This is a genomic window from Mammaliicoccus sciuri, from assembly GCF_002901825.1.
GTDB lineage: Bacteria > Bacillota > Bacilli > Staphylococcales > Staphylococcaceae > Mammaliicoccus > Mammaliicoccus sciuri.
Genome location: NZ_PPQD01000028.1, coordinates 114,378 through 224,418, shown reverse-complemented (window position 1 = coordinate 224,418; position 110,041 = coordinate 114,378). Strand labels below are relative to the sequence as shown.

Annotated in this window: 90 protein-coding genes, 3 pseudogenes and 1 riboswitch (1 of these 94 running past the window's edge); of the genes and pseudogenes, 47 read left to right on the top strand and 46 right to left on the bottom strand. The window is 33.3% G+C overall.

Annotated elements, in window-relative coordinates; all coding sequences use genetic code 11:
• The 5 genes from CD035_RS09755 to CD035_RS09735 all read left to right on the top strand — a co-directional run.
• Positions 1-1,339: LPXTG cell wall anchor domain-containing protein (locus CD035_RS09755; protein WP_219728647.1), on the top strand; the 1,339-nt coding region annotated here is incomplete at its 5' end.
• Between the two features lie 144 nt (positions 1,340-1,483).
• Positions 1,484-2,989, top strand: coding sequence for an accessory Sec system glycosyltransferase GtfA (gene gtfA / locus CD035_RS09750; RefSeq protein ID WP_048540419.1), 1,506 nt, complete (start codon positions 1,484-1,486; stop codon positions 2,987-2,989).
• Positions 2,982-4,301 (top strand): accessory Sec system glycosylation chaperone GtfB, encoded by a 1,320-nt coding sequence (gtfB, locus tag CD035_RS09745; protein ID WP_048540420.1) that lies wholly within the window; start codon positions 2,982-2,984, stop codon positions 4,299-4,301. The genes gtfA and gtfB overlap by 8 nt, the downstream gene beginning before the upstream one ends.
• A gap of 362 nt (positions 4,302-4,663) precedes the next feature.
• Positions 4,664-5,971, top strand: coding sequence for an LLM class flavin-dependent oxidoreductase (locus tag CD035_RS09740; protein ID WP_048540421.1), 1,308 nt, complete (start codon positions 4,664-4,666; stop codon positions 5,969-5,971).
• Between the two features lie 52 nt (positions 5,972-6,023).
• On the top strand, positions 6,024-7,841 hold the full coding sequence (locus CD035_RS09735; protein ID WP_048540422.1) for a solute:sodium symporter family transporter: 1,818 nt from the start codon (positions 6,024-6,026) through the stop codon (positions 7,839-7,841).
• 202 nt (positions 7,842-8,043) lie between these two features.
• Here the strand turns inward: CD035_RS09735 and CD035_RS09730 are convergent, their stop codons facing one another.
• Positions 8,044-8,445: a DUF7679 family protein gene (locus CD035_RS09730; RefSeq protein WP_075578433.1), complete on the bottom strand. Its 402-nt coding sequence runs from the start codon at positions 8,443-8,445 to the stop codon at positions 8,044-8,046.
• Between the two features lie 410 nt (positions 8,446-8,855).
• On the opposite strand from CD035_RS09730, the gene CD035_RS09725 reads away from it, so the two are divergent.
• The 4 genes from CD035_RS09725 to CD035_RS09710 all read left to right on the top strand — a co-directional run bounded on the left by CD035_RS09725 (position 8,856) and on the right by CD035_RS09710 (position 13,553).
• A complete protein-coding gene (locus CD035_RS09725; protein WP_048540424.1) occupies positions 8,856-9,845 on the top strand; it encodes a LacI family DNA-binding transcriptional regulator in 990 nt (329 codons plus the stop codon).
• 131 nt (positions 9,846-9,976) lie between these two features.
• The gene (hisD, locus tag CD035_RS09720; RefSeq protein ID WP_048540425.1) at positions 9,977-11,254 is read left to right on the top strand and encodes a histidinol dehydrogenase; all 1,278 of its coding nucleotides are present in this window, start codon (positions 9,977-9,979) and stop codon (positions 11,252-11,254) included.
• A 34-nt stretch (positions 11,255-11,288) separates the two neighbouring features.
• On the top strand, positions 11,289-12,602 hold the full coding sequence (locus CD035_RS09715; RefSeq protein WP_048540426.1) for a GntP family permease: 1,314 nt from the start codon (positions 11,289-11,291) through the stop codon (positions 12,600-12,602).
• A 477-nt stretch (positions 12,603-13,079) separates the two neighbouring features.
• Positions 13,080-13,553, top strand: coding sequence for a GNAT family N-acetyltransferase (locus tag CD035_RS09710; RefSeq protein ID WP_048540427.1), 474 nt, complete (start codon positions 13,080-13,082; stop codon positions 13,551-13,553).
• 41 nt (positions 13,554-13,594) lie between these two features.
• On the opposite strand, the gene CD035_RS09705 is transcribed toward CD035_RS09710, so the two are convergent.
• A complete protein-coding gene (locus tag CD035_RS09705) occupies positions 13,595-13,858 on the bottom strand; it encodes a DUF3427 domain-containing protein (RefSeq protein ID WP_255209535.1) in 264 nt (87 codons plus the stop codon).
• 75 nt (positions 13,859-13,933) lie between these two features.
• On the opposite strand from CD035_RS09705, the gene dcuS reads away from it, so the two are divergent.
• The 6 genes from dcuS to CD035_RS09675 all read left to right on the top strand — a co-directional run bounded on the left by dcuS (position 13,934) and on the right by CD035_RS09675 (position 21,211).
• Complete coding sequence (dcuS, locus tag CD035_RS09700) at positions 13,934-15,541, top strand: DcuS/MalK family sensor histidine kinase (protein WP_048540429.1); 1,608 nt, start codon at positions 13,934-13,936, stop codon at positions 15,539-15,541.
• On the top strand, positions 15,535-16,248 hold the full coding sequence (locus CD035_RS09695) for a response regulator (RefSeq protein WP_048540430.1): 714 nt from the start codon (positions 15,535-15,537) through the stop codon (positions 16,246-16,248). The genes dcuS and CD035_RS09695 overlap by 7 nt, the downstream gene beginning before the upstream one ends.
• 135 nt (positions 16,249-16,383) lie before the next feature.
• The gene (locus CD035_RS09690; RefSeq protein WP_048540431.1) at positions 16,384-17,727 is read left to right on the top strand and encodes a 2-hydroxycarboxylate transporter family protein; all 1,344 of its coding nucleotides are present in this window, start codon (positions 16,384-16,386) and stop codon (positions 17,725-17,727) included.
• A 27-nt stretch (positions 17,728-17,754) separates the two neighbouring features.
• A complete protein-coding gene (locus CD035_RS09685) occupies positions 17,755-18,936 on the top strand; it encodes an NAD(P)-dependent malic enzyme (protein ID WP_048540432.1) in 1,182 nt (393 codons plus the stop codon).
• Positions 18,937-19,075: 139 nt separating this feature from the next.
• Complete coding sequence (locus tag CD035_RS09680) at positions 19,076-19,675, top strand: hypothetical protein (RefSeq protein ID WP_048540433.1); 600 nt, start codon at positions 19,076-19,078, stop codon at positions 19,673-19,675.
• A 114-nt stretch (positions 19,676-19,789) separates the two neighbouring features.
• Positions 19,790-21,211 (top strand): amidohydrolase, encoded by a 1,422-nt coding sequence (locus tag CD035_RS09675; RefSeq protein WP_048540434.1) that lies wholly within the window; start codon positions 19,790-19,792, stop codon positions 21,209-21,211.
• 209 nt (positions 21,212-21,420) lie between these two features.
• Here CD035_RS09675 and CD035_RS09670 read toward each other — a convergent pair whose 3' ends face one another.
• The gene (locus CD035_RS09670; protein ID WP_048540435.1) at positions 21,421-22,701 is read right to left on the bottom strand and encodes an amidohydrolase; all 1,281 of its coding nucleotides are present in this window, start codon (positions 22,699-22,701) and stop codon (positions 21,421-21,423) included.
• A 12-nt stretch (positions 22,702-22,713) separates the two neighbouring features.
• Entirely contained in the window at positions 22,714-24,225 is a 1,512-nt protein-coding gene (locus tag CD035_RS09665) for an AbgT family transporter (protein WP_048540436.1), read from the bottom strand.
• A 120-nt stretch (positions 24,226-24,345) separates the two neighbouring features.
• Between CD035_RS09665 and CD035_RS09660 the strand changes: the two genes are divergently transcribed.
• Complete coding sequence (locus CD035_RS09660; protein ID WP_048540437.1) at positions 24,346-24,882, top strand: putative immunity protein; 537 nt, start codon at positions 24,346-24,348, stop codon at positions 24,880-24,882.
• A gap of 417 nt (positions 24,883-25,299) precedes the next feature.
• On the opposite strand, the gene CD035_RS09655 is transcribed toward CD035_RS09660, so the two are convergent.
• The 7 genes from CD035_RS09655 to CD035_RS09625 form a co-directional block, all read right to left on the bottom strand.
• Positions 25,300-26,283 carry a FecCD family ABC transporter permease gene (locus tag CD035_RS09655; RefSeq protein ID WP_048540438.1) on the bottom strand — a complete coding sequence of 328 codons (984 nt, stop codon included), beginning with the start codon at positions 26,281-26,283 and terminating at the stop codon, positions 25,300-25,302.
• Positions 26,280-27,278 (bottom strand): FecCD family ABC transporter permease, encoded by a 999-nt coding sequence (locus CD035_RS09650; protein ID WP_075578286.1) that lies wholly within the window; start codon positions 27,276-27,278, stop codon positions 26,280-26,282. The genes CD035_RS09655 and CD035_RS09650 overlap by 4 nt, the downstream gene beginning before the upstream one ends.
• Entirely contained in the window at positions 27,268-28,197 is a 930-nt protein-coding gene (locus tag CD035_RS09645; RefSeq protein ID WP_048540439.1) for an ABC transporter substrate-binding protein, read from the bottom strand. The genes CD035_RS09650 and CD035_RS09645 overlap by 11 nt, the downstream gene beginning before the upstream one ends.
• A gap of 118 nt (positions 28,198-28,315) precedes the next feature.
• The gene (locus CD035_RS09640) at positions 28,316-29,440 is read right to left on the bottom strand and encodes an alanine racemase (RefSeq protein WP_048540440.1); all 1,125 of its coding nucleotides are present in this window, start codon (positions 29,438-29,440) and stop codon (positions 28,316-28,318) included.
• Positions 29,427-30,593: an MFS transporter gene (locus CD035_RS09635; RefSeq protein ID WP_229412540.1), complete on the bottom strand. Its 1,167-nt coding sequence runs from the start codon at positions 30,591-30,593 to the stop codon at positions 29,427-29,429. The genes CD035_RS09640 and CD035_RS09635 overlap by 14 nt, the downstream gene beginning before the upstream one ends.
• Entirely contained in the window at positions 30,577-32,262 is a 1,686-nt protein-coding gene (locus tag CD035_RS09630) for an IucA/IucC family protein (RefSeq protein ID WP_048540442.1), read from the bottom strand. The genes CD035_RS09635 and CD035_RS09630 overlap by 17 nt, the downstream gene beginning before the upstream one ends.
• Before the next feature lies 1 nt (position 32,263).
• Entirely contained in the window at positions 32,264-33,826 is a 1,563-nt protein-coding gene (locus tag CD035_RS09625; RefSeq protein WP_048540443.1) for an IucA/IucC family protein, read from the bottom strand.
• 274 nt (positions 33,827-34,100) lie between these two features.
• Here CD035_RS09625 and CD035_RS09620 point away from each other — a divergent pair, with 274 nt between their 5' ends.
• Positions 34,101-34,559, top strand: a complete 459-nt coding sequence (locus CD035_RS09620) for a MarR family transcriptional regulator (protein WP_048540444.1) — start codon at positions 34,101-34,103, stop codon at positions 34,557-34,559.
• A gap of 267 nt (positions 34,560-34,826) precedes the next feature.
• A complete protein-coding gene (locus CD035_RS09615) occupies positions 34,827-36,215 on the top strand; it encodes a DHA2 family efflux MFS transporter permease subunit (RefSeq protein ID WP_048540445.1) in 1,389 nt (462 codons plus the stop codon).
• 51 nt (positions 36,216-36,266) lie between these two features.
• On the opposite strand, the gene CD035_RS09610 is transcribed toward CD035_RS09615, so the two are convergent.
• From CD035_RS09610 to CD035_RS09600, 4 genes are all read right to left on the bottom strand, one after another.
• Positions 36,267-38,045 carry a trypsin-like serine protease gene (locus tag CD035_RS09610; protein ID WP_048540446.1) on the bottom strand — a complete coding sequence of 593 codons (1,779 nt, stop codon included), beginning with the start codon at positions 38,043-38,045 and terminating at the stop codon, positions 36,267-36,269.
• 282 nt (positions 38,046-38,327) lie between these two features.
• On the bottom strand, positions 38,328-38,948 hold the full coding sequence (locus CD035_RS09605; protein WP_048540447.1) for an NAD(P)-dependent oxidoreductase: 621 nt from the start codon (positions 38,946-38,948) through the stop codon (positions 38,328-38,330).
• A 200-nt stretch (positions 38,949-39,148) separates the two neighbouring features.
• Entirely contained in the window at positions 39,149-39,316 is a 168-nt protein-coding gene (locus CD035_RS13955; RefSeq protein ID WP_155403650.1) for a hypothetical protein, read from the bottom strand.
• A gap of 265 nt (positions 39,317-39,581) precedes the next feature.
• Positions 39,582-40,142: a TetR/AcrR family transcriptional regulator gene (locus CD035_RS09600; RefSeq protein ID WP_048540448.1), complete on the bottom strand. Its 561-nt coding sequence runs from the start codon at positions 40,140-40,142 to the stop codon at positions 39,582-39,584.
• Between the two features lie 103 nt (positions 40,143-40,245).
• Between CD035_RS09600 and CD035_RS14165 the strand changes: the two are divergent.
• Positions 40,246-40,368: pseudogene (locus CD035_RS14165) on the top strand (intercellular adhesin biosynthesis polysaccharide N-deacetylase); the annotation flags it as partial.
• A complete protein-coding gene (locus tag CD035_RS09595; protein ID WP_048540449.1) occupies positions 40,361-41,401 on the top strand; it encodes an acyltransferase family protein in 1,041 nt (346 codons plus the stop codon). The pseudogene CD035_RS14165 and the gene CD035_RS09595, both read left to right, overlap by 8 nt.
• A gap of 58 nt (positions 41,402-41,459) precedes the next feature.
• On the opposite strand, the gene brnQ is transcribed toward CD035_RS09595, so the two are convergent.
• From brnQ to CD035_RS09580, 3 genes are all read right to left on the bottom strand, one after another.
• Complete coding sequence (gene brnQ / locus CD035_RS09590) at positions 41,460-42,818, bottom strand: branched-chain amino acid transport system II carrier protein (RefSeq protein WP_048540450.1); 1,359 nt, start codon at positions 42,816-42,818, stop codon at positions 41,460-41,462.
• A gap of 233 nt (positions 42,819-43,051) precedes the next feature.
• Positions 43,052-44,329 carry a hydroxymethylglutaryl-CoA reductase, degradative gene (locus tag CD035_RS09585; protein WP_048540451.1) on the bottom strand — a complete coding sequence of 426 codons (1,278 nt, stop codon included), beginning with the start codon at positions 44,327-44,329 and terminating at the stop codon, positions 43,052-43,054.
• Positions 44,329-45,486, bottom strand: coding sequence for a thiolase family protein (locus CD035_RS09580; protein ID WP_048540452.1), 1,158 nt, complete (start codon positions 45,484-45,486; stop codon positions 44,329-44,331). The genes CD035_RS09585 and CD035_RS09580 overlap by 1 nt, the downstream gene beginning before the upstream one ends.
• A 102-nt stretch (positions 45,487-45,588) precedes the next feature.
• Here CD035_RS09580 and CD035_RS09575 point away from each other — a divergent pair, with 102 nt between their 5' ends.
• Entirely contained in the window at positions 45,589-46,758 is a 1,170-nt protein-coding gene (locus tag CD035_RS09575) for a hydroxymethylglutaryl-CoA synthase (protein WP_048540453.1), read from the top strand.
• Between the two features lie 52 nt (positions 46,759-46,810).
• Here the strand turns inward: CD035_RS09575 and CD035_RS09570 are convergent, their stop codons facing one another.
• Entirely contained in the window at positions 46,811-48,208 is a 1,398-nt protein-coding gene (locus CD035_RS09570; RefSeq protein ID WP_048540454.1) for an MFS transporter, read from the bottom strand.
• Positions 48,209-48,371: 163 nt separating this feature from the next.
• Here CD035_RS09570 and CD035_RS09565 point away from each other — a divergent pair, with 163 nt between their 5' ends.
• The 3 genes from CD035_RS09565 (at position 48,372) to CD035_RS09555 (ending at position 50,548) form a co-directional block, all read left to right on the top strand.
• Positions 48,372-49,115, top strand: a complete 744-nt coding sequence (locus tag CD035_RS09565; protein WP_048540455.1) for a glycerophosphoryl diester phosphodiesterase — start codon at positions 48,372-48,374, stop codon at positions 49,113-49,115.
• 123 nt (positions 49,116-49,238) lie between these two features.
• Positions 49,239-49,835: a DUF4004 family protein gene (locus CD035_RS09560; protein ID WP_048540456.1), complete on the top strand. Its 597-nt coding sequence runs from the start codon at positions 49,239-49,241 to the stop codon at positions 49,833-49,835.
• Between the two features lie 14 nt (positions 49,836-49,849).
• Positions 49,850-50,548: a hypothetical protein gene (locus CD035_RS09555; RefSeq protein WP_048540457.1), complete on the top strand. Its 699-nt coding sequence runs from the start codon at positions 49,850-49,852 to the stop codon at positions 50,546-50,548.
• An 80-nt stretch (positions 50,549-50,628) separates the two neighbouring features.
• Here the strand turns inward: CD035_RS09555 and CD035_RS09550 are convergent, their stop codons facing one another.
• From CD035_RS09550 to CD035_RS09525, 6 genes are all read right to left on the bottom strand, one after another.
• A complete protein-coding gene (locus CD035_RS09550; protein ID WP_048540458.1) occupies positions 50,629-51,462 on the bottom strand; it encodes an energy-coupling factor transporter transmembrane component T family protein in 834 nt (277 codons plus the stop codon).
• Positions 51,459-53,171, bottom strand: a complete 1,713-nt coding sequence (locus tag CD035_RS09545) for an ABC transporter ATP-binding protein (protein WP_048540459.1) — start codon at positions 53,169-53,171, stop codon at positions 51,459-51,461. The genes CD035_RS09550 and CD035_RS09545 overlap by 4 nt, the downstream gene beginning before the upstream one ends.
• A 7-nt stretch (positions 53,172-53,178) precedes the next feature.
• Complete coding sequence (locus CD035_RS09540) at positions 53,179-53,733, bottom strand: ECF-type riboflavin transporter substrate-binding protein (RefSeq protein WP_048540460.1); 555 nt, start codon at positions 53,731-53,733, stop codon at positions 53,179-53,181.
• An 18-nt stretch (positions 53,734-53,751) separates the two neighbouring features.
• The gene (locus tag CD035_RS09535; RefSeq protein WP_048540461.1) at positions 53,752-54,603 is read right to left on the bottom strand and encodes an SAM hydrolase/SAM-dependent halogenase family protein; all 852 of its coding nucleotides are present in this window, start codon (positions 54,601-54,603) and stop codon (positions 53,752-53,754) included.
• Positions 54,604-54,785: 182 nt separating this feature from the next.
• The gene (locus CD035_RS09530; protein WP_048540462.1) at positions 54,786-56,129 is read right to left on the bottom strand and encodes a dihydrolipoyl dehydrogenase family protein; all 1,344 of its coding nucleotides are present in this window, start codon (positions 56,127-56,129) and stop codon (positions 54,786-54,788) included.
• A 20-nt stretch (positions 56,130-56,149) separates the two neighbouring features.
• A complete protein-coding gene (locus CD035_RS09525) occupies positions 56,150-56,587 on the bottom strand; it encodes a MarR family transcriptional regulator (RefSeq protein ID WP_048540463.1) in 438 nt (145 codons plus the stop codon).
• A 196-nt stretch (positions 56,588-56,783) separates the two neighbouring features.
• On the opposite strand from CD035_RS09525, the gene CD035_RS09520 reads away from it, so the two are divergent.
• Entirely contained in the window at positions 56,784-56,969 is a 186-nt protein-coding gene (locus CD035_RS09520) for a hypothetical protein (RefSeq protein WP_025907530.1), read from the top strand.
• Positions 56,970-57,017: 48 nt separating this feature from the next.
• Here CD035_RS09520 and mecA1 read toward each other — a convergent pair whose 3' ends face one another.
• The gene (gene mecA1, locus CD035_RS09515) at positions 57,018-59,018 is read right to left on the bottom strand and encodes a PBP2a family beta-lactam-resistant peptidoglycan transpeptidase MecA1 (protein WP_048540464.1); all 2,001 of its coding nucleotides are present in this window, start codon (positions 59,016-59,018) and stop codon (positions 57,018-57,020) included.
• A 291-nt stretch (positions 59,019-59,309) separates the two neighbouring features.
• Here mecA1 and CD035_RS09510 point away from each other — a divergent pair, with 291 nt between their 5' ends.
• The 3 genes from CD035_RS09510 (at position 59,310) to fadH (ending at position 63,970) form a co-directional block, all read left to right on the top strand.
• The gene (locus CD035_RS09510) at positions 59,310-61,133 is read left to right on the top strand and encodes an APC family permease (RefSeq protein ID WP_048540573.1); all 1,824 of its coding nucleotides are present in this window, start codon (positions 59,310-59,312) and stop codon (positions 61,131-61,133) included.
• 545 nt (positions 61,134-61,678) lie between these two features.
• On the top strand, positions 61,679-63,019 hold the full coding sequence (locus CD035_RS14245) for a hypothetical protein (RefSeq protein WP_053076871.1): 1,341 nt from the start codon (positions 61,679-61,681) through the stop codon (positions 63,017-63,019).
• Between the two features lie 186 nt (positions 63,020-63,205).
• Positions 63,206-63,970 carry a 2,4-dienoyl-CoA reductase gene (gene fadH, locus CD035_RS09500; RefSeq protein WP_048540465.1) on the top strand — a complete coding sequence of 255 codons (765 nt, stop codon included), beginning with the start codon at positions 63,206-63,208 and terminating at the stop codon, positions 63,968-63,970.
• A gap of 52 nt (positions 63,971-64,022) precedes the next feature.
• Here the strand turns inward: fadH and nadA are convergent, their stop codons facing one another.
• From nadA to CD035_RS09485, 3 genes are read right to left on the bottom strand one after another with little or no spacing between them, the layout of a single operon-like run.
• The gene (gene nadA, locus CD035_RS09495) at positions 64,023-65,123 is read right to left on the bottom strand and encodes a quinolinate synthase NadA (protein WP_048540466.1); all 1,101 of its coding nucleotides are present in this window, start codon (positions 65,121-65,123) and stop codon (positions 64,023-64,025) included.
• On the bottom strand, positions 65,124-65,957 hold the full coding sequence (gene nadC, locus CD035_RS09490; protein ID WP_048540467.1) for a carboxylating nicotinate-nucleotide diphosphorylase: 834 nt from the start codon (positions 65,955-65,957) through the stop codon (positions 65,124-65,126).
• On the bottom strand, positions 65,908-67,482 hold the full coding sequence (locus tag CD035_RS09485) for an L-aspartate oxidase (protein ID WP_048540468.1): 1,575 nt from the start codon (positions 67,480-67,482) through the stop codon (positions 65,908-65,910). Before CD035_RS09485 ends, nadC begins: the two co-directional genes overlap by 50 nt.
• A gap of 88 nt (positions 67,483-67,570) precedes the next feature.
• On the opposite strand from CD035_RS09485, the gene CD035_RS09480 reads away from it, so the two are divergent.
• The 5 genes from CD035_RS09480 (at position 67,571) to CD035_RS09460 (ending at position 73,811) form a co-directional block, all read left to right on the top strand.
• Positions 67,571-68,659: a cysteine desulfurase family protein gene (locus tag CD035_RS09480; RefSeq protein ID WP_048540469.1), complete on the top strand. Its 1,089-nt coding sequence runs from the start codon at positions 67,571-67,573 to the stop codon at positions 68,657-68,659.
• Between the two features lie 4 nt (positions 68,660-68,663).
• Entirely contained in the window at positions 68,664-69,182 is a 519-nt protein-coding gene (locus CD035_RS09475; RefSeq protein WP_025907553.1) for a transcription repressor NadR, read from the top strand.
• A gap of 177 nt (positions 69,183-69,359) precedes the next feature.
• The gene (locus tag CD035_RS09470; protein WP_048540575.1) at positions 69,360-71,696 is read left to right on the top strand and encodes an immune inhibitor A domain-containing protein; all 2,337 of its coding nucleotides are present in this window, start codon (positions 69,360-69,362) and stop codon (positions 71,694-71,696) included.
• Positions 71,697-71,844: 148 nt separating this feature from the next.
• Positions 71,845-72,357 carry a YfiT family bacillithiol transferase gene (locus CD035_RS09465; protein ID WP_048540576.1) on the top strand — a complete coding sequence of 171 codons (513 nt, stop codon included), beginning with the start codon at positions 71,845-71,847 and terminating at the stop codon, positions 72,355-72,357.
• A gap of 146 nt (positions 72,358-72,503) precedes the next feature.
• Positions 72,504-73,811 carry a CitMHS family transporter gene (locus CD035_RS09460; RefSeq protein ID WP_048540470.1) on the top strand — a complete coding sequence of 436 codons (1,308 nt, stop codon included), beginning with the start codon at positions 72,504-72,506 and terminating at the stop codon, positions 73,809-73,811.
• Between the two features lie 176 nt (positions 73,812-73,987).
• Here CD035_RS09460 and trhO read toward each other — a convergent pair whose 3' ends face one another.
• From trhO to spn, 3 genes are all read right to left on the bottom strand, one after another.
• Positions 73,988-74,935 (bottom strand): oxygen-dependent tRNA uridine(34) hydroxylase TrhO, encoded by a 948-nt coding sequence (gene trhO, locus CD035_RS09455; protein ID WP_048540471.1) that lies wholly within the window; start codon positions 74,933-74,935, stop codon positions 73,988-73,990.
• A 234-nt stretch (positions 74,936-75,169) separates the two neighbouring features.
• A complete protein-coding gene (locus CD035_RS09450) occupies positions 75,170-75,646 on the bottom strand; it encodes a MarR family winged helix-turn-helix transcriptional regulator (protein ID WP_048540472.1) in 477 nt (158 codons plus the stop codon).
• A gap of 191 nt (positions 75,647-75,837) precedes the next feature.
• The gene (gene spn / locus CD035_RS09445) at positions 75,838-76,170 is read right to left on the bottom strand and encodes an SPIN family peroxidase inhibitor (protein ID WP_048540473.1); all 333 of its coding nucleotides are present in this window, start codon (positions 76,168-76,170) and stop codon (positions 75,838-75,840) included.
• 134 nt (positions 76,171-76,304) lie between these two features.
• On the opposite strand from spn, the gene CD035_RS09440 reads away from it, so the two are divergent.
• Positions 76,305-77,156: an alpha/beta fold hydrolase gene (locus CD035_RS09440; RefSeq protein ID WP_048540474.1), complete on the top strand. Its 852-nt coding sequence runs from the start codon at positions 76,305-76,307 to the stop codon at positions 77,154-77,156.
• An 8-nt stretch (positions 77,157-77,164) separates the two neighbouring features.
• Here the strand turns inward: CD035_RS09440 and CD035_RS09435 are convergent, their stop codons facing one another.
• Positions 77,165-77,641 carry a GNAT family N-acetyltransferase gene (locus CD035_RS09435; protein ID WP_162198885.1) on the bottom strand — a complete coding sequence of 159 codons (477 nt, stop codon included), beginning with the start codon at positions 77,639-77,641 and terminating at the stop codon, positions 77,165-77,167.
• Positions 77,642-77,790: 149 nt separating this feature from the next.
• Between CD035_RS09435 and CD035_RS09430 the strand changes: the two genes are divergently transcribed.
• The gene (locus tag CD035_RS09430; protein ID WP_048540476.1) at positions 77,791-78,615 is read left to right on the top strand and encodes a class I SAM-dependent methyltransferase; all 825 of its coding nucleotides are present in this window, start codon (positions 77,791-77,793) and stop codon (positions 78,613-78,615) included.
• Positions 78,616-78,640: 25 nt separating this feature from the next.
• Positions 78,641-79,111, top strand: a complete 471-nt coding sequence (locus CD035_RS09425; protein ID WP_048540477.1) for a peptide-methionine (S)-S-oxide reductase — start codon at positions 78,641-78,643, stop codon at positions 79,109-79,111.
• A gap of 410 nt (positions 79,112-79,521) precedes the next feature.
• Here CD035_RS09425 and CD035_RS09420 read toward each other — a convergent pair whose 3' ends face one another.
• The 5 genes from CD035_RS09420 to fni form a co-directional block, all read right to left on the bottom strand.
• A complete protein-coding gene (locus tag CD035_RS09420; RefSeq protein WP_048540478.1) occupies positions 79,522-80,598 on the bottom strand; it encodes a phosphomevalonate kinase in 1,077 nt (358 codons plus the stop codon).
• Positions 80,599-80,610: 12 nt separating this feature from the next.
• Entirely contained in the window at positions 80,611-81,594 is a 984-nt protein-coding gene (gene mvaD, locus CD035_RS09415) for a diphosphomevalonate decarboxylase (protein WP_103354241.1), read from the bottom strand.
• Between the two features lie 5 nt (positions 81,595-81,599).
• Positions 81,600-82,523 carry a mevalonate kinase gene (gene mvk, locus CD035_RS09410; RefSeq protein ID WP_048540479.1) on the bottom strand — a complete coding sequence of 308 codons (924 nt, stop codon included), beginning with the start codon at positions 82,521-82,523 and terminating at the stop codon, positions 81,600-81,602.
• Between the two features lie 117 nt (positions 82,524-82,640).
• Positions 82,641-83,615, bottom strand: a complete 975-nt coding sequence (locus CD035_RS09405; protein WP_048540480.1) for an SMP-30/gluconolactonase/LRE family protein — start codon at positions 83,613-83,615, stop codon at positions 82,641-82,643.
• Between the two features lie 200 nt (positions 83,616-83,815).
• Entirely contained in the window at positions 83,816-84,862 is a 1,047-nt protein-coding gene (fni, locus tag CD035_RS09400; protein ID WP_048540481.1) for a type 2 isopentenyl-diphosphate Delta-isomerase, read from the bottom strand.
• A 201-nt stretch (positions 84,863-85,063) separates the two neighbouring features.
• Here fni and CD035_RS09395 point away from each other — a divergent pair, with 201 nt between their 5' ends.
• Positions 85,064-85,975, top strand: coding sequence for an osmoprotectant ABC transporter substrate-binding protein (locus tag CD035_RS09395; RefSeq protein WP_048540482.1), 912 nt, complete (start codon positions 85,064-85,066; stop codon positions 85,973-85,975).
• A 556-nt stretch (positions 85,976-86,531) separates the two neighbouring features.
• Here the strand turns inward: CD035_RS09395 and CD035_RS09390 are convergent.
• Positions 86,532-87,776, bottom strand: coding sequence for a Glu/Leu/Phe/Val family dehydrogenase (locus CD035_RS09390; protein ID WP_048540483.1), 1,245 nt, complete (start codon positions 87,774-87,776; stop codon positions 86,532-86,534).
• Between the two features lie 636 nt (positions 87,777-88,412).
• On the opposite strand from CD035_RS09390, the gene CD035_RS09385 reads away from it, so the two are divergent.
• Positions 88,413-89,336, top strand: a complete 924-nt coding sequence (locus CD035_RS09385; RefSeq protein WP_048540484.1) for an AEC family transporter — start codon at positions 88,413-88,415, stop codon at positions 89,334-89,336.
• Here the strand turns inward: CD035_RS09385 and CD035_RS09380 are convergent.
• Both CD035_RS09380 and CD035_RS09375 read right to left on the bottom strand, forming a co-directional pair.
• Positions 89,333-90,640 (bottom strand): NtaA/DmoA family FMN-dependent monooxygenase, encoded by a 1,308-nt coding sequence (locus tag CD035_RS09380; protein WP_048540485.1) that lies wholly within the window; start codon positions 90,638-90,640, stop codon positions 89,333-89,335. The genes CD035_RS09385 and CD035_RS09380 overlap by 4 nt on opposite strands.
• Before the next feature lie 30 nt (positions 90,641-90,670).
• Positions 90,671-91,423: a 3-oxoacyl-ACP reductase gene (locus tag CD035_RS09375; RefSeq protein ID WP_048540486.1), complete on the bottom strand. Its 753-nt coding sequence runs from the start codon at positions 91,421-91,423 to the stop codon at positions 90,671-90,673.
• A gap of 109 nt (positions 91,424-91,532) precedes the next feature.
• A riboswitch (TPP riboswitch) is annotated at positions 91,533-91,632 on the bottom strand.
• A 131-nt stretch (positions 91,633-91,763) separates the two neighbouring features.
• On the opposite strand from CD035_RS09375, the gene CD035_RS09370 reads away from it, so the two are divergent.
• Positions 91,764-92,912 carry an NAD(P)-binding domain-containing protein gene (locus CD035_RS09370; protein WP_048540487.1) on the top strand — a complete coding sequence of 383 codons (1,149 nt, stop codon included), beginning with the start codon at positions 91,764-91,766 and terminating at the stop codon, positions 92,910-92,912.
• Positions 92,913-92,963: 51 nt separating this feature from the next.
• On the opposite strand, the pseudogene CD035_RS14275 reads toward CD035_RS09370, so the two are convergent.
• The 3 genes and pseudogenes from CD035_RS14275 to CD035_RS09360 form a co-directional block, all read right to left on the bottom strand.
• Positions 92,964-93,398: pseudogene (locus CD035_RS14275) on the bottom strand (PTS sugar transporter subunit IIA); the annotation flags it as partial.
• A 143-nt stretch (positions 93,399-93,541) separates the two neighbouring features.
• Positions 93,542-94,925: pseudogene (locus CD035_RS09365) on the bottom strand (PTS fructose transporter subunit IIC); the annotation flags it as partial.
• Positions 94,926-95,004: 79 nt separating this feature from the next.
• Entirely contained in the window at positions 95,005-96,876 is a 1,872-nt protein-coding gene (locus CD035_RS09360; RefSeq protein WP_229412541.1) for a BglG family transcription antiterminator, read from the bottom strand.
• A 180-nt stretch (positions 96,877-97,056) separates the two neighbouring features.
• Between CD035_RS09360 and CD035_RS09355 the strand changes: the two genes are divergently transcribed.
• Both CD035_RS09355 and CD035_RS09350 read left to right on the top strand, forming a co-directional pair.
• Complete coding sequence (locus tag CD035_RS09355) at positions 97,057-97,353, top strand: DUF3219 family protein (protein WP_048540490.1); 297 nt, start codon at positions 97,057-97,059, stop codon at positions 97,351-97,353.
• A 5-nt stretch (positions 97,354-97,358) separates the two neighbouring features.
• A complete protein-coding gene (locus tag CD035_RS09350; protein ID WP_048540578.1) occupies positions 97,359-98,324 on the top strand; it encodes an LLM class flavin-dependent oxidoreductase in 966 nt (321 codons plus the stop codon).
• Positions 98,325-98,508: 184 nt separating this feature from the next.
• On the opposite strand, the gene CD035_RS09345 is transcribed toward CD035_RS09350, so the two are convergent.
• Positions 98,509-100,314, bottom strand: a complete 1,806-nt coding sequence (locus tag CD035_RS09345) for an acyltransferase family protein (protein WP_048540491.1) — start codon at positions 100,312-100,314, stop codon at positions 98,509-98,511.
• 213 nt (positions 100,315-100,527) lie between these two features.
• Entirely contained in the window at positions 100,528-100,830 is a 303-nt protein-coding gene (locus CD035_RS09340) for a hypothetical protein (protein ID WP_048540492.1), read from the bottom strand.
• 316 nt (positions 100,831-101,146) lie between these two features.
• On the opposite strand from CD035_RS09340, the gene mqo reads away from it, so the two are divergent.
• The 6 genes from mqo to CD035_RS09310 all read left to right on the top strand — a co-directional run.
• Positions 101,147-102,631, top strand: a complete 1,485-nt coding sequence (gene mqo / locus CD035_RS09335; RefSeq protein ID WP_048540493.1) for a malate dehydrogenase (quinone) — start codon at positions 101,147-101,149, stop codon at positions 102,629-102,631.
• Positions 102,632-103,213: 582 nt separating this feature from the next.
• Positions 103,214-104,791 (top strand): fatty acid degradation protein FadX, encoded by a 1,578-nt coding sequence (fadX, locus tag CD035_RS09330; protein ID WP_048540494.1) that lies wholly within the window; start codon positions 103,214-103,216, stop codon positions 104,789-104,791.
• Positions 104,792-104,805: 14 nt separating this feature from the next.
• Entirely contained in the window at positions 104,806-106,305 is a 1,500-nt protein-coding gene (fadD, locus tag CD035_RS09325; protein WP_048540495.1) for a long-chain-fatty-acid--CoA ligase FadD, read from the top strand.
• Positions 106,306-106,385: 80 nt separating this feature from the next.
• Complete coding sequence (gene fadE / locus CD035_RS09320; RefSeq protein WP_025907634.1) at positions 106,386-107,591, top strand: acyl-CoA dehydrogenase FadE; 1,206 nt, start codon at positions 106,386-106,388, stop codon at positions 107,589-107,591.
• A 54-nt stretch (positions 107,592-107,645) separates the two neighbouring features.
• On the top strand, positions 107,646-109,904 hold the full coding sequence (gene fadB / locus CD035_RS09315) for a 3-hydroxyacyl-CoA dehydrogenase/crotonase FadB (RefSeq protein WP_048540496.1): 2,259 nt from the start codon (positions 107,646-107,648) through the stop codon (positions 109,902-109,904).
• 31 nt (positions 109,905-109,935) lie between these two features.
• Positions 109,936-110,041, top strand: partial view of a thiolase family protein gene (locus CD035_RS09310; RefSeq protein ID WP_048540497.1) — the start only. The gene runs 1,082 nt beyond the window's last position; 106 of the gene's 1,188 nt are visible here — the first part of the coding sequence; it begins with the start codon at positions 109,936-109,938; the stop codon falls past the right edge of the window.

The window sequence follows — 110,041 nt, the reverse complement described above, 5'->3', positions numbered from 1 at the left end:
AAGTACAAGCGAGTCATTAAGTACAAGCGAATCATTGAGTACAAGTGAATCATTGAGTACGAGTGAGTCATTGAGTACAAGCGAATCATTAAGCACGAGTGAGTCATTAAGTGAAAGTGAATCGTTAAGCACGAGTGAATCGTTAAGCGAAAGTGAATCATTAAGCACAAGTGAATCGTTAAGCACAAGTGAATCATTGAGCACGAGTGAGTCATTGAGCACGAGCGAGTCATTGAGCACGAGCGAATCATTAAGCGAAAGTGAATCATTGAGCACGAGTGAATCATTGAGTACAAGCGAATCATTAAGCGAAAGTGAATCATTAAGTACAAGTGAATCGTTAAGCACGAGTGAGTCATTAAGTGAAAGCGAATCGTTAAGCACGAGTGAATCATTAAGTACAAGTGAATCATTGAGCACAAGCGAATCACTAAGCACAAGCGAGTCATTAAGTGAAAGCGAATCGTTAAGCACGAGCGAATCATTAAGTACAAGTGAATCATTAAGCACGAGTGAGTCATTAAGCGAAAGCGAATCATTAAGCACGAGTGAATCATTAAGTACAAGTGAATCATTGAGCACAAGTGAATCACTAAGCACAAGCGAGTCATTAAGTGAAAGCGAATCGTTAAGCACGAGCGAATCATTAAGTACAAGTGAATCATTAAGCACGAGTGAGTCATTAAGCGAAAGCGAATCATTAAGTACAAGTGAATCATTGAGCACAAGTGAGTCATTAAGTGAAAGTGAATCGTTAAGCACGAGTGAATCATTGAGCACGAGCGAATCATTAAGTGAAAGTGAGTCATTGAGCACAAGCGAGTCAACAAGTGACAGCACATCAGAAAGCACAAGTGAATCAACAAGCGAAAGTAGTTCAGAAAGCACGAGTGATTCAACAAGTGACAGCACATCAGAGAGCATGAGCGAGTCAACGAGCGAAAGTAGTTCAGAAAGCACAAGTGAATCAACGAGCGATAGTACTTCAGAGAGTACAAGTGATTCAACAAGTGAAAGCACTTCAGAAAGCATGAGTGACTCAATAATTGAAAGTGACGCTATGATTTCAGATGAGCCGACAAATACAGTTGGTACAAATATGAACAATATAGTTCAAGATGATAATTATGAAATAAATACATTAAATAATAATATTGAAGAGGTTTTAGATTCTAGTGAAATCATGGATCATAATGATGATCAATCTTCTGATGATGAAAAGTTACCTGATACAGGTGAAAGTAAGCAAAATTCTGGTTTAATGAGTGGCTTGCTTGCAGCTTTCGGTGGTGCTTTGTTACTTAGAAGTCGCCGTAAAAATAACCATGATAATCAGTAATTTTAAATTACAGGCTAAGGGATTTCTCTCTTAGCTTGTTTTATTTAATATAAATACTATATAATAATTTAAAAAGAGAATTGGGAAATGTTGGTTATTTTGTATATTTTATAATAATGCTAATTTGTAAAGAAGGGACTTTTTATGACAATATATAATATTAATTATAGTATTGGTTGGGCGAGCAGTGGTATCGAATATGCCCAATTTTATAGAGCTAAGATGCTTCGTGACCAAAAGGAAAGTTTGAAATTTGTGTTTTTAGATTTATTAACACATGAGAATATTCAAACTTTAACAAGTCACATGGGATATTATGACGATGAGATTATTTGGTTATACCAATATTTTACGGATATTAAAATTGCACCTACTTCTTATACAGTGGAAGATTTAATTGATACGCTTGATATGAAAATAACGCGTCGAGAAGAACAGAAAAAAACGATTAAATTATTTAGTGAAGTGAATCAAACGTATGTTGTTTGTTATTTGAAGGAACAAGGCAAGCCATATGTGGATAGAGCTGAGTTTGTTTCTCGTGGAAAATTAATTAGAAAAGACTTCTATACTTATACAAGAACATTCTCGGAATATTATGCGCCACATGAGAATAGAGCGAAAGTTTATATGAGACAATTTTATAATGAAGATGGTTCTATTGCTTATAATGAGTATTTAAATAATAACGGTCATTTATACATGTTTAAGGATCGAATTTTATATTCTAAACAAGAATTTGTTGCTTATTTTATGAAATGCTTGCATTTAACATCAAAGGATATTGTGATTGTTGACCGATCCAAAGGTATGGGACAACCTGTTATTCAAAATAAAGGCGATTCTAAGTTAGGCGTGGTCATTCATGCAGAACATTATAGTTCGAATTTCACGAATGATGACTATATACTATGGAATAATTATTATGAATATGTATTTTCTCATGTAAATGAAGTGGATTTTTATATTGCAGCAACAGATCGACAAAAAGCAGTTCTGAGTCATCAATTTAATCAATATTACGGAAATCTACCAAAGATATATACAGTGCCTGTTGGTAGTATTCATGATGTGATTAAGCCAGATAATAGAAAACCTTATTCAGTCATAACAGCATCAAGATTAGCCAGTGAAAAACATATAGATTGGTTAGTGAAAGCTGTCGTCAAAGCAAAACAATCTATTCCTGATTTGATATTTGATATATACGGAGAAGGCGCTGAAAGAAACATGCTTCAAAAATTAATCGAAGAAAATGAAGCGAATCACTATATCAAGCTTTTAGGACATGTGAAGTTACAAGATGTATATGCTAATTATGAATTGTTTTTCGCAGGTTCAACAAGTGAAGGTTTCGGTTTAACGTTGATGGAAGCTATCGGCTCTGGTTTAGGTATGATAGGATTTGATGTCGATTATGGAAACACAACATTTATTGGTCATAATGAAAATGGATATTTAATTCCTATCGATAAAAGTCACCAATCAGAACAAGAAATCGTCGACAATTTAGCCGAAGCGGTTATTCAATTTTTCAAAAATGATACTTCATCATTTCATGAGAAATCTTATGAACTTGCTGAACAATACAAGACTGACAATATTAAACAAAAGTGGTTTCACTTAATTGAAGAGGTGCTACATGATTAATCTATTTGAATCTTTTGATATAAGAACACAACGACTTTATAAAACATTTGAGAACGCAAAGATGAATGTACAAACAATTGTAATTGAAGAAGATGGATTCTTACCTTCAAATGTCATAACACCTTATCAATTTTTCGCTAATAATGATAATCATGCTTCAAAACCATTATTCTTTAACCAAGTGCCATTACCAAGATTTTGGGAAATTGAAGGTAATAATAATTCAGCAGAAATTAAAAATATGGGCGAAGTAAAAGGTAGAATTATATATAAGAAGAACTACGGTTTTAGAATAGTTGAGCGAATTGAATGGTTGAACAAACAAGGTAGAACACAAGTCATTGATTATTATAATGATAAAGGTTTAAAGTATGCGCAATTAATGGTTGATGATAATCAAAGACGCATTATTAAACGATGGTTTAATGATCGAAATGAAGAAATTATAAGTGAGAATTTCGTAACGAATGATATTATGTTGAAATGGAACGATAAAGAATATATCTTTCAATCAAAAGTTCAGTTTGTCATATTCTATTTAAAGATGAGCGAAATGCCGTTAGAAAGCTTTTTAATTAATTCTCTATCTATACCATTCGCAGTCCTTCATGACTTAAAAGTAGAAGGACACGACTATTTGTATTGGCAAGAACAAATTAAAGATGATTTACCGGGAAATATGAAGCTTATGTTAGCTGATAAGATGAGAGGTAGTAAAATTTTAATACCAAATAATGAGGAATATGATAAAGTACGTGAACTTATAGAATCTGAACATCAAAGTAGAATTGCGAAAGCAGGTTATGTATACGAGTTTAAAAATAATCATAAAGAAGCGCTCAATGTGCTTACATTAACGAACTCTGATCAGATTCCACATATTGAAGATATCGTTAAAGCTCATCCGCAATATCAATTTCATATTGTTGCTATTACTGAGATGTCTCAAAAGTTACTACAACTTAATAAATATCATAATGTCACGCTACATCCTGTAGCAACTAAAGAGAAAATTCATACTTTATATGAAACATGCGACATTTATTTAGATATTAACAAAGGTAATGAAATTCTGGATGCTATTAAAGTAGCATTTGAGCACCAGTTATTGATTTTAGGATATAAAGAGACAGTGCATAATGCGGATTATATTGCTAAAGAAAATCAATTCTCGTTAGAACATAAAGATCAATTTATCCATGCACTAAAAGAGATAGAAGCGGAACCTACATTAGCTGATGTTAAACGAGAAATTCAATTGAAGCATGCAAGTTCATTACAAGCACAAGCATTTGAAGCGTTGTTTGAATAATATACGCCTATAAAGCATACTCCTTTACTATGACCTTATCTTATTTCTTGGTATGATAAGTATGATATAAAGAATATTAAGATAAGAGGTGTTTCAAATGATGTTTATTGCTGCATTCATCCCTGTATTCATTGTTGGCTTTATTATTCTTGCTATTATGGAAGAGAAAAAGAAGAAAAAATAACTTTTCGACTTTTTATATAAATTGAATTTATCTAGACCTACCAATATTTGATGTTGGTAGGTATTTTTATTTTTAAAAATAAATTTTTTGAAAATTGTAAATTGACTCTATAAATAGACAATGGTAAGATATTTCTTATTAATCCAATCGGAATAATAAATTATTGGAGGGGACAAAGATGAAAAGAATGAAATTAGGATATTTTTTAACAGGTTTTGGACATCATGTTGCGAGTAGTAGACATCCTGACTCTATTAAAAAGGGTGGTATGAATTTAGAGAAGACGATTGAACAGGCGAAGATTTTGGAAAAGGCTAAGTTTGATTTCTTGTTTGTATCAGACAGTTTGTATGTAGATAAGAAGACACATCCTGATATGTTTTCATTTTTCGAACCTTTATCACTTATGTCTATTGTTGCTAGAGAAACGAAGCACTTGGGTCTTATTGTAACGGGTTCAACGACATATTCTGAACCATTCAATCTAGCAAGGATCTTTGCTTCTTTAGATCATTATAGTAATGGTAGAGCTGGTTGGAACATTGTTACTTCTGGAATTAATGCGACTGCATCAAATTTTAATGGAACAAATAATGTGGATCATGATTTAAGGTATGAGCAAGCGGATGAATTTGTAGAAGTTTCTAAACAGTTATGGCATTCATGGGAAGATGTGAATCCTGAAAAGTTACATGATGAGGGGAGATTATTGCCTGATTATCAACCTAAGACGATTGATTATAAAGGACGATTTTACAGTGTGAAAGGTCCGTTAAATATTGAACAACCGCCTCAAGGTCACCCTTTACTTGTGCAAGCAGGTTCTTCTAAGAAAGGTATTGATTTTGCGGCTAAGTATGCAGAAGTCGTGTTTACCGCTCAAAATGATGTGGATGCTGCGGTTCGTTTTGCTGAAAATTTAAAAAGTAAAGTTAAAGAAAAAAGAGGCGATCACCAAGACGTTGTGATTATGCCAGGAATATTTCCGTTTATTGGTGAAACGAGAGAAGCGGCAGAAAAAAATTATAACGAATTACAAGATTTGATTCCTAAAGAAATGGGATTAGAATTATTATCTTCTTATTTAGGTGATACAGATTTAAGTGGATATGAATTAAATACACCGTTTGCGGATATTGAAATCGATCAAGGAAACAATATTCAAAGTCGTGTTGATTTGATTAAAGAAACAGCTAAGAAACATCATTCTACACTTGAAGATGTTATGAAACATGTAGCTGGTGCAAGAGGTCACCATATTATCGTTGGGACGCCTGAAGATGTAGCAGATAGAATGGAAGAATGGTTTACGAAAGGTGCTGCAGATGGCTTTAATATTATGGCACCACTCAATCCTACACAATTCCAATTATTTGTAGATAAAGTGGTTCCAATATTACAAGATAGAGGGTTAGTGCAAGAAGATTATAGCGAAGGAACATTACGAGAAAAAATTGGATTAAGTTATGCTAAGCAACATAATTAAGAACGATTAAAACAGTTAAAGCTGTTATTCTTCTGAAGAGGTGGTCATCAATATGTATGTAGCTTTTACACTTGTTTCATGTGCATTCTTTATCGGTATTGTCGCTTGGTATTCTTATTATAAGACGAAAAATACAGTAAATAGTTCTGGCGGATTTTTCTTAGGTGGAAGAGGGTTAACCGGCGGATTTATCGCAGGTGCCTTAATTCTTACTAATTTATCTGCCGAGCAATTAATAGGATTAAACGGACAAGGTTATCAGAATAACTTATCAAGTATGGGATGGGAAGTAACAGCTGGATTTTCAGTCATTGTATTAGCGACTATTCTATTACCCAAATATTTAGGAGGCGCCTTTACGACGCTTCCTGAATTTATAAATACACGTTTCGACCATCAAACGAGATTATTAATTGTCGTGTTATTTATGGTGGGTTATGGTTTCATTACCATTCCTTCAGTACTGTATTCAGGCTCTTTAGCTGTGATACAAATTTTTGATATACCGAATATGTTTGACATTACGTACGAACGATCCATCTGGATTATCGTTTGGGTGATTGGTATTATCGGAATGCTGTATGCAGTTCTTGGTGGATTAAAAGCAATTGCCATTTCAGATACATTAAATGGTATCGGATTGTTGATTGTCGGGGTACTAGTACCGATACTTGGATTTATTGCACTTGGCGATGGCAGTATGTTAGCGGGCATGAAAACAATCGCTACAGAACATCCAGAAAAGCTTAATTCAATCGGTTCACAACAAGATGATGTGCCCTTTGGTTCGATTTTTACAGGTATGATTTTTGCTAATTTATTCTACTGGGGTACGAATCAATATGTAATTCAAAGAACGCTCGGTGCGAAAAGTTTAGCAGAAGGTCAAAAAGGTGCGTTATTTACAGGATTTCTTAAAATTCTTGTACCATTCTTAATGATGATACCAGGCGTTATCGCATATCATTTATACGGTTCAGGATTAAAGAATATGGATTTAGCTTATCCAACTTTAACAAAAGACGTCTTTCCAACATTTTTAAATGGTTTCTTTCTAGCTGTACTATTAGGTGCCGTATTCTCGAGCTTTAATGCGTTGCTCAATAGTGCATCAACATTGTTTGTTTATGATATTTATAAAGTACTCATCAACAAAGAAGCGACTGATAGACAAATGATCAGAGTGAGTCAATGGTTTGGCGTAATCTTGGCGCTTATCACATTCTTTATTTCACCAATGTTAATGAATGCACCACAAGGATTATGGACAATCATTCGTCAGTTTACAGGATTTTTCAATATACCTATCATCGCAATTGTACTGGTAGGGATATTTTCTAAAAGAATTCCAGCTATCGGACCTAAAATTGTGATCATATCACATGTCATTGTTTACTATTTACTCATATGGGGCTTGCCAATGTTTTTCCATTATGAGATGACGATAAACTTTATTTACATACAAGGATTATTGTTTGTCATTGAAGTACTTTTAATGATTGTTATTGGAGCAATTAAGCCATTAAGTACACCATATCAATTCAAACCAAATCCTAAAGTGGATATGACACCATGGAAATACACCATTCCAGTAACAGTAGTCTTATTTGGGTCAATGATATTTACATTTGTATTGTTCTCGCCAATAGGACTAGCCTCACAAGAGAATATCGTTTCACCATTGTTCTGGCCAATGGTCGTAGCACTTGTTATAGTAGTGGGCGTTCTGTATTACGTCAGTCTAAAACAATGGTCACATAAATACGAATCAACCCTAAAGCAGCAATACAATAAACAACTCAAAGAAGAATTAAATATAGAACAACAAGGAAATGTTTTACCGAATAGCTTAGAACAGTCGATAAAATGATGATAGATAGTGTGGTAATATATATAGTGTAATTTTACTTGTATAAGTTCAGAAAAATGTGTTAAAATTTAGGAGCAATATAAATAACCATCAGGCTCCGGTTAGAGGACTGATGGTTAATAAGTAAAGGCTCACAGGTGGATTGTGAATACGAAACGAACCTTAATAGGTGTAAGCTAACTATACTGCGAATATAGTTAGCTTATTTTTTATGCCATTTTTTCCATTGGTAGTATTGATACATGATATTAATCTTAGACTTCAATTTATGATCGTGTCTTAAAAAAGCAGAGCTTCTCCAAAAGTGTTTCCAACCTTTCTTTGACCAATTATCAAATGTTAGAAACTGACCTCTTGTTCGCAGTGCTTTTGGTTTATTGAGATAGAATACATTTTTAATTAAGCCGACACCAATTAATGGTCGATAACGATTCTTTGCGCTATATGGTTCTAAAGGAATGTTGATTAAAGCATGTTTGAACATCTTAGTCCAAGTCTTCGGATTTTCTTGTCGATAGATACGCATCGCTTCCTGTAAATCATTAGGCAATTGATAGTTCAGAACACGTCCATCCAAGCGCTTAACTTTTACATAAAAATACATTTTAGACACAGATAAAAATTACCTCCGAGCGAAAATTAATACCATAATTATACAATAAAAATATATGGAAGGTCTAACAAGAATATAAGAAGAGAAGGGGGAATGTTGGAGGTGTGAATATTGTAAGTGAGGTGCGACAAGCAATGTTCAGGACCTCGTATTTATCAAGACTCATCAAACAAGCAACATAGAAACTCCGTATATTGCAAGACTGCCGAAAGAAGATAATGGCATCATATGTTAAAATAACAGTAATTAAAATGAATGCTACTAATGTTGAATAACGATAAACAGAATACCTCTATTGACGCCAATCGTACCTATTGTTAGCAATTATGCGATTTAAAGAGCGTTAGGTGTTATGAGGTGCATTATGTATAATAAAAGAAATAGATTTAAGGAGGGGTTTTATGAGTAGGCAAAGAGTTTCAGCATCTCAAGTAGCCAAATTAGCAAATGTATCTCAATCAACAGTATCGAGAGTATTTACACCTGGTGCAAGTGTGTCTGAAAAAGCACGAAAAAAAGTTATGGCCGTTGCGAATGAATTGAATTATAAGCCGAATGCATTAGCAAGAGGGCTTATTATGAATAAGACAAATCTAGTAGGTATTGCGATGAAAGCAGTGCAGAATCCTTTCTACCATGAAACACTTGCAATATTTACGAAAAAATTAAAAGAAATTGGCTATTCTGTGCTATTTGTAAATTCAGAGAATGAAGAAATACAGCAAGAAGAAATCAATCAATTTTTAGAATATAATGTCGAAGCGATTATAGTGACAGATGCGATTTTGTCTTCTGGTTTAGTTGATAAATTATCTAAAGCACAAATTCCAGTCATCTTATTTAATAGGAGAGATGAATCTTCAGATAGTTATTCAGTAACGTGTGATAATATCAATGCTGCGACGAATATTGCAGATTATTTCTATCAAAGAGGACACAAACATAATGTGTTTATTTCAGGATTATTGAACACTTCTACGAACCAAGAGCGATTAACTGGATTTAAACGTTATTTTGACGAGAAGAACATGGAAATAGATGTTATTCATGGTGACTATACATACGAAAAAGCTTATCATCTTACTTATGAATTTTTAAAATCAGGGAAAAAGATAGATGCATTATTTGGTGCAAATGACGTTACAGCACTAGGCGCCTTAGATGCAATTAAAGCGTATGGTCTATCTGTTCCAGAAGACGTTGAAGTTATAGGATTTGATGATATTAAGATGGCTTCTTGGCCAAACAATAATCTCTCAACTTGGTCGCAACCTATTGAGGAAATGGTTGATGGTGTCATAAATATTTTAACAGATCCAAATAGCGTGGTTGAGCGAGATCAGTATATTCAAGGAAAATTGCTTAAACGAAAAACAACTGTACATACTTGACAAATGTAAGCGTTTAACATAATCTTGTTATAACACAAATTGCATACGTATTCATACTTTTGAAATGTTCAAAAGTATTCTTATATATTACATTTTGAATACGTATGCAAAAATATAGGAGGTAATTGCAAATGAAGTTTATCAAAGAAGGTATGGCTGAAGCAATCGTAAAAGAAAGTGACGAAAAGACGAAACAAATTGTTGCAAATACTTTGAAAGACATTGAAGAACAAGGTGATAAAGCAGTAAGAGATTTATCGATTAAGTTTGATAAATGGGATCCTGAACAATTTAAATTATCTCAAGCACAAATTGAAGAAATAGTAGACTCTATTCCTGAAGACGTTAAACATGATATTGCATTTGCTCAAGATAATATTAAGAAATTCGCAGAAGCACAAAGAGACTCTATGAAAGATATTCATGTTGAAGTTATGCCGGGCGTATTTTTAGGACATAAAAATATACCTGTAGAAAGTGTAGGATGTTACATACCTGGTGGTCGATATCCAATGATCGCATCGGCACATATGAGTATTTTAACAGCTAAAGTTGCAGGTGTAGAGCGTGTTATTGCTTGTACACCTCCTATTAATGGAGAAATTCCAAAAACAACTGTCTATGCTATGCATAAAGCAGGAGCTGATGAAATTTATATATTAGGCGGCATTCAAGCTATGGGAAGTATGGCAATTGGTACAGAAACGATTCAACCAGTTGATATGATTGTAGGTCCAGGTAATGCATTTGTTGCTGAAACGAAACGCCAAGTGTTTGGTCGCGTAGGTATAGATTTATTAGCTGGCCCGACTGAAACTCTAGTCATTGCTGATGAAACAAGTGAGCCAGAAATGATTGCAACAGATATTTTAGGGCAAGGTGAACACGGTCCAACATCACCAGGTGCTATTATTTCTACTTCTGAAGAAATTGCGAAAGAAGCGATGAAAGAAATTGAGAGACAATTAGAAACTTTACCTACAGCTGATGTAGCCAGAGAATCTTGGAATAATTATGGTCAAGTGATTGTTGTTGAGGATGATCAAGAAGCAGTTAAAGAAGCTAATAAATTAGCATTCGAACATGTTGAAATATTAACGAAAGATCCAAGTTATTATTTAGAACATATGAAAAATTATGGTGCATTATTCTTAGGTCCAGAAACAAACGTTGCTTATGGTGACAAAGTCATCGGTACAAACCATACTTTACCAACGAAACAAGCAGCGAAATATACAGGTGGCCTATGGGTTGGTAAATTCTTAAAAACAGTGACATACCAACATATAGACGATCCTGAACAAAGTGCAATGATTGGTGAGTATGCAGCAAGACTTTGCCAGTTAGAGAACTTTGCAGGCCATGCAGAACAAGCATTATTACGTGTTAGAAAATATGGTAATCAATAGTCAACAGTGAATGCTTAATTAAGGAGGCTTTACAATGTTAGGGATAATAGGACTTATCGGGGGACTCGTGTTACTGACGATATTAGTAATGCGTGGCATGAATTTGTTAATTGTTGCACCAATATCAGCATTGTTTGTTGCTTTATTAAATGGCGTGCCCGTCTTTTCACAATTTGCCGAAAAAGGACAAACTGACTTTATAACCGGATATATGGAGGGCTTTTCAGGGTTTATAACTTCTTGGTATTTGATGTTCTTAACAGGTGCCATATTCGGTAAAGTCATGGAAGATAGTGGTGCAGCTGAAAGTGTATCGCATTGGATTATTAGTAAAATAGGTATGAAGCGAGCCGTACTCGCAATCGTCCTTGCATGTGGCGTCTTAACATATGGTGGGGTAAGTCTATTTGTTGTAGCATTTGCAGTATATCCAATGGCTGTTAGTTTATTTAAAGAATCCAATTATCCAAGAAGGTTTATTCCAGCCGCTTTAGCATTAGGATCTACAACATTTACAATGACTTCAGCCGGTTCTCCTGAAATACAAAATTGGATACCTATTCCTTACTTGCACACAAGTCCCTATGCAGCATGGGAAGTCAGCCTTGTGACAGCACTCTTTATGTTAATAGCTGGATATCTGTGGCTCATGCATATGATTAAAAAAGCAAAACGAAATGGTGAGGTATTTATTGAAAGAGAGAATGATGAATTTGAAAAAAGAAACCATTTACCGAATCCTTTTTTAAGTATGATTCCATTATTTGTTGTATTAATCGTGTCTTTTCTACTACATAACGTACTTGAACAATCAGCGCTCATTATTTCCCTATCCAGCGGAATTATAGCAACATGGTTATTAAATCGTAGTTATTTCAGAGATTTTTGGAAAGCAGTAGGAAAAGGAACGGAAGGTGCGTTAATAGCACTTGGTAATACATCAGCAGTAGTAGGTTTTGGGAGTGTAGCTAAGATTACACCAGCCTTTAATGATGCGATAGAATATGTGACACATTTAAACGGATCGCCACTCATAACTGGGGCGATCGCTGTAATGGTTATCGCAGGTTTAACAGGTTCATCTTCAGGTGGACAAACAATCGCGTTGCCAATACTCGCGCCACATTATATAGATATGGGTGTAGATACAGAAGCATTGCATAGAACAGTAGCATTATCATCAGGGACATTAGACTCCTTACCACACGGTGGTTATGCCGTTACTACAATTAGATCTATAGCAGGAGAAACACACAAAGACGCATATCCAGCATTCGGCGCAATGACCGTACTCGTCCCAATCGCAGCTGTTATCATAGCCATTATATTATTCACTTTAGGCATGTAATTGAATGTATATAGAAATAGACAAAATATACCAAATTATGATATTATGTAAATGAAAAAGGACAACGTGGTGGAACACGTTGCCCGATGAGCCCGTTCGAAAGACGGTGACTGAAGTTTTTAGAACAATAATAAGTAATCATTCCAGAACTCCGTCAAAAGTTGGAATGGTTACTTTTTGAATGTTGCTAATTAATATTAAACCACTGATTGATATGACAACCATTAGAATTTCATAATCAGTCATTCTACTACTTTCAAGGAGCAAAAACCAACATCATAGGCATCACCCTTGAAATAGAGATTAGCCACTATCTTTCGAACTTGCTTATATTAATATAAAAATAAAATCAATCATTCCGTAAACTTGATTAATAGTTGGGAATGGTTATTTTTTTGTAATAATTTAATGCTCATAGCACAAATTAAAGAGTATTTAATATAATTTGTTTAAAGTACAAGAAGCGGGTGATTAATAATGAAAGTGGTTCATACTAATGACATCAATAAACAAGTACTCATCGATTTGTTTATTGATAACTGGGGAGATGATGAAATGGTTGTCTCTTCAGGAACTTATCAATTATCAGATTTACCAGGATTTGTTGCGTTCGATGAAGCGGAAATAATCGGTGTGATTACATATATAATAAGAAATGATCAAATAGAAATTATTTCATTGGATAGTTTTAGAGAGAATGTAGGAATAGGAAGTCAATTGTTGAAAAAGTTAGAAGAAATATCTGAGGAAAAGGATATAACAAAAATTACAGTCATAACAACAAATGATAACTTAAATGCTTTGAAGTTCTATCAAAAAAGAGGATATAGCATCATAAAAGTCATATCAAATGCAGTAGAAAAAGCAAGAAAGCAAAAACCATCCATTCCACTATTAGCAGAAAATGGGATTCCAATTCGAGATGAAATAGTGTTGGAGAAATATTTGTAGAGAATTGAAAAGTCTAGAACAATGATGTCCTAGACTCTTCCCTACGCCTCTATGATATATCTATATATTTCGTCTTTTACAGGTGATTCCATAGATAATGTCATTGTGACGATATTTTGTTGTTTAGCATTTGGCATGATTGTTTGTTCTGCCGAATCTTTAATGTAATGTGCTTTTCCCAGGTAATAAAATTCTTTTCCGTCTGCCACGTCTTCTTTCTTTACAAAGATATACATGTCTATATTATTTTCTTGATGTGCTAAGATTTTTTGGACTTCTTTTGATTCGAATTTCCAGTGATTTATTATATGAAAACTAAGAATATGATATATTCTTAATAATTAATAACATTTGTAATGTTTACTAAAGGCGGTTATGTTTTGAAGAAGCAAAGATTAAAGTTGAGTACGCTTGTGATTATTGTGGTTTGTATTGTGGTGCTATTTTCTTTATTAATTACGTGTTTATTAATCAGTAATACGATTAAGGATACGATTCATAGTACGACGAAGGAGAAGGCGGAGGTTATTGGTAAGGCGATTGCTGGTTCTGAGGTTGTGCAGAAGTCTTTGGCTGAGGGTAGTGATGGTCGTAAGATTCAAGATTATACGTCTAAGATTCAAAAAACAACGGACGTGAGTTTTATTGTTGTGATGGATATGAATGGAATTAGAAAGTCTCACCCGAATGAGAAATTGATTGGTAAGCATTTTAAAGGTGGCGATGAAGGGGATGTCTTACATGGTAAGGCTGGTTCGTCTATTGCGAAAGGTACGCTTGGTTTAACGATGCGTGCTTTCACGCCTATTTATGCTGATGGTAAACAAGTGGGTGCGGTATCGGTTGGTGTGCCAATGCAGACGGTGTATGAAGCTTTAGCAGATGGTAATAAGAAAATTATGATTGGATCTGTAATTGGTTTAATTGTAGGTGCTATTGGCGCGTATTTATTATCGATTTATATTAAGCGTATTTTGTTAGGACTTGAACCTTCACATATCGCGAAAATTCTAGGTGAACGTAATACGATGTTACAGTCTGTTCATGAAGGGATTGTGGCAGTGGATAAAGATGGCAAAATTAATTTGGTTAATAAGTCTGCAATGGATATTTTTAAGAAAGCAGGTCTTAAAGGAGATCCTATAGGTATGCCAATTAATGATTATATGGCTTCGACGCAATTACCTAAGATTGTTGAGCTTGGAAAGCCTGAACTTGATAAAGAACAAGATATTAACGGCGTGAAGATATTGGTTAATAGAGTACCGTTAATTGTGAATAATGAAATAGTGGGTGCGATATCAACGTTTAGGGATAAGACGGAAGTGCATAAATTATCGGAGCAGTTAGTAGGTGTTCGGACTTATGCAGATACGTTAAGAGCACAATCGCATGAATTTAGTAATAGATTGCATGTAATTTCTGGTATGTTGCAGATGGAACATTACGATGATTTAAAACAGTACATACGCGAAATTGTAGAACTTGGTAGTCAAGAAAGTGGAGATATCACATCGAAGGTTAAAGATGCAGCATTAGCTGGTTTCTTAATTGGTAAGCTTAGTCTGGCACGCGAACAACAAATCAAGCTTTCTATAGTTAATCATGCTACGATACCAGAACCGAAAGATTCACATGTTACGCATGAAGTGATTACAATTATCGGTAATTTAATTGATAATAGTATAGACTCATTAGTATCATCATCACTTAAAAAGAAAACAATTGACGTACATTTAAACTATAAACAGGATCAGTTAATGATAGATGTAATAGATTCAGGTGTAGGACTCAATCATGAACTAGATGAACATATATTTGAAAAAGGCTTTTCTTCTAAAGGAGAGAATAGAGGATATGGTTTGCACCTTGTTCAACAAAGTGTTGAAAAGCTTGATGGTCAAATATCAATTAATGCGCATGAAGCAGGAAATGTACAGTTCTCAGTTGTTATAAACTATCCGAAAAAGGACGAAGATAAATGTTAAATATACTTATAGTTGAAGATGACCCAATGGTTGCGCAAATCAATCGTCAATTTATAGAAAAAATAGATCCTGAAGCGTTAGTTGATTTTGCACAGAATGTAACAGAAGCAATGGAAGTCATTCAGTCAAAGACGATCGATTTATTATTGTTAGATATATACATGCCAGAAGAAAATGGCTTAACTTTTTTGAAATATGTAAGAGAGCAAGGTTATCAAGTAGATGCGATATTGATAACAGCTGCTACAGATGCTGAAGATATTCAGACGGCGTTCAGATATGGTGCGGTAGATTATTTAATTAAACCATTTGAATTTGAAAGATTTAAGAAGTCTTTACTTAAATACAAACAAGGACAGACTTTCTTTAAAGGTAATCATCAAATTAAACAAGCAGATATTGACGCAGAGTTCTTGAATAAACAAGTTGTTACAGATGATTCAGAATTGAAATTGCCAAAAGGTGTCACAAAAGAAACGTTACAAAGCATCATTGAGAAGATGAATGACTTTGAAGATCATGCATTTTCAACAGATGATATTTCTAAAGCAGTTAATATTTCAAGAGTATCTGTAAGAAAGTATTTAAAATTCTTAACAGATATTGAAGTACTGGAAGAGTCTTTAACATATGGTATTGGCCGACCGATCTACTTCTATAAGTTAAACAAAGACAACTTAAAATATTTACAAGGATATATGTCATGATATATCTCAATAAAAAACCAAACGATTCAGTTCGTTTGGTTTTTTTAATTACAAAAAGATAATTAAAATTTCATAAGCTATAATTTTTGGTTGCGTTTTCATAAAATGAGTTTATATCAATTAAGGGGGATAAAAATGGATACGAAGACCAATTTGGAAGCGGTTACCGAGAATGAGTTACCTATCCAAAATAATATAAAAAGCTTATGGGAAAAATTGATGAAAGCTAAAGTTGGTGTATTGCCATTACCGTTATACATTGTCTTAGCTGCAATTATATTAACAGCATCTATATATAATACGTTACCAGCAGATATGATTGGTGGATTTGCTGTCATTATGATTTTAGGAATGTTGCTCGGTGATTTAGGGCAGAGAATTCCTATATTAAAAGAAATAGGTGGTCCGGCTATATTAGCATTGCTTGTACCTTCTATTTTAGTGTTTTTAAACGTGATTAATACATCTTCAATGGAAGCCGTTACGACTTTGATGAAGACGTCTAATTTCTTGTATTTCTATATTTCTTGTTTAGTAGTCGGCAGTATTTTAGGAATGAATAGGAAAGTATTAATTCAAGGTTTCACACGCATGTTTGTACCTTTAATAGTGGGTACAGTCTTAGCTATCTTAGCAGGTATGTTAGTTGGATTATTGTTTGGATATGATTTACAACATACTTTCTTCTATATCGTTGTTCCAATTATAGGTGGTGGTATTGGTGAAGGGATACTTCCATTATCTATTGCATATTCATCTATTTTAGGTGGATCAGCAGAATCATTCGTATCTCAAATGATCCCAGCAGCTGTTATTGGGAATATCTTCGCAGTTGTCAGTGCAGGACTTATGATGCGTTTAGGAGAAAAGAAAAAGCATCTTTCAGGAAATGGGAAGTTAGTAAAATCTGAAGATGGTAATGAAGTTCCTGAAGAAAAAGAAAAAGTCATTGATTTCTCACTAATGGGTGCAGGTTTACTCATTGCTTGTACATTCTTTATTGTTGGTACACTTGGTCAGAAATTCATTGGTGTCCCAGGACCGGTTATTATGATTTTATTTGCGACATTAATTAAATGTCTTAAAGTGATGCCACACAAAATGGAAGACGGAGCGCATAATTTATACAAATTTATATCAACAAGTTTAACTTGGCCGTTAATGGTCGGTCTCGGTATGCTTTATATTCCTTTAGAAGACGTTGTGAAGATTGTGACACCAGCCTACGTTATCGTATGTGCTTCAGTTGTATTCATCATGATGTTATCAGGATATTTCGTAGGAAAATTAATGAAGATGTATCCCGTTGATGCAGCAATCGTAACAGGTTGTCATAGTGGATTAGGTGGAACAGGAGATGTTGCGATATTATCAGCATCTAAACGTATGGCATTAATGCCGTTTGCACAAGTGGCTACTAGAATCGGTGGTGTATCTACCGTAATCTTAGCATCACTTTTATTAAAATTATTAAGCTAAATATATATAAATAAGGAGTAAATAAAAATGACTGAAAGTAATGAATACGGAGAATCTATAAATTTACATCAAGAACGCGCAGGTAAAATTGAAATCACGAGCAAAGTAGATGTGACGTCAGAAGAAGACTTAAGTGTTGTCTATACACCAGGTGTTTCTGCAGTATGTAGAGCAATTGCTGAAGATGAAACAAAAGTAAATACTTTAACTGCTAGAGGTAACATGATTGCAGTTATTACAGACGGAACAGCCGTACTTGGTTTAGGTGATATCGGTCCGAAAGCAGCCATTCCTGTTATGGAAGGTAAGAGTATTCTCTTTAAAAAACTTGCGAATGTTGATGCTTTTCCAATTTCATTAGACACGAAAGATACTGAAGAAATCATATCAATTATTAAAGCGTTACAACCTAATTTTTCAGGTATCAATTTAGAAGATATTTCAGCACCTCGTTGCTTTGAAATAGAGAAGCGTTTAATAGAAGAATTAGATATACCTGTATTTCATGATGATCAACATGGAACAGCAATTGTCGTACTTGCAGCACTAATCAATGCACTTAAAGTTGTAGATAAAACGGATAAAGATGCCAAAATCATTATAAATGGTGCAGGTTCAGCAGGCATTGCGATTGCGAAATTATTGTTAGAAGCAGGTTGTCAAAATATCACCCTCGTTAGTCTAGAGGGGGTCTTAAATAAATCAGAAGAATGGTTGAATGATGCACAAAGAGATATTGCAGAATATACAAATTTTGATAATGTACAAGGTACTCTAGAAGATGTCATTAAGGATGCAGATGTATTTATTGGCGTATCAGGTCCAAAAGCATTATCAAAAGAACATGTTCAATCCATGAACAACGATCCAATTATCTTTGCATTAGCGAATCCAACACCAGAAATTTATCCAGAAGAAGCGTATGAAGCGGGTGCAGCAATCGTTGGAACAGGTCGTTCAGACTATCCAAATCAAATTAATAATCTGTTAGCATTCCCTGGTATATTTAGAGGTGTATTAGATGCCAAGACACAACATATCACAACTGAAATGAAAATAGCTGCAGCAAAAGCCATAGCAGCAACGATTCATAAAGACGAACTCAATGCAAATTATGTCATTCCAAATTCATTAGAAAAAAGAGTCGTCAATCAAGTAGCAGCATCAGTCCAACAATGCGTAGAAAATAAAACAGAAATTTTGGTGTAAGATATATTTAGAAATAGTTTAAAAAGAATAGAGGAATCTATTCTTTTTTTATTTTAGGTTACTATAGAAAGTCATTTTGATATGAATTACAATACATTTATAAACTTTTTTATGAAAATTATAGTTCGGAGGAAGGAATTTGAAACAGATATTTTCGGGAATGATATTAGTATTACTACTTTTAATCGTTGGTGTATTTGGTTTCATCGCGTATCAATTTATTGCTGGTGATAATCGTATTGAATTTTCTAGTAATCAACAAACAGCTGATAAAGAACCGAGTAGTGAAGAAAGTAATGACAAAGAATCAAGTGATGATTCTGAGGAACCAGAAGGCGATCCTCCAAGCATCGATGTCCAAACGACTCAATTTAGCCAAGGTTTTATGAATTCTGATGTAAGAAGGGGATTTTATGGAGTAGGTATTGGATTGTCGCGAGATGCCATTGAAAAGAAATTCGGGAAGTCAGATGGACGTATAGAAGTTGGGCAATCTCATGCTGAAAAATATGGCAATGTAGCCGTAAGATATAATAGTAAAGATAAAGCAGAACATATATACGTAGCACCGACAAATGTAACAGTAGAAGCATTTAAATCCGTTCACGGAACACCGACTATAGAAAATAGCGATGGGTTAGTTTATGATGATAATCCAAACAATTCCTTCTCAATATTAATAACGACAAAGAATGGTAAAGTAACAGCCATTGAAAATGCCAATCAAATACAAAGATAATATAATGCCAGCTATGATGATGTAGCTGGTATTTTTATATGTTATAAGAAATGCCTCTAAATGAATATATTACACCTTTATGGTAAAATTTATATTTAAAGGGGGGATGGTTTTATGAGTAGAGTAAAGTTTTTGAAAGATTATAGAGATAGTCATCTAGACCAGTTCAAGGCAATTAGTGAATATTTATTTTATCATCCAGAATTAAAGTTTAAAGAATTTCAATCTGCAGAATATCTCATGAAACAATGTGAAGAATTGGATTTTAAAGTTGAAGGTAATGTAGCAGAAATTGAGACAGCTTTTGTTGCTTCATATGGATCAGGTAAGCCAGTCATTGCAATTTTAGGAGAATATGATGCACTACCAGGTTTATATCAGACACCAAACTCAGCTTCGAAAAATGACGAAGGGAATGAGGTTGGTCATGGATGCGGTCATAACTTATTAGGTACAGGATCACTTATGGCGGCAGCTATGGTTAAAGCTTATATGGAAGAACATCAACTAGAAGGTACGGTAAGATACTATGGTTGTCCGGGTGAAGAAATTGGTTCTGGTAAGACATTTATGGTTAGAGATGGTGCTTTTGATGATGTTGATTTTGCATTATGTTGGCATCCGTCACCTTCTAACAGCGTGATGAATTTGTCATCACTCGCCAATTACTTAGTGAATTTTCATTATAAAGGTATTTCATCACATGCTGCTAATAGCCCTCATCTTGGTAGAAGTGCCTTAGATGCTGTCGAGTTAATGAATGTTGGTGCCAATTATTTGAGAGAGCATGTTACAGAAGATGTGAGATACCATTATGCATTACACGATGTAGGTAGTTCATCTCCAAGTGTTGTACAAGACTCAGCAACAGTACAATATTTGATTCGTGCCAAGACAATTGATACAGTTCATGATGTCTATGAGCGTATTAAGAAAATTGCACAAGGTGCTGCTTTAATGACTGAAACTGAAGTAGAAATCGACTTTGTTAAAGGATGCTCAAATTATATTCCGAATACACAATTAGGCGCTCAATTACATCACTCATTAAATGAAATTTATGAGTATCAAGCGAGTCGTGATGATGAACAATTTGCAAAAGAAATTTTTAATTCATTAACAGACAATGAACGAAAAAATAAATTAACAAGTTTAGTAGGGTTTGGATTTTTAGATGATGAAGAGGCTTTAGAAGGTAAATATATATACGATAAAGTCAGTCTATATAAAGAGACAGATCATATATTATCAGGCTCTACCGATGTATCTGATGTAAGTTGGGTAGTACCAACTGGCCAAGTGTCATGTGCGACCTCAGCTATCGGAACACCATTACATACATGGCAAATGACAAGCCAAGGATTATCAAACTTAGCAGTACAAGGCACAAGTAACGCTGCTATGACAATGGCACATACAGCAATAGAACTATTAGATAACCCAAATTTAAGATCACAAGTACAACAAGAATTTAAACAATTCCGTAGTAAAAATGAATATACAAATCCAATACCAAAAGGCGTATTACCTAGGTAATAATTGGAGGATGAGTTTAGTGTCAGTGGAAAGGTGAATAGGGGAAGAGAAAGTCGAAATCATGGCTTAAGTCCTGAATAAAGCGAAGAGAAAGTCGAAGTTATACCTTCCCCTCATACAAACCCAACATTCAATTAATCTCTCCATCCTACATACGACAAAAAAGCATGGCCAATTTTTAATGGACATGCTTTTTCAATATTCTATTGTTATTTACTTTGATAGTGTTTTACGATTTCGTATAATACGTTAATACCATTAAATATATCATTTTCTACGACATCAAATTTTGGATGGTGATGGTTATAATCATGATTGCTTCCGATATTCATATAGATTGCATCTTTTTTACGGCTCATCACTCTGTCTATAAAATAAGTAGCATCTTCACTTCCACTAGGTGTGGATTCTTCTTGAATAATATTTAATGATGGCAACTTCTCTTTTAATAATTGATAAACTGTTTGTTCCATATCTTCGGATGGCTTAATACTAATGGCTTCACCGACTTTTGTCATTGTAATTGTGACACCAAACATTGCTTCAACGCCAGCCTTAATTTCTTCTACACGTTTCATCATAAATTGATTCACGTCGTTATTTTCTCCTCTTACTTCCAATTGTAGAAATGCTTCATCTGCAATAACATTTCTGCCGCTACCTGCTTGAAGTGTACCAACATTTACACGAGATGCACCTTTTTCATGACGTTCGATTGCATATACTTGTTGAACAAATGTTGCTGCAGCGAGTAGGGCATTGCGACCATCTTGAGGTTGTGCTCCTGCATGACTTGAAACACCGTTTATTTGAACATCTAATTTAGTAGAAGCTAAGAATCCTTTTACGGATGTGATAATTTCATTAGATTGAGCATTTAATCCGATATGTGCGCCAACAAAGTAGTCGACATCATCTACGACACCTTGTTCTACCATAGATCTAGCACCTCGAACACCTTCTTCTGCAGGTTGGAAAATGAGCTTAAGTTTCCCTTTTAGTTCAGATTCATGTTCTTTTAAAAGTTCTGCAAGGCCAATACCGATAGTTGTATGAACATCATGTCCACATGCATGCATAAAGCCTTTGTTTGTAGAAAGGAATCCATTGGCTTGAGGATAATGATCGCTATCCTTATTTTCTGTAATTGGTAAAGCGTCCATATCAAATCTAAGTGCAAATGTTGGACCAGGAACTTGTGTATCTAATGTTGCAACGATTCCTGTATATCCATCTCTAAAATGCGGAAGTTCTTCGTCGAGTTGATCTAATTTTTCAATATGTGAATTAAATTCATTTTCAGTAGGATACCCCATTAAATAATCTTTGTTCATCACTTCTTGCCCACTTTTAATGTCATATCCAAAAGAATCAAGATAGTTCTTAACGATATTTGCAGTTCGAATTTCTAAAAATCCTACTTCAGGAAAAGCATGTAAATTACGTCTAAGTTTGATTAACTTTTGTTTAAAACCTTCGTCAAAATTCATGAATATCACTCCTTACAAATGTCTTGTTACGCCAGGACCTAAAGGTAATCCTGTTAAATAGAAAATCGTTAATAAAATAATCCAAGTAATAATAAATGCAACCGTATAAGGTATCATTAATGAAATAAGCGTACCTATACCAGCCTTTTTATCGTACTTATTTAAGAAAGCTATAATGACGACAAAATATGGATTCAAAGGTGTAACAATATTAAATGATGAATCAGCTACACGATAAGCTGCTTGAGTAAAACCTGGATGAATACCAAGTTGCATAAACATCGGAACAAACACGGGTGCTTCTAATGCCCATTTAGCTGAACCAGATGTGATTAATAAGTTGAGACATGCTGTAAATAAGATATATAACAAGATTAATGGTAGTCCTGTTAAATGAATACTTTTCAAGAAATCAGCGCCATTTACAGCAATCCAAGTAGCCATATTAGACCATTGGAAGAAACTGATGAATTGTGATGCAGCAAATATGAGCACAATGTATCCTGACATGTCATTAACAGCTTGCGTCATAAATTTTCCTACATCATGTGTGCTTTTAATCTTTTGATCAACAATACCAAACGTTGTGCCGACTACAAGGAAGAAACCAAGTATGACAGGTACAATTCCTGCTAAAAATGGAGATTCAAGTATGTCGCCTTTTTCACCTAATAAAGGACTGTTTGGTATTAATAAACCAACAACAAATATAAGTATATAAATTGCAGCTGCAATTAAAGCGTAAATGAAAGCTTTTTTGGCAGTAGGTGAGTCTTCATGTTCATCTAAATCTTCAATATGTCCATTATATTCACCTAAGCGTGGTTCTATAATTTTAGTCGTCACTTGTGCACCTACAAAAGTTAATAATACTGTAGAAATAATATTAAAATACCAGTTTGCTACTGGAGATACGACCATATCAGGATCAATAATCTTTGCAGATTCAGTACTGATACCAGCAAGTAATGCATCTGTACCTACAACTAATAAGTTAGCTGTAAATCCTGCACCAGCCGCAGCGAACCCTGCAGCTAAACCAGCTACCGGGTGTCTCCCTAATTTATAGAATACCATAGCTGCTAATGGAGGAATTAAAATCGTTGCAGCATCAGAAGCAATATTACCCATAATCCCAATAAACACGACTGCATATGTAATTAAAGCTGGTGGCGCATTGACAATGGTTTTTTGAATAATGTATTCTAAAAAGCCAACTTTTTCTGCCAAGCCAACACCAATCATCATGGATATAACGAGACCTAAAGGTGCAAATCCAGTGAAGTTCGTGATAAGGTTAGTGAAAATGTATTCAATACCTTCATTTGAAAATAAATTTTTTACATCGAGTACTTTATCCGCACCAGGAGGTTTAACCGTTGCATCAAACAAACTAAAAATAAATGATAATACCATAACGAAAATAGCTAAGTATAAAAATATAAAAAATGGATGTGGCAATTTGTTACCGATTGTTTCAATTCCGTCTAAAAATCTATTAGACTTTTGCTCTTTTGTTGTCATATTACACCACCCCTTCAGGTGATTATATCATTACAAAGAATAAAAGTTCCAAATATTTAGACAATTTAATAAAAAATTTTTTGATAGCTTAAACAATCGTCATACTAAGGAGGACATGTTATGGATTTAGAGGAATATGCGTGGAATGAACATGAAAGGGAGCTTAAGAAAGCTCATAAAGTTGAAATACCTTCTAAATATAAAGTGAAAATTCAAGATGATATTGAGAAACGAATAACCTTAGAGACATTGTTAGAAGAACTGACTCAGAAAGAACTTGTCGAGTGGGCGATTACAAATGCGAAGAGATTTATTGATGATATAGATATAGGCAATGATGAAGACAAACAGACAATTATTTCAGAAACAGAACACAAATTACAACTTAGAAAAGAAGGGCAAATGAGTGCTTATGAACTTAGACAAGCTGGATTTTTAGCGAATAAATTATCACAAAGGTCACTAACAGAACAAAGTAAATTTGCAGCACGTGTATACGCACAAGCAATCGCAACAGGACATATGAGAGGACATGCAATTGTATCGTCAGATTATGCTATTAAAGTGATGAATATAATATCTAACAATGATTTAAAGTTAGTGACTGAGGAAAGAAATAAACAAATCCATATAGCGAAAGATATCATGGAAAGATGAGTATTGTTTGAGTTGAGGGTTTAGTAAAGCCAAGAGATCGCTGAAGTCATGGCTTAACGTCTGAATAAAGCCAAGAGATAGTCGAAGTCGTGGCTTAAAACCTGAATAAAGCCAAGAGATCACTGAAGTCATGGCTTAAGTGATGAGTAAAGCCAAGAGATCACTGAAGTCATTGCTTAAGTACTGAATAAAGCCAAGAGATAGTCGAAGTCATGGCTTAACGTCTGAATAAAGCCAAGAGATAGTCGAAGTCGTGGCTTACCCTCATATAACCCTAATATTCAATTGATTTCTCCATCCTAAATACGACAAAAAGCAGGGTCATTTCTTGATGACCCTGCTTTTTCAATATTCTATCGTTATTTACTTTGATAGTGTTTAACGATTTCGTACAATACGCTAATACTATTAAACATATCATTTCCTACTCTTGATTAATAAATACATAAAGAATGGTGAACCGATGAGTGCAGTAAAGATTCCTGCTGGGATTTCTTTTGGTAAGAAGAGTGTTCTACCGATTAAATCACTTAATAATAGTATGATGGCGCCGATTATGGCACTATAAAATATTCGATTTCTAAATTGATGTGCACCGAGTTTCAGTGCGATGTGTGGTGCGATTAATCCGACAAACTGTATACCGCCTACATAACTCATGGATATACCAATTAGGATACTCATTGATATTAATGCAATGACAGATATGTGTTGATAAGGATTGCCTAATGCTAATGATAAATTTCTACCTAAGTAATGAATATCAAATGAACGTGCATAATATGTCAGGATGACCATGACGATAAATAAGATGCTTCCTACAATCATGACTTGTTGATATTCTGCTTGATGAACGGAACCTGTAATCCAAATTTGAGCTTGGGCACTTCGTTTATTTGAAGTTAATATTAAGAACATTACAATTGCTTGGCAAAGTATGTTAAAGCTTATACCAATTAATATGAGACGATCGCGTTTGTAACTTTTTCGCATGGCTAAATAATATAATAATGAAGTAACAATTATCGCACCAAGCATTGAAAAGATAGGCTGATAAGCTATTGGTAATAATAAAGCTTCGGTACTTGTTGTTAACACAATAAGAAATACTAATGAACCAACATTAGCACCTTGTGATATACCAATCACATCAGGTGATGCTAATGGATTCTTCGTAATAAATTGTAAGACACATCCTGCAATGCCAAGTGCTGCACCCGTTACAATTGCTAATAAGACTCTCGGCAGTCTTAAAGTATTAATGACTAAGTTTGTATAAGGATCTCCAAGTTTAAATAGGCCACTTAATACATTTTGAGGTGCGATAAAGCTATCACCTAACATGAGTGTGAGTAAAGTCGTTAACATGAGCATGATGATAAGTATGATAAATTTCTTCATTCTGTTAACTCCTTACGATTAAGAATTAAATAAATGAATATTGGTGCACCAATAAGTGCTGTTGTAATACCGACTGGCAGTTCTCTCGGCATTAATAAATATCTGCTTAAAATGTCGCTTAATAATAGAAGGCAACCACCTAGAACACCTGATAAAGGTATGACGATGAAATGATTATGAGATTTACATAACAATTTCGCAACATGAGGTGTAATCAGTCCAATAAAGGCAATTGGACCAGCTAATGCGACGGCTGATCCACTTAACAGGACAACAGCAATCATCGTGAATACTTTAATGGATAATATTTTTGCACCGAGTCCTTTTAATGCATCATCACTTAGCATATAAAGATTAAGCGGCTTGGCCATATAAATAGATATGATTAAACCAACGATAATAAATGGCCATATGTACATTAAAATAGTGGTATGTTTATTCGCTACTGAACCATTTAGCCAATATATTAATTCTTCTATAGCTGATTCGTTATAGATGAGTAGACCTTGTGTGATGGCCATACAAAAAGCACTAATACTTGCTCCGAATAAAGTTAATTCCATCGCATTGAATGGCTTAAATGGTAATGTAGTGGCTAATATAATTAAAGTTGCAATGATGACGGTACCAATAAAAGCCATAATGGTTTGTTGAAATACACCGTTCATACCAAACGCAACAGTCGTAATCACAACCATTAAACTAGCACCACTATTAACACCCATAATGCCAGGACTTGCGAAGGGGTTTCGTGTAATGGTTTGGATCATCACACCACTAATACCCATTAAAACACCGACAACCCCGCCCAAAATTGCGCGAGGTAGTCTTAATTGTGTCAGTACACGTTGATCTTTAATTGTTTCTCCATGGATATAATGTTGCCATATATCTGAAAAGGTAAAATGTTTATAGCCAAGCATCATGCTTAAAATGAATAGCACGACAAAAATACCTGAAAATAGGAGAAATAACCAAAGATATTTATTTTTCATTCAATTTATCCTTTAAATCATCAATCATCATATTGGCAGATAATACACCACCTGAAGTGTTCCAAACAGCATCATCTACTTTATAAATATGACCTTTTTTAGATGCATTTAATTCTTTAAAGGCTGGATCGTTTACCCATTCTTTTTCTAATGCTGAAACTTTCTTATCATCTTCTTGGAAAGTAAAGTAGAAGATGTAATCTCCATCCATTGCTTTAATACGTTCTTTTGTAACACCTTTTTCTGCAAAGTCGTTCTTATCTTGACCTTTAGGACGTTTAATACCAAGTTCGTCTAAGATGACACCTGAGAATGTATCTTTATGGTAAATTCTTACATCACCTGGCATAAAGCGAACCATTGATACTTCTGAGTTTGCTTTATCTCCAATCTCTTCTTTTGCTTTTTTAACGTGATTATCGTAATTCTTTAAGACTTCATTCCCTTTATCTTCTTTATTTACAGCTTTCGCGTATAATTTAAAGTTGTTTTTCCAGTCGCCACGTAGTTCTTTAGAGAATACAGTAGGTGCAATTTCAGAAAGTTTCTTGTATTGTGCTTCTTGTCTGAATTTATTACCGATAATTAAATCTGGTTTAAGTTTCGCAATTTTTTCTAAGTTGATTTCACTTTCTCCACCCACAGGTTCAATGTCTTTATATTTCTTCTCTAAATGTTTATACCATGGATCGCCAGCATATGAATTAGCAGCACCAACAGGTTTAACGCCCATTGAAACAAGTGCTTCTGTACCTTCATTTGTTAATACAACAACACGTTTAGGATTGTTAGGTACTTTAGTCGTTCCCATGGCATGTTTCACTTCATGTGTATCTTTGTTTGAAGATGCCTCTTGTTTATTACCACAAGCTGCTAGCATTACAACAAGTACTACTATAACTGATAAAAGCTTTCTCATTTCTTTAACCTCTTTCTTAAGTTGAATTATGATAATGATTTTCATTTTCAATTATAAAATATTACCTTTTTTTGTCAATATATTTTTAGAATATGCTTTCAAATTAAACAAAGTATCTTTAAATATACTGAATAAGCGGCAATTCATGAGATAAAAATTGTAAATGGCTAATGTCATATCCGTAACTTCCAGCTAATTTAAATACAACCCAGTCACCGGTTTGTATACTTTCAATATCATAGGGAAGACCAAATACATCATTTGGTGTACATAGTTTCCCAGCTAATACGACGGTATCATTGGTAATGGACTTCATTCTGTTAGAACTAGTATGTGAATGAATAATTTCAAATGGTTGATGATGTTGCCACGCTTTTGGAAATCTAAAATGATTTGTGCCACCGTTTAATAAGACGAATGTTTGATCATGCATGGATTTAATATCGTAAACATTAGCGGCATAATAACCTATAGGACCTGTAATAAAACGTCCAAGTTCAAAAGTTAAGCGTGGTAGATGATGGATACGTGTTGCAAAATAATCAAAATCAAAACATGTTTGACAATCGTAGTCGATACCTATACCACCACCTACATTAATCGCATATTCTTCCGGTAAATGTGATTGATATTGATGCGTAAATTCAAGCGCACTTTCAATGAATGTGACGTGAGCATCTTCGTCCAAATTATTGCTCATTGCATGAAAGTGGAAACCTGTTAAAAATATTTGATCTGTATCGTGACAGATTTGAATGGCTTCATCTAAATCATTGTAAGGCATACCAAATTGTGTTGGGACACCCGCCATTTTTAATTTAGCTGTTGATTGAATGTTACTTAAATTAATACGAATCATAACTTCGATTGATTGTTGTTTGTCTTGAAGTAATGATTGCAACGTATCTAACTCAAAGAGACTCTCTACTTGAATAGATTTCACATGTGCATCTAAAGCGTATTCTAGATGTTGTTTCGTCTTTACAGGTCCGCCGTAAATGATTGGAATTTCTTTTGAAATAGATCGAACCTTTTCAATTTCTCCAGTAGAAGCGACTTCAAATCCCGAAACAAAAGGTGCGAGTGTTTCTAAGATTTTTATATTAGAGTTGGCTTTCACTGCATAGAAAATATCATGTTTCGTGACAGAGCTGATCCAATTGATGCGCTTCTTTAATTCGGTTAAATCATATATATAATAATCGTGATTACTGTCTGTTAACACTTCTTTAATTCTTTCCATATTGATTCTCCTTATTTATCATAAACATGACACAGATGACCATGATGAGCAGTCCAACAACCATTGTTATATATACAATTTGTAAATTGAACTGTTCAAAGATAAAGCTTAGTAATATACCACCAAGTGGAATGAAACCTTTATCCATCATTGAAATGGATAATACAGATCCTCTATATTTCGCTTCAACAAGCTGTTGGACGAGTATTCGATTGGTCGTTCTAAATGCCTGTGATGCCAAGCCCATTATTAATAAGACAGCTGCATATAAATATGTATCATGTATAAACATTAATAGAATGAGGGTTAACGTAAATATCATTGCCCATCGTTTCAAACTTTTCATCGTATTCATATTTTTAGTGCGCATAAACATGACTAAAATTATAATAGATCCAGCAGCAATCATGGCAGTAAAGAGTGAATAAATCATCGTACGGCTGCCAAATTGTTCATCTACAATGCTAGGTAGAATAATCGTATACGAAAATCCAAAAAGCATCGATAAGACACTGGATAACATGAGCATGACAATAACAGGTTGTTGTCTTAAGTACGACCATATTTTATGACGTGTCTTCTTCTCATGATGGACCTCTGGCAAAGTTTGGTTGAATAATATAACCATTAAACTCCCAATAATAGGTAGGGATAATACAATGTTAGAATTCAGTTGAGCTAATAATATCCCACCTATAAATGGTCCAGTTAGTCTAGCAATATTTAAAATTAAAGCATTTAAACTGATCGCTTTATGAAGCTTGTCTGGTTCTACAAAACTTTGTATAAGTGCATTTCTTTGTATCGTATCAATTGCTTGGAAAAATGAACGTACCATAATAATAGAAAGTATGATGTAGATATTCCATTTTTGCCAAAAAGCATAGACGACACATGCTGTAAATAACATATTTGCACAATGGATGATGTACATGAGTTTCGTAGAACTAACAGTATCGATAATTTTGCCGATTATAAAAGCAAATGCTAACTGTGGCATTAACCGTGCGAAATTTATATATGCAATGTAAACAGCACTTCCAGTCATTTGTAACGTTATCCAATTTAATGCGATGATATCTACCCAATCGATTGTTCGAGCTATAAACTGAGAACTGACAAAACGATGATAAGGATTAAACTTTAACTTCATCACTTATGAGAAGTGGGTTGGCTTTTTGGATATAAATATCTTGATCTTTATTAGATACGCGCATCGTTAATAATGCTTTCTCGTTTATAGTCTTTTTGTAAAAGGCTTTGATATCTGCCTCTGTATGTTGAATGTCTTGTGATAATAAATCTTCAAATACGGCTTTAAATATACGGTTAATATGTAGCCATAACATGTTTGAATCATATGCATAATCTTCACTGAAATGATGCACAAGTGTGTTGAGATGATTACTCAATAATGTGTTTTGTACTTTCTCATACATACTTTCAGTCGTTGCATTTGTTAAAGCATTGCTTAGTTCTAACCATTCAGGCACGCGAGAAGCATCTATTCTTAATCCGCCAAAGTCTCGTACATGTAAACGTGTAGGCATACCGTTTATAAATTCAAATGACATATTTTGAAGATGAGCTTCTAAACCAACACCGTATTTCGTCATGAGTGTTAACACAGTTTCAACGAGTAATGAGACATATTGGTCAAACCAAGCAATCGGTGTTGCTGTTGCACGAGCAGTTTCAATCATATCGACGTAGATTTTTTGGTGATTTTCATTCAACTCAAACAAACATGTCGCTGTATAAAGTGATGCATGAGCAGGTATATATTGCGTATTATTTTCTCTCAATATGAATGATAAATTACGCTGTTTATCTACTTCGTCATGAATGTAAGTCATTCCGCCATATTCTAATACTGGTAAGCTGATTTCATTAAGACGGTCGTCATTCTTATAAATAAATTTGAAATATTCACCGATATTTTTAGAATTGATAATACTGTTGTTACTAATAGAACGTATTGTTGACGTCATTTGTGAATTTACGGGTAGTTTGATAATCGGTGTTATCGTATCTAAAGGACAAACGGTTCTAAATGATGAAGTACTCTTTACGAGTCCACCAGTATGTTGAAGCGGTATAATATTTTGAGATTTGATCTCTTCTGTATAAACTTTTGGTATGACATGTTCGAATTGAAACGGATGTACAGGTATCAAATCATAATCTTCAGGTATTTCTCCTAAATAACCACTAAAGTCTGCTAAAGTTTTTACCTCAGAAGCTTCTAAATTATTATATAGAAAGCCTTTTTTAACGAATAACCAGTTTAATTTGAATGCATGATTATATTCAGGTGAATATTGCATAACTTCTTTGAAAGACAATCCTAACTTTGTCTTAGCACATGGGTGAATGTTATGCCCAGTAATTACATATTGCTCACTATGTAATAATGGATGGTCGCTTTTAGATGTATAAGAACAATGAATAAAACTAATTGCTTGGTTGATGAGGTGATTTTCAATTTCAACATGCAATTTGTGGTAATCGTGATGTTCGTCACTAAAATGATTAAGCCAGTCTATTAATTCAAGTGGATCTTGAACAAAGCGAGTTATTGTATCATCTGTAATTTGTACGCGATGGTTCGCTTTATCATAAGTTACAAATATAGAATCGCTAATATATAAAGTTGTGATTGTTTTAAAGGATTCTACATGATGTATAGGAGGTGTTACTTCTTCATATAAGCATGTTAATAATTTCTTGAATGTTGTATGAATGCTGTCTTGAATACATTGCTCGATGTAGTGTTGTTCGTATTTATCTGTATGTTGATATACCTCATTAGTCCAACTCATTTTATTTGGCCTCCATATATAACGGGTTATTGATATTTGTATATTGGTAATCGTAACCTTCAGCGTATATTCTCATTTTTAATAGTGATTTAATTTTAAAGGTTGGTTGTTCTAAAATATTGATGTCAGGCGCACTATTTACGTGATGATCAGCTATCATATTTCGAATGATTTGATAACCTTTTGTACTGTCATAACCATAAGTAGCCAACACTTGTATAAGTTGGAACAGGTGATTGTATAAGACTGCATGGGAAAATACTGATAACAAATCTTCAAATGAGTCAGTAATCAAGCCTGTTGAATCATCAATATCTATATTTCTTTCATATAATCTCACGCCACCAAAGTCTCTTATATAAATAGAAATAGGCATGCCATCTTTAATGATGACAGTGCTATTTTGCATATGTGCTTCTAAACTAATACCTTCTTCAAGCAATAATCTATAAGTAGCTTCTAATAAATTATGTGTATATTCTGTTAAGAATAATTGAGTTGCAGAATCGAATGACATGTCTTGTGTTTGCATAATTGTTTCAATACATTCAATGAGTATAGGTTTTCTCGTAACAAAGCTATCAGTAATCAGACTGGCACATACTAATTGGTGACTGGCTTTCTGTTCAGGTATAAGGCTTCTTAACATAAAGCTGCATTTATTAGCGTGTGATTGATTGATGTTTAAATAACTGCCTGCTAAATCTTTTTGAATATAGCTATTATCATAACCATTTGAACGATAAATGCGTTCCACAACATCGCTTAGAATAATGCCATTACGGATAGAAGCGGGAGACACATTTCTTACTGCACTTGTCGCTTGTGCATTGACAGCAGTCTTAACGATGCAATTTAATTCTCGCGCTTCTAAAGTTCTAAATGATAATAATGGACTGCTTTCAACAGCTAAATCGTGTAATGGAATCATGAACTGTTGTTCGAAACATGTTTCAAACTGTGGTAACAGAAAATGCTTCAATTGCCATTCATGAATAAACAGTAAAGCATAGTTTTCAAATTTAATGCCATATTCTTTGCAATATGTATCAACTTTCTTTCTAAAAGTCTCTAATGCAGGCGATTGATAGATATTGATTTCATCTATAAAATCTTTATTGCACAATAGAGGAATGACGTTCACCGTTTGTCTAAATTCTGGGGAAAACTTAATAACATCATCTATAGAGAAACCTAATTTCGTCTTAGTCATAGGGTGGAAAGGATGTCCTTCAGTTACACTTTGTTCAAAAAAGACATCCGTTATATTTTCTTGTTCAACAAACTCAAAAATATTTTGATAACTGTGACCATGTTGTTGATGATCGCGTTCAAATTGAATATAGCTCAAAGTGAGATTGCGAATAGAATCTTGAATTTCGTGTACTAAGCGTTCATCATCATAAATGACATCTTGACCAATATCTTCAAAACTTGATAATTGATCAATACGTCGCGTGATTTCACGGTATGCTTTCTGGTATAAAGTTGTTATGTCTTCTTCAGAAAAATCTTGAAAATATTGACGTATTTCTTGTATCTGTTCGTTATATACGATTTCCAAAAAGATCAACTTCCTTTTCAAATAATTTATATAGTGATAATCATTCTCAATTATAGGAGGTTTGAAAGGTTTGTCAATGATAGAAAATAACAATAAATAATTATGATAAATTATATAAAACTATTATTTTAATACTTTAGTTAGTCTGAAAAGGTTGGATTATGATAAGTACAATTGAATGAACTATTGATTTTTTATCATTTCTGTTACTATGAAGAAAAGTATGTGTAAAGGGAAATATCATATATGAGATTGAATATAAGGGGATTTAGCGATGAATAAAGTAAAAACTTTAATGCAAAAAATGGGTCATGTACAAAATAGAATTGTCTGGCTAAATAAACCTAAGATGGAAGAAGCTTTATCTGGATATACTTCCTCAGAAGTTCATTGTATAGAAGCTATTCATAATATAGAAAATCCAAATGTTAAAAAAATATCAGATGACTTATTTATGACACGTGGTGCCATTAGTAAATTAACGAAAAAACTCATTAAGAAAAATGCGATTACGGTATATCAAAAAGATGATAATAAAAAAGAAATATACTTTGATTTAACAACAGAAGGAAACCGAATATATAGTAGTCATTTAGCATTACATGATCAATTTTTGGAAAGAGACAAACCATTTTTTGATGATATAACAGAAGAAGAATTTGAAATATTGAATCGATTTTTTGATAAATATAGTGACTACTTAGATCAAGTCATTGAGAAGGAAAAAGATTAAATAGAAGGAAGAAAAGCTGAGATGTCCGTGTCTCAGCTTTTTTGGATTTAAGGATATTGACATTTCATACGGACATTATTCGAAATTCTGTCTCTAACAATGGTTCTAAGGGACATAATTCGAAATTCTGTCTCTAACGATGGTTCTAAGGGACATAATTCGAAATTCTGTCCCTAACAAAATTTTCCCTAATGTTATTTATGTTGACTAGGAAACAAAATTCTCTTATAATGTTTCTGTGGAAACAAAATATAAAGGAGTTTATTGATGTCTTCTCAACAATTAGAACACATTCCTAAAAGCACAATGATAGCGGCATGGGCCATTGCTTTAGGTGCTATTATGCCCATGCTCGATTCAACAATGATTAATATTGCTATTGATGATTTAACGAAATACTTTGATACATCACTTAATTTTATTCAATGGGGTGTTACGGGATATATTCTTGCTATGACAGTTGCTGTACCGTTTTCTGGTTGGTTAATGGACCATTTAGATGGTAAACGTGTATATATTAGTGCTGTCATTACATTTGGTATTGTTTCAGTATTAACAGGATTAAGCTCAAATATCTTTTGGTTTATTCTATTTAGACTCGTTCAAGGATTTAGTGCAGGTATCATTTCAACGCTTATGGCTACACTGCTTGTTAAGATAACCGGCCAAGATAAAATTGGTAGAGTTATGGCCATTGTAAGTATTCCCATGATACTTGGTCCTATATTAGGTCCGGTAGTAGGTGGGTTTATTATTCATTATATATCTTGGCAATGGATATTTTATTTGAACATCATTGTCATGATCATTATTACACCAGTTATGATTAAACGATTACCGTCATATGAACCTTTTAATAAAGGTAAGAGACTAGATTGGTTTGGGATAATCAATTTATCTTTAATCAGTATTACGTTAATTTACGGTATTACACACGCTACTGAAACAGCTTCATTTACAAATATTGAAACTGTACTCGTGCTAACTTCGAGTGCATTACTTATCGTGATTTATTTGATATACAATCGAGTTCAGGATTATCAAACCGTATTACCAACTAATTTATTCAAAAATCGTAACTATGCAGCTTCAAGTACCGGTTTATTTTTAGGAAATTTAGCGATTATGGGACCGATGATTATTTTCCCGCTGTTCTTTCAAAATTTTAAAGGGTTTAATACGATTGAAGCGGCTATTGCATTAATGCCTCAAGGTATCGGTATGTTATTAGCAAGACCTATGATTGGTAAATTAACAGATCAATATGGTGCTAAGAAAGTGATATTTGTAAGCTTAATATTATCGATTGTTGCTTCTATACCATTTATATTTGTAAACGGCAATACATCTATCATCATATTAAGTATGCTACTTTTATTACGAGGTATCAGTGTTGGTGGGATATTGCTGCCGTTTACGACAAATACTTATGCAGATTTAAAAGACGACCAATTACCTCAAGCAGGTATTACGATTAATATTGTAGAAAATATTGGATCTAGCTTTGGCTCTGCATTGATTGCAACAGTCGTCGCAACAATATCTATCCACAATCAGATAATGGCATTTCACATTGGATTTCTAGTCCCAGCAATTGTATTTATATTATTGCTTGTGTGTTGGGCAATGATTCCTCCTAAAAGTATGAAAGTATAAAAAGACCCCTAAGAGATGTTTCATATGAAACATCTCTTAGGGGTTATCTTATTATTTATCAGTTTTACGCTTTCTGAAGAACAATAAACTTCCTAACATTGCGAATAGTGTACCGAATAATGTTGTACTTATTGCTTCATTTTCACCTGTTTTTGGTAATTGTTTGTTTTCTTGTTTATCATCTGATTGAGTTTCTGCTTTAGCTTCATGGCTAGGTTGTGATGTCGTTATTTGTGTATCATTTACTGCTTTATCAGTATTGTTAATTTGAATAGCCTTAGCTTCTAGTTTAGATGCGTTATGTGATTTAGGTTGTTCAGCCGTTTTAACGGAGTTATCGTCTAATTTAGGTTGTTCCGTTGGTTTGACAGAATTATCGTCTGATTTAGGTAGCTCATCTATTCTATTATTAGAAACTTTGTTTATGTTTATAATTGTTGAATTTTTAAGTTTGTTTTTATTAATCAGTGATTTATTAATAGCAAAATCATTATTTGTACTAGATGCATCAGAATGATTAACGTCATTATCGTTATCAGATTTATCTAAGTCACTAGTATAATTGTTATCATTAGGTGTATCAGAAGTAGTGACATCATTATCGTTATTATCGATATTTGATTTATCGTTTGAAACATTTGAACCTGAATCTGGAACTCTATTTAATATAGATTGAATCCAGTCGTAGATTTCTTGCGTAATTGGGGTTCCTAAAGTACCGTATTTATTACCTCTTGTTCCATAAGAATGAACTGCAATAATTTCATCGTTATTATCTTCTAAATAGACTGGACTTCCTGATTGACCAGCTGAATTATCCATAGAATATTCTATATTACCTTGTTTTTGCTTTTGTACAATAGTACCTAGATTAGTCCATTGATTAATAGAAGTCACATTTTTATCAATTGGATAACCTTGTGTTTGTACCTTTTTACCGATTAAATCGTCCGTATATACTTTAATGTTATAAGGTTTTAATTCATCTAATTCTTCGCGTGGAGGATGGCCGTCTGCATCAACTATTGGTTCAGGATCGACTTCAATTATACCGATATCATATTTTCTTAAAGGTGAAGCTTTATATTGATCTGGTACATAAAATGCTTTAATTTTATATTTTCCAAATGGTTCCCAATTTCCATGTTTACCAGGAATTAAATAACCGCCTGTTAAGTATTGTCTAGGGTAATTGTTATCATAAATAACATGAGCTGCAGTTAAGAAATAATTCTTACCTATGTATGCTCCTGACCCTTCACCACCTTTGAGATTTTCAATTTCACCTTTATAATTCTCGTTTTCTACTCTTATATATGCAGTTCTGTTGTCGACTTCATAGTTTTCTTGCATCCTTCTCGTATCTTTTAAATAACCTTCTTCGTCATAATTGGGATCTTGAGTCTTATCATAATTTACGTTGTCCTCTACAGAAGGGTAGAAATATCTGAAAGATCCAGTTGGTACATTCGGTTTATTTGTATTTTTAGAGTTATCATTTTGTGATGTATTTTGAGTCTTACTATCTGAAGTTTCTAATTTATTAGAAATTGTTTCTTTATTTCCCTCAGATGTTGTATCTACATTATTTGTATCTGTAGAAGCCTTTGTAGTGCTATAATCTTCTTTTGACGTATTGGAAAGTGTACTTGTTGCATCTTCATTTTCAGTCTCTTGTTTATTCGTTTGACTAGCTTTTGGACTTTCCTCTATTAAATTGTTATTCTCGCTAGCATGAGTGACAGTTGGATGAGATAAGAAAAATACACCTGCGATAATAACAGGTAACTTTACTAATCCCGTTCTGAAGTTGATAAAGTTTTTATTCATGTAAAACTTCCTTTCTTGGATGATACGAATAATATACAAAAATTCCCATGTAAATTCAATATGAAAATGATTATTATTATCAATTATTTTAGAAAAATTTTACAGTTGTATAAATCTGGGTAGTAAAGGTGTGAAAGAAAGGAAATTTATCAAGAGAAGAGTGACTAGATAAATAGAAGGACTCTATGTTGCAAGGTCCGTGTGACTAGCAACATAGAGCCATCAAATATTATTTAAGTAACTACTAGATGTTTTATGTTAATTATTACTGAAATTTTCTTATCAATATCCTATTCCAACACGTGATTGAATAAATACGTCGGACGATATTTGATCGTAAACGAAGTCTGCTGTGTCTGGGACAGATATTTTCACGGCATTCTCTGGTAAGTAGTCTCGTTCGACTCTGTATTGTCCGATTCTTTCGCCATCTGGTAAATAGGTTGGGCATATGATTGTCCAATCTAGCTCTGAATTTTTAAGCATTGTATAAACTTTATGATGTTCTTCTGCTGCACGTGTTGTGCGTCTTTTAGATTCGTTAGATTGATAGCGTAGTAAATTCTTGTCAGTTCGACTTTGTAATATACCAGCAGTACCTATTGTGATGATACGTTTAATGCCTTGTTGTGACATTGTTTCAATAATTAATGGCATAGCTTCTGATAATGTAGTGGAGCCGTCTGTACTTAATGCACTTACAATAATGTCGTTACATTCAGCTGCTTTTTGAATATCATTTGGATTTAATACATTTCCTTCGATTAGTCTCACAGATTGATGGTCGACGCTTAATTTATTTTTATCACGAACGAGTACAGTTACGTCATGGCCGTCTGATAGTGCGTGTGTTAATACTTCTTGTCCAACTCTGCCAGTAGCACCTAAAATTAAAATTTTCATTTGTATTGCTCCTTTTATAAAAGTTTTTTATTTTGATTATAAATATGTTTGAGTATATATGATATATCACCAGTATGCATTACAAAGATTATATAACTACTTTTTCATTTGAGACTAATTTATCTGGTGAGTTCTAATATATAAAATAAAAACCATTTCCAAGAAATGTGGAAATGGTTTTTATTAAAAGTATTCATGAGTTAATCTGATAATTTGGATTCCAACCTTTCCAAGATTTCTTTTATTATAGCGAGCTCTTCAGATAAGTTATATTCATTAGATGATATTTTTTGACTAATTGTTTGTGAAACATATAATAAATCATCACTAATGTCTTCAAAATAGTCTCTCCCGTGATTATTGACCATACTTATACCTCTTCCTATTTTGTATATATAAGTATATTACCCAAATTTATTTTATTTCTAACAAAAATTGTAATTAATTTAAGTTTTTATTCTTTATATTCACTTTGATAAATTATTTTTAAATCAAAAATATAGTTTTAAAAAATAACATCTCATTCTACTTAATAATTCAGTAAGCAATGAGATGTTATTTTGTCTTTATCATTCAAGCACTAGAGTTTTAATGTTTTATCAGTTGAATTGTAAACTACGATAATGTTCTACTTTATTTAATTTTACTTAATAGCAAATTTGCGTGATGATTGAATTCGTTTTTAACTTCATTTTGTGTTTTCTCTGATTGAGTGTATGCTCTACGATAAAGCCACCCATTAATAAACATCCTAACTAATAATACAAAGTCACTCTTATCTAATTTAAGTTTATGATGTGCATGAATCTTTTCTAATTTATACGTTAGAGTAGTAGATAACTTATGATTATAATGTTCAATATTAGATGTAAAGTTTGAAGGTGCAAATGATAACTGGACATAAAATTTTACTAAGTAATCTGAATCGTAAATATAATTATAGAAAAAAGAAGAAAGCTCATCATATACATTCAGAGGCTGAGAATCGATTCCTTCAATAATACTTAGTCCTACTGACATACAATTTTCAATACATTGTTCATACAATTCATCTTTGCTTTTAAAGTAGTTATATAAACTTGCCTTTTTTATTCCTAGTTCATTGGCAATATTATTTAGTGATGTTCCATAATAGCCCATTTCAGAAAAGGTTCTCATACTTATATGAATGAGTTTCTCAGATGTATTATTCACTTCATTTGCCTCCTTTGCTACATATGAATAACTATACAGGAAATAGCACAAAAAATCACTCGTAAAAACGTTTACATTTAACACAATAAATTACGCATTGCCTTTTTCTTTGGAAGAAAAAGCAGTTGTTCCAGATAGCGATAATTTTTACATTCCAAGAGTTATGGTAAGTGATGACGCTTTTAACAAGCTTGTTAAGAAATGGGAAGGATTTAATCATGAGTAAAGGAAGATATATTGAATTTATATATTTAAGAACATTTTTATGTTTATTAATTGTACTAACACATGTTTTTACCGAGTTTACAAACACAAATGAACCTGATGATCTGCAATTACAAGTCTTATATTGGATCAGAATGATCTTAATTATCGGGACACCTTCATTTATTATATTGTCTCAACTATTAACGACACTAAATTATAATGATAAATTAAAAACAGGCTATTTAAGAACACGTCTAAAATATATATTATTACCTTACTTAATTATGGGTGCTTTCTATAGTTATTCTGAATCACTTAAATTAAATGATTCATTCTTAACGCAATACACAGAGAATGTTATTCAAGGTAATTGGTATGGCTACTTTATTGTAATCATTATTCAGTTCTTCTTGTTAAATTGGATCATCTATCGAATAAATGCTAAAATACTTTTTTCAAAATGGAGTCTTATCATTTCGTTCATAATTAATACAATCTATTTGTATAGTTACCAAAATGTTGAACCTGTTAGAGAATTTATAAGTCAGTATTATCCATTTAGTCCTGAAACATTCATAATTGGTTGGCTGTTTTATTACTTTTTAGGTTCTTACGTAGGTCATAATTATCAAGCTATTAAAGCTTTCGTAACGAAATACATCGCTTTAATCGTATTTTTAACAATTGCTGCATACGTAGCCTTTGTATTTGTAGGAGAACATGATTATTGGATGGTTAGTAGCATGGATTATCGTATTTTATTATATATCACTTTTGCATTTTTAATTATAATTAACTTTAGCACACAGTTTGATGAATTTATGTTTAGTTCTGTTGAGTTGATTAGTCAATATTCATTTTTCGTTTATTTATTACATCCTATTATACTGGAATATATGTTCCAATATACAAGTATATTTGAAGAACAAACATTAATCTTTATTCCAATATCTTTATTGTTTATTGTGGGAAGTTGCCTAGGGATTGGTATTTTATTAAAAGAATTTCAAATTTTTAAATTCGTAATGGGACGACAACCTTATAACAAATAAATATCTATATAAAAAAAGCAAGTTATCTCATAGTCGAGGTAACTTGCTTTTGTCTGAATTATGTTGTTTTGTATGATGATTTCTTAAATTGATATACGATGAAGCCGATGATAAATCCGACAAAGGCTGGTAAAACCCAACCCATTCCAATCGTAAAGAATGGTAAGAATTTTTCGCCAAAAGTGATAACTGCATGTGCAAAACCTGTATTTGCGATGAATTCAGGACTTGCTTTAATACCATCAACAAATGAAGCGATTATTGTAAAATATGTCGTAAATTGATAAACGATTTTTGAATGATTAAAGAATGAACTGAATAACGTTAGCAAAATAATTGTAATCGCTAAAGGATATAAAAACATTAATACTGGTGTAGAGTATTCAATAATTTTTGTTAAACCAACATTAGCAAAGATACATGAAATAATACTTACAACTGTTGCAAACATTAAATAGTTTTGCTTTGGAAATAGTTCTGTGAATGTTTCTGAAAAGGCTGTGATTAGGCCAATAGCAGTCTTTAAGCAAGCTACGATAATGATGAGTGATAGTAATATGATGCCGTAATCACCTAAATAATATCGTGCGATTTGAGCTAAAGCTATGCCACCATTTTCACTCGCTTTAAAATGACCTAAACTCATCGTACCCATAAATGCTAATAAACTATAAATAATACCCATTAAAATAATGCTAATCGTACCAGATTTGAATGTTTCTTTCGCAATATGATTTGGGTTTGTAATACCTAACTTTTTAATAGTTGATACGATAATAATACCGAATGCAAGTGCAGCTAAAGCATCTAGCGTATTATAACCATCAATGAAACCTTTTAATAACGCGCTGTTTTCATAATCAGGACTAATATCAGCATTTGATACTTGTCCAATTGGATTAATAAACGCTAATAAAATCAATAAGCCTAAAAGGACTAAAAATACAGGATTTAAAAATTTACCGATATATTCTAGAATTTTTGAAGGTTTTTTTGAGAAAAACCAAGCAACTAAGAAGAATAAAATACTAAATATCGATAAATATAATGTGACAGATGAATCTGAAATAAACGGTGTAAATGCAATTTCAAACGATGTCGTTGCAAGCCTAGGTAAAGCATAAAAAGGACCAATTACAAGATAAAGTAAAATCGTGAATATATAAGCATATTTGCGATTTACACGTGTCGTTACTTCAAAAATACCATTCGTCTTAGAAATACCAATTGCGATAATTCCTAAGAATGGTAAACCAATCGCAGTAATTAAGAAACCAATATTGGCCGTTAAAACATTCGATCCTGCCAATTGACCTAAATGAATAGGGAAGATTAAATTTCCCGCTCCAAAAAACAAGCCAAAAAGTAATGATCCGATATATATATTTTCTTTAAAAGTAAGTTTATTTTTCATGATGATAAATTTCTCCTATTTTTTTAATCAACTTCACTATCTTAATGTGTTTTGTAAGAAGATGTCAAATTGATATTGAGGATATACATAAAAAGAGCCTAGAACAACGATATACATTGTTGTTCTAGGCTCTTTTATACTTTTATTGTGGTGCTATCGATCAAGAAACGAAAACAAGATCGTTAGAAATTTTAACGTTCAAGAAAGTGAAACAAGATCGTTAGCGCACCAAATTTCTAATTATTTCTCATCTCATAAAGTAATCCTTGTGCAGCTTCTAGGTTTGGCTTATCCATACTTTTAAGTGCTTCTGTTATAAGTTGGATTTCACTACCTTTTGCACCGATTTTAATTGCTAAGGATTTATAGTGGAGGTTCATATGACCTTGCTGTATACCTTCTGATACGAGTGCACGACATGCTGAAAAGTTCTGTGCGAGTCCGACTGCAGCTACAATGTGTGCTAATTCTTGTGCTGTTTTAACATCTAGTAAGTCTAATGTAACTTTAGATATTGGTAAGAGGTCTATGCTTCCGCCAATAATGCCGAGTGTTAATGGTAATTCTATTGTACCTACTAAAAATTGGTTATCACTATCATATTTCCAAGTTGTTAAACTTCTATATTGTCCGTCTTTACTTGCATAAGCATGCGCACCTGCTTCAACGCTTCTCGTATCGTTTCCTGAAGCTAATACGACTGAGCTAATCCCGTTCATAACACCTTTGTTATGTGTGACTGCTCTGTATGGGTCGATGTGAGCTAATACAGATGCTCGTTCCATACGGTGTGCGACTTCTGCACCGCTTACTTCACCTTTTTCTAAGTCTGAAATGGCGATTTTACCTTCAATGCGAATAACAGATGTTGTTGAATAGTTTGAAAGAATACTCATTAGTATGTTTGTATCGCTTAATTGAGTTTCTAAATAGTGCGCAATTCCTTCAAGAATGGTATTGATAATATTAGCACCCATTGCATCACGTGTATCGATATGAACTTTTAAAGAAAGCATACCTTCTTCAGGAAATTCATCCGTTTCGATTTTGCGGTAACCGCCACCTCTTTTAAGGATAGAAGGGTAGACTTGATCGGCTACTTGGCGGATATCTGATTCTAAATTTAAAATATCTTTAGATAGTTGAGCAGTATCTGTAACATTATCAAATACGATTTGACCTAATTTAATATTGTCACTTTGAACGACTTTAAGACCACCAGATTTGTTGAAAAGTTTAGAACCGAAACTTGCTGCTGCAACAACTGATGGCTCTTCAACCATCATAGGTACAGCGTACGCTTTATCTTCTACTATAATTTCAGGTAAGACACCTACTGGTAGCGTACCTTGACCAATGACATTTTCGATTAAATTCTCTAAAAGTTCTTTATCTATTTCTGAATTGTTAAGTAATATTTGCTCAGATTCTTCTTTAATCCAACCATGATCTTTTAATTGTTTGATTTTCTCAGGTCGTGATAAATGTCTGAAGTCTTTCGTTAAAGGTTTCATTAAAGTCCTACTCCTTTTTCTATCATTAATGCTATACCTAAGCCACCACCGATACATGCAGTTGCAATACCCGTTTGCTTATCTTCTTGTTTTAAGGCATGTGCAAGTGTTGTAACCAATCTTGAGCCTGTTGATCCTAGTGGGTGACCTAAAGCAATCGCGCCACCATAAATGTTAAATTTCTCATCTGGAATGTTAAGGTTTTTTTTAACAGGAATGCTTTGTGCTGAGAATGCTTCTGTCATCTCAACTAAATCGATATCTTGAATTGTTTTTCCAGTCTTGTTTAATAGTGACTCTACGGCATAGAATGGTGCATAACCCATATATAATGGATCACAGCCGATTTCAGCGTGTTGTCCGACAGTTGCTAAGATTGTGTAGCCGTGTTCTTTCGCGTATGATTCACTCATTAAAATTAAAGCAGAACCACCGTCGCTTAAAGCTGAAGCGTTACCCGCAGTAACTGTACCGTCTTCTTTGAAAATTGTCTTTAATGTTGCAAGATCTTCTATTGTACTTTCAGGTCTGATTAATTCATCTGAAGTTATTGTTTCACCATTAACATCTTCTAATGTAACAATTTCTTCATTGAATTTACCAGCTTTTGTTGCTTTATCAGATTTTAAATGTGAATTTAATGCAAACGTATCTTGTTCTTCACGGGTAACTTCATATTTAGTTGCAATTGCTTCTGCAGTTAAGCCCATCGCCATATTATGAAAGACGTCAGTTAAACCATCATGCATGAAACTTTTAACAGGTGCGTCGCCTTTTTTAAGAATAAGGTCTGGTGTGTTCGTCATACTTTCGATGCCGCCTACAGCAACAACATTTGCTTCTCCAAGTTGAATAAGTTGTTTGCCTAAAATGATAGATTTAAGTCCTGATCCACAAACTTCGTTTACAGTCATACCAGGTGTTTCATATGGTAAACCGGCATTTACAGCAATTTGTCGAGCAGCATTTTGTCCCGTACCAGCTTGAACAACGTTACCGAAAATAACATTTTCGATATCTTTAGGATCTAGTTGGATTTTATTAATTGCAGATTTTAAAGCAGCAGTTCCTAATTCTACTGCAGAGTAGTTACTCAACCTTCCTCTGAATTTTCCTACAGGTGTTCTTTGAGCACTTACGATTACAACTTTATTCATATTTTATGTTCTCCTTAAAAATTTATTTATTAATAATTGTCAATATTTAATGTAGTTTGATATCATTCAATATATAAAATAACATATTGAGAGGAAATTATTATGGCAATAGGTATTGATAAATTAGATTTTTACATCCCAAGTTTTTATGTAAGTATGGACGATTTGGCAAATGCTCGTGGAGTAGATCCAAATAAATTTAAAATAGGTATCGGTCAAAATAAAATGGCCGTTAATCCAGTAAGCCAAGATATTATATCAATGGGTATTAACGCAGCTCAAGATATTTTATCTGAACAAGATAAAAAAGATATCGACATGGTGATTGTAGCGACTGAATCGGGAATCGACCACTCTAAAGCAGCATCAATAGAGATTCATAACCAATTAAATATTCAACCATTTGCACGTTGTATTGAAATGAAAGAAGCGTGTTACTCAGCTACAGCAGCTATCCAACTTGCTAAAGACTTCTTATCTAACAATCCGAGTAAAAAAGTACTTGTAATCGCATCTGATATCGCACGTTACGGATTAAATTCAGGTGGAGAACCTACACAAGGTGCAGGAGCAGTCGCTATACTATTGAGTCATAATCCTAGAATTTTAGAATTAAATGACGATAGCGTTGCATATACAAATAATGTATATGATTTCTGGAGACCAACATCTGAAAAATATCCTGTCGTAGATGGTGCTTTATCAAAAGATGCATACATTGAATCATTCAACACAGTTTGGAATGAATACGCTAAACGTACAGGTCATGAAGTAAATGATTTTGAATCATTCTGTTTCCACGTTCCATTTACTAAAATGGGCGAAAAAGCCTTCAAGACTATTTTAAACGAAAACGTAGAAGATTCAATTAAAAACAGATTAATGGATGCATATCAAGATTCTGTACTATGGAATAGAGACGTAGGAAATATTTATACAGGTTCATTGTATTTAAGTTTAATTTCTTTATTACAAAACCATACATTCCAAGCAGGACAAGAAGTATGTCTATTTAGTTATGGTTCAGGTGCAGTAGCTGAAATATTTAGTGGTTCAATCGTAGATGGTTATGATAAAGCGCTAGATAAAGAAAAACACTTAGACATGCTTGCATCAAGAGAACAATTATCTGTAGAAGAATACGAAACATTCTTTAATAGATTTGATAATCAAGAATTTGACTTCGAACGTGAACTCAGACAAGATCCATATTCAAAAGTATACTTACACAGTATCGCAGATCACATTAGAACATATAAAACAGAAGAGTAATAAATGAAGCCTAGGACATCACTTAAGACGTCCTAGGCTTTTGCTTTTTGTATTAAACTTTTTCAATATATTGATCTTCGTGTTCGACATCTTTACCGACTGGTTCCCATTTAATATAAGTAGTAATGATTAGCCCAACTATAGGCACTAATGCTAATAGCAGCATTGTCTTATTTAATCCTAAGTTAGCTAATATAATTGGAAAAATAAATGTACCAAACATACTACCGAATCTACTCACGGATTCTACAAAGCCTGTTCCTTTACCTCGTAGAATTGTAGGGTATGAAAGGGCGGCAATTGCTTTACCTTGAGTTCCTGGTCCACCTGAATGTCCAAATAGGAAGAATGCCACCATTAACGCAATCAACCAAGTATAGGTATGTCCATAAAATAAACCTATAATAATCATGGCTGTCCCTACAATGCTAAACCCAGCAATTGTTAATTTACGTGCGCCGTATTTTGTTGTGAGTAATGCACCAGTTAAACCACCAATGATACCCGCGATATTAATGATTGCAGTACCTGATAAGGATTCGATTTTGTTTTCTCCGATTATATAAATTGCGATTAAAGGAATATATAGACCGATTGCATAGTACTGCATACCTTGTAATGTTGCAATGGAAGTCGCTAATATTGTTCTTTTACGATAGCGTTTATTAAACAATGTACGTAAAGGATTTTTAACTTCTGTTTTACTAAATGATTCATCTTCACCTTTATTAGGTTCGATATTCACATTGATGTTGTAGTTCTTCTCGAGTTCTTTACTCGCTTCTGTTAAGGTTTTATTTTTCATTGACCATGATGGGCTTTCGCTTAAATAAAATAATCTTAAAACGAGTATAATCGTTGCGAACACTGCGCCGAGTGCTACGGAATAACGCCATAACCAAGCACCGGTACCAAGAGAATATAACAAAATAACGATAAGAGCCGAAGATACAACGGCGATATACCAAACGACTTGCCAATAGTTTACGTTACGGCCTTTATCTTTTTTATTACTGATTTCTGCTATAAAAGTAAAAGCAACTGGGCTATCCATACCAATTGCAAATCCCATCAATAATCTGAAACATAATAAAATAGCTGGTGCAGGTGATAACGCAGCCCCAATTGCCCCAATGATTAAAGAAATCAATGAGACAGATAGAATTAATTTACGACCTAATTTATCGGCGTAAAATCCACCAATTGCAGCACCAAATAATGCACCGAATGGCATTGCTGTCATAATGAATGATAAGTAAGTCGGAGAAAGTTTGAATTCTTGAGTAAGTTGATCAGTCGCTGTACCTAAAATTGTTAAATCATAAGCATCTAAAAATATTGTGCCTAATACGATAATTAATAATAGTGACGTACGCTTTGTCGTCTTACGTTCGTTCACATAATCGATAATATCCTGTTTCGTATGTATTGTAATTGTTTCACTAGCCATAACCATACCCTCCTTAAAAAATCTATACACATTTTGTTGGCAATAAACAGACCAATAATGTGATAATACAGGTATGCTGATTCTACGGATGTTTGTTGTAAATATATACCCTAAGAATCAAAAAATTAACAATTTAAAAATAAAAAGCGCAAGGAGAGGTAATATGCTAACAATATATGGACATAGAGGATTACCAAGTAAAGCTCCAGAAAATACAATAGCATCTTTTAAAGCAGCTTCAGAAATAGAATGTGTAAAATGGCTAGAGTTAGATGTTGCCATTACAAAAGATGAACAATTAATCATCATTCATGATGACTATTTAGACCGTACAACAAGTATGTCCGGGGAAATAACAGCATTAAACTATGAAGAATTAAAAGAAGCATCAGCAGGATCATGGTATGGTGCGAAATTTAAAGATGAACGCTTACCAACATTCGATGATGTGATAGAAATAGCAAATGAATATAACATGAACTTAAATGTAGAGTTGAAAGGCGTCACTGGCGCGAATGGACTCGCTCTATCTAAAAGTATGGTAAAGCAAGTTAAAGAAAAATTAGCAAACTTAAATCAAAATCAAGAAGTACTCATATCAAGCTTTAACCTCGTACTCGTTAAACTAGCAGAAGAAATCATGCCAGAATATAAAAGAGCAGTCATCTTCCATACGACATCATTCAAAGAAGACTGGAGAACATTGTTAGATTATTGCAATGCGAAGATAGTGAATACAGAAGATGCCAAACTCACAAAAGCAAAAGTAAGAATGGTCAAAGAAGCGGGTTATGAATTAAACGTTTGGACCGTAAACAAACCAGCACGCGCAAACCAATTAGCAAACTGGGGCGTTGATGGGATATTTACAGATAGCGCAGATAAAATGGTGCATTTGTCTGAATAGCAGAGACAAGACTATCCTTTATAAATTATAGGGTAGTTTTTTTATGTAAAATTTTAAATCGTAGCTTTATTACATTTGATAACGTAACAGTGTTATGTTATATTATATAAAAAGGAGGATATCATGGACATACAATTAATTAGTAAAAAAGAATTATTAGTAGAATGTGGTATTACTTACGGACAGTTATATAGGTGGAAACGAAAGGAACTTATACCTGATGATTGGTTTATAAGGAAGTCGACTTATACAGGACAAGAGTCGTTTTTTCCGAGAGAAAAAATATTGAAAAGAATTAGTGATATTCAAAAATATAAAAATACGTATTCACTAGATGAACTCGCAGAAATTTTAAATAAAGATGATACACCAAAAGATGAAAAGAAAATCAATAATGAAAGTCTTATACAGAAATGGTCTGATTATTTTAAACAAGAAATTGGGGAAGATTTGCTTAATTCATATCCTGAAGATGAAGCGGTATATGCAGGTGTCATATTAAATGATGTGATGAATCAGAATATATTATCTTTAAGTGAACTGATAGAACTGAGAGAGTTCTTAATCAATAGAGGGACGTTAAAATTTAATGCAGAGCTATATATTAATCGTAAATTAGGGTTAGCATTTTATTTCATAGTAGAGAAAAATTCACAAATTATGTTAGAAGACAATGTAAAGACAATTTACAGCACACATATAGAGACATTATTTAAATAAGAGGAGGAGAATAAATGGTACAATCAATCGAAATAACTGGGAAAAACACAATCGAAGGTGGCACTTATAACGAGATTAATATTAAAGGTATGATTAAGATTCTTAAAGACGTTAAAGCCAATGTTGTAAATATATCAGGTAAAGGGTTCGCGCACGGTGAATTTAATGCGAAAGAAATGATTTTAAGTGGCAAATTTAATGCAGATAAACTAGTAGAAATAGATGATATTTCATGTTCAGGAAAGATAGAAGTAGAAGAAGACTTAAGGTTTCAAAATTTCGATATATCCGGTTTTGTAACCATTTTAGGTAATTTGGTTGGAGGAGACCTTAATATAACCGGTAAATTATCAGTGGATAAGGAATGTGAAGTAGAAAATTTCTATACGTCAGGAGTTGTTAAAATTTTAGGTTTATTAAATGCTGATGACATAGAAATCAAAGTTTATGATCACTCCTATATAAAAGAAATCGGTGGTAACACAATAAGCATAGGTAATCCAAAATCACCATTAAATTTATTTAGATCAGGTAAATTTTTAGAAAGTAATTTAATCGAAGGAGATAAAATCGATATAAACTACGTCAAAGCAAAAGTAGTAAGAGGAGGAGACATTGTCATTAAAGATAATGTTGTAGTGGATAAAGTAGAATATAGTGGAGAATTAACAGTTTCACCAAAAGCAAAAATAGGAGAGACTATAAAAATATAAACTACTAAACACTAGGTTTTTCAAAACAAAAACAGAGGTAAGTCTTCCGTATTAGTGACGGTAGTCTTACCTCTGTTTTATTAATGCCATGGATTATAAAACCTACTGCCATTGATAAAGAATAATGCAATCGCTACTGCGACAAAGCATATTACAATAACAATGGTCATATAATCTTTGAATTGATATGGTTCGCTTACATACCATGTTCTTTTTTTATGTTTACCAAACTGTCTAAGTTCCATTGCTGTACTGACAGTATCAATGCGTTCAATACTTGAAAATATTAGAGGCATTACAATTTGTGATACGCCTTTAAGACGTTTAATGATACTTGCTTTTTTAGACATTTCATAGCCTCTTGCTTGTTGTGCTTGTGATATTTCTAGATATGTTTCTTGGATATCAGGAATGTATCTTAATGTTAATGCTACGGCATAACTGATTTTATAATTAACACCTATACGATTTAAGCTTGCTGCAAAGTGGCTAGGGTTTGTTGTTAATAAAAATACAAGTGTTAAAGGAATGGTACATACATATTTTAATAATAGATTAAACAAATAAAATAATTCTTGAGTTGTTAAAGTAAATCTTCCAACACCTGACCATAATTCTGTTCTAACACCATAAAGGCGGACGCCGTATTCAGGGTCAAATAAGTAAACGGCGATAACATTGATTACTGTGAAAAAAGCGATAAATTTAACAACAAAACTAACTTGATACCATTTAAGTTGAGAAACTTTAAAAAGAATCAGAGAACAAATACTTACTATAATCAAATAACGTGTATCATAAGTCATCATTGCAGAAATTGATAGTAATAAAAAGAAAATGAGTTTTGCTGTTGCGTTTATATAATGTATAGGGCTATTTCCTGGATGATAGCCTAGTGTATTAAACTCATTCATGATTTTCTCACCTCTTTATCAAATTCTATGAATGTTCTCACGAAATTTTGAGGAGATGTAATTTGAGCACGTTGCGCAAGTTTATATAATGATGTTTGTCTCAGAGCCGCTTGCTCACATAGCTTTTGATCTGCTAATACTTTTATTGGAGTAGTGTCAGCAATTATCTTGCCGTCAGAAATAACAATAGTGCGTTCTGTATATTCAGCCAGTAAATGCATATCATGCGTTATCATGATAATTGTTTGTCCATCCTCGTTTAAGGATTTTAAGAAAGTCATCATTTCCGTGTAATGATAATAATCTTGTCCTGCTGTTGGTTCGTCTAAAATGATGATTTCTGGATTTAGTACAAGTATAGATGCGATTGTTACACGTTTTTTCTGTCCATAACTCAATGCAGAAATTGGCCAATTTCTGAAAGAGTATAAACCACATGTTTTTAAAATATTAAAAACGCGTGTTTTAATCTCAGCCTCATCTATGTTTCGGAGTTTTAAACCTAAAGCAACCTCATCAAAAATCATCTTTTCTGATATCATATGATTTGGATTTTGCATGACATAACCAACATGTTCAGAACGTTCGCTGATTGAAAGTTTATGGAATGATTCGTTGTTCCAAAACATTTTTCCTTTAGTATGTATAAACCCACAAATTGCTTTTGCTAATGTAGATTTGCCTGCTCCGTTATGTCCCACAATACTTAACATTTCTCCAGGATATATATTGAGATTTATATGATTTAATATTTTTCCACTCGTGCGATTATATTGATAATTAATATCCTCTAAAGTTAATAAAGGTTTATATTGATTGTATTGATTTTGAGGGACAATTTGTTCAGATTGCCAATTTTTGATAGCATGTTTAATTTCACTATTTGTGGATACTTCATTAACATTAGCGAAATTTATTTTTTCTTGAATAGGTATTTGAGTGTATTTCACAGCTGATGCGTATAAAGGTTCTCTAATACCACATTCATTTAAATAGTTGCTACGTAATAGCTCATTAGGTGTTAAATCTGCATAAATCTCTCCATCTTTAAATAAGATGACGCGATCAAAAGTGTCATCAAGTGCTTCTTCTAAGCGGTGTTCTACCATAATCATAGTTGAATCTGTATATTGATGTAACTCTTCTAAAAGTTTCATTGTTTGGTAGCCAGAATGAGGATCTAGATTTGCTAGAGGTTCATCAAGTACTAAAATAGGAGGCTGATGTATGAGTACGCCACCTAATGAAACACGTTGTTTTTGACCACCTGACAAATCTTGTGGACGTTTATTTAAATGTTCCACAATATTGACAACTTTAGACCAGTGGTGGACATCTTTATGCATGTTTTCTTTATGAACATTATTGTTTTCTAACATAAACGCCATATCTTCAGCAGCTGTTAATCCAATAAACTGACCATCTGTATCTTGAAGAACCGTTCCTACTATATTTGAACGTTCATGAAAAGTACCTTCTTTAGCGTCTTGTCCATTAATAGTAATTTGACCAGTTAAATCACCTTCATACTTAAAGGGAATGAGTCCATTTATACAGTTTACAAAAGTCGATTTACCACTACCTGAAGCACCAACTATGAGCACTTTTTCGCCAGGATAAATATTAATATTTATATTGTGAAGTGTTGGTTCTGATTGGCTATAATATTTGAAATTAACATTTTTAAAGGTAATAATCGGTTTAGCCATTGTTAATCTAATCCTTTCTCAAGCTGCCTTTTTGTACTTGAGTTGATGCATAAGCTTTTATAAGTAGTGTACCAATAATTCCTACTGATACAATATTTAATATTGTAGAAATGATACCTTGAGTAAATACTTTATTAGCCGGTTCACTATAGATTAAAATATCTAAAATTGGTGCGATTAAACCCCAACATACGATATTTCCAATAATAATAGCAACTATAAAATATAAAATGCCTTTTTTACTAAATTGACCAGTAGCTAAATTAATTTTTTGCCCAATCCATCCGTAATAAAAACCAATAATTCCTGAACATATTACCCAACTCCACCAAGCACTACCATAAGTCGTGAAGTCTTTAACTGCGTGACCAATAAGTCCAATCATAAATCCAGCAAATGGACCAAATATAACAGAAATTAAAGCTAAAAATGCATAAGATGTTTCTAAGTTAGTGTTTGGGAAGCCAGTTGGAATTACAACAAACCTACCTAAAATAACAAAAACTGCTGCACCAATACCTATTGCTACGATAGTTTTAACAGATATACCTTGTTTATTCATGATATATTCTTCCTTTCATTATAAATTGAATGATACTTTCGATAATTGGATTGTCCATTCTTTACCTGTTCCGATATGATATAGTTTTGAAAATGAATCTTGGTTAACGGCAATACCGATGTTAACAAGTGAATTAACATAGACAAGTGGTTCTCCGATATTTACATCAGCAAATGAACGTACAAATTTAATAATATTTTGATACACTTTATTCTCATTGTGGAAAATAGACACCATAATTTGATCTCCGTGTGAATAATTTGCTTCTTTTAGATAGTCTAAAGGAATATTTGTCCATAAAGAACCAAATCTTATATCTAATACATCAATACTACCACTTAAAATATTATTTTCGTTTTTAGCTTCAATAATTTCTAATTGTTTAATGGAATCAAGTTCAATAGGGTGCCCAAGTTCATTGAAAGTAATTTGTTTTGAAGCGAGTCTTGCGCCATTATAAGCATATACATCTCTCCCGTGAAATGTATGACTTTCCTCAGAGTGAGGTAAGCGGCTTTTAACTTCATCAATTGCGATTACTTTTTCAATACCTTCGTAATATTGAATATGACTTAATGACCCGTTATCTGGTGTAATAATATAATGTCCAGATTTAGTTAAGCATGCAATACTTCTTCTATCACTTCCAACTCCCGGATCTACCACTGAAACAAACACCGTGCCTTTTGGCCAATATTTAACAGTTTGATATAAACGATATGATGCTACCCATATATCATATGGTGGGATATTGTGCGTTAAGTCACTAATTTCAATATCATTGCTTACTGTATGAGCAACACCATACATAGCACTTACTGCACCATCCTCCAATCCAAAATCAGATTGTAATACTAAAAAATTTCCCATAATAATCCTCCCGATTTTCTTTTTAAATATTCAGAATTATATAAAAACATTACGCGCAATACCACTAAATGTCAATACAAAGTTGAGAAATTTACTATGTTTTAAAGGCTTTTAGTTTATCAGCTTTTTACTATATAAAAAACCACCACTTTTCGTTGTTAGAAAAGTGGTGGCAATATATCCTACATCATTGCTACTTTTAATAAATCTAGCACGCCGCTTGATGATCCTGGGAATGCAAAGATGAGTTGGTTGAGGTCTTTGGCTGTTAGTTTTTGGTTAACGATAAATGTGAGTAGGTTAATTAAGTTTGCTGCATCGTCTGCGTAAATTTCTGCGCCTACGAGTTGTTTGTCTGCGTTTAATATAATTGTCATTTCCGCTTCTGTTTCGTTTTTATATTCAAACACCATTTGTTTACCGAATGGAATGTCTTTTATTGTATATGCTTCGCTTTGCTCTGCATCTTTAACTGTAACACCTATTTGTGAAAGTCTTGGTAATGAGTATAATACTGATGGTATTGCTGGATATTGAATTGGGTTTGGATTGATACCTAATATATGAGTCGCGATGTAGTTAGATTCAAATGTTGCTGTTGGTGTTAATTTAGGGATTGTTTTATCTAATACATCTCCGCTTGCATATATGTTGTGTATGTTTGTTCTTAAATAATCATCAACTTGAATACCTTTTTCACTATATTCGATGCCTAATTCGTCTAGTCCTATATTTTGTACATTTGGTTTACGTCCAGTAGCATCTAGAACATAGTCAGTATCAACGCTAAGTCCTGATTCTGTTGTTACGTGATAACTGCTACCAGTTTGTTGTACAGATTGAACATTTTCATTTAAATGGAATTGTACGCCTTCTGATTCAAGTTTATGAATTAATTTCGCGATGTGCTTTTCATTAAATCCATCTAATGGTTTATCTGTATGGTGGATGACATGAACTTCAGCACCTGATTTAATTGCGATTGAAGCGAATTCGATACTAATAATACCAGCACCAATAAATGTGATGCTATTTGGCATTTTATCTAAAGATAAGAAGTCACGACTATCATGTGTTAATGCGCTACCTTCTATATCTAATTTATTACTATGTTGTCCTGTTGCAATGACGATGTTTTCAGCTTGAATAGGCGTACCTTCAACATCAACCGTATGAGCATCTACTAATTTACCGGCACCCATTATAACTTCAATACCTTGTTGTTCAAACATAGATTTAAGCGTATTGGAAAGGGGATTTATGACAGCTTTCTTATATTGCATCAAGTTCTTCCAGTTTACGTGTAATTGATCAGATTCAATAATTTGAGGATAATGACTAGCTTCTTCTAATACTTCATAAGGTCCTTCAAGTAAGATTTTGGCATTACAACCGTAATTTGTACATGTACCAGCTATCGTGTCTTTTTCTATAATGGCTACAGATTTGCCTGCATGTTTTAACGTTAACGCAGCGTGCCATGCAGCATGTCCACTTCCTATAAATACAACATCAAATTTTTTCATAGTTTATCACCTTTTATATGTTATTTATTTAATTGCTTTCTTAAAGTTGCTTCTAATTGATCCATAATGTCTTTCGTTTGTTTGTATAAGTCTAAATTCATATCTTCTGATACACATCTAGAGATAGCATCGTAAATAGGTTGCTTTTGATCTTTCCCTTTTTGAGTTAACGAAACAATTAATTGTCTTTTGTCTTGGTCTGATTTTTGTCGAGTGACCCATCCTGATTGTTCTAATCTTTTAAGTAGTGGGGTAAGCGTGTTGCTTGAAAGGTCCAATTTATGACCAATTGAATGTAATGTTTGAGGATTTTCCTCCCATAATGAAAGTAAGACTAAATATTGTGAGTAAGTTAAACCAAATGACTTAAGCTCTTTTTCATAAAATTGGGCAAATAATCGACTTACATTATATGCTGAGAAACATACTTGATTGGCTAGTTTCATATTGTAATCCATAAAATACTCCTTTCTATCGTGTGCGATTGATTATATATTAAACTATCGTGCGCGACTAATCAAATGTGGTGCTCACAAATTGAAAAAAGGTACTAGAATTGATAACTTGTAATTAATACAAAGTAAAGATTGTCCTTTTACAGAAATTGTAATAATATAAATTTAAAGATGAACATGTAGTCGTGGAGGGATGGTTGTGAGTGAAAATCATGACAAAGATATTAACGAGGAAATAGAGAAAGAATTGCTAGAATATCTAGAGAATAAAGACGAAATTGAAGCAGCAAAGCCTAAAAAGAAAAAATATATGAGCATGGTATTTCTATGCAGTTTAATCATTGCGTTGCTATATATTTCTAGAATTGTTATGAATATTTTTTAAAGACATAAAAACAGAGCAGCATCCAAACGCGGATGTTGCTCTGTTTGTTTATTTATCAATACGATACGTTTTCTTACCGTTATCATATAAATCGTCATACACTTTTCCAGATATTTTGGCATTGTAACTTGCCATGCCTTTATCTTGTACATCTTTCACATTAATAGCCATCATTATATTTGGATTATCTTTATCATATGAAATGAACCAACCTATTTGTTGTCCTGTCTCACCTTGTTTCATCTTGAGTTCAGCTGTACCTGATTTACCAACTAAGTTGGCATATGATCTATAAATATCTTCTCTATGTGTTTTGTTCACGACTTGTTGCATACCGTCTGTTAACAATTTAATATTTTCCTGGGAAATGATGTTCTTCTTCCAGACTTTATTTTTCGTATCTTTGAGTACATGTGGTGCATTCACATTACCTTTGTTCTCTAATGCGCTGTATATTGAAAGAATTTGAACAGGATTGATTAATATTTCACCTTGGCCATAACCTGAGTCAGCTAACAATATTTCATTATCTAAGTTCTTATTTGAAATTTGTGCATTGTAGAATGGATAATCACTCGGGATATCTTCACCAACACCAAGGCGTTTCATTCCTTCTTCGAATTTTTTGCTGCCTAATTCAAGTGCAACTCTCGCAAAGAAGATATTATCTGATGATTCAATAGCTTGTTTTAAGTCGATATCGGCATTCACAACTTCGTATCTTGTAACGTTGTAGTCACCCCAAGATTTATCTTTTTGCCAACCTTTTCCATTAATTTTATAACTTGTTTTGCCGTCTAATGTCTTATTGTTTAAGCCAATCATGGCTGTTAATATTTTTTGAGTCGAACCTGGTGATGTCGTAATTTGGAACTTATTAAGGAGTGGCTCTTTATCATCTTCAGTTAATTTCTTATAATCTTCATCGCTCATTCCATTCATAAATGGATAAACATCATAAGATGGCGTGCTGACAAGTGCTAAGAGTTCACCAGTTTGTGGATGAATAGCAGTCCCCGAACCGTAGTCATCTTTCATGTTGTTATAAATACTTTTTTGGACTCTAGCATCAATGGTTAATTTAATATCTTTGCCGTCTATTTTCTTTTTCTCTATTAATGTATCAATAACTTTATTATTATCATCAATTATTGTGACACGGTATCCGTCTTTATTTTGAAGGTCTTTATCGTATAGTTTTTCGATACCTTTTTTACCAACGATGGCATCCTTTTTATAACCTTTAAATGCTTTTTGCTTCAATTCTTCTGAATTAATAGGGCCAACATATCCAAGTAAGTGCGTTGTTGCTTCTTCAAGCGGATACTGTCGACTTTCTGTTTCCTGTGATGTGAGATGATACTTTTCAACAAAATTCTTTAAATCTTGATTCATATCTTGAACAGTCTTGAGAGGGACGAATGTATCATCTTTAACCCAATCCTGTTCTGTTTGCTGTTTAATATACGATTCTGAAAGGTCTAACTTTTCAGCGATTGCTTTGTAATCACTTGTGGAAACATTATTAGGAACAATACCAACTTCATGTGTTGTTCCTGTAGTGGCTAACTCTACATTGTTCCTGTCTAAAATCTTACCTCGTTCTGATTTCAATGGTTCAATATTGATGGATTGATTTTTCTTCATGCCTGGAATAATGGCATTTTGATTCCAATCCAATTTCCAATCTTTATCTTCTTTAATAAAGTTTAATTTAACGTCACGATTAATTTTGCCGTAATTCGTTTGAAGTTCATACTTTGCTGTGACTTGTTTTTTGTTTTTCGAAACCTTTTTGATATCACGATCTTTAATGTTGATATCTTTGACGCCGAGACTGTCATAAATCTTAATAGGGCGGTCTGTCATTTCTACTTCACCATTATCGTTTTTAGATTGGTAAGTACTATTTTTAAAGACTTGCTTAACGTTTTTATCTTCAATGGCATCAATTGTTTCGTTTATTTTCTTATCTTTAGATGCATAAAAGAATACGCCTGAACCAACAGCGATGATTACAATCACGATGGCGATGATTAATTTTTTCATAAGAATCCTCCCAGAATTAGGACTAAGAATGAGTGTTTTAGTTATTCAAGTTGTGAATACAAATATAACATAAATAATCAATTTACCCTTATTATGAAAGTTAATTAATGGGGTAATTATACACTTTAATTAAGAGTTATTTTATTAATAAATAGAAAAAATACACTTAAAAGATGGTTGCTTATATATACTTTTAAATGTGATGAGCGTATAAATATATATATGCTTTTGATGTCATCAATCGTTAACGTTTTATTCAATTTATTAAATATGATTAGGAGATTAGACATGATATTTTCTCAAGCTAAAAGATTACTAATAGGTAAACCAAAGAAAAACAAAGAGTTACAAAATGAAAAGATTAGTAATACAAAAGCGTTAGCCATACTTTCATCAGATGCATTGTCCTCTGTAGCATACGGACCAGAGCAGATACTAATTGTGCTCTCTGTGTTAGGTGCTATAGCAGCTTGGTATACACTACCGATTACGGCATTTATATTGATTTTGTTAATCACATTAGTGCTGTCATATAGACAAGTTATTTACGCTTATCCTCATGGTGGTGGTGCTTATACCGTTTCAAAACATAACTTAGGAGAAAAATGGTCGCTATTAGCAGGTGGGTCGTTACTTGTAGACTATATATTAACAGTCGCTGTTAGTATTTCATCAGGTACTGATGCATTTGTAGCCGCATTTCCATCTTTATATGAAAAACGAATTTTAATAGCATGTATTTTAGTAATTTTGATATTAATTTTGAACTTAAGAGGTTTAACAGAATCTGCAACGGTGTTGTCGTATCCCGTATATTTATTTATATTTGGTTTGATTATGCTGATCGTCGTAGGTGTATGGAAAGTAGCAACTGGCCAAGCTGAACCACAAACAATATCCGTTGTCGGTAGCTCAGTACCGGGTGTAACGTTCTTTCTATTACTAAAAGCATTTTCATCTGGTGCATCATCTTTAACAGGTGTTGAAGCGATATCGAACTCAGTTAAAAGTTTCAAAGATCCCGCAGCCAAAAATGCTGTTAAGACTTTAATCGCAATGGGAAGTATTTTAGGATTTATGCTTGTAGGTATGGTCTATTTAACTTATTTCTATGGCATTATGCCACAAAGAGAAACGACTGTATTATCTCAACTTGCGAAACAAGTCTTTGGAGAGAGTGTGATATTCTACTTTATTCAAGGTGCAACAGTACTCATTCTGATATTAGCGGCTAATACTGGATTTACAGCATTTCCACTACTCGCAGCAAATATGGCTAAAGATAAGTACATGCCACATATGTTTACAGTTCGTGGTGATAGATTAGGTTATTCGAACTCTATTATTATATTAGGTGTTTTAGCAATATTTTTAATAATAGGCTTTAACGGCAAAACTGAAAACTTAGTTCCACTTTATGCAGTGGGGGTGTTCATTCCGTTTACGTTAGCACAACTCGGTATGATGATAAAATGGATCAAAGAAAAACCGAAACATTGGAAAAAGAAATTAGCAATCAATACATTAGGTACTGTTATAACATTTACAATATTTATGATTTTACTCATAACAAAAATGCCACACGTGTGGCCAATCTTAATCTTTTTACCGATTGTCGTATTGATGTTTGTTCGAATTCATAAACACTATATAAATATCGCGAAAGAATTACACGTTTCAGAATCACACAAAAGCACTACAACAAAAAGTAAGAACTTAGCCATTATTCCAATAAGCGGTATCACAAATGCAGTAGATAAATCTATCGCATATGCAAAATTAACATCTGATGATATCATCGTTGTACACGTAGCAGTAGGTGAAACAAATGAGAAGAAATTACAAGCGAAATGGAAGTCATTGTACCCAGATATACGACTTGTCATATTGCATTCAGAGTACAGAGACGTCATTAAACCTATCACGCGTTTTATAGATAAAATTAATCATAAAGCAGCAGAAGAATATTTAATAACTGTCATCATACCGCAATTTATTACAAATAGAAGATGGCATAATTTATTACACAATCAAACAAGCTTTATGTTAAAAGTCCATTTATTCTATAGAAAGAATATCGTCATATCAACGATACCTTATAAATTAAAACATTAAACTTAAAATAATTTGTATTTTACAACTATATATTTAAAAAAGCAGAGGAAACAATCAAAAGATTGAATATTTCCTCTGCCTTTTTCTTTTTAATGCAATAAAACTGTAATTAACCGAAAGTTTGGATACAAGTCTTGATTAAATCAATAATGCTTGTAATAACACCAGCGATATCCATTTGCAAAACCTCTTTCCTTTTAAGATACATTAAGTATAAATAAACTTAACCCATTTATGTTAAAAATTCCCTATAAAGCCAAAAATCATACATAACTGCCAATGAGTTAAAAAACAACGTACAAATATGCACAAAAATCCATCACTTAGGGAATGTGAAGGAAATTGAATAGTTTGGAATAAAAGAATATTAAAGGGTGAAAGAGTTGAAGTGAGATGATGTGATACTTTTATATTAAAAGCATCAGTGAAATATCTTTGAATACATTTCAATTTACATTGTATTTGTTACAATAGTAAAGAACATGTATATAACTTATTTAAAATTATTTAGCGAATATATTATAAATTTATAAGGGGTGATTCTTTTGAAGAAGCAGCTGTTCTCTGGCTTTGTACTTATGTCTGTAGTGGCATTAAGTGGTTGTAGTTTTAGTATTGGTGGAGATTCAAATAATAGCAAGTCATCTGAAAATGCTCAAAAGGGTGAATCACAAGATAATCAGTCTAATGATTCATCAAACAATGAGGATAATAGTAATGAAAGTGGCATTAAAGATGAATCGAATATCACTGAACAACAGAGTATTGCGATGGCTATGTTAGATCCTAGTGTTGAAGATGATATTGTAACAGGTGATGAATTATTATCTGGAAAATATACGCAAACTTTTGGAGCTGGTGAGAAGAAAGAACGTAATATTGATACGTTAGAACTTGCTGAAAGTCCGGAACTAAATAAGATGAAAAACAAACCAAATGGTATGAAGTTCTATAGTTTGAATGCTACTAAAGGTAGCTATGCGACAATAGTCGGTGTAAATAAGGATGAAGTTGTATATATTAAAACTCAAAGTGCTGTTCAAGATTTTAATGATGTAATAGATGATGGAACAGTAGATCGTTTGAACATTGCTGATTTATATAAGAAATATAAAGATAATCGCAAAGTTTCTAATGTAGCAAGTAAGATTGAGTATGTAGATCCATTACCTTCTAATGATGATTCAGATGATAATAAGACTTCTAACGAGAATGTAAATAGTGATGAATACTATGCAAAGGTATGGTTAACGGCTTTACCGAGTTATCGAAATATGGATGAAAGTGAAATGAATGCAGAGCTTGAATTTAATAATCTTGAGGGTGAGTATTTAAATCCATACAACAAAGCTAATACGGTGAAATATCCTAAAGGTGTGTATCGTTTAGCAGGTTCTCCTACTGCTGCTGGACATGTTGTGTATAAAAATAATGGAGATGGTACGATTTCTATTTATAATGTGCCTTCACATTTTCATGATGAAAGATGGTTAGAAGATGATGATTACTCTCAAAAAGAGTCTGAAAAGATTTTAAACAATCCGAAAGTCATTAAGCTTTATGATGCGTCTGACGAACAAATAGCAAGAACTGTGAAAATGTTTGATGGCACGTCTTCTATAGATGATGGTGCTGATTCAGATGATGATAGTAATTCTGAAAAAGTAACACGAGAGAATGTTATTGATAAAGTAGAATCGTATGAAGGTGAAACGTTAGATACAGATAAATATACGTTTAAAGAGCCTGAGAAGACAGAAGAAGGTAAATGGGGCTTCTCATTTGAAGATAAAGATGGCAATTTAGCAGGTTCGTATATTATAGATGATGACGGCAAAGTGACTGAGTATGATGAAGATGGAGAAGAAGTCGGATCAGGATATTAATATATTGAAAGACCTTTGAGCGTAACGTTCAAAGGTCTTTTTATTATACTAATAAATATTTTTTAAAGCTTTATGTAATGTGTAACTTCTGTTTAATTGTCCTTTATTGCAACTTATTGTACACTATATGTAAGCGATTACTAAATGCAAGTATTTTAATATAGTAAATATGAGGAGAATATATATATGAAGGATAAAGTGATCATTGTAACGGGCGGTAGCAGTGGTATGGGTAAAGCGATGGCAACGAGATTTGCTGCAGATGGTGCAAAAGTTGTCATAACTGGACGCTCACTTGAAAGACTTGAAGAAGCGAAAAAGGATATAGAACAAGAAGAAGGACAAGTATTATGTATTGATATGGACGTACGTGATCCAGAACGTGTTCAGTATACAGTAGATGAAACGATTAAAACATTTGGTAAAATAGACGGATTAGTCAATAATGCAGCAGGAAATTTCATTTGTGCAGCTGAAGATTTATCTTATAACGGTTGGAATTCAGTTATTGATATTGTATTAAATGGGACTTTTTATTGTTCGCAAGCAGTAGGTAAAGAATGGATTAAGAGTGGTCATAAAGGTCGTATATTGAATATTGTAGCAACATATTCATGGACAGCTGGTGCAGGAGTTATACATTCAGCAAGTGCCAAAGCAGGTGTGCTTGCTATGACGAGAACATTAGCAGTTGAATGGGGAAGTAAATACGGTATTACAGTTAATGCCATTGCACCTGGACCGATTGATAATACAGGTGGTGCTAAGAAGTTAACGTTATCTGAAGATGCCAGACAACAAACGTTAGATAGTGTTCCTGTAGGTAGAATGGGCCAACCTGAAGAAATTGCAGGATTAGCAAGATTTTTATTCTCAGATGAAGCGGCTTATATCAATGGCGATTGTATCACAATGGATGGTGGTCAGTGGTTAAATCGAAATCCATTTTAATATTAAATAACCTTTCACCTCGATTGTATTGTAGGTGAAAGGCTATTTTTTATTAAACGATACTTAACATACGTTCTAAAGATTGTTTCGCAAAATGCGATGTTTCTTTATCGACTTTAATAATGTTTGATCGCTCTCCGTCAATGATTTTATCTAAGCACCATGCAAGATGGGGTAAGTCAATTCTATTCATTGTTAAGCATGAACACATGAGCGGATTAAGTGATTCAATCGTAATTTCTGTATATGTTTCTTTTAAACGTTGTACGAGGTTCATCTCAGTACCAATCACCCAATGAGAACCTTTTGGCGCATTTTTTATTTTGTCGATAATATATTTAGTTGAACCTGCATAGTCTGCCATTTGTACGATATCAAATTGGCATTCTGGGTGTACAATAACATTCACGTCTGGGTTTTTTTGTCGCGCTTGATCTATATGAATGGGATAGAACTTTTCATGAACAGAGCAATGTCCCTTCCATAAGATGATTCTAATATCTTCATCACGACCATCGAAGTCTAGTTTCTTTTGTATCGGATCCCAGACAGCCATTTCCTCAAGTTTGATACCTAATTTATAAGCTGTATTACGACCTAAATGTTGGTCAGGTAAAAATAATATACGTTTATCTTGATCTAAAGCCCATTGAATCACACTGTCAGCATTACCACTTGTTACACAAGAACCACCATTTTCTCCGACGAATTTCTTGATCGCAGCAGTCGAGTTCACATAAGTAAGTGGTAGAATATTATCACCTAAACGATTCGTTAATATGTCATAACCATGAAGCGCTTGTTCGATATTTGCCATATCTGCCATAGAGCAACCAGCGGATAAATCAGGTAAGTAAATATCTTGATTATCGTCAGTCAAGATGTCAGCAGTTTCAGCCATAAAATGAACACCATTAAAGACGAAATATTGAGCCTTTGTATTCTCTTTACAAATTCGTGCGAGTTCAAGAGAGTCACCCATAATGTCAGCAAATTGCGCAACTTCATTTTTTTGATAGTGATGCGTTGGCATAAATAAACGATCACCTAATGAAGCTTTAATAGATTTAATTTTGTCTTCAAGTTCTTTATGAGACATTTTTATGTACTTTTCAGGGATAGATTGCGCATTCTCAATTGTGAGATTAAACATTTATATAACCACCTTTGCAGAGATATCTAATGCATGTTGCTCATAAAATAACGAACCTATAGAAATATAATCGACACCCGTTTCAGCGTAATCAACAACATTCTTAATATTGATGTTACCCGATGCTTCAGTTTGTATATGTTCAGGCACTTTCGTGATATGTGCTTTAATCCAATCTGGTTTGCAATTATCAAACATGATGATATTCACATTGGATAAAATGGCTTCATCTAAAGTATGTTCATCTTCAATTTCTATTTCAATTTTATCCATAGGTCCGATATGTTGCTTAGCTTTAGAAACAAGTTCACGAATCGATGGACTGAAACTGATATGGTTGTCCTTTAACATTAATCCATCATTAAGCGTTCGACGGTGATTATAGCCACCACCAATAAATACTGAATGTTTCTCAAACATACCTAATCCTGGCGTTGTCTTTCTCGTATCTACAATTTTGACGTTTGTATGCTGAACCTTTTGGACGATTTCATGTGTAGCTGTAGCGATACCTGACATTCTTTGAATTAAATTTAAAGTGATGCGTTCCATCGTCAAGAGTGTCGAAATGCTACCTTTAATAACAGCGAGCTTCTGACCTTTCTCTAAGAACGTACCGTCTTGAACGAACAAAGTGGTCGTAATAGCATCATCAAGCAGTTTAAAACTTTCTTGAATGATCATTTCACCACAAAATATGCCTTCTGATTTACTTAAAATTGTTAATGTACCTTGTTGAGTGGCGTCGAATAAGCTTGAAGACAAATCACCATAATGGTTATCTTCAAGGTAAAATTGTTTGAGTTTTTCTTGGACGTATAACTTGTTTAGCATGAATTGAATCCTCCATTAGTATTTCGATATCAGTATGTTGTAGTGTTGATTCAGTATTTGGATAATCTAATCTGTAGTGTACACCGCGTGATTCTGAACGACTTAAAGCTGATATAGAGATCATTTCTAAAGTCTTTACTTCTATATATTTCTGCCAATCTGATTGAGTCCATTCAGCTAAAGTCATCGCATTGCTAAGACAATCTTTTATTGAATTTAAGTAAGCTGTAATGTCTGTACCATGACGCTCTATACCTAACACTTTAAAAGTTTGTTGACGAAAATATTGTATGTCTTCATCACTTATTTTAGGAATATGTCGTTGCTCAGATTCGCTAATATGAATATCTCTTATTTCAGATTGATGAATAGCTTCCCCACAAAGATGTCCCATAACAAGTGCTTCTAATAAGGAATTACTTGCTAGACGATTTGCACCATGGAAATTCGTATTACTCGCTTCTCCTATAACGTAAAAGTGGTTCAAGTTCGTTCGACCATAAATATCAGTTTTTACGCCACCCATTGTATAGTGTGCACCTGGTGTAATAGGAATGAGATGATGCGCATATTCATCTGGAAAATGTTCAATGACGTTTTGATAAATCGTTGGAAATCTATTAGAAAATGCTTCAACTTGTTCGATATTAATAAAGCATTGATGACCAAGTTGTTGTTGCTGAAAGATGGCTCTACTTGTCACATCTCTAGGAGCGAGACTGCCTAAAGGATGTTTATCTTCCATAAAGTGATCCCCAAGGCTATTGACTAAAATACCACCATGCCCCCTTACTGCTTCAGAAACTAAACCGTATGTTTGTCCAGGCTTACCGAGTAAAGTCGGATGAAATTGAATCATTTCCATATGCCTTAATGGAATGCCGTGATGATGCGCGATAACATGCCCTGAACTTATTGAACTGGATGCGCCTGAATGAGTAGGGAATAAATTGCTGTAACCACCTGTAGCCAAAATGACATCATGGGCTATGATATCAAGTTGTTGTCCATGTTTATCAAGGGCACGTACACCACAAATAGCGTGTTCAGTATCTTTCAACAAATCGATTACTTCAGTTTCTTCATAAATCTTAATATGCTTGGATGATAATTGATTCATCAAATGGTGCGTTAAATATTTACCTGTTTGATCTCCACCAATATGTAAAATACGTGGTCGAGTATGTGCACCTTCCATCGCAAAATCTAAATCATGTTGATTTGTAATCGTATCAAAATTCAATCCATTTTGAATGAGTTGATCAATGTAACGATGACTATGTTGGATGATGGATTGTATGACATCAATATCTCCAAGTTCATTGCCAGCTTTATACGTATCTACAATATGCGCATAACCATTGTCATGTTCGTATTGAGAACAACAAATTCCGCCTTGAGCTAGTGAACTGTTATGTTGATTTAGTTTATCTTTCGTAATGCAATGAATTTCAGTTTGCTCATTAAATGACTGTATAGCTGCTAATGCAGCGATGCCAGAACCTACTATAATGACTTTTCTCAAAGTTTACACCTAACTTTACATATATGTTATCATTTTATATACAATATATTGACACAAAGAAACGTAAATAACAAGAGGGGGATTATAATTGATTTATTTAGATAACGCATCAACTACAATGGTTGATCGCCAAGTGATGGATGTCTATCAAGATATACAGCGTGAAGCATATTACAATAGCGAAAGTTTACATATAGGTGGTGTACATACTAGACAGTTATTGAATGAGTGTAAACAATTTATAAAGGATTACTTCTCAACAGATAAAGAAGTGATTTATACAAGAAGTGGTTCTCATGCAAATGAAATTGCGATACATAGTTTTTTGAAAGAGAAGGAGGGCGGTAAAGTACTCGTTTCACCTTATGAACACCCCTCTATACATGCTGCTTTAGAAGTTTATCAAGATGATTTTGATATCATTATGTTGCCTTTAGACAACAATGGCGAAATAGATTTAGAACAGACGACTGACTTAATGACGGATGATGTTGTGCTCATCATTGCTCAACATGTTAATTCTGAGACTGGATATATATTGCCTGTTGAAGAATTGAGTCAAATGGCACAGGATAACAATATTTCAATGCATGTTGATGGCGTACAAGCAGTTCATAAATTAAAGGATATTAATGTAAAATGGTTCAGTTCATATGCATTTTCAGGTCATAAGTTTCACGGTACTAAAGGTTCAGGTGTGTTAATGATTAATCATGAGTATGTAAAGCCTTTAAATCAACATTACTTTCATGAAATGTATACACAAAATGGTACAATAGATTCACCAAGTATTATCGCGATGACAAAAGCATTATCAATATTACCAAGTATTGAACATATGCAAAATTTACAACAATACTTCATCGAACAATTAAGTGACTTGTCATTTACACCTATTGTTTACAAAGCGCAAGCACCACATATTATTGCAGTATTAACACCGATATATGAAGGGCAATATATTATGCAATATTTGTCGAATAGAAATATATGTGTTTCGACAGGCACTGCATGTGGTCATGGCGCATTGTTAAGTAGTGGTTTACAAGTTAAAATAGATTCAATACCTGAGAAAACGTATGACCAATATATACGTTTGTCTATTGGGAAATTTACGACTAGAAATGACATAGATACTTGTTTGCACCATTTAAAAACAGCTATAAGAGGAGATTAGTGAAATGAATAACCCTTTTAAAAGAAGAGAGCAAATTTTACAATTACTCGAATCTTCAGATGAACCAATCAGCGGTAAACAATTGAGTCAACAATTTGATGTTTCGAGACAGATTATTGTGAAAGATATTTCTATATTGAAATCACAAAATTATAATATTGATTCAACAAGTCGTGGTTATGTTGTTAATAATGTACAATGTGGTAAAAGATATAAACGTGTCATTGTTTGCCAACATGATAATGACAGAATGGAAGAAGAGTTAAAGCTTATATTGGATAATGGGGCAATGATTGATGATGTTGCAATTGATCATCCTGTATATGGTAGTATTAAAGCAGATTTAATGATTGAAACGTATGAAGATTTATCAAAATTCATTAGTGAAATGGAAAAGTTTGAAGGACAAATGTTAGCACACTTAACAGATAACCTTCATTTACATACGATTTCTGCACATACTGAAAAGATTTTAGACAATGCTGTAAGAGATTTAAAAGAACACCAATTTATTGTAGAATAACCAACAATATACCTCCGTATAATTTGCTTAATGTAAAATTATACGGAGGTATATTATTTAGATATATTAAAAAGAAAAATTAGAATTTTTAGAATTCTCACTACTATTTTATGGGAATATGTATATAATGTATATAGATTAGATAAATAAGGGGGATTTTTTAAAGTGAATTTATTTATGAAAAAGTTATCAGTTGCTTCATTAAGTGCTCTGATTGCACTACCTGCATTTGCTACTCAAGCATCTGCAAATAGTGTCGCACCAAATGAAGACAGGTTACTCGAAACATTAGAAAAAGAAGGTGTCATTGAATCAACTGAAACACCTGAACAGAAAAACAAGAAAATCAGAGAGTATATGGATGGTAAAGGTGAGCAATATCATCAAAAATACATACCGAATAAAGGGCTTTTTGATAAGAAGTATAACAAGGGGAACAATGGTAAGCGTTTAGAACCATTAAATAAGAATCAAAAAGAAATGTATAAAAAGAAAAACAACGGTAAACGTGTTGATAATGTTGAAGAAGAAAAATATAAAGGTAAAGTACGACAAGATAAAGTGTTAGTATTAGCGATGGAATTTCCAGATTATCCTCATAGTTCGATTACAAAAGATGAAACGGATATGTACTATGATGATTACCCAGTTTCTCATTTTCAAGATATGGTATTTGGAGAAAATGGCTATAAAGGTCCAAATGGCGAGAATTTAATGAGTATGAAACAGTATTACAAAAACCAATCTGGTGGTAGTTATGATATAGATGGAAAAGTGCATGGTTGGTATAAAGCTAAACATCCTGCAAGTTATTATGGTGGGAATGTGCCAGACGAAAGTGGCAGCGATGGTAAACCGAAAGAATTGATTAAAGAAGCGCTAGAACAAGCAGCGAAAGATCCAGATATTAATTTAAGTGATTATGACCAATGGGATCGTGATGATATTGATGGTGATGGTGTTTATGATGAGAAAGATGGTATCATTGATCACATTATGATTGTACACTCTGGTCCTGGTGAAGAAGCGGGTGGCGGTAAATTAGGAACAGATGCCATTTGGTCACATAGATGGTCACTTGATTTTGATGATAAAGGTGAACCTTACACAATTCCTGGTACTGATTCAGGGCTTGATCAATTTGATGGGAAATTAGCAGCAATTGATTACACCGTTCAACCTGAAGATGGTGCAGCAGGTGTGTTCTCTCATGAATTTGGACACGACTTAGGATTACCAGATGAATATGATACTGAGTATTCAGGTAAAGGTGAACCCGTTTCATTCTGGTCTATTATGTCATCAGGTAGTTGGGCAGGTACTGTTCCAGGTACTGAACCGACTGGATTTGATCCATACATGAAAGAAATGCTTCAACAATTACATGGTGGTAATTGGCAAACAGGTAATGAAATCAATGCATCTGAATTTAAAGGTGAAACGTCAGAACTTATAGATGAAGCATCTACTAAAGGCACAAACAATGATGCGATAAAAGTTAAGCTCCCTGACAAATCGACTTTAATTCAAAAGCCAATTCAAGGTAAGAAAGCATACTGGAGTGGTGCAGATGATGATTCTCAATATTCTATGGAAACTGCATTAGATTTAAGTTCTGCTAAATCAAGTACGTTAAAATTTAAGACTTGGTATGATATAGAACAAGGATTTGACTATGGTTATGTTCAAGTATCTACTGACGATGGTCAAAATTGGGAAAACGTAGCAGGTAATATTACGAACAATGATGACCCATCAGAGAGTGGACAGAACCAAGGTAATGGTATTGATGGTCAGTCTGAAGGATATGTTAATGCTAAATTTGATTTATCAAAATATGATGGTAAAAAAGTAAAATTAAGATTCTTATATGTAACAGATAAATTTGAAACAAACCCAGGTTGGTTTGTCGATAAAGTTAAAGTAACTTCAGAAGATGGACAAAACATCTTCAGTGATAATGCAGAAGGTAAAGCGAAATTTGATTTACAAGGCTTCGAACAAAGTGATGGTAATAGATATGATGAGAACTACTATTTATTACAATGGAGAAACTTTACAGGACCAGATAAAGGATTACAACACATTAAACGCGGTGGCGGAACGATGTCTTACAACAAAGGTTTAACAGTTTGGTACGTTGATAAGAGTTTCTCAGATAACAACGTAAGTTCTCACCAAGGACAAGGTTTCATAAGCGTTGTAGATGCTGACCAAAATGCATTGAATTGGAAGAAAAAAGGTGTAGCTGATGATCCAGCAACAACACAATTCCAAATTAGAGATGCAGCATTTAGTTTAGATCATCAACCAAAATTAAAATTGAAAAACGAAGAGGGCTATAAACTACACGATAATAAAACGAAGAAAAACCCTGTATTCGATGATAGTCAAGATTACTCAAACCAAGGACAAAAAGATGCAGGCGTATTATTACCGAATAATGGCTTGAAATTTGAAGTATCAGCAAAAAGTAAAGACAACTCAGTCGGTAAAGTAAAAATTACAAAATAAATATGAATCTTATAACAGGAACGCCAATTGGTGTTCCTGTTTTTGGAAATTAATAATTTACCGCACGACACGATATGTTTAATTTTCATTAATCATAAATATAACCTATAATAAAGGTGAATTTAATCTAATGAAAAGGGTGATTATTGTGGATGTAAGATTTCCAATTGGAGAATTAGAATTACCTGAAAAAGTAACAATGAATGATATTAATCAGTGGTTAGATGAGATTGGTAACTACGCAAATCGATTAAGAAAAGTTGTTGATGGATTAAACGACGAAGCATTAAAGAAAAAGTACAGAGAAGGTAGTTGGACAGTTAGACAGCTTGTCCATCATATAGCTGATTCTCAACTTAATATGTATCAACGTTTGAAGATTGCTTTGACTGATGATAGAAAGCCGACAATAGTTGGTTTTGATCAAGAAAAATGGATTGAATTACCAGATAATGAATTACCTATCGAATGTTCACTTAGAATGTTAGAAGGTATTAATGAACGGATAGTTGCAGTTGGACGAAGTTTATCTGAAGAACAACTGCAACGCGCATTCATTCATGAAGATAATGGCGAAACAACAGTAGCCTTTAAAATCGCTAAATTATCATGGCACGAAGAACATCATTTAGCACATATTAAATTAGCTTTAAGTAATTAATCATAATACCGTCCAAATTATATTTGGATGGTATTTTTTATATTAAAAAATGGTAATTAATATTCTGAAAATTTTTAAAATAGTCTATTGCGAATATTTATAAAAACGCTTACAATAATAAAATACAATAGAGGGGGTACAACATCATGAATTTGGCAATACTTGGATTCATAATGGTAATCATTTTTATGATTCTCATTATGAGCAAAAAGATGTCAGCTTTAGCAGCATTAATTATAGTGCCAACAGTTTTCGGACTGATTGGAGGATTTTATTCAAAATTAGGCGAATATATGGTGGATGGACTATTAACAGTGGCACCAACGGGTATTATGCTCGTATTCGCAATTTTATACTTTGGGGTTATGATTGACGCAGGATTATTTAATCCTGTTATTGAGGCGATTATGAAAGCAGTTAAAGGTGATCCAGTTAAGATTACAATTGGAACAGTTGCTTTAGCATCACTAGTTGCGTTAGATGGAGATGGCACGACAACATTTATAATTACCGTTACGGCTATGCTTCCTTTATATAAGAAAATGGGCATGAACTTATACATATTATCAACGTTAGCATTACTATCTATTGGCGTTATGAATATGACACCATGGGGTGGACCAACTGCTAGAGCGATTTCTTCGCTACAGTTAACGACTGAAGAAGTATTTACACCGATTATTCCAGTAATGATAGCTGGTATACTATTTGCTGTATTTTCAGCTTATGTATTAGGTGTTAAAGAAAGAAAAAGAGTCGGTATTAAAAATCATTTAAGTTTAACACTTGATGAAATGCATAATTCTAATGGTACAGATGAAGATGAAAAAGCATTATTAAGACCAAAAATTGTGATTGTTAATGCACTTTTAACAATATTATTATTAATCGCATTGATTACAAGTTTCTTACCAATTCCAGTATTATTCATGATTGGTTTTGCAATTGCATTATTAATCAATTATCCAAGCCTTGAAGTGCAATCTGAATTGATTAAACGTCATGCAGGCAATGTATTAGCAGTTGTAGGGTTAGTGTTTGCTTCTGGAATTTTCACAGGGGTTATGAATGGTACAGAAATGGTAGATGAGATGGCAAAAGCATTAGTAAATGTTATTCCTGAATCAATGGGGAATCACTTTGCACTCATCACAGCAATCTTAAGTATGCCATTCACATATTTTATGGCCAATGATCCATTTTATTATGGTATATTGCCAATCTTAGCAGAGTCTGCCCAACAATTCGGTGTAGCAAAAGCTGAAATGGCAAGAGCATCGATATTAGGACAACCATTACACGTATTAAGTCCGCTTTACGCCGCCGGTTATTTATTAGTCGGTATGTTAGGCATAGATTATGGTACAAACCAAAAAGTTGTGATGAAGTGGGCAATAGGTTCCTCAGTGTTTATGATATTTGTTGCTGGAATAATAGGCGTTATTTCGTTTTAATAGTCGAATAGTGTTTGTTTAAATGAAATAATTTGAAAGTAAGAGATGTCTATTTATAAACCAGTTTATTTACAAATTTTAGGAGATGTAGTATAATAAATGATACATAATTTCCATAGGCATCACCAAACCCCCTTACTAGTTGCGTAGTAAGGGGGTTATTTAGTGATATTTTTTTATACTAATACTTTAAAGTTTTCTAAGCGGTTTGCTTTTTCTTCTTCGCTAATGTTGTGTGCTTTTACGTAACGGTTTCTTTCGTGTGATGCACATTCGTGGGAGCATGCACCAAGATATTTGTGTTCGTTCTCTTCTGTAACTAAGAATTGACGGTTACATTCTGGGTTACTACAGTTAATGTATCTTTCACATGGTGTGCCGTCGAACCATTCTTTACCGACTACTGTTTTTTCAACTTGGTTTACGTCTACGCTAATTCTTTCATCGAATACGTACATTTTACCGTCCCAGAATTCACCTTTAGTTTCTGGATCTTTACCATATGTTGCGATTCCGCCTTCTAATTGGCTTACGTCTTCGAAACCTTCTTTTAATAAGAATCCTGAGAATTTTTCACAACGGATACCACCTGTACAATAAGTGACGATTTTCTTATCCATAAATTGTTCTTTATTTTCTTTAATCCAGTCTGGTAAATCTCTGAATCTTGTTATATCTGGACGAATTGCACCGCGGAAGTGTCCTAAGTCGTATTCGTAATCATTTCTTGCATCAATTACGATTGTATCTTCTTCTAATAAAGCTTCTTTAAATTCTTTTGGTGATAAGTAGTTACCAGTTAATTCTCTAGGGTTTACATCATCTTCTAAGTCTAATGCTACGATTTCTGGTCTTGGACGCACGTGCATTTTCTTGAAAGTATGTCCTTCTGCTTCATCGATTTTGAATGTAATACCTTCAAATCTTTCGTCTGCTTTCATTTGTTCCATGTATTTATCCGTGTCAGCTTTCGTACCTGAAAGTGTCCCGTTGATACCTTCAGTTGCTACTAAAATACGTCCTTTAAGATCAAGCTCTTTACAAAATTCTAAATGTTCTGCTGCAAAAGTTTCGGGGTCAGTAATTGTTGTATATTTATAAAACAATAGTACTCTATAATCCATTTTCTTATCTCCTCTAATTCTCTTTTTTTATTTATATGATATGTCAATTTGAAAGTATCTAGTTGATATGGAATAATTTTTATATGAATGCACATTTTTATCCTCATTATATTGTATCAAAAAAGTTGCATTTTTCAATTGTTTGATTTTGTAAAATAATATGAAATCGTTTTTATCTTTCTTAAAAGTGAGTTTGAGGTCGAATTGGAGTAATATTGACTATTTTTTATGAAGTTAAACTTGGAGTTCCCCGTCTTTAATTACTTTTGCGTAATTACTAAAATGATTGTCTAATTTATCTAAAGTGGAAATGAAGTTCGTAAATTCTTCATTAGGTAATATTTTTAACAAGTGATCTAGATTTGTGATACATATTTTATTTAATTCTTTAATTTTTTCACTACCAACTTCTGTTATAAAGACATGAATTTTTCTATTATCTTGAGGATCCATTTTCTTTTCTACATAGCCTTCTCTAATTTGTTCATTTAATAATCGACTTAAATTTCCTTTATCCATGTCTAAGGATTCGGCAAGTCCAGCTAAAGTCATACCTTCATTTTCACTAATAAAATACAATAAGTTCAGGTAATTTAATGAATAACCATTACTATTAGCAACATGTCCACATAGAAATTTAAAATTAGTATTCAATCGTAAAAGCTTAGTTTTAAAATCTTGTAATAACTCTTCTTTCTCTATATTTTCCATATTGTATTCCTCCATTAAATTAATTAATGCATTAAGATTTTACCAAACTTTCAATTATAAAAAAAGTAAAATTTCTTAAATAGTATAAAAAAGTTTAGTTGTTAAGCACAATTAAATGTATGTGAATCATAATATGTAAATTCACATAAAAAGTTGAATGACATGAATTATGCCATTCAACTCTTTATTTCCTATTTCCAGCCTTTATGATTTCTATATTTATAAAAAGCAGAAACATCAATGTTTTGCTTTTCAGCAGTTTTAATAACTTGTCCTACATTTTTAAAGCCTAATAATTTAAAATAATCAATAAGTTGCTTTTTAGTTAATGCATCAGTATCTTTACTTAATAGAGTAGCTAAATCTTGATCAGTATGGAAAGGTAAGCGCGTATCATCATGAAGCGTTAATCCATTTTGAGAATACGTTCTAGCATCAGCATGATGAGAATCAGTAATACTAATCGCACCAAAACCTAAAATAACAGCAGATAAAGTAACAGGAATTAATTTTTTGAATTTCATATATAACCATCTCCAATCATTTGATGAGTTGATTATAATATAAAAATTCCAAAAAAATAGGCAGTTAAAAGTTATTTAATAATAGTTAAGAATGAGTTAAGAAATAGGGGATAATTTAAAAAGGGGAGAAGAAAATGTTCGAAAAGTTTCATGTGTATGCCAAAAGAGGCAAGTTTGAAGTCTTTAAAAAGGGCAATGGAGAACCATTAATATATACGCACCATTATAGTCAATTTAATGAAAATGGTGACTACTTTTCACAATTATTAAGTAAGTATTATACAGTGTATATAATTAACCTTAGAGGTGCTGGTAGCTCAGACGGTATTACAAAAGACTGTACATATAGTATGAAAGATACTGTTCGAGATTTGGAAAGTATCAAAGAAAAATTAGGAATTAAGAAATGGACTATGGCAGGGCATTCTACTGGAGGTTTTTTAGCATTATATTATGCGATATTATATCCTAAATCTTTAAAGAAAATTATTGCTGGTGGAATTGCAGCTTCTGGCGAGTATATGAATCATGCAAAAAGTATATATAATGAAACTAACCCGAATCATAATCGATTGATGGAAATATTTAAGTTGCTAGAAAACCCAGAAACTAGTATTGAAGAAAAAAGAGCTTTAAATAAAGAGTGGATTATGATGTCTTTACATCAAAAGGATGCTTACTATGAAATGATTAATATAAAACAAAGTGGAAAAGTCTTGTCAGATAGACTGAATTATTTTAGTGAAGAACTACCTTACTATAATATTACTAATCAATTAAGAGATACAGAAACTGTAGCTTATATATATTGTGGGATTTATGATGCACAATGTCCATATGAATTTAGTGAAGAGGTGTCACTTAACATGCCTAATGCACAATTAGAAACATTTTATGAAAGTAATCATTATCCTTTCTTTGAAGAAAAAGAAAAATTTATAAATTATGTTGAGGATATAGTTTCTTCAAGTAGAAAAAGTTGCTAATCAACTTCTCATAAATGCTTCTCCATTAATATTGTTAAATCACCATCGTTATTTATTTCTACGCCGGTATCTACAAAGCCTAATTTATTATATAGCTCATATGCAATTCGATTTGGGATATCAACTAAGAGTGTAATGTGATTTATATCTGGCATATGTTCTGATAAGTAATGATTGAGTTGTTGTAAGCTTTGTTTTGCGTAACCTTGTCTTAAGTATCGTTTATCTGTTGATAATGATCTTACAAAAATTGTGGATTCATCAGGTGTTGAAAAGTACTTTGTAAACTCGCTATGTTCATGCAAGACGAAGAATACAGCCAGATTATCATCTTCTGTTAATCCTAATATGCAATGTCTATTTTTATTTTGTGCTGCCAGTTCAATATTTTCTTGTGGAGACTTTGTAAACTGCAATTGTGAATCATCCATTTGATATGACTGCACTTTATCATAATGATTATCGTTATATGCAATTAATTTCATAGTAGTCCTCCAATTTGATTTTTTAGATTTTAGTTTATTGTATTTTATCATAATTTGAATATCCTTCCTTAAAAAGAATAAAAAGTTTAAATTGACATTTTTTAACAATGTGCAATAATAAATTTAAAATTCTAGTGGGGGGCTATGGTATGTCAGAATTAAAAGGAATACCTGAATCTATGTTAATACCACTTGCTGCTAAGGCGAGAGAGACTTTAAGTGATATGCCAATTATCGATGATCCTTTATCTGTTAAAATAATAAAAGAAATAGATGATCTTGTACTTGATACATATGTGGACTGGCGATCACAGCTTGGTATTAGTATTAGGACTGAGATTTTAGATGAAATTGTTATAAACTTTATTAATCATGCTAATCATCCATTTATTATCAATATTGGATGTGGGTTAGATACGCGTTTCAGTCGATTGAAATTGACCAATATTCCATGGATTGATATTGATCTGCCGGGAAGTATAAATCTTAGAAAACAATTTTTTAATGAAACATATTTTTATAAAATGATTAATAAGTCTATGTTTGATTATACTTGGATTGATAGTGTTAAGAGTAATGTACATTTTAAAGAAGATAGTGATATTTTAATAATATTTGAAGGTGTGTTAATGTATTTTGAGAAAGAAGAAATTGAAGCTTTGTATAAAGAAATTGCTCGGTCATTTGACAAGCATCAATTAGTAATTGCTTCAGAATTTTGCTCAAAGTTTATGACTAAACATACAAATCATCATCCATCTGTCTCTAAGCTTTCTAGTAAACCATTATTTAAGTTTGGTTATAATAATGTGGTGGAACTAAAAAATATTTTGCCAGGAAATTGGAAAGTTGTTAAAGAATATAATTATTTTGATAGATATCCACATAGATGGCGACATTTGAAATGGTTTAAGTATATAGTCTTTCTTAAAAATCGATTTAATAATAAAATTGTATTAATCAAAAACACTTAATATAAAAGTGTAGTGGGAGTTGGCTATGGAAACGATATATTTAGCGGGTGGTTGTTTATGGGGCGTACAAGCTTTTGTAAAGACGTTACCCGGTGTAGTTGAGACAGAAGCGGGTAGGGCGAATGGAAGTAGTTGTACACTTGAAGGTGTATACGATGGTTATGCAGAATGTGTAAAGACTGTATTTGATCCTGCAATCGTTCAAGTAGAAAATTTGATGACATACTTGTTTGAAATCATAGACCCATATAGTGTGAACAAACAGGGTGAAGACGTCGGGTTAAAATATCGAACAGGTGTCTATAGTGAAGAAGAGCATCATTTAAAAGTTGCACGCCAATTTATAGCAAATAGAAGTGATGCAGACCGAATTGTAGTTGAGGTTAAACCTTTAGAGAATTATGTACGAAGCGCAGAAGAACACCAAGACCGTTTAGAAAAATGCCCAGACGATTATTGTCACATTTCCCAAGAAATGATGAATAAATATAAATAAAAGAAATATGAGAGATGTGTTCAGAGGTGCTGTATTTATCAAGACAGGTGAAACAAGATAAATAGGAGCTTTGTATTTATCAAGACTGACCAAACAAGATAAATAGGCGCCTCGAATTTATCAAGACAGGCGAAACAAGATAAATAGGGACGTTGTATTTATCAAGACTGACTAAACAAGATAAATAAGGACGCTGTATTTATCAAGACTGACTAAACAAGATAAATAGAACCGTCGAAAATTGCAAGACGGCCATGACTAGCAACATAGAGGCGCTGAATATTGCAAGACAGCCATGACTAGCAACATAGAGCGACCGAATATTGCAAGATAGCTCTAACTAGCAACATTCACCATATATTTTTCCACAAAAAAGCTAGGACTTGTTCAAAGTCCTAGCTTTACTTATATTATTGTCCATGATAAATACTAAAGTTAAGTGGCTTAATGCCATTGCTCAACCATTCATTGTATATTTTTTGTTTATTTCTATCGTTTTCTACAATTGTGATACCGCAGTCACCACCGCCAGCTCCTGATGTTTTACTTGCGCCACCGTATGATTCTCCGATATCGCATAATTTTTTAAGGTGTGGTGTTTCGATATCTATTGTAGCGAATGAATCTAAATATTGTATAACGGTACGATTCTTTCTAATTGTATCTTGAACACCTTGTATATTATTTGTCTTAAATGCTTTAATTAGTTGTTCAACATATTTCTGTGATTGATCTAAAAATTGTGTATATATTGTTGGGTCTGCTTTTAAACGTTTTACTTCACTAACTAAATGATGTGAAGAAGCGGGTGAGCCTGTCCAACCGATTAATACTTCCATATGCTCTGGTGCTTGAAGTGGTTCTATGTGTAAGCCTGGCCAGTTTTTATATAGTACGTCCATTACAGATGTTTCTTCTATTTGTTGTTTGACCCAAACGTGATCAAAAGTACTATAGACTAACCAACCTGTATAAACACTTACTGCGATATCACCGCAAGAACTTAAACTTTGTAATTTCATATTAGCGATAACAGCTAATTTATAAATAAATAAATTTGATAATTGTAAGTTATAGAATTCGTTTAGAGCTTTGATAACAGATACTAATACTGCAGCACTAGAGCCTAAACCATATTTATGACCGGATGCATCATCGAGGTTACTGTCAATCGTTAAGTTATAATGTCTTAATGTGACATTGGAACTTTTAGCAAATTGTTCAAAGACTTCTATAGCTTGTGTAATATATTTAAGCTGATCTGCAGCATCATTATCAGAAATGATGATTTTGTCTTGTTCTCTTGTAAATGTAATCGGCTCATGATGTAAAGTCTTAGAATGGATAAATCCTGATGATGAATTCGTATCTTCAATTGTTGCCGTCACAAATCGATCAACTGCAATTAAGACAGATTTATATCCAGGCTCTGTTACTGCATATTCTCCAGCAATATACAGCTTTCCTGGCGCTTTGACTTGAATCATTATATCTCTTCCTTACTCAATAATTTCAATTCCTGTGTTTGTAATATCACTCGCAATAACTTGTTCTTTATTAAAAGATTTAAGTAAAGCGTCTATTATAAATTGCTGGTTTTTCTTTTCGACTAATATTTTAACATTTGGACCTGCATCCATTGTGAAATAGCATGGATATCCAGCTTTTCTACATTGATGTACAATATCCATAACTTCATAACTTTCTGGTACTAAGTATGTGAAAGGTGGCTCTGCACCTAAATTAGTAGCGTGCATGCGTAAGCTATTTTCTTCGATAACTTCACCTAAATGTTTGAAGTCTTTGTTACGTATCGCTTCTTTAACTGATGCAATATCTTCATCAACATGATCTAACCAATATTGGTAGAAACGAGATGTGTCTCTTGTATGGGACATGCCTGAACGACTAGATACTTTTTTAGATTGGTTATTGATGACAACAAATACCATTGATAAATCTTCTTCCCAACCTTGTGCATCGATTGCGTGTGCATATGAGGTTTCGTCGTCGTGACCTTTATCCCATTCAGCAAATCCACCAAAAATACTTCTAGAAGCTGAGCCTGAACCTCTTCTAGCTAGTCTTGATAAATCTTTATCAGACATATTTAAGTTAAGTGCTTCGTTACAAGCTCCTGCAAGGGCTGCAAATGCACTTGCTGATGAAGCAAGACCTGCTGCTGTAGGAACATAATTGACACTTTCAATATGAGCATAGTGTGAAGTATGACTACGTTTTCTTACAAGGTTCATAAACTGATAAATTTTCTTCGATTGTTCTTCGTTTACTTCTTCACCATTTAGAACGAGTATATCTTTCGTGTATTCAGGACTAAATGTTACTTTTGTTTCTGTATAAAATTTATCAAGCGTAACGGATAAGCTATTATTCATGGGGATGATAAGTGATTCATCGGCTTTTCCCCAATATTTAATTAAAGCAATATTTGTGTGCGCACGGGCTTTACCACTCATATTCAATCTCGTTAACCTCCTAAATTTTCAATCCAAGTATGATGAGCACCGAATTTTTCAGCACTTGTTGCAATTTTTTCAGCAATGTCGAGATTTTGAGCGAGTACAATCATGCTGCCACCTCGGCCGCCGCCTGTAAGCTTGCCAGCAGTTGCACCTTGTAATTTACTTATTTCAAGTAATGCTTCAATATTGTCATGACTAACTGTTAACTTGCGTAAATTTTCTTGTGCACGTTCAAATACGTGTGCTAATTGTGTGAAATCATGATGTTCGATTGCTTCATTAGCATCATATACGAGCGTACCGATATGCTCTATGTACTGCATATATTGTTCGTTATGATCACATAATTGGTGGACATCTTCGACTGCTTGTTTAGTAGAACCTTGAACACCTGTATCTATCACGACCATATAGCCGTTTATGGATAATGGTTTTAAAGTAGTTACTTTTCCTTGGTGGAACCATACTGGTTTATTAGAGACAATCGTTTGTGTATCGATGCCACTCGGTTTGCCATGAGCGATTTGTTCTGCCCAATTCGCTTCTTCTATTAATAATTCGTCAGAAAGAGGCTCTCCTATATAATCATAACTTGCTCTTACAAAGGCGATAGCCATAGCAGCACTGGAACCTAATCCTCTTGAAGGGGGGAGATTTGTTTCGAATTTAACATTTATAGGCTCTTTGATATGATGTTTATCGATAAATCTTGAAATAACAGATTTAATATGTTCAGGAGCTGTTTGTAATGTTCCTTCAAATACATCACTATTAATATATGAAGTATCACCAGCGTTAAGTGATTGGATAGTTACGTTCACTTTACCTGTTGTAAATGGAATCGCTATTGCTGGTTGCCCAAAAGTAACAGCATGTTCTCCTATTAAAATAACTTTCCCATTTGCTTCCCCGTATCCTATTTGTGCCATATTTTCAATCACCTTTAGTATTTCTTATTTTATTTTTGTTAAACACTTTATTATTATAAAGCTCTGTCACCATATATTCAAAAACTTTAACTAATTAATGTGCAATAATTACAATTTTTAATGAAATTGATAGCTATTATGACCTTTTGCGAAGCCTTTTGCTATAAATAACCAAGAATCGCCACCACGTTCTATATCATTGGCGCAAATAATTAATTGATTTGTACCTGGTATAAATGCAGGATGTGTCGATCTTAACATATGCCCTTGGTCACGACCTGGCATTAATATTTGACCGATAGGGTAACCACTTTTGTTAAAGACAAGTACTCTACCTTGACCATACATAGCAACATACAGATTATCGTCACTATCAATACAACAAGAATCTGGACCTTCATGACCTGTAAAATGATATGGAATAGATGCACCAAAAGGTTCGATTGTTACACCATCTTCTTCCAATGAAATACGATGTAATCTATTCGCATTTGTTTCAGTCACCCATAGTACACGTTCATCAGTACTTAATGCAATACCATTTGCTACTGCGATATTTTGAATAATAGGTGTAATCGTTTGATGATCAGGTGAGACATAATATACGCCACCAAGTGGATTTGTAGAATATCCTCTAAAATCAGTAAAGTAGAATCCACCTTTACTATCGAATACTAAATCATCAACGCAATATTCTGTATCGATATCAGAAACGATACTTTGTGGATTTTTGCCGTCTGGATCAGTAGCAAAAATACCACCAGAACTTTTGAAGTCACCTAAATAAGACATATATAATCGTCCGTCTTTATGTATTTTAACAGAAGCCGGGTTAGTTTTCTCAGATTTAAATACTGTATTAACTTTTTTCTCAGGTAAATCTATGCGGAAAATAGTTCCGCCAAATACTTCACATAAGAAAAGATTATGATTTCTATCAAAGCATAAACCTTCTAATTGAAGACCTTCATCAGAAATTTTGAGCCAAGGTTCAGCTGTTACAGTTTGCAAGTGCTGTTCATGCGCAAGTAGCGGTACAGCACTTTTTGAAGCTTCCGTATAATATAAAGATGGTATATGTTGATCAGACATGATAATCTCTCCTTTAAGTTGTACAATATAGAAAAGTACACATGTACTTTAAAGATATGTTTAATATATATGTTTAATATTATCACTTTTAACTTACAATGAAAATGAATATTAAATTGCGAAAAATATGAATGATGTTTGAGATATTATAGTCATATAAAAAACAGCTTTTCGACAAGAAGAAAAGCTGTTTTTTATGATTAAGCTTTAATTGATTTCACGCGTTGTTCTACATATGTCTGTAATTCTGGAGACAATACATAGCTGACTGATTTTAAATCAGATACGTTTGATGCATTCAATAAATTAGCAATGACATGCATTTGTTCTATAAATTGTTTCATATGTTCAATTGTATCTTCTACGCCATAAGCATCTAAATATTTGAGAACATATCCAGATAAGCCAACAGCTTCTGCGCCTAGTACAAGAGACTTAATGGCATCGAGTGGGTTTTTAACGCCACCACTAGCTAATATGTGAATATCTGCATTTAATAATTGTGCTTCTAATAAGCTTTGAACAGTACTTTGTCCCCATTGATTTAAGAATGCCATATCTTTTAATGGTCTTCTTTGATTTTCAATGTCCGCAAAATTCGTACCGCCTCTACCACTGACATCTACATATTGAATGCCAATATCTTTAACTTTTTGAATCGTTTCAGCACTCATACCGAAACCAACTTCTTTGATGATCACTGGTATATCAATATTATCTTGAATTTCTTGAATGTTCGTTAACCAATTTTCAAATTCAGTATCACCTTCAGGCATTATAAGTTCTTGAGGTGCATTGACGTGAATTTGTAAGGCATCAGCATTTAAAAGTTCTATTGATTTCTTAGCTTTTGCATATTCAATATCTGCTCCAACATTACTAAATATTAGACCTTCAGGATTTTCGTCACGTACTACTGTGAAACTTGATTCAGCGTTAGGGTCTTTTAGAGCTGAATGTGTAGAACCTACTGCCATAGGTATGTTACAAGCTTTAGCGATTTGAGCTAACTCTTTGTTAATAGTTGCTGCTCTTTCACTTCCACCCGTCATCGCATTGATATAAATAGGGTATTTAAAAGTGAAATGCGGAAATTTTACTGATAAATCAATTTGATTTTTATTAATAGAAGGAATGGATTGATGTATAAGCTGTACTTTATCAAAATCAGTACTAACTGGTGAATACGTATCTAATGCCAGCTGAATATGTTCATTCTTCCTTTTGCTTCTTAATGAGTCGTCCATTCATTTATCCTCCGTGCGTCTATATGTTTAATGATATATTTTATCTTAATACACATTATAGCAGTTGTATAATTGAATATAAACTAAACATTGTTATACAATCCGCTTCTAAATCTTTTTCCAAATACCTGAAAAATCAATCAAACAATTTATGCTAATATTAATACTATACAAATATACATAAAATGGAGGAGAATCGTTATTAAATTTAAAAAACTTACTTTAATTTTAATTTGTACATTATTATTAAGCGGTTGTACTTTACCAGGCTTAGGTGGCACATCGTCTGATACAGTGAAAATTACGGCGCTTGCTACAAGCGAGTCTCAAATCATGGCGCATATGATTCGCTTACAAATCGAGCATGATACAAAAGGGGAAGTAAAACCGATAATTGTAAATAATCTTGGTTCTGCGGTAATTGAACATAACGCGATATTAAATGATAATGCGCAAATATCTGCTACAAGATATACAGGTACTGATTTAGTAGGTGCTTTAAACTCTGAACCCATTACAAATACTAAAAAAGCTGAGAAAGCTGTCAAAACAGGTTTCCAAAAGAAATTTGATCAAACATTTTTTGACTCATATGGATTTGAAAATACCTTTGCATTTACAGTCACTAAAGAAACAGCTAAAAAGTACAATTTAAAAAAAGTTTCGGATTTAGCCAAGCATAAAGATGAATTAAGAGTAGCAAGTGATCCTACATGGATTAAGAGAAAAGGGGACGGCTATCCAGCTTTTTCAAAAGCATACGGATTTGAATTTAAGGATATTAGAACAATGCAAATAGGACTCGTATATGATGCATTGAAGAATAAGAGCATCGATGCAGCACTTGGATATACAACAGATGGTAGAATTGCTGCGTATGATTTGGTGACACTAGAAGATGATCGTCACTTTTTCCCACCATATGACGCCAGCCCATTAGCAACAAATGATTATTTAAAAAATAATCCAACAGCTAAAAAATCTATAGAAAAATTGGTTGGGAAAGTATCTACTAAAAAAATGCAAGAATTGAATTATAGAGCAGACGGTCAAAAAGAAGAGCCAGCTATAATCGCAGAAAAATTTCTTAAAGAACATCGCTACTTTGAATAGTTAATATAGTAAAAAGCAGGAACCACAAGTGCGGTTCCTGCTTTTTTGATACCTATTGAGGATGAAATATAAGGGGAATAGGAGATTCAAGGCTTAATAGGGACGTTAAGCCAAGAGATAGACGAAGTCGTGGCTTAAGTGATGAATAAAGCTAAGAGAACGTCCAAGTCTTGTCTTAAGTACCGAGTAAAGCCAAGAGATAGGGCAAGTCGTGGCTTAAGTATCGAGTAAAGCCAAGAGAACGTCCAAGTCATGGCTTAAGTGTCGAGTAAAGCCAAGAGATAGCCCAAGTCATGGCTTAAGTACTGAATAAAGCCAAGAGATAGGGCAAGTCATGGCTTAAGTACTGAATAAAGCCAAGAGATAGGGCAAGTCGTGGCTTAAGTATCGAGTAAAGCCAAGAGATAGACGAAGTCGTGGCTTAAGTGATGAATAAAGCCAAGAGAACGTCCAAGTCTTGTCTTAAGTACCGAGTAAAGCAAAGAGATAGCCCAAGTCATGGCTTAAGTATTAAGTAAAGCCACGACTTAGATCATTTTCTTTAATATTCTATTTATTAAGCCCATCCTCTGAAACGTGTTGCTTCTGCTGTACGTCTAACACCTACAACGTAAGCTGATAATCTCATGTCTAATTTTCTTTTTTGTGAAATGTCATATACTTTGTCAAAAGCTTCTACAATTTTAGTTCTTAATAACTGAATTACTTCTTCTTCTGACCAATAAAGTCCTTGATTGTTCTGTACCCATTCAAAGTATGAAACAGTTACACCACCGGCACTGGCAAGTACATCTGGAATTAAAAGTACATCATTTTCTGTCAGAATACGTGTTGCTTCTTGTGTTGTAGGACCGTTAGCCGCTTCTGCTACTATACTCGCTTTTATGTCTCCTGCATTTTGTGCGGTGATTTGGTTTGCTAAAGCTGCTGGTACTAAAATGTCACAATCAATTCCAAATATATCTTCGTTCGGAATAATGTTATCAAATAAAGGTGTGATTCTGCCGTGTTCTTTACGAAGCTCTAATAAATGATCAATATCTAAACCTTCTGGATTATATATAGCACCACGACTTTCTGAGATACATACAATTTTTGCACCTTTATCATGTAGGATTTTAGCGATAAAGCTACCTGCATTACCAAATCCTTGTATAACAACTTTTGAACCTTCGATATTTATATGCTTACGTTTAGCCGCTTCTTCGATCGTAATCACAGCACCTAATGCTGTTGCTTGTTCTCGACCAAGTGAACCACCTAAAGAAATGGGTTTACCTGTAATGAAATTTGGCGCGTTAACTTTATGCATAATACTATATTCATCCATCATCCAAGACATGATTTGAGCATCTGTATATACATCTGGTGCAGGAATATCCTTAGTTGGTCCGACGATTTGAGCAATTGCTCTAACATATCCACGTGACAATCTTTCTAGTTCATTTTGACTCATGCTATGAGGGTCACATTGAATTGCCCCTTTACCACCACCATAAGGTAAGTTAACGAGACCACATTTTAAAGTCATCCACATAGATAATGCTTTTACTTCATTTTCATCTACATCAGGGTGGAAGCGGACGCCACCTTTAGTAGGTCCTACTGAACTATTATGTTGAGATCGATATCCTGTAAAAGTTTTTACAGATCCATCATCCATTTTAACTGGAATACGAACTCTTAAAAATCTAGCAGGTTCTTTAATCAATTCAAAAAGACCTTCATCGTACCCTAATTTATATAAAGCTTGTTCAATTATATTTTGTGTAGAAGTTACAAGATTGCTATTTTCACTCATGAATGACGCTCCTTTGTTGGTTAAAATAATGTCTAAAAAAAACATATTAAATAAAATCATAATACAAATGAAAATGGTTTTCAATAAAATAAACTGAATTTACTAAAAATTCTATTATGTATAATGATAAATTTTGTTGCATTTTAATGTAATGAGTAGAAGTAGTTGGTAGTAATTGGAAGGCATGATATAATTCAATTACGAGCATATACAAATATAATGAAACCATTATATTTACTAGTGTGAATGAATCTGGGGCAAATGAATTTTTGTCCCAGATTCTTCTTTTTTATGTAAATGATGTGGTGTAGAAAAAGAGGTTCATGAAGCCATAATGTATATTTTATAAATTGAGTGATGAGTGGAATGAGAATATTGGGTGAGATGTGAGTTAAAGAGGCAGTAAACTCACAAGATCTCAAAAGACGTGAGTTAATACCCTAGTAAACTCACAAATTCCATAAAAACCCAGCTCTATCCCACATCTCAGCCCCTAATCCGATTCAAAGTTTGTATCATTTTCTCACATATAGCACACGATTATTCGCAATACTAAAAAGACGCCCCCAACAATTATCTAAGAATGTTATGATATTACTATCAAAAACTTATCTTATACATCGTGGGGGTGTCTTTTTGTCTGAAATGCTCAATATTTTACTAACGGTTGTTGTACCGATTTTTCTAATGACAGCGTTAGGTTATGTTCTTCAAAAGCGTGTGAAACTTGATTTACGTACGCTCGCAAAATTAAATATCAATGTGTTTGTGCCTGGATTTATTTTTGCGAAGTTTTACAAAGCTGAGTTAGCAGTAAATTTATTATTATTAATCATCGTATTCTTCGTTATATACATAATTGCATTATATATCGTCGCATTTGCTATCGCCAAAATGCAAAATTTAGATAAGGGTAAAGAGACAACTTTAACAAACAGTGTACTCTTCTTTAACTCTGGTAACTACGGTGCGCCGTTAAATGATATTGTATTTAAAAGTGATCCACTTGCAATGTCTGCACAAGTTATTGTATTAACGCTACAAAATGTCTTCACGTTTACATATGGTGTCTTCGCAATTCAATCCGTTCAATTAGGTAAACTTAAAGCATTACTCAATTACTTTAAGATGCCCATTATTTATGCACTCATTCTTGCTATTATTTTAAACTATAATCATATTCCAATTCCTGAATTCATGTGGACGACTGTCAGTTATTTGTCTGATGCTATGATTGCGATTGCTTTAATTCTTCTCGGTGCACAAATTGCTAATATTAAACTTAATTTTAAATGGTCATCTTCTTATATTTATATCTTTATAAGATTAGTAGTTGGACCAGCTATCGCATTTGTCATTATAAAATGCATGGGTTTAGACGGCATTATCGCTCAAACATTATTTATTGCTTCAGCGATGCCGACATCCGTGAACAGCTCAGTTATTGCACAAGAATATGATAATTATCCAGCTTTAGCTGCAGAATTAGTCTTCATGTCTACGTTGTTTAGTTCTATTTCTGTTGTTATTGTCATTTATTTATCTTATTTAATTTTTTAATTTACATTTAAAAGTTCTTTAAATGTCTGACTTGAATATGCTTCTCTATAGAGTCCGCGTCGTTGTAATTCTGGAACAATATATGTTACAAAATCTTCGAGACTATGTGGTAAAGTAGGTGGCATTAGATTAAAACCATCAGCAACACCAGACTTAAACCAAAGTTCCATTTCATCTACTATTTCTTCAGATGTACCTATTAATGTGAGATGCCCACCACCTGCATTGAGATAACCTAATAATTCTCTCACTGTAGGTTTGGTATCTTCTATAATTTCTAAAATCGTTTCATATCTGCCTACTGGACCATCGAATGCATCTACAGGTGGCAATTCTGGGACAGGTTCATCCAATGACCATTTCGAACAATCTTGCCTAACAAATGTACTTAATTGTTTGATGGCATTTTCAATTGGTAAAGCTTTATCTAATTTTTCTTTTTTTAGCAGTGCTTCTTCACGTGTTTCCCCAACATAAGTAACCAATCCTGGAAAGACTTTAATATATTTCTCGGGTGTATCGCTTTCGCTAATGGCCTTATTTAATTTATTTCTATAAGCTTTCGCTTGTTTCAAATTCCATGATACTGAATAAACAGCATCAGCATGTTTGACGGCTAATGCAATACCTTGTTTGGATGCACCAGCTTGCATAGCGACCGGTTTGCCTTGTGGGCTACTCGGTGTCGATAACGGTCCATTTACTTGGAAATAATCGCCAGAATGGTGGAAAGCATGCACATGCTCATGGTTAATCACTTTATTGTTATGACGGTCATGAACGAAGTCTTCTTTATGCCAAGATGTAAATAATTTGTCCATCAACTCAGCAAATTCTTGAGCTTTATGATATCTATCATCATGTTGAGGTAAAGCTTTCATACTATGGTTTTGAGCTTCTATATCTGTCATGGATGTTACTAAGTTCCAACCGACACGACCATTCGTTGCGTGATCGAGGGTTAAAATTTGTCTAGCCGCAGTATAAGGGTTTGAAAATGAACTTGATATTGTTGAAACTAAACCAATATGTTTTGTAACTTGTGATATAGCAGTCAAGTTCACAATTGGATCCAACCAGAATGCTGGTAATTCACTATCTGATTTTGCAGGGAATGATTGATTATCTGCAAAGAACACAGCATCTAATAAACCTCTTTCTGATAGTTGTGCTAATGATTGATAATAAGAGATATCACCAATCTGTTCAATAGAGGAGTCTTCCATAAGCCATGCTGCTTGATGATGGCCACATCCATATAATAAGACACCAATATTGAGTTGATCGCTTCTTAAATTACGCATTTCTATTCTCCTTATCTCTCTTTTGGAATTCTAGTTCATTGTTAAGCCACCATCTACAGTATAATTTTGTCCAGTTATACCACTTGCTTTATCAGAAGCAAGAAAGCTCACCATATTTGCGACATCTTGTGGTGAAGTGACTTTTTTAAGAGGTGTTGATTGAGCAATTAAGTCAAACACTTCAGGTGTTGTCACAGAGCTGGCATCGGTCGTTTTGAGTAGGCCACCAGAAACAACATTGGCTGTAATGCCATGTTGACCTAATTCAGCAGCGATATTACGCGTGAAGCCAATTAAACCAGCTTTCGCAGTTGTATATTCGTGATAAGGTACGACAGGATTTTGGAATAAATTCGTACCGATGCTAATAACCGCACCTTGTTTTCTTTCAATGAATTGAGGTGCAACACTTTGCACAATATTAAATGCTGCTTTTAATGTGCCATCAATTTGTTGTTGATAGTCTTCCCATGCAAGGTCGACGAATGCTTTTTGTTTTACTGGGTCAAATTTAAAGTTAACTAAGGCATTGTTGACGACGACATCAATTTTTCCAAAGCGTTTCGTACCTTCATCAATTAATTGATCAACTTCAGCGCGATTCGTCACATCCGCTTGAATAGCAATCGCTTGTTCTGCTCCAATTTCAGCAACTAACTGTTCTGCTAACGCTTTACTATTATGATAATTAATGATGACTTGATGTCCTTCAGATGCTAATGTATGTGCGATTGTTGCGCCTAATCCTCTACTACTACCTGTTACTAATATTGTCTTTGTCATATGTAACACTCCCATATAGAATTTTAAATAAAAAAATACACAACCTTCTCGTAAGAAAGTTGTGTAAAAACAAAGATATTTATAAAAAGGGCATAGTCATCCCTATAAATTCATTTCACAAACACTTTCCTACGCTAGTACGATCTAGTTCAGGTTCAAAGGGTTCGAGTTCATCCTCATCTCAGTTAAAAACACCCCTAGTGCATCTATTTAATTACTATCAATGTATAGTTTTTAATAATCGATGTCAAGTTTGTTTAAATGTCAGTTGCAAATGATAGGGAAAATCGGTTATGATATAAAACGTATTGATTACGATTTATAAAATGAAGGTGATAAGATGAAGTGGACGATAGTAGGTGGTGGCATCCACGCTATAACGATAGCATTAGAATTAAAAGTTAAAGGATTAAAAAATAAAGACTTAACAATTATTGATCCGCACGATGTGTTCTGTCATCAATTTGACCATCGAACACAGAATATTAGTATGCCTTATTTAAGGTCTCCAATCGTACACCATGTTCACCCAAATCCTTTTCATTTAAAACAATATTTAAAGAAAATGGACTATGCAGGTGGAATTTATGGTAAGTATAAAAGACCAAAAAGAGATATGTTTATGGACCATACAGCGGAACAAGTTGAATATTATCGATTACATGAATGCCATATTAAAGACACTGCTGTAGATATAAAGAAATATAGAGATGATTGGTGTGTCGTATTGGAATCAGGGGAGATGATATATACACAGAATGTCATCATCGCATCAGGTTGTAATCATAAGCCAAAGGTTCCAGAAATGTATGAGCATGCACCAGATGTACAACATATTTTTGAAGATGCAAATATTCAATTTAATGAAAGTTCTCACGTTGTTGGAAGTGGGATATCAGCTGCACATTTAGCATTAAAATTAATTTATCATGATGATGAAAAACATGTGCATCTATGGACGAATAAGCCGTTAGAAATTCATGATTTTGATGCTGATCCAGGATGGTTAGGACCTAAAAATATGGCAAGTTTTTCAAAAGTGATAGATCCAGAAGAAAAGATGGATATTGTTTTAAAAGAACGTCATAAAGGTTCTATGCCTCAGGAGTTGTTCATTAGATTAAAGAAATATGTGAAAAAGGGCAGACTAACGATACATCTCAATGAACTAGACTATATTAACAATCATCAAATCATAACAGTAGATGGGAAACATATTGATTATGATCATATATTGTTGGCAACAGGATTTGATAATACTTTATTAACACAACCGATATTAAATCGTTTAATTCATGAGTATGAAGCACCACTCAATAAATGTGGATATCCTGAAATTAGCAAACATTTAGAATGGTTGCCGAATTTATATGTATCAGGTGGATTAGCAGATTTAGAACTGGGACCTTTCGCAAGAAATATTATGGGTGGAAGAGAAGCGGCACGCAAAATAGGTGAAAAGTATCACGAAATAGAGCAATGCAGTTAGATTTATAAGACATAGAAAAGCCTGGAACAAATTCGTTCCAGGCTTTTTAAATTAAATTTCTTTCAAAATATGATAAATAGCTTCTGTGCTTTCAGCGTTGATTAATTTTTCTCTTGTTTCATCATCCATAAGTGTACGTGACAGTCTTTGTAATAACTTCAAGTGTGTATCACTACTATCATTTGGTACAGCAATTAAGAAGATGATTTTAGGTTGTGTTTCATCTAAACTTTCCCATTCAACACCATGTTTGTTTTTCAGAACAGCTACGACAGGTTGTTTGACAACATTTGATTTAGCATGCGGGATGGCTACATTCATACCGATTGCTGTTGTTGATTCTGATTCGCGTTTCAATACAGCTTCTTTTAACGTTTCTTCATCGTCTATAAAGTTGTGATATTTTAAATTGTGAATCAGTTTATCTATTGCGTCATCTCGTGACATTTCAGCATCTTCTATCGTAATGACTTTTTCATGAAAGACTTGTTCTGAATCTGTTTTAGTTTCATCATTTGAAGTGGATGTTTCTTTTTGATCGTTATCATCTGCATCTAATCCCATAAATGATGTTGTCATACCACTATTAGATGATTCCATTTCAGGTGATGCAACTGTTGCTTCTTTTTTCTTCAATAAAAGTGTAACAAGCATTGTAACACTACTTCCGATAATGACAGCAATAAAGAACCATATTATTTTATCGATACCACCAAGTACGGCTACAATTGGACCACCATGTGCAACTCTATCTCCAACGCCACCTATAGCTGCGATGGCTGCTGCGACCATTGCACCAATCATATTTGCAGGAATAATACGTAATGGGTCTTGTGCGGCAAATGGAATAGCACCTTCAGTAATACCGAATAATCCCATCGTAAATGATGCTTTGCCCATTTCAATTTCACCTTTATTAAATTTACGTTTATTGATAAAAGTAGCAAGACCTAAACCAATTGGTGGTGTACATACAGCTACTGCAACCATACCCATAACGGCATAGTTTCCTTCAGCAATTAAAGCTGATCCGAATAAGAAAGCAACTTTGTTTACTGGACCACCCATATCGAATGCAATCATAGCTCCGATAATAAGTGCTAAGATAATGCTATTTGTACCTTGCATACCTTTTAACCATGTTGTTAAGCCTTCAAAAATACTTGCAATCGGCGCACCGATAACAAATATGAAAATAAGTCCTACAATAATTGAAGAAATAATAGGAATAATGATAATTGGCATAATAGGTGCCATTGCTTTAGGAATTTTAATGTTTTTAATCCATTTAGCAATATAACCTGCTAAGAAACCAGCGACAATACCACCTAGGAATCCTGCACCAGCTTCACTTCCGTAAAAGCTACCATCAGCAGCAATTGCGCCACCAATCATACCTGGTACTAAACCTGGTTTATCAGCAATACTGACTGCAATGTAACCAGCTAGGATTGGAACCATAAAGCTAAATGCTAAACTACCAATATTTTCAATAGATTTCCAGAATGAATCATCAGGAATTTTAAGACCTTCTGGTGTTGTATCTCCACCTAAAGTTAAAGCAATGGCCATTAATAAACCACCAACTACGATAAATGGCACCATGAATGAAACACCATTCATTAAATGTTGGTAGACCATTTGTAGACCACTTTTTTGTTCTTCGTCATCATGAGTTTGTTTGCTGCCACCTTTTTCATGATGAATATGTGCATCTTGATCGATGATGCGTTGGATTAATAATTTAGGGTTGTGAATACCTTCTCTAACACTTTCGTTAATTAATCGTTTCCCGTCAAATCTTGATAAATCGACTTGTCTGTCAGCAGCGATAATAATACCATCCGCTTCTCTAATTTCTTTTGATGTCAGAACATTTTCTGCACCGACACCACCTTGCGTTTCTACTTTAATATCTATGCCCATCTCTTTTGCGGCTTGTTCTAATTTTTCTTGAGCCATATAAGTGTGTGCAATCCCGTTTGGACATGATGTAATTGCTAAAATTTTCATAACGTCAGCTCCTTCTTAATTCAATTGTAAACGCATTCACTAAAACATAAAAAAGAATAATTGCCGTTAGTAGTGGCAATTATTCTTTAAAACGTTCAATGATATATTGTTTGAATGGTTCATCTTCTATTTTTAGTAAATGCGTAACATCTTGTTCTGTTAATGTAGCAATACTGTGAATGATTTTCTTCATTACTTGTTTATCTTTGTCTGCAATAGATAAGAAAAATACTAAATGAACTTTATGCTGCTTCCATGCTATATCTTGGCGGAGTCTAAACATTAATACATGTGACTTAAAGACTTTAGTAGGATCGCCATGTGGGATAGCAATGCCGTTTCCAATATAAGTTGATGAGAACTTCTCCCTTTCTAATGCACTTTCAATATACCCACTTGATATAGCATGTTGTTGATTAAGCAAACGTTCTGCATGTTGGAATATATCAACAGTAGAATGTATGTCTGTTTCGATTGGTACCGATAGAAAATCAATAGGCAATAATGCGTCGTTGTTTAAAACAGGGTTTTGCTTCTGATTTAAAATGGTTTGGAATCTATGTGCATCTTCTTCTGAAAATAACGGCGATACTTGAACAACTTGTACGTTACTAGGTAGATGTGTCATATCAATGTCGTGTGTTGTAACAAGTATATCTGTGTTAGTGAATGGGTATGTTGAAACATCTTCAAGTTTAATCGTATCGATAATATTAATTTTATGGTTTAACTTTTGAATTTTTGCTTCTAACAAGCTTGAAATACCCAGTCCATAATAACAAGTAATGACAACATTAAATTGATCTTGTACATTACGATCTATTGATGATTGAAAATGCAATGCTAAAAAGGCTATCTCATCTTCACTTAAATTGAGTTGTGCATCTTCTTCAAGTAAATGAACCGTTTCATATAATGCGTTGAACACAAAAGGGTATTGCTGTTTAATATCCTCTGTAAGCGGGTTGTTAATATAAACATTCTTAACGATACGCAAATATGTTCTACTAAAATGCGAATAAACATTTTCACGAAGTACAGCATCTTGCATAAAATCTATACCGACTTTCGAGTTCATTTGATAAATTAAGCGTTCAATATAACTTTGAATAAATATTTGTTTAAAGCCGAGGTCATATTTATCAAAATAATAGCTAATAAAAAATGAAAATAACTTTGCTGTTTCATCGCTTAAAGTGTATTTAAGCTTTCGGTTGATGTCTTCTATTATTGCTCGGGAAATGACTAAAGCTTCTTGATTAATATCCCATTGCTCTGTCGTATCGTGGATTCTTTTGAAAATGATAATAAGGTGTACGAGCAACTGTTTAATATGCACTTTTGAAGTTTGAATATGGTAATGTTCTAAATGTTGTTCCATAATTTGCATCATTAATTCTCTATGTGCTTTTGGTATCTCATTCATAATAAAGTCTTCTACTTTAACATTGTTTGTAGAGAGTTGGTTTAAATGAAGAATGGCGTTGCGAATATCCATTTCATTACCACTTACCGTAATACCTTTTCTTTTAACAAGATTAATCACAACATCATAAGATTCACACCAAGCTTGAATTTGGTTTAAATGATCGATAAGTTCATTCTTCGTTAAAGCAAAGTCATCAGATAATTGCTCAAGGGTAACAGATTGCTTATACATTAATAATTGATAAGCAATCTTGATGAGCGACTGACCATTCTTTTCCGTATATTGATTCAGAATAGACTCTATCTCTTCAGCTTGATACAACTCGTGATTTAGTTGATAACCACGCCCTTTAATACTAATAATGACATCTTTAATTTCACTATTAATATATTTAATATCGCTTCTTACAGTTCTATTTGAAACATTCAAATAGTCAGCTATTTCAGTCCCGTTTAAATAACTATCACGATTTAAAAGTAATAGTCTCATTAATTTCACATGTCTTTTTAACAATAATTCCACCACATTTCAAGTCCACATTTAGATTCATATTATATTGTAAGCGTTTAAAGAATGCATGACAAATAAATGATTAGACACTCATTCAAGTATTCATGCGCTATAAACAGAATGCATGTATTATATCTTTCAACATATTATACTGAACTTAGATAATAAATATAAACTTTGAAGGTGACATAATTGGTTGAAAATATATATTTAGATAAAACGCAAATTCCATTAACACATTTTGAAGATGAAACTGTAGATGGTTTATATAAAGTAACAATTGAATTTAATGTAACGAGTGAAGCGTATCACGATATTGCTGTTTTATTATATAGAGGGCGTTTTGATGTAGAAATTCCGGATAAAGATAAGAAATTTAAAGGTGAAATTTATAATTATTCAACATCTTTAACAAATTTATATAAGGACAATCAAGTTGCGGTGTACCGTCTTGTGCTTAAAGAAATACGAGAGGACCAAAAGGGATGAGCAATATGAAATTGAGTATACTTGACCAATCACCGATTGTGCCTGGTCAAACAGCCAGTGATGCTTTTAAAGATTCGTTGGCATTAGCACAGTTAGGAGAGGATTTAGGTTATGAAAGGTATTGGCTAACTGAACATCACGGTTTGTCTAACCTTGCAAGTTCAGCGCCAGAAGTATTACTTTCATATATTGGTGCACATACGAATCATATTAGAATTGGCGCAGGTGCCATATTGTTACCTCATTATAGACCTTATAAAGTTGCAGAACAGTTTAATACATTGGCTACTTTATTTGCAAATAGAGTTGATTTAGGTATAGGTAGAGCACCAGGTGGCTCAGCTGAAGCTACTAATGCATTATCGACGCAGTTTTTAAAGCAAGTGTGGGCTTTACCAGAACTGTTAGAAGAATTATTAATGTTCTTGGAGGGGCAATTTCCTGTAGATCATGAATATCATAAAGTAAACGTGTTACCGCAACCTGATGTACCACCAACACCATGGTTATTAGGAACAAGTGAGAAAAGTGCTTTACTTGCAGCTAAAAATGGTATGCCTTATGTGTACGGTGCTTTTATGAGTGATCAAGATGGCCGTGCAATTGTGGATCGTTACCGTGAACATTTTGAGCAAAGAAATCAAGAAACACCTAAAGTGAATGTTACGGTATCTGTCATATGTGCTGAGACTAAAGAAGAAGCGGAAGCACTTGCTATAGAAAGTTTAATAACTAAAGCACAAGGTGAAGATAAAAAAGAAAAAGTACTAACATTTGATGCATTAAGTGAACGTGAAAAAGAAATGCTTTATGACATGAAAGACAACATGATTATTGGTGATGTCGAAACCGTTCAATCAAGACTTCAAGCGATTCAAACAGAATATCAATGTGATGAAATCATGGTAAGCACAAATACAATAACGCATGAGGATAGAATGCAATCTTATAGATTATTAGCACAAATATAAATACTTGTTTCAGAACTCAAATATGATATTAAAGGGTGATTTATATGATTTTATTAATAGGAAAAATCATCATCTCAGTCGGTCTCATAGTCGGTTCAATTATAGAAGAAACAATACGAGCTAAACGAAAAAAACAGTCTAGAACAAAATAGGGTTCTAGACTGTTTTTTGTTAATTTCAAATATCATGATTTTACATGTTTATTTATTTCGGACACGAGTGCTTGTACGCCTTTATATTCTAAATGCACGCCGTCATAGGCGAAGTATTCTGAATGGCCATGTGCTTTTTGATACCAATTGACTAATTGAACATTCTTATGTGAATCTGCTGCTTTCGAAAGTTTCTCATTTACACTTTGTTCCCAATCTCTTGGTACGTGTGTATTAACGACATATACATGCGCATTACCAAACATTTTAATGAGCTTTGTCAAATCATCGTATGAAAAATCACCATTCGTACCAAGCTCGAGCACTACTTTTTGATTGTCTTTTTTAAAGTTATTGTATTTTTCTTGAACGAGTGGAATAGCGTCATTTAAATTGCGACCTATTTTTCCATCAATAATTGCACCTGGATATGTCTTATGTATTTCTTCGCCAATATCAACCATGACAGAATCTCCTATAAATAGTATTTCTTCTTGATTTTTGTCATTATTATTTACAGTTTGTGTACTATTCACATTAATTTTAGGAATAGGTAATATTAAGCTATTCTTATTTTCTTGATTTGAAACTTTAAAAGTCGTCTTAGCATGATGATGTTGCGTTTGTTGTAAATAATCAAAATGCCCTGAAAGTATTGTTAACGTAAGACCAACTAATACTAAAGTAATGCTACTTTTAGCAATGAGTGATTTTAATTGTGATTTTCCAGGCTTGAAGTATGCTAACCCATTTACTCGAATAGGTACTTCAACATATCGATAAGAGCTTTCAGCTAGCAATAACGTTAGGATGATTTCAACTAATACAATATATATAGGTATTTGCCCTTGAACAAAATGTTTATTGATAAATGTTATGACAGGATAATGCCATAAATATAAACTATATGATCTTTGTCCAATCCATACCAATAATCGATTACCTAATATTTTTGATAATAACGTACTAGGGTGAACGGCGCTCGCAATGATAGGTAAAGAACTTAAAGATATAAGATAAATGCCACCAAAGTATAACCAATTGTTATTGGATGAGACAGTCCACATAAAGTAAATTAATAGCGCTAATGAAATACAACCTATTGTTTCAATACCTATTTTTAACGGTGTTATAATTTGCTGCTTCAATCTAAAAGGCGGCCATATGTATGCCAGTAAAACACCTAATAGCAAAGTTTGTAACCTAGTGTCAGTGCCGAAATATACTCTCGAATTATCAACGTTCGGTTCAGCAATTAAGATCATTAACAATAATGAAATAAGAGAAGTTATAAACACAATTAAAAAGAAATATCTTTTTAATTTTTTTATGCGAAGTAACATCATTAATAAAATTGGCCAAAATACATAAAATTGCTCTTCAATCGCTAAACTCCATAAATGTTTAAGTGGCATCACTTTAAAGCTATCAAAATAACTAACATGATGAAAAATATACCACCAATTAGATACATAAAATAAAGCAGCAAACGCATCTTGTTTCACATTTTTAATAATGCTCGGTTCAAATAATAAGGTGTATATTAAAACAATACTTAATAAAAATAAGACTGCCGGCAGTAACCTTTTAATACGTTTCTTCCAAAACTGTAAGAGGTCAATCGTGCCAGTCTGTTGATATTCATAGATTAATATGCTTGTAATTAAATAGCCAGAAATAACAAAAAAAGTATCCACACCTAAAAAACCACCCGATAACCACTTAGGATTAAGGTGATAAATGATGATAGCTATAACAGCAATTGCTCTTAAGCCATCTAAACCATATAAATAACGAATTGAGTGTGAATTCGTACTTTTTCTTTGTCGTTCAATCATTACTCAATAACTCCTCAATATATTATAAAATCTTTGGTGAAGTCTATTTTATCATGTTTTACAAAAAATTTACAAAAAAGGGTGATGATTAGGAGGGTTAATCAATAAGAGGGGGAAATGGTAACATTAAAGAAAGTAAAACAAGATTGTTAGTCGGTAAAATAAAAAACTGGACCAAATCAATCATGGTCCAGCCTCATAATATAAATCCACTTAACACATTCGTTTCAATAACTCAGCTTTAATAATATTTTGTGCTTCTTTGTAATTTTCTGCAGTATGTTCCTGTGCATTGACAATAAGTAAGTCGATTAAATCAGAATCACTTTTTTGATTAACTTCATCTTCGAATTGGAAAATGTTTTCTTCTGTTTCCCTATGGCTCGCGTTTGGCTTAATAATTTGATAGTAATTATCAGCGCCTAATCCACCTTCTTCAATCATAACTGAAATCTCTGAAGATCTTTGTTCATTCTGTCGGTTCACTTTTATAAGATTTTTACCTTCAACAGTCATTTGAAAAACCTCCTTGATTACTCATAATGAATATCCAAAATTCAAAGCAAGAGACAAATACCTATTTAATATTAGTGTATTATTACACAAGAGAAATTACAACTAGAAAGCTCAAATAAAATTTTTAATGTATTTTTACAACACATCATATGACCTGCACACCTTATGATTTACTTTTACACAATATTGATTTAGAATTGGTATATAAAGAATTAAGATATCTCTTAAAGAAAGTTGCAATTCTTTCAGACTATTATATTTATGTATACCCAATTCATGAATATAATACATCTTAAATTTTAGAAAGGTGATCAAAATGGATAATAACCAACCAAAAGACGTTATTCTTATTGGTGCTGGTATTTTAAGTACGACATTTGGTTCTTTTTTGAAAAATATTGAACCAGATTGGAATATTAAGTTATTCGAAAGATTAGAACAACCAGCTATTGAAAGTTCAAATGAAAAAAATAATGCTGGTACAGGTCATGCTGCGCTATGCGAATTAAACTACACAGTTGAGCAAGAGGACGGTTCAATTGATGTTGAAAGAGCGAAAGAAATCAACGAGCAATTCGAAATTTCTAAGCAATTTTGGTCATACCTAGTTAAGAGCAAAGCTATCGAGAATCCACAAGAATTCATTAGACCATTACCACACATCAGTTTCGTAATGGGTATTCGAAATGTAGATTTCTTAAAACGTCGTTATGATGCATTAAAATCTCTACCTATGTTTGAAGGCTTAACTTATACAGAAGATCATAAAGTATTAGCTGAATGGATGCCTTTGATGATGCAAGGTCGTAATTCAAACGAACCACTTGCAGCAAGTAAAATTGACGAAGGTACAGATGTTAACTTCGGTGAATTAACGCGTAAATTAGTTAAAAATATCGAAAAACACGAAAATGCACAAGTTCATTTCCGTCATGAAGTAGTAGACTTTAAACAACTTTCTAATAGTAAATGGGAAGTTAAAGTTCGTAACTTAGAAACTGGTAAAGTAGAAACGCATGTTGCTGATTATATCTTTATCGGTGCAGGCGGACATGCCATTCCATTACTACAAAAAACAAAAATTCCTGAAAGTAGACATCTTGGAGGATTCCCAATTAGTGGTGCATTCTTAGTATGTAACAACCCTAAAGTAGTAAGTGAGCATAATGCCAAAGTTTATGGTAAAGAGCCACCTGGCACACCACCAATGACTGTACCTCACTTAGACAGACGTTATATTCAAGGAAAAGAAAGTTTACTATTTGGTCCATTCGCAGCAATCGGTCCAAAATTCTTGAAAAATGGATCTAACTTAGATTTATTTAAATCTATTAATACAAGTAATGTTGTGACAATGTTATCTTCAGGTGTTAAAAACTTATCACTTGTAAAATATTCAATTCAACAAGTATTACAACGTAAAGAAGATCGTATGAAAGAATTGCGTCGATTTGTACCAGATGCAAAAGACGAAGATTGGGATATTCATATCGCTGGTAAACGTGTACAAGTTATTAAAGATACAGAAGAACATGGCCGTGGATTTATTCAATTTGGTACAGAAGTTGTAAATTCAGAAGACCATACTGTAATTGCTTTATTAGGTGAATCACCAGGAGCATCAACATCAGTATCTGTAGCTTTAGAAGTAATTGAGAAAAACTTCCCACAATATATTGATAAATGGGAGTCTAAAATTAAAGAAATCATCCCTTCATATGGTGAATCTTTAATTGAAGACTCAGCATTATTGAAGAAAACACGTAAACAAACAGCAGAAGCTTTAGAATTAAATAAATAATTTTGAAAAAAGAAGTCATTCCGGTAAGTCGGAATGACTTTTTTATGTTTAAACGCACGAAGACTTCGAGATATCGTGCGCGTATGAATGAATCGTCCAATTTTTAAGAAATCCTACTTTTAGAATTGTTCACTCCACCTATTTCTTCTAATTATTTACTTGTGTGTTAATGTTTCATTTATCAAATAATAAAATTTCAAATTATTTTAGAGTGAGAAGTGATATTTTCGCTTGATGATTGGTATTTCAATGTTGTTGATTATACGATGCATGAGTAATTTAATGACCGTAATATTTTATTGATATAATGAAGTTTTTTATGTGTGTGATAATTTTCAGGGTATACGTATGTTCTGAACGAGCAATAATTATTTTAAAAAATATTACAACTACGGTATGTGAGGAGGTACTAAGTGTTAGTTGTAATTATTTCTAATTTGTAATTAAAAAGATATTGTCGTATACCTTTTTACTTTTCTTTCATATTTACACTATGTTATATTTACTAATGTAAGGGCTTACATTTTATTGGGGAGGTCTTTTATGGAATGATTGTAATTATGAAAGATAGGGGATAATCGTATGCAAATTATTTCGTTCGAAGATTTGAAAGACATTGTAAAAAGTGGAGATGTTATTTCACTGGCAGCTTTATCAGTGAGTAATTTACCAGTGAGTGTCTTAAAACATTTGGTTAAAGCTCATGATGAATATGGAAATCTTAATGATTTAACTTTTATGGTTGCGAATGATATTAGTGATTATCGTGGTGATGGTTATGATTTAGATTCATTTGTGAGTAGAGGTATGGTTAAAAGGCTCATTATGAGTATTATTATTGGTTCACCTAAAACGATAGAAGCGATAAAGAATAATGATGTAGAAGCATATTTTGTACCGCAAGGATTGTTAGCTACACATTATCGGAATTCGTTAGCCAAATTTCCAGATATGATTTCTAAAATAGGTTTACACACTTCCGTGGATCCTAGATTTGATGGCGGAAAAGTCAATGATGTGACTAAGGAAGATATCGTTTCTTTATTAGAAATTAATAATGAGGAATATTTACAATATAAATTTCCTAAAGTTGATATTGCATTGCTTCGTGGTACATACGCTGATAGCGAGGGGAACATTTATATGCATCATGAAGCACACTTAGGAGAAGGCTATGGTGCTGCTCTAGCGGCGCATCAAAATGGTGGGAAAGTCATTGTACAAGTTAAAGAAATTGTACAACATGGTAGCTTCAAACCAACTGAAGTCTTTATTCCTGGAGAGCTTGTGGATTATGTATGTGTAAATGATGACCCAAAACATCATAGACAAACCATTCAAGATTATTATAACCCAGCTATTTCGGGTGAATATAAAGTACTTAGTATGCCTGAACCAATTAATGAATTGAGTACACGTAAAGTGATTTTACGACGTGCTGCCCAATTTTTAAATGTAGATAATGTTGTGAGTATAGGGTTTGGTATTAACAATGAATTATCGAATTTATTGGTTGAGGAAAAAGCTGAAGACTTAGTTCAACTGAATATAGATACAGGAGTGTTTGGTGGGATGATTGGAAGTGGTCAAAACTTCGGATTAAATTACAATTTAGATGCGAAGATGCGACATGAAATGACATGGGACTTTATTTATAGCGGAGGCATAGATGTAGCTTATTTAAGCTTTGCTGAAGTGGATCAGTTTGGTAATGTCAATGTTTCAAAATATGGCGATAGAATGAATGGTTGTGGGGGATTCATAGATATTAGTCAAACGGTCCAAAAAATTATTTTCTCAGGAACAATGGTAGTAGGAAGTAAGGCTACTTGGAATGATAAAGGTTTAGTTATTGAAAAAGAAGGTCATGCAAAGAAATTTGTTGAACAAGTGCATAATATGGACTTCAATGCATCTTATGCTAAGTCATTAAATCAAGAGATCTATTATGTAACGGAACGCGCTGTATTCCAATTAACCGATGAAGGTGTGAAATTGATTGAAATTGCAGCTGGATTAGATTTAGAGAAAGATATTCTAGCCAATATAGCATTTCAACCGATAATTGCTGAAGAACTTAAAGTAACGGATCAGCAAATTTATCAAGAAAATTGGGGAGGATTGCAACAATGTATTAAAGACAATGGTTCAAACTATTAAGGGGGTAGTTTAATATGAATTACGATTGGATTAAAACAAGAGCGCAATATGACGAAGAAAAGGCAGCAGTTACCGATCCACTAAAAGGAACAGAATGGACTTATCAAGATTTAAATATTCGTGCTGAGAACTTAGCCAACCATCTTGAAGAACAAGGTATTAAAAAGGGAGATGTCGTTGGGATATTTGCACCAAATGATGTAGCGGTTCTTGACTTACTATTCGCTTCATTTAAGATTGGCGCAGTATACTTCCCAATGAACTGGAGACTCAAACCGAACGAAATTGAAAGTGTCATAGAAGATTCAGGTGTGAAGTTTATATTCTATGCGAATCGTCATTTAAGTAGTTTACAAGGGATTGCAGATGACTATTTACACATGGATATCGATTCACCTGAATATGATGAACTTGTAAATCCTAAAAATCATAAACCATTCAAGACAGTAGATGTAGGTCGTGATGATTTAGCGGCATTAATGTACACAAGTGGAACAACAGGATTACCAAAAGGTGTCATGTTCACTTATGATTCATTCACATCAAATGCGATTAATACGATACTCACTTATAAAGTGAATTCAGGATTTTCATCTATTATTTCGTTACCGATGTTCCATGTATTTGGATTTAATGATTTAGTGATTCCATTGTTGATGGCGGGTGGTTCACTCGTATTACATCGTTACTTCGAAGGTGAACAACTCAACGATTTAATGGCTAAATATAAACCGAATTACTTATCGCTTATTCCAACAATGTATTATGCCATGTTAGTAGCACCTAACTTTGATGTGAAGAACTTTGACAATATTGATTTTCTTATTCAAGGTGGTTCAGCACCATTGCCTGGTGTTCAGAAAAAATTTGCAAGCATAGGGTTAAATATTATTAATGGTTATGGCTTAACAGAAGCACCATTAGCAATGATTAATACACCTACTAACTCACTTGAAAAGCCAATGAGTATAGGGAAGCCAGTCATGTATGTAGAATCAAGATTATTTGATGAAGATTTCAATGACGTACCTGTAGGTGAAATTGGTGAATTAGCGATTAAAGGTAAACAAGTTACACCAGGTTATTGGCAAAAACCAAAAGAAACGGAAGAATCTTTCCATGATGGCTTTTTCTTAACAGGTGATTTAGCACGTATAGATGAGGATGGCGATATATTTATTGTAGATAGAAGAAAAGAACTGATTATTACAGGTGGAGAGAACGTCTTACCATCTGAAGTTGAAATCGTTCTAGCTGGTCATCCACTCGTCGCACAATGTGTCGTTGTAGGTTACGAAAATGAAAAATTTGGTGAAACTGTAGCGGCAGCTGTGTTACTGAATGAACAAGATCCAGATTTCGTAGAGAAATTAGATGCTTATATGCGTGAAAACTTGGCAAGTTACAAAGTGCCTAAAAATTATCTAACCGTTACGAAAATGCCATTAACTTCAACTGCTAAACCAGACAAGTTAGAAGTGAAAGCTATGATGAAGAGAAAGTTTCAACAATAAACAAAGATGACGCTAACATGAATACTAAATTTTTTTAGAGAATTATGTAAGCGCTTTATTAACATTTGGAGGTCATATATATGTCAACAAAATTAGAAACATTAAAAGCATTATTTCCAGAGGATGTATTGAATATTTCGAAACAATTAACAGATGGTGAAGTCAAGTTCTTAAAACAACTTGATGATTTATTAGAAGAAAAATATCGTCCAACAATCAACGAACATTGGGTGAATGCGACAGTGCCAGAAGACTTCTTCGATGATATGGGGAAACTCAACTATTTCCAAAATCCATTATTATTTGAAGGGCGTGAAGGTGCTAAGACACCTAGTCAATTATTCCAATTTTTCATGTCTTATGTCGTAGCACGATTCGATGTATCTTTAGTAACATTATTAGGTGTCCATCAAGGATTAGGACATAATTCATTCTTATTCGGTGGTAGTAAAGAACAAGTTGCATACTACATCCCTAAATTACAATCACATGAACTAAGAACATGCTTTGCGTTAACTGAACCAGAACACGGATCAGATGTTGCAGGTGGGTTAGAAACAACTGCAAAACGTGAAGGCGATAAATGGATTTTAAATGGTGAAAAGAAATGGATTGGCGGTGCAAATTTAGCGGATGTTATTCCGGTGTATGCTGTAGATGTTGAAACAGGTAAACCTAAAGGCTTTATTGTTAGACCAGAACAAGCAGGTGTGGATATTGAAGTGATTGAAAATAAAATTGCTTTAAGAATCATTCCAAATACAATTATTAAATTAGACAATGTAGAAGTTGAAGAAGATCAAAGACTTCAAAATATAAATGGTTTTAAAGATATTGCGAAAGTACTTTATTCTACACGTGCAGGTGTTGCATATATGGCAACGGGTGCTTTAGCAGGTGCTTTACGCGCAACACTTGATTATGTAACAGAACGTAAACAGTTCGGTAAAGAAATTAGTAAATATCAATTAATCCAAGAGAAATTAGCAATGATGCAAGGGAATTTAGCACATTCAATGTCTATATGTGCTCAACTTGCTAGAATGCAAGAAAATGGTGAATACGACGAAGTTGCCACTTCAACAGCTAAGATGATGAATTCACTTAGATTAAGAGAATCTGTCGCAATGGGTCGAGGTATCACAGGCGGTAACGGTATTTTAGCTGAATATGATATTGCGAGATTCTTCTCAGATGCAGAAGCAGTATACACATACGAAGGTACACACGAAATCAATGCACTGTTAATTGGACGTGCATTAACTGGAGATTCAGCATTTATTTAAGCTAACTGAGCAAGATGAAACACACTCAGAATATATGGATTTGGAGGACTTTTTATGACGATAAGTAAAGCGACCATTCTAGGTGCAGGTACAATGGGTAGCCAAATTGCTGCACTATTAGTGAATGCAGGTTTAAAAGTAAAATTATTAGATATAGTAATCGATGAAAAAGACCCGAATAAAATTTCTAAAAAAGCATATGATGTAATTACAGATGCTAAAAGACCTTTATTATTCGATTTAGAATTTGCATCTAATTTATCTTACGGTAATTTTCAAGATGATTTAACAGGTGAAGATGATGCAGATATTTATATTGAAGCGGTTAAAGAAGAATTAGATATTAAACATCAAGTATGGAAACAAGTTACTCAAGTTGCGAAAGATAATGCGATATTTGCGACGAATACTTCAGGTATTCCAATTGAAGCAATATCTAAAGCATTTAGTGATCAAGATAAAGAAAGATTTTTAGGATTACATTTCTTTAATCCACCTCGCATTATGAAACTTGTAGAGGTCATTCCGAATCGTAATACGTCAGATGCGATTGTTGAAAGAACACAAGTATTTGCTGAAGAAGTACTTGGTAAAGGTGTTGTCGTTGCGAATGACGTGCCTGGATTTGTAGCGAACAGAGTCGGTACACAAACGATGAATGACATTATGTATCGTGGCGAAGAACAAGGATTTTCAATTATTGAAGTAGATGCTTTAACGGGTAGAGCAATTGGTAGACCGAGTACCGGAACATATGGTTTATCTGACTTAGTTGGTTTAGATATAGCCGTTACCGTTACGAGAGGACTCCAACAAGTGCCTGAAGAGCAACCGTATTTCAAAGATACTAAAGTTGCCGATACACTTGTTAAAAATGGCTCGTTAGGTAGAAAAACGAAACAAGGTTTCTATAAAAAAGATAAAAAGACAAGACTTGTTTACGATATAGAAAGTGATTCGTACGTACAACCTGAACCGCCTAAATTCGAAATTCTTACTAGATTTAGTAAAGACTTAAAATCCAATTTAGATGTCATTTTTAATGCTGAAGATGATGCAGGTAAATTCTTATGGGAAACATTAAGGAATAATTTCTATTATTCAGCGATTAATGTTCCTAAAGCTGCAACTGACTTTAAAGATGTAGACCGTGCGCTTGTATGGGGATTTAACTGGAAAAAAGGACCATTCCAACTTTGGGACTTAATGGGCTTTGACCGTGTTAAAGATAGAATGAAACAAGAACTCGGTGAATTACCTGAATGGATCGAACAACAAAGTGGTGGCTTCTATAAAGAAGGCGAATCAATAGAACGTGTCACACCGACATCAGCTTTTATTGACCGTGAAGTTTGGAATAGAGAAGATTCTAATTTATCAGTAGCAAATAAAGATCAATTATTACTTAAAATTCAAAGTAAAAATAATATTATATCTGATGGCTTTGCGAACGACTTAATAGAATCGATTGATTTATTAGAACAAGAAGATTATACAAGCATGGTTATATATGCAGATGGCAATAATTTCAGTGTCGGTGCAAACTTGTTCTTAATGAAACAAGCACATGAAAGTCAGAAAGTAGATGAATTAGTAGGTCCGGCAATTGATAAATTACATGAAAGTTTCGGAAGAATGAAATATTCACTAAAACCTATCGTAACTGCAGTTCATGGTAGAGCTTTAGGTGGCGGTTGTGAAGTTGTCTTACACTCACCATTTATCGTTGCTGCGAGTGAAACATACATTGGATTAGTTGAAACTGGTGTAGGTCTATTACCTTCAGGTGGTGGATTAGCAGAGTTTGCAGATAGAGTACTTAGAACAAATCATAAAAATGATGATAAACAAGCATCGATTACGAAAGTATTAATGAATGTCGGTTTAGCTAAAGTATCTACAAATGCATACGAAGCTAAGAGATATGGTTATTTAAGAGATATCGATACAATCATTTTCAACAAAGAAAGACGTGTTGAAGTTGCTTTAAATAAAGCGAGATATGAATCTGAAACAAACTATATTCCTAAACCTAAAGCTCAATATCCAGCGCTAGGCAGAGATTTTAAAGCTTTAGCACAAGCTGAACTAGATGCGCAAAGAATTGGTCACTTCATTAGTGATTATGATTACGAAATTACTTTAAAAGTTGCACATATACTTGCAGGTGGAGATTTACCTCGTAATACGTATATTAATCAACGATATATTCAAAAGCTTGAACGAGAAGGCTTTTTATCTCTACTCAAAAATGAAAAAACATATGATCGTATCACGCATATGTTAGAAAAAGGTAAACCATTACGTAACTAATGAAGTGTTGAATAAGAGAGGATGGATATCAATGCAAGAGGCATATATAGTAGCATACGGACGTTCTGCAGCAGGTAAAGCTAAACCAGGTGGTGCATTATTTCATGAAAGACCTGATGAAGTTGCAGCTCAAGTAT

Excerpts from the sequence above, each read along its gene's own strand:
- mecA1 (WP_048540464.1), bottom strand. The coding sequence starts at position 59,018 with ATGAAAAAATTAATCATCGCCATCGTGATTGTAATCATCGCTGTTGGT.
- CD035_RS09715 (WP_048540426.1), top strand. The coding sequence starts at position 11,289 with ATGTTAGGGATAATAGGACTTATCGGGGGACTCGTGTTACTGACGATA.
- spn (WP_048540473.1), bottom strand. The coding sequence starts at position 76,170 with ATGAAATTCAAAAAATTAATTCCTGTTACTTTATCTGCTGTTATTTTA.
- CD035_RS09475 (WP_025907553.1), top strand. The coding sequence starts at position 68,664 with ATGAATAACCCTTTTAAAAGAAGAGAGCAAATTTTACAATTACTCGAA.
- CD035_RS09570 (WP_048540454.1), bottom strand. The coding sequence starts at position 48,208 with ATGGCTAGTGAAACAATTACAATACATACGAAACAGGATATTATCGAT.
- CD035_RS09460 (WP_048540470.1), top strand. The coding sequence starts at position 72,504 with ATGAATTTGGCAATACTTGGATTCATAATGGTAATCATTTTTATGATT.
- hisD (WP_048540425.1), top strand. The coding sequence starts at position 9,977 with ATGAAGTTTATCAAAGAAGGTATGGCTGAAGCAATCGTAAAAGAAAGT.
- trhO (WP_048540471.1), bottom strand. The coding sequence starts at position 74,935 with ATGGATTATAGAGTACTATTGTTTTATAAATATACAACAATTACTGAC.
- CD035_RS09675 (WP_048540434.1), top strand. The coding sequence starts at position 19,790 with ATGAGTAGAGTAAAGTTTTTGAAAGATTATAGAGATAGTCATCTAGAC.
- fadX (WP_048540494.1), top strand. The coding sequence starts at position 103,214 with ATGCAAATTATTTCGTTCGAAGATTTGAAAGACATTGTAAAAAGTGGA.
- CD035_RS09670 (WP_048540435.1), bottom strand. The coding sequence starts at position 22,701 with ATGAATTTTGACGAAGGTTTTAAACAAAAGTTAATCAAACTTAGACGT.
- CD035_RS09530 (WP_048540462.1), bottom strand. The coding sequence starts at position 56,129 with ATGAAAAAATTTGATGTTGTATTTATAGGAAGTGGACATGCTGCATGG.
- CD035_RS09390 (WP_048540483.1), bottom strand. The coding sequence starts at position 87,776 with ATGAGTGAAAATAGCAATCTTGTAACTTCTACACAAAATATAATTGAA.
- CD035_RS09635 (WP_229412540.1), bottom strand. The coding sequence starts at position 30,593 with ATGAAGTTAAAGTTTAATCCTTATCATCGTTTTGTCAGTTCTCAGTTT.
- CD035_RS09640 (WP_048540440.1), bottom strand. The coding sequence starts at position 29,440 with ATGGAAAGAATTAAAGAAGTGTTAACAGACAGTAATCACGATTATTAT.
- CD035_RS09340 (WP_048540492.1), bottom strand. The coding sequence starts at position 100,830 with ATGACTGTTGAAGGTAAAAATCTTATAAAAGTGAACCGACAGAATGAA.
- fni (WP_048540481.1), bottom strand. The coding sequence starts at position 84,862 with ATGGACGACTCATTAAGAAGCAAAAGGAAGAATGAACATATTCAGCTG.
- CD035_RS09660 (WP_048540437.1), top strand. The coding sequence starts at position 24,346 with ATGGATTTAGAGGAATATGCGTGGAATGAACATGAAAGGGAGCTTAAG.
- fadD (WP_048540495.1), top strand. The coding sequence starts at position 104,806 with ATGAATTACGATTGGATTAAAACAAGAGCGCAATATGACGAAGAAAAG.
- CD035_RS09375 (WP_048540486.1), bottom strand. The coding sequence starts at position 91,423 with ATGACAAAGACAATATTAGTAACAGGTAGTAGTAGAGGATTAGGCGCA.
- CD035_RS09615 (WP_048540445.1), top strand. The coding sequence starts at position 34,827 with ATGTCTTCTCAACAATTAGAACACATTCCTAAAAGCACAATGATAGCG.
- CD035_RS09690 (WP_048540431.1), top strand. The coding sequence starts at position 16,384 with ATGGATACGAAGACCAATTTGGAAGCGGTTACCGAGAATGAGTTACCT.
- CD035_RS09610 (WP_048540446.1), bottom strand. The coding sequence starts at position 38,045 with ATGAATAAAAACTTTATCAACTTCAGAACGGGATTAGTAAAGTTACCT.
- CD035_RS09425 (WP_048540477.1), top strand. The coding sequence starts at position 78,641 with ATGGAAACGATATATTTAGCGGGTGGTTGTTTATGGGGCGTACAAGCT.
- gtfA (WP_048540419.1), top strand. The coding sequence starts at position 1,484 with ATGACAATATATAATATTAATTATAGTATTGGTTGGGCGAGCAGTGGT.
- CD035_RS09580 (WP_048540452.1), bottom strand. The coding sequence starts at position 45,486 with ATGAATAAAGTTGTAATCGTAAGTGCTCAAAGAACACCTGTAGGAAAA.
- gtfB (WP_048540420.1), top strand. The coding sequence starts at position 2,982 with ATGATTAATCTATTTGAATCTTTTGATATAAGAACACAACGACTTTAT.
- CD035_RS09450 (WP_048540472.1), bottom strand. The coding sequence starts at position 75,646 with ATGGAAAATATAGAGAAAGAAGAGTTATTACAAGATTTTAAAACTAAG.
- CD035_RS09535 (WP_048540461.1), bottom strand. The coding sequence starts at position 54,603 with ATGGGAAATTTTTTAGTATTACAATCTGATTTTGGATTGGAGGATGGT.
- CD035_RS09685 (WP_048540432.1), top strand. The coding sequence starts at position 17,755 with ATGACTGAAAGTAATGAATACGGAGAATCTATAAATTTACATCAAGAA.
- CD035_RS09695 (WP_048540430.1), top strand. The coding sequence starts at position 15,535 with ATGTTAAATATACTTATAGTTGAAGATGACCCAATGGTTGCGCAAATC.
- CD035_RS09735 (WP_048540422.1), top strand. The coding sequence starts at position 6,024 with ATGTATGTAGCTTTTACACTTGTTTCATGTGCATTCTTTATCGGTATT.
- CD035_RS09420 (WP_048540478.1), bottom strand. The coding sequence starts at position 80,598 with ATGATTCAAGTCAAAGCGCCAGGAAAGCTGTATATTGCTGGAGAATAT.
- CD035_RS09605 (WP_048540447.1), bottom strand. The coding sequence starts at position 38,948 with ATGAAAATTTTAATTTTAGGTGCTACTGGCAGAGTTGGACAAGAAGTA.
- CD035_RS09540 (WP_048540460.1), bottom strand. The coding sequence starts at position 53,733 with ATGAATAAACAAGGTATATCTGTTAAAACTATCGTAGCAATAGGTATT.
- CD035_RS09710 (WP_048540427.1), top strand. The coding sequence starts at position 13,080 with ATGAAAGTGGTTCATACTAATGACATCAATAAACAAGTACTCATCGAT.
- CD035_RS09470 (WP_048540575.1), top strand. The coding sequence starts at position 69,360 with ATGAAAAAGTTATCAGTTGCTTCATTAAGTGCTCTGATTGCACTACCT.
- CD035_RS09435 (WP_162198885.1), bottom strand. The coding sequence starts at position 77,641 with ATGAAATTAATTGCATATAACGATAATCATTATGATAAAGTGCAGTCA.
- CD035_RS09405 (WP_048540480.1), bottom strand. The coding sequence starts at position 83,615 with ATGTCTGATCAACATATACCATCTTTATATTATACGGAAGCTTCAAAA.
- CD035_RS09645 (WP_048540439.1), bottom strand. The coding sequence starts at position 28,197 with ATGAGAAAGCTTTTATCAGTTATAGTAGTACTTGTTGTAATGCTAGCA.
- CD035_RS09665 (WP_048540436.1), bottom strand. The coding sequence starts at position 24,225 with ATGACAACAAAAGAGCAAAAGTCTAATAGATTTTTAGACGGAATTGAA.
- nadA (WP_048540466.1), bottom strand. The coding sequence starts at position 65,123 with ATGTTTAATCTCACAATTGAGAATGCGCAATCTATCCCTGAAAAGTAC.
- CD035_RS09525 (WP_048540463.1), bottom strand. The coding sequence starts at position 56,587 with ATGGATTACAATATGAAACTAGCCAATCAAGTATGTTTCTCAGCATAT.
- CD035_RS09655 (WP_048540438.1), bottom strand. The coding sequence starts at position 26,283 with ATGAAGAAATTTATCATACTTATCATCATGCTCATGTTAACGACTTTA.
- CD035_RS09585 (WP_048540451.1), bottom strand. The coding sequence starts at position 44,329 with ATGAAACCTTTAACGAAAGACTTCAGACATTTATCACGACCTGAGAAA.
- CD035_RS09380 (WP_048540485.1), bottom strand. The coding sequence starts at position 90,640 with ATGCGTAATTTAAGAAGCGATCAACTCAATATTGGTGTCTTATTATAT.
- fadE (WP_025907634.1), top strand. The coding sequence starts at position 106,386 with ATGTCAACAAAATTAGAAACATTAAAAGCATTATTTCCAGAGGATGTA.
- mqo (WP_048540493.1), top strand. The coding sequence starts at position 101,147 with ATGGATAATAACCAACCAAAAGACGTTATTCTTATTGGTGCTGGTATT.
- CD035_RS09730 (WP_075578433.1), bottom strand. The coding sequence starts at position 8,445 with ATGTATTTTTATGTAAAAGTTAAGCGCTTGGATGGACGTGTTCTGAAC.
- CD035_RS09345 (WP_048540491.1), bottom strand. The coding sequence starts at position 100,314 with ATGATTGAACGACAAAGAAAAAGTACGAATTCACACTCAATTCGTTAT.
- mvk (WP_048540479.1), bottom strand. The coding sequence starts at position 82,523 with ATGGCACAAATAGGATACGGGGAAGCAAATGGGAAAGTTATTTTAATA.
- CD035_RS09565 (WP_048540455.1), top strand. The coding sequence starts at position 48,372 with ATGCTAACAATATATGGACATAGAGGATTACCAAGTAAAGCTCCAGAA.
- CD035_RS09595 (WP_048540449.1), top strand. The coding sequence starts at position 40,361 with ATGAGTAAAGGAAGATATATTGAATTTATATATTTAAGAACATTTTTA.
- CD035_RS09545 (WP_048540459.1), bottom strand. The coding sequence starts at position 53,171 with ATGGCTAAACCGATTATTACCTTTAAAAATGTTAATTTCAAATATTAT.
- CD035_RS09725 (WP_048540424.1), top strand. The coding sequence starts at position 8,856 with ATGAGTAGGCAAAGAGTTTCAGCATCTCAAGTAGCCAAATTAGCAAAT.
- CD035_RS09430 (WP_048540476.1), top strand. The coding sequence starts at position 77,791 with ATGTCAGAATTAAAAGGAATACCTGAATCTATGTTAATACCACTTGCT.
- CD035_RS09440 (WP_048540474.1), top strand. The coding sequence starts at position 76,305 with ATGTTCGAAAAGTTTCATGTGTATGCCAAAAGAGGCAAGTTTGAAGTC.
- CD035_RS09620 (WP_048540444.1), top strand. The coding sequence starts at position 34,101 with ATGAATAAAGTAAAAACTTTAATGCAAAAAATGGGTCATGTACAAAAT.
- CD035_RS09550 (WP_048540458.1), bottom strand. The coding sequence starts at position 51,462 with ATGAATGAGTTTAATACACTAGGCTATCATCCAGGAAATAGCCCTATA.
- fadH (WP_048540465.1), top strand. The coding sequence starts at position 63,206 with ATGAAGGATAAAGTGATCATTGTAACGGGCGGTAGCAGTGGTATGGGT.
- CD035_RS09650 (WP_075578286.1), bottom strand. The coding sequence starts at position 27,278 with ATGAAAAATAAATATCTTTGGTTATTTCTCCTATTTTCAGGTATTTTT.
- CD035_RS09560 (WP_048540456.1), top strand. The coding sequence starts at position 49,239 with ATGGACATACAATTAATTAGTAAAAAAGAATTATTAGTAGAATGTGGT.
- fadB (WP_048540496.1), top strand. The coding sequence starts at position 107,646 with ATGACGATAAGTAAAGCGACCATTCTAGGTGCAGGTACAATGGGTAGC.
- CD035_RS09740 (WP_048540421.1), top strand. The coding sequence starts at position 4,664 with ATGAAAAGAATGAAATTAGGATATTTTTTAACAGGTTTTGGACATCAT.
- CD035_RS09630 (WP_048540442.1), bottom strand. The coding sequence starts at position 32,262 with ATGAGTTGGACTAATGAGGTATATCAACATACAGATAAATACGAACAA.
- CD035_RS09350 (WP_048540578.1), top strand. The coding sequence starts at position 97,359 with ATGAAATTGAGTATACTTGACCAATCACCGATTGTGCCTGGTCAAACA.
- CD035_RS09370 (WP_048540487.1), top strand. The coding sequence starts at position 91,764 with ATGAAGTGGACGATAGTAGGTGGTGGCATCCACGCTATAACGATAGCA.
- CD035_RS13955 (WP_155403650.1), bottom strand. The coding sequence starts at position 39,316 with ATGGTCAATAATCACGGGAGAGACTATTTTGAAGACATTAGTGATGAT.
- nadC (WP_048540467.1), bottom strand. The coding sequence starts at position 65,957 with ATGCTAAACAAGTTATACGTCCAAGAAAAACTCAAACAATTTTACCTT.
- CD035_RS09575 (WP_048540453.1), top strand. The coding sequence starts at position 45,589 with ATGGCAATAGGTATTGATAAATTAGATTTTTACATCCCAAGTTTTTAT.
- CD035_RS09555 (WP_048540457.1), top strand. The coding sequence starts at position 49,850 with ATGGTACAATCAATCGAAATAACTGGGAAAAACACAATCGAAGGTGGC.